We start from the raw sequence: 114,098 nt of genomic DNA, 5'->3' as shown, positions 1-114,098 counted from the left end.
CAGATACGTCTGGCGCAGCTCTTCCTGGCCCTCGTACCCCTTCAGTACGAGGACAGCGTCGTCGTGGAGGCTCACTCGGCGTCGTCGCCCTTGCCGCCGCCGTCCTTCCGGCCGCCGTCGTCCTCCTGGCCGCCGTCGTCCTTCTTGTGCAGGTCCGGCTTCGGCGCGGAGCCGCCCGCGGCCTCGCCGAGGATCTTGTCCAGCTCGGTGAAGTCCAGCTGCTCACGGTGCACGAAGCCGTCGGGGTCGTCCAGGTCGGCGGCCGTCGGCAGCATGTCCGGGTGCGCCCACAGACCGTCGCGGCCCTCCACCCCGCGCGCGTCGGTGAGCGAGGCCCACAGCCGGGAGGCGTCCCGCAGACGGCGCGGACGCAGCTCCAGACCGATCAGCGTGGCGAACGTCTGCTCGGCCGGGCCGCCCGACGCCCGGCGGCGGCGCAGCGTCTCGCGCAGCGCGTCCGCGGACGAAAGACGGGGTTTGGCCGCGGCGTGCACGACCGCGTCCACCCAGCCCTCGACGAGCGCCAGAGCGGTCTCCAGACGGGCCAGGGCGGCCTTCTGCTCCGGGGTGTCCTCCGGCTGGAACATGCCCTGCTGAAGGGCGTCCTGCAGCTGCTCGGGGTTCTGCGGGTCGAACTGGCCGACCACGTCCTCCAGCTTGGCGGTGTCCACCTTGATCCCGCGCGCGTACCCGTCGACCGCGCCGAACAGATGCGAGCGCAGCCACGGCACGTGCGCGAACAGACGCTGGTGGGCGGCCTCGCGCAGGGCGAGGTACAGCCGCACCTCGTCCAGCGGCACGCCCAGGTCCTTGCCGAACTTCTCGATGTTCACCGGCAGCAGCGCGGCCCGGCCGGCCGGGCCGAGCGGCAGGCCGATGTCGGTGGAGCCGACGACCTCGCCGGCCAGCACGCCGACGGCCTGGCCGATCTGCGTGCCGAACATGGCGCCGCCCATGGAGCGCATCATGCCGATCAGCGGGCCGGCCATGGCCTGCATCTCCTCGGGCAGCACATCGCCCATGGCGGTGCCGACGCGCTCGGCGACCGGGTCGACGAGCTCCTGCCAGGCGGGCAGGGTCGCCTCGACCCACTCCGCCCGGGACCACGCCACCGCGGAGGCGGCGCCGGACGGCAGGGACGTCACATCGTCCAGCCACAGATCGGCCAGGCGGACGGCCTCCTGGACGGCGGTGCGCTCGGCGGGGCCGACACTCGCGTCCTTCGTGCCGTCCGAGGTGCCCTGGGCGACCGTCTGGCGGGCGATCTGCTTGGCCATGTCCCAGTTCACCGGGCCGCCCTCGTAGGAGAGCATCTGGCCGAGCTGCTGGAACGCGGCGCCCAGGTCGGTGGGGTTCAGCGAGCCGAACATCGCTGCGAGCGGATTGTCGGCGCCGGGCCCGCCAAGGCCTCCGGCTCCGGGCAGCCCGAAACCGAACGGGTTGGCCGGTCCCTGCCCACCACCGCTCTGCTGGTCCTTCTTCTTGCCCTCGTCGCCGTCGTCCGGCTCCTCCGGCGGAAGGCCGAATCCGAATGGGGTGTCACTCACGGGGTTCCTCGGCTGGTAAGGCCACCGGTTTTTCCGGCGGCGCGGCTGCCCGACAACACCACCCAGCGTAGACACCGCGGACGCATCGGGCCTCGGTGCTTCGCCGACACAGCCGCTGCGGCAGGATGGAGCCACCTGGTACGTACGCGTCATTCGCGCCCGTATGGAAGACAACCGCTGGAGACGCCCGGTGAGTTCCCCAGATCCGCAGGTTCGCGCAGCGCGAAACCCTGAAAGCACTCCCGCCGCGCGCGGGCCCGTCGTCGCGGTCACCGGAGCCGCGAGCGGCGTCGGCGCGCTGCTCACGGAGCGGCTGGCCGAGTCCGGCGAGGTCAGGCAGGTCATCGCCATCGACGAGCGACGCGGGGAGTGCGCGGCGGCGCAGTGGCACATCCTCGACGTGCGGGACCCGGCGATCGCCGACAAGCTGCGCGGCGCCGACGTCGTGGTGCACCTGGCGCTCGACCTCGATCTGGAGACCGACCCCGCCGCCCGTACGGCCTACAACGTCCGGGGGACGCAGACGGTGCTCACCGCGGCCGCGGCGGCCGGTGTGCACCGGGTCGTGCTGTGCACCTCCGCGATGGTGTACGGAGCGCTGCCCGACAACGAGCTGCCGTTGTCGGAGGACGCCGAGCTGCGGGCGACCGCCGAGGCGACCGGCGTCGGGGACCTGCTGGAGATCGAGCGGCTGGCGCGCCGCGCGCCGCGGGCGCACCCCGGGCTGAACGTCACCGTGGTCCGGCCGGCGGTGCTGGTCGGCGGCACCGACACCGCGCTGACCAGGTACTTCGAGTCGCCGCGGCTGCTGGTCGTGGCCGGTTCGCGGCCCGCCTGGCAGTTCTGCCACGTCGAGGACCTGTGCAGTGCGCTGGAGCACGCCGTGCTGGAGAAGGTCGACGGCGAGCTGGCCGTCGGCTGCGACGGATGGCTGGAGCAGGAGGAGGTCGAGGAGCTCAGCGGCATCCGGCGGATGGAGCTGCCCTCGGCGGTGGCGCTGGGGGCGGCGGCGCGGCTGCACCGGATCGGCCTCACCCCGTCTCCGGCGGGGGACCTGGCCTACACGATGTACCCCTGGGTGGTCAGCGGCAGCAGGCTGCACGACGCGGGGTGGCGGCCGAAGTGGACCAATGAGGAGGTGCTCGCCGAGCTGCTGGAGGAGGTCGCCGGGCGGCACACGGTGGCCGGTCGGCGGCTGGGGCGCAAGGACGCGACGGCGGCGGGTGCCGCGGGCGCGACGGTCGCCCTGCTGGGCGCGGCCGCCGTGGTGCGGCGGGCGCGCAAGGCCCGGCGACGGATGTGAGCCCGGGTCCGGCGGGGCGCGCCGCGGGCACGACGGTGCGCGGTCGGGGTCCTCGATCGTAGAAGGCTCCAAACCGGTACGCGCGCGTGCCGGGCGATGACGCTATTCCGCGTGGTCGCGCGCGTACGGCACGATGGAGGCATGGCACCCACCAACGATCACCCCGGCGAGCACGCCGCCGACGATCCCATCAAGCTGATCGCCGTCCGCGAGACGGCGCTCTCCCTGGACGAGGTCTTCAAGGCGGTCGGGGACGACGCCGCCGGCGGCACCGCGCTCTTCGTGGGAACCGTGCGCAACCACGACGGGGGTGCCGATGTCGACGAGCTCGGCTACTCCTGCCACCCCAGCGCCGAGGCCGAGATGCGGCGGATCGCCGAGAAGGTCGCCGCCGAGTACCCGGTGCGCGCGCTGGCCGCCGTCCACCGTGTGGGGGGCCTCGGGGTCGGGGATCTCGCCGTCGTCGTCGGCGTGTCGTGCCCGCACCGCGCGGAGGCCTTCGAGGCCTGCCGGAAGCTGATCGACGACCTCAAGCACGAGGTGCCCATCTGGAAGCACCAGAAGTTCTCGGACGGCACCGAGGAGTGGGTCGGAGCCTGCTGACGGCACTCTCCCGTCGACACCGCCGGTGGCCTCCGGCGGCCTTCGGCCCCCGCCGCACCCTTTCCGTCGCGCCTCCGGTTGCGTAACCGCACCCCTGGCCCGAGCGTTGTCAGTGCGGATGGTTAATCTGCTGATCAGTCGGTTGGGGTCGCTCGGTTGGGGTCGGGAGGTCGGCATGGCGGCGCTCGCCTGGTTGCTGATACCACTGGTGGCTGCGATAGCCGCCGGACTGTGGGGGATCTGGGCGAACCGGACCCGCAAGGTGCGCAGCGACGGTCCCGAGCTGGACGGGTACGCCCGTTTCCGCGAGGCCATGGAGAGGTCCACGTCCGGCACGTAGGGCCGTACGAGAAGCGCGTACGAAGACCGCGCGTCAGGATTCCGTACGACGGCCCTGACGGTGCTCTGACAGACGCGTCCCGTACTGTCGACTCATGCCACGCCGCACCGCGACGATGCTCGCCTCCACCCTGATGCTGATCGCGCTCCTGTGCGCGGGGGTCTTCCTCCCCGTGCCGTACTCGGAGATGTCCCCGGGTCCGACGGTCAACACGCTGGACGAGCACGACGGCGAGCCGGTGCTGCAGATCTCCGGGCACCAGACGTATCCGACGGACGGGCACCTCAACATGACCACCGTCCGGGTCACCAGCGCCGACTACCGCATGAACCTGGTCGAGGCCGTCTACGGCTGGCTCGCGCACGACGACAAGGTCGTCCCGCACGACACGCTCTACCCCGACGGCAAGACGGAGGAGCAGTCGAGCCAGGAGAACGCCGAGGAGTTCAGCCAGTCCCAGGAGAGTGCCAAGGTGGCGGCGCTGAAGGAGCTCGGCGTCCCGGTGCGGTCCTGGGTGATCGTCTCCACGGTCGTCAAGGGCACCCCGGCCCAGGGCAGGCTGCACGCCGGTGACGTGATCAAGGCCGTGGACGGCACCGCGGTCAAGCAGCCCTCCGACGTCGCGAAGCTGGTCACCCGGCACAAGCCCGGCCAGGACGTCGTCTTCACCATCGTGCCCGCCAAGGACCAGGCCGCCGCGGAGAAGCAGAACAAGGTGGCGACCACCACCAAGAAGGTCACCATCACCACGGCCGAGTCCCACGACACCGGCGCCAAGCGCGCCATCGTCGGGATCTCCGCCGGCACCGATCACACGTTCCCGTTCACGATCGACATCAAGCTCGCCGACGTCGGCGGACCCAGCGCCGGTCTGATGTTCGCCCTCGGCATCTACGACAAGCTCACCCCCGGCAGCCTGACCGGCGGAAAGTTCGTGGCCGGCACCGGGACGATCGACGACGACGGCAAGGTCGGCCCGATCGGCGGCGTCGAGATGAAGACCGTCGGCGCGCGCGACAAGGGCGCCCAGTACTTCCTCACCCCCGCCGACAACTGCGCGGCCGCCGCCAAGGACGCCCCCTCGGGGCTCACCCTGGTGAAGGTAGGCACCATCGGCGACGCCCTCGGCGCCCTGAAGGACATCCGCTCCGGGAAGACCGCCGACCTGCCGAAGTGCACGACCAAGGGCTGAGACGAGGGGCGCTCCTGGCATCAGGGGCGCCCCGGGTCACGCACTCAGCTCGAAATACTCAGTCCTCGAACGTCGCCGCCAGTGCCTCCGCCAGCCCCGGCACCAGGTCGGCGCCCGTGAGCACCTCCGTGGCGGAGTCCTTCTCGCGCAGCCGCAGGGCCGACTCCCGGGCGCCGTCGCGCAGCACCGCCACCGTCATCCGGACCTCCTGACGCTCGGGGTGGTCGGCCACCCACCGGGCCAGCTTCTCCTCGTCCAGCCCCTGTGGGACCTGTGCCTCGGCGGACGGCGGCAGCATCAGCCGCTCCACGGTCAGCGCGCAGCCGGCCACCGCGTCGGGCCAGGCGATCGTGCCGAGAAACTCGTCGAGCGGCTGATCGGCAGGGATCTCGTCCTGCTCGATCGGGGTGAGACCGGAGGTCTGCTGCTCGTCCTCCAGGCCGAGCTGGGCCGCGAGGACGGGTTCCTCGGTCCGCAGCCGCGCGGTGTCTACGAGGGCGAAGAGGCGAGCGGGCTGGTCCCAGCCGAGGCCGGAGGCGTACTCGTCGATCTCGAGTACGGCCCGGGTGAGAGGGCTCGCTGCCATGGGAGTGTTGGACATGGTCACAATCCTGCCTCGTTCCCGGCCGGAACCGGGAACCGAGTAAACCGTCAGTAAGTTTCATAGATGTGTGCCCGCGACGACCACGGGCACGCCGTACGGTCCGCGGGCACGGGGGCCAGACGCAACGACAGCGAACCACCAGCGAACTTCGAGGTGCGCACCTTGGCTTTCCAGATGCCGGACCGCGGCTCAGGCCCGTCCGGGCCGCGGATGAGAGTCGGCCGCCCGTCCCGGCGAGCCCGTGTCCTGCTCATGACCCTGGGCGTCCTGGCCGTCCTCGGCATGGCGTTCACGATGTTCGCGGGCTTCTGGACGGACTGGCTGTGGTACCGGTCGGTGCACTACTCGTCCGTGTTCACCACCACCCTGTGGACCAAGATCGGACTGTTCTTCGTCTTCGGGCTGCTGATGGCGGTGGCCGTCGGTTTCAACATCTGGCTCGCGCACCGGCTGCGGCCTCCGCTCAGCGCCATGTCGATGGAGCAGCAGAACCTCGACCGCTACCGGGTGGGCATCGCGCCGTACAAGAAGTGGCTGCTGTGCGGCATCACCGCCCTGGTCGGCCTGATCGCGGGTGCCTCCGCCGCGGGCCAGTGGCGCACCTGGCTGCTGTGGGTCAACGGCGTCCCGTTCCACAAGACGGACCCGCAGTTCCACCTCGACGTGTCCTTCTACGCCTTCGACCTGCCCTGGTACCGCTTCCTGCTGGGCTTCGGCTTCGCCGCGACGATCCTGTCCCTGATCGCCGCGGCGCTGACCCACTACCTGTACGGCGGGCTGCGGGTCACCAGCCCCGGCACGCGGGCCACGGCCGCGGCGACCGGTCACCTGTCGGTGCTCCTCGGCGTCTTCGTGTCCCTGAAGGCGATCGCGTACTGGCTCGACCGGTACGGACTCGCGGTCAAGTCGAGCGACTTCAAGGCCACCGACAACTGGACCGGTCTGAGGTACGTCGACGCCCACGCCTACCTGCCGGCCAAGACGATCCTCTTCTGCATCGCGGTCATCTGCGCGCTGCTGTTCTTCGCCACCCTGTGGCGGCGCACCTGGCAGCTGCCGGTCATCGGCTTCGGCCTGATGGTGCTCTCCGCGATCCTCATCGGCGGCCTGTACCCGGCGATCGTCCAGAAGTTCCAGGTCCAGCCCAACGAGCAGGCCAAGGAGGCGCCGTACGTCGCGAAGAACATCGAGGCCACACGCCAGGCGTACGGCATCGACGACACCGAGGTGACCCCCTACGACGGCACGAGCAGGACCAAGGACAAGTCGACGCTGCGCGACGACGTCGACAAGACGGCGAGCATCCGCATACTCGACCCCAACATCGTCTCGCCGACGTTCCAGCAACTGCAGCAGATCAAGGGCTTCTACTCATTTCCCAACAATCTGGACGTCGACCGCTATCCCACCAAGGACGGCAAGGTCCAGGACACGGTCATCGGTCTGCGTGAGCTGAACTTCTCCGGCGTCAAGCAGAACTGGATCAACACCCACTTCCGCTACACCCACGGTTACGGCGTCGTCTCGGCCAAGGGCACCGAGGCCGACAACGGAGAGCCCGTCTTCACCGAGAAGAACCTGCCGCCCGCCGGCGACCTGCCGAGGTACGAACCGCGGGTCTACTACGGCGAGAAGACCACCACGTACTCGATCGTCGGCGGTCCCCAGAAGGAGATCGACTACTCCGACAACGACGGCGAGAAGACCACCAGCTACCGGGGCAAGAGCGGCGTCAGCCTGTCCAGCCCCGTCAACCGGGCCGCGTACGCGCTGGCGTTCGGCGAGCCGCAGATCCTCTACTCCGGCGCGATCGGAGACGGCTCGCGGATCCTGTACAACCGCACCCCCAAGGAGCGCGTCGAGGCGGTGGCACCCTGGCTGACCATCGACGGCGACGCCTATCCGGCGGTGGTGGACGGCCATATCCAGTGGATCGTGGACGCCTACACGACCACGAACGGCTACCCGTACGCCTCCCGTACCACCCTCGGCGACACCACGGCCGACTCGCTGACGGCGACCAACAACTCGCGCGCGGTGGTGGCCCAGCAGAACCAGGTCAACTACATCCGCAACTCGGTGAAGGCCACCGTCGACGCCTACACCGGCGAGGTCAGGCTGTACCAGTGGGACACCGAGGACCCGGTGCTGAAGACCTGGATGAAGGCGTTCCCGGACACGGTGAAGCCGAAGTCGGACATCTCCCCGGACCTGATGTCCCATCTGCGCTATCCGCAGGACCTGTTCAAGGTCCAGCGCGAGCTGCTCACCCGCTACCACGTCCAGGACGCGCAGACCTTCCTCAGCGGCAGCGAGGTGTGGCAGGTGCCGGACGACCCGACCAACAAGTCGGGCGACGCGGTGCCGCCGTACTACCTGACCATGAAGATGCCCGACCAGAACTCCCAGGCGTTCTCGCTGACGACGACGTACACGCCGAACGGCCGGGACAACCTCAGTGCCTTCATGGCGGTCGACTCGCAGGCGGGCACATCCGACTACGGGAAGATCAGAATCCTGAAGCTGCGGACGAGCACCACGGCGGACGGGCCCAAGCAGGTCCAGAGCCAGTTCAACTCCAACTCGCAGCAGAACATCACCGAGTTCGTGCGGCAGGTCAGGAACGGCGACTCGGAGATCGAGTACGGCAATCTGCTGACCATTCCGCTCGACGGAGGACTGCTCTATGTGGAGCCGGTCTACGTACGCGGCGGTCAGCTCAAGTACCCGTTGTTGCGGAAGGTCCTGGTGACCTACGGCGGCTCCACCGCGTTCGAGAACACGCTCGGCCAGGCCCTCGACAAGATCTTCGGGGCGCCGGGTTCGACGCCCCCGCCCGGCACCGGGACCGCGAATCCGCCGAGTTCGGGCAACCCGACGGTCCAGCAGGCGCTGAAGGACGCGCAGAAGGCCTTCGAGGAGGGCCAGGCGGCGCTGAACAAGAAGCCGACCGACTGGGAGGCGTACGGCAAGGCGCAGAAGGAGCTGCAGGACGCGCTCAAGCAGGCCGCCCAGGCCCAGGCCCAGGCGGAGAAGCAGAGCGGCAACGCCAAGAACGGTGCCGGTACCGCGAAGAACGGTACCGACAGCGCCAAGAACGGCGGCGGCAGCGACAAGAAGGGCAGCGGTAGCGGTACGACGGGGAGCTGATCGCGCGCGTCGAGTCGAGGGCCCGGGTCCGGGAGCGGATCCGGGCCCTCGTGGTGTGCGTACGACGGACGGTGGGGTTGCGAACGCATGTGCCGACAGGCGGGACCGCCGTGCCGCCGTGGGGAGTTGGGCGATCTGTGTTTGACTTGTCTCTCTGTGGGCATGTCGACAAAACGCTGAAGTGACCTCACTGGCTGCGGTATACCAGATGTACCCAGTTTGCAGGTGGTGCGACGATGAACGTTATGGGGGACAAGGTAACTCTGTTCGAGACAGGGCGATTTGTGCAGGCTTCCGATCCCGGGACGGGCGGGGAGCCCGAGGGCCTCGAGGGGACGAAGGGGACCCAAGGGACCCAGGGGCTCGGGGACGCGACCACGGACGAGACCGGTGAGGCCGCCGATGAGCTCGCCGAACTGGCGCGCCGCCGGCTCGCCGCCGAGGCCGGCGACATCGACGCGATGAGCGTTCTCGGAGCCATGCTGCTGCGCCGCGGCGACCTCGACGGAGCCGAGCCCCATCTGCGTGCCGCCACCTCGGCCGGTGACCGCGCCGCCGCGAACAACCTGGGAGTCCTCCTCCACCAGCGTGGCTACGCCGACGAAGCGGCGGGCTGGTGGCGGATCGCCGCCGTCGCCGGCTCCGCCGCGGCCGCACACGCGCTCGGCCGGCACCACCGCGAGCGCGGCGACGAGCCCGCCGCCGAGTACTGGCTGCGCCAGTCCGCCGAGCAGGGCCATGTGCTGGGCGCCTACGCGCTCGCCGACCTCCTGGAGCACCGCGCGGATGCCGGGGCGGAGCGCTGGATGCGGGTCGCCGCCGAGCGCGGCCACCGCGAGGCGGCGTACCGGCTGGCGCGGGCCCTGGACCGGCGTGCGGCGGGCGAGTGCGCCGCCGACGGCGGCGGTGCCGGCGCCCGTGGCACCGGCTCGCACGTAGCCGGTTCCACCGGGGCGGACCGCGACGGCGCGGACCCCGACAGAAGCGGCCTGTCGGCGGAGGCCGAGCAGTGGTACCGGCAGGCCGCGGCGCGCGGGCACCGGCGCGCCGCGCTGCACCTCGGCGCGATCCTGGAGAAGCGGGGCGAGCTGAAGGAGGCCGGCCGCTGGTACCTGACGTCCGCCAAGGACGGCGAGGCCCGGGCCGCCTGCGCCCTCGGGTTCCTGCTGCGCGACGCCGGAGACATCGAGAGCGCGGCGGTGTGGTGGCTGCGGGCCGCCCAGGACGGCGACGGCAACGCGGCGAACGCGCTGGGCGCGCTGCACGCCGAGCGCGGCGAGACGCAGACCGCGGAGCGCTGGTACCGGGCGGCCATGGACGCCGGCGACGTGAACGGCGCCTACAACCTCGGGCTGCTCTGTGCCGAGCAGGGACGGACCCCGCAGGCCGAGCAGTGGTACCGGCGCGCCGCCTACGCCGGCCACCGGGAGGCGGCGAACGCGCTGGCCGTACTGCTGCTCCAGAACGGCGACACCAGCGGGGCCGAGCCGTGGTTCTCCCGGGCGGCGGAGTCCGGGAGCGTGGACGCCGCGTTCAACCTGGGGATCCTCTACGCCGGGCGGGACCTGGAGTCCGAGGCCCTGCGCTGGTACGAGCAGGCGGCGGCCGCCGGGCACACGGAGGCGGCGCTGCAGGTCGGGATCGCCCGGCTGCGCGCGGGGGACGAGCGCCAGGCCGAGCGGCATCTGCGCTGCGCGGCCGGCGGCGGGAACGCGGAGGCCGCCTACCGGCTGGCGACGGTGCTCGACGCGCGACGGCCGCCGGTGCCGGCGCACGAGCTCGGGGAGTCGGCGATCCACGAGAAGACCGAGTGCGAGGAGTGGTACGAGCGGGCGGCCTCCCAGGGGCACCGGCGCGCGCAGGTGCGGGTGGGCATGCTGGCCGCCGCCCGGGGGGACGTGGTCGAGGCGGCTCACTGGTACCGGGTGGCGGCGGAGGCCGGGTCCCGCAACGGCGCCTTCAACCTGGGACTGCTGCTCGCGCGGGAGGGGAGCGAGCCGGAGGCCGCCGTGTGGTGGGCCCGGGCGGCCGACGCCGGCCACGGGCGGGCGGCGCTGCGGCTGGCCCTCGTCTACGCGCGCCGCGGGGAGCTCGCGGAGGGGCAGCGGTGGGCCGACCGCGCGGTGGCGCTGGGCCCGGCCGAGGTCGCCGAGCGGGCCGCACGGCTGAGGGACGCGCTGCGGGAGGAGCTGTCGGCGTGATGCGCGCGACGCTCCCCGTAAACGATTTGCTTCTTTCCCCGCCGGTCACGTAGTGTTCTATTCACCGACGCGGGGTGGAGCAGCTCGGTAGCTCGCTGGGCTCATAACCCAGAGGTCGCAGGTTCAAATCCTGTCCCCGCTACTGAAGGCCGAGAGCCGGAATCCGATCAAGGATTCCGGCCCTCGGTGTTTCCGTCCCCCGGTGTTCTGTCCCTCGGCGGGTTCGGCCCCTCGGTGGGTTCGGCCCCGCAGAGGCGCAGGTACGCCCCCTGCAAAGGTGCGGCACGCAGAAAGCCCCGGCACTCCCTGGTGCCGGGGCTTTCAGGCGTTCGTCACGCCGCCGTGCAGTTCGGGCACAGCCCGCGGTACGTCACCTCGACGTCCGAGACCGTGAAGCCGAAGCGCTCCGAGTCCGGAAGGTCGGCCAGCGGATTGCCGCCGGGATGGACGTCACGGATCGCGCCGCAGCCGGCGCAGACCAGGTGCTGGTGCGGCCGGTGGGCGTTCGGGTCGTACCGCTTGGCGCGCTTGTCGGTGCTGACCTCGATCACCTCACCGAGGGAGACCAGTTCGCCCAGGGTGTTGTAGACGGTCGCACGAGAGATCTCGGGCAGCTTGGCGACTGCCCGCGCGTGGACCTCGTCGGCCGTCAGGTGGACGTGCTCGCCGTCCAGGACCTCGGCCACGACGCGCCGCTGCGCGGTCATCCGCCATCCGCGTCCGCGCAGCCGTTCCAGAAGGTCGCTCATAGGCACCAGCTTAACAGCAAGGGGAACAGTTTCCGAACGAGTGTGACTTTGGAGCTTTGTTTGACTTAGACATTGTCCATTGTAGGATCGAGAACGGCTTTGGCCAAGCGACAGGAACAGACAGATGTGCCGGGAGGCGACATGACCCAGGGACCGCTCACGACGGAGGCCGGTGCTCCGGTGGCCGACAACCAGAACAGCGAGACCGCGGGCGCCGGCGGCCCGGTTCTCGTCCAGGACCAGCTCCTGCTGGAGAAGCTCGCCCACTTCAACCGCGAGCGCATCCCGGAGCGGGTGGTGCACGCGCGCGGTGCGGGGGCCTACGGCACCTTCACGGTGACGGCCGATGTCACGCCGTACACGCGTGCCGCTTTCCTCTCCGAGGTCGGGAAGCAGACGGAGACGTTCCTGCGCTTCTCGACGGTGGCGGGCAACCTGGGTGCCGCGGACGCCGTCCGCGACCCGCGGGGCTTCGCGCTGAAGTTCTACACCGAGGAGGGCAACTACGACCTCGTCGGCAACAACACCCCGGTGTTCTTCATCCGGGACGCGATCAAGTTCCCCGACTTCATCCACACCCAGAAGCGCGACCCGTACACGGGCTCCACGGAGCCGGACAACGTCTGGGACTTCTGGAGCCTGTCCCCGGAGTCCACGCACCAGGTGACCTGGCTGTTCGGCGACCGCGGCATCCCGGCCTCCTACCGCCACATGGACGGCTTCGGCTCGCACACCTATCAGTGGAACAACGAGGCCGGTGAGGTCTTCTGGGTCAAGTACCACTTCAAGACCGACCAGGGCATCAAGTGCCTCGCCCAGGAGGAGGCCCACAAGCTCGCCGGTGAGGACCCCGACTCCCACCAGCGCGACCTGCGCGAGGCGATCGAGCGCGGCGAGTACCCGTCCTGGACCGTCTACGTCCAGATCATGCCGGCGGCCGAGGCGGCGACCTACCGCTTCAACCCGTTCGACCTGACCAAGGTGTGGCCGCACGCCGACTACCCGCTGGTCGAGATCGGCAGGCTGGAGCTCAACCGCAACCCGGAGAACGTCTTCGCCGAGGTCGAGCAGTCGATCTTCAGTCCCGCGCACTTCGTGCCCGGCATCGGTCCGTCCCCGGACAAGATGCTCCAGGGCCGTCTCTTCGCCTACGGCGACGCCCACCGCTACCGCGTCGGCATCAACGCCGACCACCTGCCGGTGAACCGCCCGCACGCCACCGAGGCGCGCACCAACTCCCGTGACGGCTACCTCTACGACGGCCGCCACAAGGGCGCGAAGAACTACGAGCCGAACAGCTTCGGCGGCCCGTTCCAGACGGACCGGCCGCTGTGGCAGCCGGTTCCGGTCTCCGGCGTCACCGGCGACCACACGACCCCGGCGCACGCGGAGGACGACGACTTCGTCCAGGCCGGCAACCTCTACCGGCTGATGTCGGACGAGGAGAAGGACCGCCTGGTCGGCAACCTGGCGGGCGCCATCGCGCAGGTCTCGCGCGAGGACATCGCCGAGCGCGCGATCGACAACTTCCGCCGGGCGGACGGCGACTTCGGCAAGCGGCTTCAGACCGCGGTCCAGGCCCTGCGCGGCTGATCTCCGGCGCTGGACCGTTCGTCGGGTGGCGGGCCGGGTCCCCACGGGGCCCGGCCCGCCCGTACGCCTTCAGCCTGCCGCCCGTATGCCGTCAGGCCGTCGCCCGCATGTCTTCAGGCCGCCACGCGGGCCGGAACCCAGCAGCTGATGATGTCGCGGACCGAGACGATGCCGGCCGGTTCGCCGCCGTCGAGGACGATGAGGTGGCGGAAGCCGCCGTGCGCCATGGCGCGGGCGGCCTCCTCCAGGGTCCAGGCCGGAGCGGCGAACACGACGTCGGTGGTGGTGTGGGCGTGGACGGGCTCCGTGTCCGGGTTCTGGCCCAGGCCTACGGAGTTGAGGATGTCGCGTTCGGTGAGGATGCCGATGCCGCCGGCGTCGGGGTCGTGGACCACCGCCGCGCCGACCCGGCGGGCGGACATCAGGGCGGCGGCCTGGCGGAGGGTGTGTGCGGGGCCGATGGTGAGGACCACCGTGCTCATGGCGTCGCGGACGAGCATGGGATGGAGCCACCTCCTCGCGGAATCCAGCTGGTGACCGGATTCACAAGTTCACAAGTGGGGGACTCTCAGAGTCGCAGGCAAAGCGGCGGTCAACAAGGGGGCGTGCGCGGCGGATTGGGGGCGTGCGCAGGCGTCTCCCCGTCATCAGTGGCGCCGGTTGAGATACCCCAGCAACTCGTCGTGCAGCAGTCCGTTGGACGCCGCCGCGTTGCCGCTGTGCGGGCCGGGCCGGCCGTCCAGGCCGGTGAAGGTGCCGCCCGCCTCGGTCACGATGATCGCGTTCGCGGCCATGTCCCACAGCGACAGCTCGGGCTCCGCGCAGAGGTCGACCGAGCCCTCGGCGACCATCATGTAGGGCCAGAAGTCGCCGTAGGCGCGGGTGCGCCAGACCTCGCGGGTCAGGTCCAGGAAACCGTTCAGGCGGCCCTGCTCCTCCCAGCCGCTGAGCGAGGAGTACGCGAAGGAGGCGTCGGCCAGCTTCGCCACACGGGAGACCTTCAGGCGCGACGCCTGCGACAGGCTGCGGCCGGTGAAGGCCCCGTGGCCCTTGGCGGCCCACCAGCGGCGGCCGAGGGCGGGCGCGGAGACGACGCCGACGACGGGCTGGTAGCCGCCCTCACCGGCCTCCATCAGGGAGATCAGCGTGGCCCATACGGGAACGCCGCGTACGTAGTTCTTGGTGCCGTCGATCGGGTCGACGACCCAGCGGCGGGGGCCGGTGCCCTCGATGCCGTACTCCTCGCCGAGGACCGCGTCCCGCGGGCGGGCGCGCTGCAACTGGCCGCGGATCAGCTCCTCCGCCGCCTTGTCCGCTTCGCTGACCGGGGTCATGTCCGGCTTGGTCTCGACCTTCAGGTCGAGCGCCTTGAAGCGGTCCATGGTGGCGGCGTCGGCGGCGTCCGCGAGAACGTGGGCCAGGCGCAGGTCGTCAAGGTAGTCCGGCATGTAGGGAACGGTATCGGCCTGGGGCGACACGGGGCCACAGGGGGCCGCGGGTGGCGGAGCCGGCGCCCTGGTGTGTCGCTCGAAGGGTGCACATGACTCCGGGCACCCTTGACAGTGCTGCGGGGCGCGTCAAATCTGTGCGCAGAGTCGCTCGCCCCCGGGAGGCGATGATGCCTGCAGCGCGGGAATCCCTGCTGGACGCCGCTTACACGGCGCTGGCGCGTCGGCCGTGGTCCGCGGTACGGATGGTGGACGTGGCCGCGGCGGCCGGGGTGTCCCGGCAGACGCTGTACAACGAGTTCGGCAGCAAGGACGGACTCGCGCGGGCGCTCGTCAGGAGAGAGGCGGACGGCTATCTCGCCGGGGTGGACCGCGCCCTGGCCGCGCACGCCGACCCGGGCGAGCGGCTCACCGCCGCCGCCGAGTGGACCGTGGCGGCCGCCCGCCAGAACGCGCTGGTGAAGGCCGTGCTCACGGGCTGCTGGAGCGAGCGGTTGCCCTGGCCGACGCTGTCCGCGGTGCCCTCGACCTCTCCCGTCCCGGCGCAGCGCAGGGCGGACGGTCCGCTGCCGTCGCCGGGCGACTTGCTGGGACACGTCCGCGACCGTGCCGTGGCCGCCCTGGCCGCCTCGGTCGCACCCGTGATGGACACGGCCGAGTTGGCGAAGGCCTGCGAGCTGGCGATCCGCCTCGCCCTGTCCTGCGTGCCGGCGCCTGCCGGCGAGGGCGGCGTCGCCGCCCTGGTACGCGAGACGCTGCGCCGCCACCAGCTCGTCTGAGCGACCGGCTGCTGTCGGCTCCTGCGACCAGAACCCGGCTCGGGAGCGTGCCCGGCCCTCAGTGGGCCGAGCCCGACAGCTGCAGGCCGATCACGCCGATGATGACGAAGCTGATCGACACGATCTTCAGCGTGGACACCAGGTCGCCGAGGAAGATCATGCCGTAGATCGCCGTGCCCGCCGCGCCGATCCCGGTCCACACCGCGTACGCGGGGCCGACGTCGAGCTTGCGCAGGGACAGGGTGAGCAGGCCGAAGCTGCCGAGCGCGAAGCAGGCGAAGGCGATGGTCGGCCAGAGCCTGGTGAAGCCGTGCGACAGCTTCAGGCACACCGCGAAGCCGGTCTCGAGCAGTCCCGCGACGATGACCAGCAGCCACGCCATGTGCCGTCCTCCCGTAGGTCCTCGCTCCGTGACCGCTCCGGCTCGCTGCGATTATGCACGTGCCGGACCGTGGCGGTCACAAACTACGCCAAGGTGAGCACGCGGCGTCAGTCGCCTTCCGTGCGCTCCCGGGTGGCCAGCAGCCGGCGCAGCGAGTACAGCCGGGCCGGGTCGGCGTGGCCCTCCTCGACCCACGCGTCCAGCGCGCAGTCCGGCTCGTCGTGGCTGCACGCGCGCGGGCAGCCCTCCGTACCGGGTTCCAGGTCGGGGAAGGCGTGGATGACCCGGGACGGGTCGATGTGGGCGAGTCCGAAGGACCGGATGCCCGGGGTGTCGACGACCCAGCCGCCCGCGCCGGTCAGCGGCAGCGCGAGCGCCGAGGTGGTGGTGTGCCGGCCGCGGCCCGTCACCACGTTGACGTGTCCCGTCAGACGGCGCCTGTCCTCCGGGACGAGCGCGTTGACCAGTGTCGTCTTGCCGACGCCGGAGTGTCCCACGAACGCGGTGATCTTGCCGTCCAGATGCTCGCGCACCCGGTCCGCCGCGTCGCCGTTCTCCAGCTCGTCACGGCTGGTGACGACATGGGGGATGTCCAGCGCCCCGTACAGCTCCAGGAGCTTGTCCGGCGGGGCCAGGTCCGACTTGGTCATGACCAGCAGCGGTTCCAGGCCGCCGTCGTACGCCGCCACCAGGCAGCGGTCGATCAGCCGCGGGCGCGGTTCGGGGTCGGCGAGCGCGGTGACGATGGCCAGCTGGTCGGCGTTGGCCACGACCACGCGCTCGTACGGGTCGTCGTCGTCCGCGGTGCGGCGCAGCACCGAGCCGCGCTCCTCGATGCGGACGATGCGCGCGAGGGTGTCCTTCTGGCCGGACAGGTCACCGACCAGGGCCACCCGGTCGCCCACGACGGCGGCCTTGCGGCCCAGTTCGCGGGCCTTCATCGCGACGACCGTACGGCCGTCGACGAGGCAGGTCAGCCGGCCGCGGTCCACGGTGAGCACCATGCCCTCGGCCGCGTCCTCGTGCTTCGGGCGGATGTGCGTACGCGGCCGTGTGCCCCTGCGACCGGGCCGGGTCCGGATGTCGTCCTCGTCGGTGTGCTTGCCGTAGCGGCGCATGACGTGATCCCCGCGCCTCTAGGCCCCGAGCATCCCGGCCCACAGCTCGGGGAAGTCCGGAAGGGTCTTCGCCGTCGTCGCCACGTTCTCGATCCGCACGCCCTCGACCGCCAGGCCGATGATCGCGCCGGCCGTCGCCATGCGGTGGTCCTCGTAGGTGTGGAAGACCCCGCCGTGCAGCCGGCGCGGGCGGATGTGCAGGCCGTCGGCGGTCTCGGTGACATCACCGCCGAGTTCGTTGATCTCCTTGGTCAGCGCGGCCAGCCGGTCGGTCTCGTGCAGCCGCAGATGGGCCACGCCCCGCAGCGTCGAGGGGGAGTCCGCGAGCGCGGCGACCGCGGCGATGCCGGGGGTCAGCTCGCCGACCTCGCTCAGGTCCACATCGATGCCGTGGACCGACCCCGAGCCGGTGAACACCAGGCCGAAGTCGGTCAGCTCGCAGGAACCACCCATCTCGGTGAAGATCTCCCGCAGCCGGTCACCGGGCTGGGTGGTCCGCTCCGGCCAGTCCGGTACGACCACCTTGCCGCCGGTCACCAGCGCCGCCGCCAGGAACGGCTGGGCGTTGGACAGGTCCGGCTCCACGGTCAGGTCCCGGCCGAGCAGCGCACCCGGCGTGACCCGCCACACGTTCGGCTCGCCGCCCGACTCCGGGGTGTCCACCTGGGCGCCCACCGCGCGCAGCATGTCGACCGTCATCCGGATGTGCGGCATGGACGGCAGCGTGGAGCCGGTGTGCCGGACCTCGACGCCCTGGTTGAAGCGCGGGGCGGACAGCAGCAGGGCACTGACGAACTGCGACGAGGAGGAGGCGTCGATGTCGACCGGGCCGCCGTCCAGCGCGCCGCTGCCGTGCACGGTCATCGGCAGGGCGCCCCGGCCGTCGTCGTCGATGCGGGCCCCGAGCGCGCGCAGCGCGTCGATCACGCCCTGCAGCGGGCGCTCGTAGGAACGAGGGTCGCCGTCGAAGCGCACCGGACCGTCGGCCAGCGCGGCGACCGGCGGCAGGAAGCGCATCACCGTGCCGGCGTTGCCGACGTCGACCGTGGCGGGGCCGTGCAGCCCCGCGGGGATCACCCGCCAGGCCTCGCCGGAGGCGCCGGCACCCGACGCGGAGGACACCGTCTCCTCGATGCCCACGCCCATCGTCCGCAGGGCGCCGGCCATCAGCAGCGTGTCGCGGGAGCGCAGCGGGCGGCGCAGCCAGCCCGGCTCCGAGGCGAGGGCGGCGAGCACCAGCGCGCGGTTGGTGACCGACTTGGACCCGGGCACGTGGACGGTCGCGTCGACGGCGCCGCTCGCGTGCGGGGCGGGCCAGAGGGCGGTGTGTGCGGGGTTCGGGGCCATGGACCCACTCTATAAGGATGCGGTAGGACAGGCCGTCGTTCGGGTGCGGCCCGGCCGGAGCCGGTCACGCCGGGCGGCGGACCCGTACGCCCCGCACCGCCGGAGCCGTACGCCCCCCACCGGCGGAGCCGCACGCCCTCGCGATCCGGAGCCGTACGTCCACCGCACCTCCTGGAGTCGTACGCCCCTGTGGCCCGGGGCGCGCGGGCCCCCGAGGGCCCCGTCACACCCCCAGCAGCCAGCGGCCCCCGCCCATCAGCGAGCACAGCGACACCGCGTGGAACAGGAACAGCCACAGGCCCGCCGGTACGTGCGTCAGCCGGGACAGCTGGTCCGCGTCCGAGTCCCCGGCGCCGCCGCGGGACCGCTTGGCCTGGAGCTCGAAGGCCGGCCGCACCCCGCCCAGCAGCAGGAACCACACCACCGCGTACGCGAACGCGGCCTGCACCTGGGGTCCGGTCAGCCACGACACCAGCAGGAACGTACCGCCCGTGACCAGCACGGTCAGCGCCCCGTACGCGTTGCGGATCATCACCAGCATCGCCACCAGCAGCGCCGTGGCCACCCACAGCAGCAGCGTGATCCGCCCCGCGGCGAGCAGCGCAGCGCCGCCCAGGCCCAGCAGCGGGGGAGCGGTGTAGCCGGCGGCCGCGGTGAGGATCATGCCGGCGCCGTACGGCTTGCCACGGCTGACGGTCAGGCCGCTGGTGTCGGAGTGCAGGCGTATGCCGGTCAGCGTGCGGCCGCTCAGCAGCGCCACCAGGCCGTGGCCGCCCTCGTGGGCGATGGTGATGGCGTTGCGGGAGACGCGCCACAGGGTGTGCGGGACGACGACGGCGAGCGCGGCGACCGCGGTGGCGATCACCACCCACACGTCCGGATCGGGCTGGATGCCCACGAGCCGGTCCCAGAGGCCGGGCAGCGCGATGGAGGCGAGGCTGTCCATGTGTTCCGGTGGCTCCCTGTGCTCGCATTCGGAAGGGGCGGCGCGAAGCGCCTCGTTGAGGGGTGGTGGTCGGGGGACGGGTGGGCCTGGCAGTGTTGCACGTATGTGCGGACGGTATGCGGCAAGTCGCGGAGCCGAGGATCTCGCAGGAATCTTTGAGATCGAGAAGTGGGAGCCGGAGGAGACCCTTGAGCCCGACTACAACGTGGCTCCGACCAAGGAGGTCCATGTCGTCCTGGACCGTCCCTTGAAGGACGCCGAGGACAAGCGTCCGGTTCGGCAGCTGCGGAAGCTGAAGTGGGGCCTGGTGCCGTCCTGGGCGAAGTCCCCCGAGGGCGGCGCCCGGATGATCAACGCACGGGCGGAGACCGTGCACGAGAAGCCGTCGTACCGGCGCGCCTTCGCCGTCCGGCGATGCATCGTGCCCGCCGACGGCTACTACGAGTGGGTCACCGGCACCCAGGAGCGGGAGCTGGAGGTCGAGGGGAAGCGGAAGCGGCCGCGCAAGCAGCCGTACTTCGTGATCCCGGCGGACGGATCGGTGTTCGCGATGGCGGGGCTGTACGAGTTCTGGCGGGACCGCACGCTGCCCGACGACCATCCGCTGGCCTGGTGGGCGACCTGCTCGGTGATCACCACGGAGGCGGAGCGCACCCCGCTGGCGGTGGCCCCGGCCGAGGGTCCGCGCTCGCTGGCCGACATCCACCCCCGGATGCCGCTCCTGCTCACGCCCGACCGCTGGGACGCCTGGCTGGACCCGGCCCGCACGGACGTGGACGACCTGCGCGCCCTGCTCGCCCCGCCGCCCGCCGGCCTGATGCGCGCCTACCCCGTGTCCACCGCCGTGAGCAACGTCCGCAACAACGGGCCGGAGCTGCTCAAGGAGCTGCCCGCACCCGAAGAGGGCACACTCTTCTGACATGACTACGCAGACGGTCGGCACCCCGGAGACGGTCGCCACGGACGCGGGTGAGGCCCGCGTCACCTGGCACAGGGCGAGGAAGCCCGCCATGGTCCTCGCCGTCGGCCATGGCGCCGGGGGCGGCATCGAGGCGCGGGATCTACGGGCCCTCGCCGAGGTGCTGCCCGCGCGCGGGGTGAGCGTGGCCCTGGTCGAGCAGCCCTGGCGGGTCGCCGGGAAGAAGGTCGCGCCCGCGCCGAAGACCCTGGACGTGGGCTGGCGGGGCGTCTGGCCCGCGCTCGCCGCCGAGGGGCTGCCCGTCGTCTCCGGCGGGCGCAGCGCCGGGGCGCGGGTCGCCTGCCGTACCGCCGGCGAGCTGGGCGCGCACGCCGTGCTCGCGCTGAGCTTCCCGCTGCACCCGCCCGGCAAGCCGGAGAAGTCGCGCGCCGACGAGCTGCTCGGCGCCGGGGCGCCGACGCTGGTGGTGCAGGGCGGGAACGACCCGTTCGGGAAGCCGGAGGAGTTCCCCGAAGGGCCCTACGGGCTGGTCGAGGTGCCGTACGGAGATCACGGCTTCGCCGTGCCGAAACGCGCGGAGATCACCCAGGAGCGGGCGCTGGAGATCGTCACCGGCGGTGTCGTGGAGTGGATCGCGTCACTCGGGTGATCTCTGGGAATGCCGGGTGACGGACCGCTGTTGACGGCGAAAGAAGTGCTGATGCCTCGGCACCGACGCCCCAGGAGAGGAAGTCCGCCGCATGGGTTCGACCATCTGCCCTCCCGCCTCCCACCACCCCGTGGACGGGCTGCGCCCGGCAGAGTCTGATTCCAGCCGCAGCCGCGCTGACCTGGACTGGTCCGTGCTGCTTGCGGCCAAGACCGCTCCTATTCGAGCGGCGGGAGGCACGGGTCGTCGTCTATCCTCCGAATCGAGTGGGACTGGTTTCGGTCCTGCGCCATCGTTTGAGGAGGTGGGTCCGGTTCCCGGTACCGACGCAGGGAACGACAACGGCCAGGCGGAGCTGCCCGAGAGCCAGGGCACGGGCGTGGACGAGTCCGCGGAGGCGACCGCCGAGCGCAGCGCGCGCTTCGAGCGCGACGCGCTGGAATTCCTCGACCAGATGTACTCGGCCGCCCTGCGCATGACGCGCAACCCGGCCGATGCCGAGGACCTGGTGCAGGAGACCTACGCCAAGGCGTACGCGTCCTTCCACCAGTTCCGTGAGGGCACCAACCTCAAGGCCTGGCTGTACCGGATCCTGACCAACACCTTCATCAACTCCTACCGCAAGAAGCAGCGTGAGCCGCAGCGCTCCGCCGCGGAGGAGATCGAGGACTGGCAGCTCGCCCGCGCCGAGTCGCACATGTCGACGGGTCTGCGCTCCGCGGAGTCGCAGGCGCTCGACCACCTGCCCGACTCGGACGTGAAGGAAGCGCTCCAGGCCATCCCCGAGGAGTTCCGCATCGCGGTGTATCTCGCGGACGTAGAGGGCTTTGCGTACAAGGAGATCGCGGACATCATGGGGACACCCATCGGTACGGTGATGTCCCGGCTGCACCGGGGCCGCCGTCAGCTGCGGGGCATGCTCGAGGACTACGCCCGCGATCGCGGACTGGTCCCGGCCGGTGCCGGAGAGTCGAACGAAGCGAAAGGCTCGGGCTCATGAGCTGCGGAGAGCCGCACGAAACGGACTGCAGTGAGGTACTCGACCATCTGTACGAGTTCCTCGACAGTGAGATGCCGGACGTCGATCGCACCAAGTTCGAGCACCACTTCGAGGAGTGCTCGCCGTGCCTGGAGAAGTACGGCCTGGAGCAGGCCGTGAAGAAGCTGGTCAAGCGGTGCTGCGGGCATGACGACGTACCCGCCGACCTGCGCGCCAAGGTCATGGGGCGGCTCGAGCTGATCCGCTCCGGTCAGACCGTCTCCGACCGCGATGTGACCGAGGAACCGGTCACCTCCCAGGAGTCCTGACCACCCCACGTGCGACGCGGGCCCGCCCCATGCGGTGCAGGCCCGCCCACATCCGGCACAGGCCCCTCGTCACCCGTACGTGCTAATCCGCGGGTTATCGGCCCACGGACGTCCCTCCGCGCCCCCTAGTCTCCCAGCCGTGGGCAGGCAGGACCGGCGCGACGGGGGAGGGACGGCATGGAGGCGGTTCCACCCCGGGCACGTGCGTACGTCGCCTGTGTCGCCCTCGGTGCCCTGGTCTGCCTGCTGCCGGTGCTGGTGCCGGTCACGGTGCCGCCGCTGGTGCCGGTGCCGGTGACACACGCGTCCTGGTGGGCCGTCTGCCTGCTGGCCGCCGTGTACACCGGCTGCGAGCAACTGGCCCGGCGGAGCTTCGCCGGGCCCTTCTACCCCGTGCTGCTGGCCGCGGCCTTCCTGCTGCCGCCGTCCGCCGCCGCGCTCGTCCCGCTGCCCGGCGCCCTGCTGGCCGCGGCCGGGCAGCGGCCCGAGGCGCTGCGCCGGATCTGGCGGGCGGCCCAGCTCGCGCTGGCCGTGTGGGTGGCGGCCGGGGTGCACGGGGAACTGGGCGGCCCGGGCGCCGTCGCCGACCCCGACTTCCCCTACGCCCTCGTCCCGGCCGGTGCCGCGGTGGTGGCGTTCTGCGGGGTGCTGACCGCGCTGGACGGCGGGGTCCGGGCGCTGGCGGCGGCGTCGCCCGCCCCGCCGGGCCGGCGAGGGCTGTTCGCCCGCTCCCTCGCGCCGACCGCGGTCCACGGGCTCGCCGGCCTGATGATGGCCGTGCTCTGGCGCAGCCCGTACGGGCCGGTGGCCGCCCTTCTGGTGCTGCTGCCGATGTGCGTGTCCTGGTGGGCGTACGCGCAGTACCACCGGGAACGGGCCGCCCACCAGGCGACGATCCGGGCGCTGGTGCAGGCGGTCGACATCAAGGACGGCTACACGCGCGGACACAGCGAGCGGGTCGGACAGGCCTCCATGATGATCGCCCGCGAACTCGGCATGGACGACGAACGCGTCGAGGTACTGCGCTTCGCCGGCATCCTGCACGACGTGGGCAAGCTGGGCGTGCCCACCCGGCTGCTGCGCAAGGACGGCCCGCTGACCCCTCAGGAGCGGCGGGTGATCGAACTGCATCCCGAGTACGGGCACGAGATGGTGCGCGGGATCTCCTTCCTCGGCGAGGCACGCTCGGCGATCCTGCACCACCACGAACGCCTGGACGGCAGCGGATACCCCTACGGGCTGAGGGGCGGCCAGATCCCGGAGTGCGCACGCGTGGTGGCCGTCGCCGACGCGTTCGACGCGATGACGTCCACCCGCTCCTACCGCAGGGCCCGGCCGGTGGGCACGGCACTGCGGGAACTGGAGCGCTGCGCGAACGCCCAGTTCGACCCGCGCATGGTCACGGCCCTGGTGCGGGCCCTGGACCGGCACGGCTGGCACCCGGCGGTCACGGCGGAGGACGGCACCCCGCCGCCCCCACCCGGGGACGGCGCACCGCGCGTCCCGGCCAAGCACCGCGCCCCCCGTGCCCCGGCCGCGTCGGCCGGGGGGCGCGAGGAGGCGTACGGGTGAGGTGGCCGTGGCCGTTGGTGCTGATCCGCGGGTCCGCCCTCGCCGTCGGCCTGCTGTCGCTCGCCGTCACGCTGTGGACCGGACTGGAGGAGCGCGGGGCGGCACTCGCCTTCGGGGTGCTCGTGCTGGTGGGGGAGCTCGCCCGGTGGTCGGGCGGCCAGGGCCGGGAGGCCGCCCCGCTGGGGGCCGCGGGCGCGCTGTCGTACGCCCTGTTGGGGCAGGACGCCGGACGGCCCAGCCACCACGGCGCCCTCCAGGCCGTCGCCGTGGTGCTCGCCGCCTGTCTGCTGGGCAGCGTGCCGCACATCGCGCTGGGGCGGGGCTCGACCCTCGACCACCTGGCCCGGCGGATCCTCACCGTCTTCTTCGCCGCCGTCTGCTTCCAACCGCTGTACGGCAAAGGCGTCTTCAGGGGGTGGGTGGGCCCTGCCTACCCCCTGCTGCTCCTCGCGCTCCTGGTGCTCACCGCCCTGTGCGGGGCCGTCCTCGCCGCCGTGCCGGCCCACTGCCGCACGCGGTGGCCCTTTGGCCCGCTGCTGCGGGAGGAGCTGCGGGGCCTGCTCGGGATCGGGTCGGCGGTGTGCGCGACGGGCGCGGTGATGGCCCTCGCGGTCGCCGTCGCCGGGCTGTGGGCGCTGCCCGTCTTCTCGCTGCCGCTGCTGCTCACCCAGCTGTCCTTCCGCCGGTACGCGGCCGTGCGGGACACCTACCGGCAGACCATCGCCTCACTGGCCCGGGCCACCGAGGTGGCCGGGTACACCCCGGCCGGGCACGCCCGCCGGGTCGCCGCGCTCAGCCGGGCCGTGGGACGGGACCTGGGGCTGACGGAACCGGAGCTGACCGTGCTGGAGCACGCCGCGCTCATGCACGACATCGGGCAGCTGAGCCTGGTCGACCCGGTGCCCGCGGGGGCGACGGCCGGCCTGCCCGTCGCGGAGCAGCGGCGCATCGCGCTGCTCGGCGGGGCCGTGGTCCGCCAGACCGGGGTCTCCCGGGAGGTCGCGGTGGTGGTGGAGCGGCAGGCCGACCCCTGCCGGGAGCAGCCGCTGCCCGCCCGGATCGTGCGGGCCGTGAACGCCTACGACGAGAAGGCGCGCGACGCCGGACCCGGCGGGCCGCTCAGGGCACTGGAGGAGCTGCGGCTGGCCACGGCCGGCGACTACGCGCCCGAGGTGGTCGAATCGCTGGCCCGGGTGCTGTCGCGGGACTGTCTGACGCTGCCCGCCACGGGGTAACCCATGGGTAATGAGCGCCCTTCAAGCCGTACGTGGTTGGATGCGAAGGAAAGGGAAACCGGGGGCAGAAGCCAGCCCACACAACGGAACTGGCAGGCGGGAATCGTGAGGATCTTCGGCAAGGGACGGCACCGGCCCTCCGCCTCCTGGCGGCAGGCCACCGATCGCGCGTTCACCCTGATCGGCGACGGCCGGTACGAGGACGCGGGTGCGCTGCTGACGCGCGCCGCCGATCTGGAGCCCTGGTTGTCGGAGTCCTGGTTCAACCTGGCCCTGCTGCACAAGTTCCGCCACGACTGGGAGCAGGCCAGGACGGCCGGGCTGCGGGCCGTGGCCCTGCTGGAGAAGGAGTCCGGCGCGCCGGACTGGTGGAACGTCGGGATCGCCGCCACCGCCCTGCAGGACTGGCCGCTGGCCCGGCGCGCCTGGCAGGCCTACGGACTGAAGGTGCCCGGGGGCGCGACGGCCGCCGGAGAACCGGTGGGCATGGAGCTGGGCAGCGCGGCCGTGCGGCTGTCGCCGGAGGGCGAGGCCGAGGTGGTCTGGGGCCGCCGCCTGGACCCGGCCCGGATCGAGGTGCTGTCCATTCCGCTTCCCTCCTCCGGGCGGCGCTGGGGCGAGGTCGTGCTGCACGACGGCGTGCCGCACGGCGAGCGGACCACCGCCGCCGGGCACAGCTACCCCGTCTTCGACGAGATCGAGCTGTGGGCGCCCTCGCCCGTGCCCACCTGGGTGGTCCTGCTGGAGGCCGCCACCGAGGCCGACCGGGACGCCCTGGAGCAGCTCGCCGCCGACGCCGGGTTCGCCGCCGAGGACTGGTCGTCGTCCGTGCGGCTGCTGTGCCGGACCTGCTCGGAGTCGCGGATGCCGTCCGACGAGGGCGACGGCGAGCACCTGGACCCGCACGACCACAGCGAGCCGGGGCACCCGGGGCCGCTGGGCCACCGCACCGACGGACAGCTGTGGGTGCCCGAGCGGGAGTGCGGGGTGGCCGCGCCGGCGTCCCTCGTCCGGGGGCTGCTGGACGGGTGGGTCGCGGACAGCCCGGACTCCCGGGACTGGCGGGATCTCGAAGAGGTCTGCTGACCCCCTGCCGACCCCCCGGTGTCCGACGGCGACCCGTGCGTCCCCCGGTCCCCTTAGGCTGTACTCGCAGAATTTCTCAGGCTTGCAGGAAGGCGTACGTCGGTCATGGCGCAGCAGGACACCGATCAGCAGCACGCGGGCGTGCTCCCCGTCGACGACGAGGGCTATGTCGTCGACACCGGGGACTGCGAGGAGCGCGAGACCGCGTGGCGCGAGCGCGGTACCTCGCGGCCGATCACGGTCGTCGGCAACCCCGTGCTGCACAAGGAGTGCAAGGACGTCACCGAGTTCGGCGACGAGCTCCAGCAGCTGGTCGCGGACATGTTCGCCAGCCAGCGCACCGCCGAGGGCGTGGGCCTGGCCGCCAACCAGATCGGCGTCGACCTGAAGGTCTTCGTCTACGACTGCGGGGACGACGAGGGCGTGCGGCACGTCGGTGTGGTCTGCAACCCCAAGCTGGTCGAACTGCCGGCCGACCGCCGCCGCCTGGACGACAGCAACGAGGGCTGCCTGTCCGTGCCCACCGCCTACGCGCCGCTGGCCCGCCCCGACTACGCCGAGGTCACCGGCCAGGACGAGCGGGGCAACCCGATCAAGGTGCGCGGCACCGGCTACTTCGCGCGCTGTTTGCAGCACGAGACCGACCACCTCTACGGCTACCTCTACATCGACCGGCTCTCCAAGCGGGAGCGCAAGGACGCCCTGCGGCAGATGGCCGAGAACGAGCCGCGCTACCCCGTGGTCGCCAACGACTGAGGATTGTCCTCCCGTCGGGGCGCGAGTGCCCCGTGTGCACGTGCCCCGTGTGCGGCGCCCGACCGGAACGACCGGTCGGGCGCCGCACTTGTGTGCGTCGGCATTCGACCTCTCGTGGTACTTGTCGAGCCAAAATCAGTCACACAAGGGGATATTCTCGGCATCCGGGGTAGTGAGTGGAGCAAATCCGTTCCCAGATCGGTCAGTTGTGGTGCTGAATGGGGGTGCGGGGATACGCGACGGCGTGCGCCGGGCACAGCGGAAGGGGCGGGCGCCACTGGCGGCTGAGAGGGGTTGTTCGTGCCAGCTTTCCCACACAGCACCACATCGACAGCGACTGCGGTCGCAGTGCCACCATCGCTCGCTCTCCCGGTGATCGAGGCCGCGTTTCCCAGGCAACTCCATGCCTATTGGCCCAAACTCCAGGAGAAGACCCGCTGCTGGCTGCAGGAAAAACGGCTCATGCCGGCGGACAAGATCGAGGAATATGCCGACGGCCTGTGCTACACCGACCTGATGGCGGGCTACTACCTCGGCGCCCCGGACGACGTGCTCCAGGCCATAGCGGACTACAGCGCCTGGTTCTTCGTCTGGGACGACCGGCACGACCGCGACATCGTCCACGGCCGGCCGGTCGCCTGGCGGCGGCTGCGGCGCGCACTGCACACGGCCCTCGACGCACCCCGGGAACACCTGCACCACCAGGACACCCTGGTCGCGGGGTTCGCGGACAGCGTGCTGCGGCTGTACTCGTTCCTGCCGGCGACGTGGAACGCCCGCTTCGCCCGGCACTTCCACACGGTGATCGAGGCGTACGACCGGGAGTTCCACAACCGCACCGAGGGCATCGTGCCCACCGTCGAGGAGTACCTCGCCCTGCGCCGGCTCACCTTCGCGCACTGGATCTGGACCGACCTGCTGGAGCCGAGCGCGGGCCTGGAACTCCCCGACGCCGTACGGAAACACCCCGCCTATCGGCGTCCGGCGCTGCTCAGCCAGGAATTCGCCGCCTGGTACAACGATCTGTGTTCACTGCCCAAGGAAATCGCGGGTGATGAGGTGCACAACCTCGGGATAAGTCTTGTGAAACACGACGGACTGAGTCTCGAGGAAGCGATCGCGGAAATTCGCAGGCGCGTCGAGGAATGCATATCCGAATTCCTTGTCGCGGAACGGGAGGCTTTACGTTTCGCCGACGGTCTCGCGGACGGCACGGTGCGGGGAAAGGAACTGAGTGACGCCGTGCGGGCCTGCATCGGAAATATGCGCAACTGGCTCAGTTCCGTCTACTGGTTCCACCACGAGTCCGGCCGTTACATGGTCGACAGCTGGGACGACCGGTCGACGCCCCCGTACGTCAACAACGAAGCGGCAGGTGAGAAATGACCGTCGAGTCGGTGAAGTCCGAGGCCCGGCCCGAGGCGGGAGGGGAACTGCGTGAGCCGCCCGTGGCCGAGGGGGCGGTCCCGCTCCTCGGCCACGGTCTGAAGCTGGCCCGCGACCCGCTGGCCTTCCTGAGCGGGCTGCGCGACCACGGCGACGTCGTCCGCCTCAGGCTCGGCCCGAAGACGGTGTACGCCGTCACCGCGCCCGCCCTCACCGGGGCGCTGGCCCTCAGTCCCGACTACATCATCGCCGGCCCGCTGTGGGAGTCCCTGGAGAGCCTGCTCGGCAAGCGGGGCGTGGCCACCGCCAACGGCTCGCAGCACCGGCGTCAGCGCCGCACCATCCAGCCCGCCTTCCGGCTCGACGTGATTCCCGAGTACGGGCCGATCATGGCGGAGGAGTCCCATGCGCTCGTGGCGCGCTGGCGCTCCGGCGAGGTGCTCGACGTCACGGCGGAGTCCTTCCGCGTGGCCGTCCGCGTCGCCGCCCGGTGCCTGATGCGCGGCAGCTACATGGACGCCCGTGCCGAGCGCATATGTGCCGCGCTGGCCACACTGTTCAGCGGCATGTACCAGCGCATGGTGGTGCCCCTCGGGCCGCTTTACAAGGTGCCGCTCAAGCCCAACCGCGAATTCAACCGCGCCCTGGCCGATTTGCATCTGCTGGTCGACGAGATCGTCGCCGACCGGCGGGCAGGCGGTCAAAAACCGGACGATTTGCTGACGGCTTTGCTGGAGGCGAAGGACGAGAATGGCGAACCCATTGGGGAACAGGAGATCCACGACCAGGTCATCGCGATACTCACCCCGGGAAGCGAAACCGTCGGTTCCACGATCATGTCGCTGCTCCTCGTCCTCGCCGAGCACCCGGATCTCGGGGACAAGATCCGGGACGAGGTGAAAACGGTTGTGGGGGACCGGCCGGTCGCATTCGAGGACGTCCGAAAACTGAGGTACACCACGAATGTCGTCGTCGAGACAATGCGGCTGTACCCGGCCGTATGGATTCTGACCCGGCGGGCGGTGACCGACACCCGGCTCGGCGGATACCGCATCCCCGAGGGCGCGGACGTCATCTACAGCCCGTACGCCGTCCAGCGCGACCACCGCTCCTACGACCGCCACGAGGACTTCGACCCCGATCGCTGGCTCCCGGAGCGGGCCAGGGCGGTCCCGAAGTACGCGATGGAGCCGTTCAGCGTGGGCAACCGCAAGTGCCCGAGCGACCACTTCTCGATGGCCGAACTCACGCTGATCACCGCGGCGATCGCCTCGGCCTACCGTTTCGAGCAGGCCCCCGGCTCCGACCCCAGGCCGCGCATCGGCATCACCCTGCGCCCGCGCCGTCTGCTGCTGCGGGCCCTGCCCCGCTGACCGGCCGGCGCCCGGCCGACGGGCCGGCGGGCCGCTGACCGGGGCGGTCTGTCCATCCGGCCGGGCGCCCGTCACGGATCGCGTGTTCAGGCGGCCTGAGGGCCCCTGAACACGCGCCGGTAGGCGTTCGGGGTGGTGCCCAGCACCCGCACGAACTGGTGCCGCAGCGCCGCCGCCGTCCCGAACCCGGTCCGGTCCGCGATCGCGTCCATCGTCTCGTCCGTCGCCTCGAGCAGGTGCTGCGCCAGCAGCACCCGCTGACGCAGGATCCAGCGGTAGGGAGTCGTGCCCGTCTCCTGCTGGAAGCGGCGGGCGAAGGTGCGCGGCGACATATGGGCGCGGGCGGCCAGCTGTTCGACGGTGACCTCCTGGTCGAGGTGCCGCTCCATCCACACCAGCACCTCGCCGACGGTGTCGCACGGCGACTTGGGCAGCGGACGCTCGATGTACTGCGCCTGGCCGCCGTCCCGGTGCGGCGGCACCACCATCCGCCGGGCGATCTTGTTGGCCACCTCCGGCCCCTGCTCCTTGCGCACGATGTGCAGACAGGCGTCGATGCCGGCGGCCGTCCCCGCGGAGGTGATCACCGGGTCCTCGTCGACGTAGAGCACGTCCGGCTCGACGGTCGTGCGCGGATACTGCCGGGCCAGCTCGGCCGCATGGTGCCAGTGCACCGCGCACCGCCGCCCCTCCAGCAGCCCGGCGGCGCCCAGCACGAAGACCCCCGAGCACACGCTCAGCACCCGCGCGCCCCGGTCCACGGCGCGCCGCAGGGAGTCCAGCAGCTCGGGCGGGTACTGCCTGCGGGCGTAGTCGCTCCCGGCGGGTACCGCGATCAGGTCCGCCTCGTCGAGCCGGTCGAGTCCGTAGGGCGTGGTGACGCCCAGGCCGCCCACATGGGTGCCCAGCGCCGGGCCCTCCGCCGAGACCACCGCGAAGTCGTACACCGGGAGCCCGTCGTCGCTGCGGTCGATGCCGAAGACCTCGCAGACGACGCCGAGCTCGAAGGGATGCACGCCGTCCAGCAGGACGGCGGCCACGTTCTGCAGCATGCCCCCAGTGTGCCTCGCCAGTGGCAGGAATTTGAAGGTGTGCGGCAGTCCTGCCACTGACGGTAAGGAGCATCCGGCGCGACAGTGGTGTGCATGAACGGAGACCGGATACAAGCCCTGATCGGAATGCTGGCGACCTTCGGAATCCTGGTCCTGATGGTCCTCCCCTCGGCGATCGGCATCGTGCACGACCGGCGCATCGACCGCCAACTGAGGGCGGCCCGGGAGGGCCGGGAGGACCACGAAGGACGGGAGGACCACGAAGGCCGGGAGGTCCAGGAGGGTCGTGGGGACGGCGAGTCCCGCACGGCCGCCGGGGAACGCGGGGAGGTTCAGAAGTCCTCGTCCAGGTCGACGGTGCCCTCCACCGCCACCTGGTACGCCGAGGGACGCCGCTCGAAGAAGTTGGTGAGCTCCTGAACCCCCTGGAGCTCCATGAAGGAGAAGGGGTTCTCTGAGCCGTACACCGGAGCGAAGCCGAGCCTCGTCAGCCGCTGGTCGGCCACACACTCGAGGTACTGCCGCATCGAGTCGGTGTTCATCCCCGGGAGGCCGTCACCGCACAGGTCGCGCGCGAACTGCAGCTCGGCCGCGACGGCCTCCCGCAGCATGTCGGTGACCTGCCGGCCGAGCTCGTCGTCGAAGAGGTCCGGCTCCTCCTTGCGGACGGTGTCCACCACGTCGAAGGCGAACGACATGTGCATCGTCTCGTCGCGGAACACCCAGTTGGTGCCGGTGGCCAGGCCGTGCAGCAGGCCCCGGCTGCGGAACCAGTAGACGTACGCGAAGGCGCCGTAGAAGAACAGGCCCTCGATGCAGGCGGCGAAGCAGATCAGGTTGAGCAGGAAGCGCCGGCGGTCGGCCTCGCTCTCCAGGCGCTCGAGCTTCTCGACCTCGTTGATCCACTTGAAGCAGAACCCGGCCTTCTCGCGGATGGAGGGGATGTTCTCGACGGCCGCGAAGGCGGCGGCACGGTCGTCCGGGTCGGGCAGGTAGGTGTCCAGCAGCGTCAGGTAGAACTGGACGTGCACGGCCTCCTCGAACAGCTGCCGGCTCAGATAGAGCCGCGCCTCCGGCGAGTTGATGTGCTTGTACAGCGTCAGCACCAGGTTGTTGGCGACGATCGAGTCACCGGTCGCGAAGAAGGCCACCAGGCGGCCGATCAGGTGCTGCTCGGCGGGCGTGAGCTTCGCGAGGTCGGCGACGTCCGAGTGGAGGTCGACCTCCTCCACGGTCCAGGTGTTCTTGATGGCGTCCCGGTAGCGCTCGTAGAAGTCGGGATAGCGCATGGGGCGGAGCGTCAGCTCGAAGCCGGGGTCCAGGAGGTTCTTGGGTCGGTCGGTGGTGCTGGTCATTACTGGCAGGCCTCGCAGGACTCGGGGTTCTCAAGGGAGCAGGCGACCGCTTCGGGGTCGGCGACCTGCTGGACGGGGACGGTGGCGCGGGCCGCGCGGGCGATGCGGGTGGCCGGGCGGGAGCGCAGGTAGTACGTGGTCTTCAGGCCCTGCTTCCAGGCGTAGGCGTACATCGAGGAGAGCTTGCCGATGGTCGGCGTCTCCATGAACAGGTTCAGCGACTGGGCCTGGTCCAGGAACGGGGTCCGGGCCGCCGCCATGTCGATCAGCCCGCGCTGCGGGATCTCCCACGCCGTGCGGTACAGGCGCCGCACCTCCTCGGGGATCCAGGCGAAGTCCTGCACCGAGCCGTTCGCCTCGCGCAGCGCCTCGCGGGTACGGGCGTCCCAGACGCCGAGCTCCTTCAGCTCGTGCACCAGGTAGGAGTTGACCTGGAGGAACTCGCCCGACAGCGTCTCGCGCTTGAACAGGTTGGAGACCTGCGGCTCGATGCACTCGTAGGCGCCCGCGATGGACGCGATGGTGGCGGTGGGCGCGATGGCCAGGAGCAGCGCGTTGCGCATGCCGACGGCGGCGATGCGCTCGCGCAGGGCGGCCCAGCGCTCCGGCCACGCGAACTCGACGCCGTAGTGGTCGGGGTGCAGCACACCCCGGGCGGCGCGGGTCTTCTCCCAGGCGGGCAGCGGGCCGTTGCGCTCGGCCAGATCGGCGGAGGCCTCGTACGCGGCGAGCATGATCCGCTCGGCGATGCGGGTGGACAGGGCCTTGGCCTCGGGAGAGTCGAAGGGCAGGCGCAGCTTGAAGAAGACGTCCTGAAGGCCCATGGCGCCGAGACCGACGGGCCGCCATCTGGCGTTGGAGCGGCCCGCCTGCTCGGTCGGGTAGAAGTTGATGTCGACCACGCGGTCCAGGAAGGTGACGGCGGTGCGGACCGTCTCGTCCAGGCGCTCCCAGTCGAGAGCGTTGGTCGCCTTGTCGACAAAGGCGCCCAGATTGACGGACCCCAGGTTGCAGACCGCCGTCTCCCCGTCGTCGGTGACCTCCAGGATCTCCGTGCAGAGGTTCGAGGAGTGGACGACATGGCCCGGGGTCGCCGTCTGGTTCGCCGTGCGGTTCGCGGCGTCCTTGAAGGTCATCCAGCCGTTGCCGGTCTGCGCCAGGGTGCGCATCATCCGGCCGTACAGGTCCCGGGCGGGCATGGTCTTCTTCGCCAGCCCCGCCGCCTCCGCCCTGCGGTACGCGGCGTCGAACTCCGCGCCCCACAGGTCCACCAGCTCCGGCACGTCGGACGGGGAGAACAGCGACCACTGCTCGTCGGCGTTCACCCGGCGCATGAACTCGTCCGGGACCCAGTGGGCGAGGTTGAGGTTGTGGGTGCGGCGGGCGTCCTCGCCGGTGTTGTCGCGCAGCTCCAGGAACTCCTCGATGTCGGAGTGCCAGGTCTCCAGGTAGACCGCCGCCGCGCCCTTGCGCCGGCCGCCCTGGTTCACGGCGGCCACCGAGGCGTCCAGGGTCTTCAGGAACGGCACGATGCCGTTGGAGTGCCCGTTGGTGCCGCGGATCAGCGAACCCCGCGAGCGGATGCGGGAGTAGGCGATGCCGATGCCGCCGGCGTGCTTGGACAGACGTGCGACCTGGTGGTAGCGCTCGTAGATGCTGTCCAGCTCGTCCTTGGGGGAGTCGAGCAGGTAGCAGGACGACATCTGGGGGTGGCGGGTGCCGGAGTTGAAGAGCGTGGGGGAGGAGGGGAGGTAGTCCAGGCGGCTCATGAGCCCGTAGAGCGCCGCGACTTCGTCCACCGACCGCGCGGTGTCGTCCTCGGCCAGACCGCTCGCGACCCGCAGCATGAAGTGCTGGGGCGTCTCGATCACCCTGCGGGTGAGCGGGTGGCGCAGCAGATAGCGGCTGTGCAGGGTGCGCAGGCCGAAGTAGCCGAAGCGGTCGTCGGCGGCCGGGTCGACCAGGGCGTCCAGGCGCTCGGCGTGCAGGCGCACGAACGCGGCGGTCCGGTCGGCGATCAGCCCCTCGCGGTGGCCGGTGGCGACGGATCCGGTGAAGGACGTGACGCCCTGCGAGGCGGCCTCGGCGCGGATGGCGAGGGTCAGCAGCCGGGCGGCCAGCCGCGAGTAGGCGGGGTCCTCGGAGATGAGCCCGGCGGCGGCCTCGGTGGCCAGTTCCCGCAGCTCCGCCTCGTCGGCGTGCGCCGAACGGCCGCGCAGCGCGGCGGCGGCCACCCGGCCCGGGTCGGCGTCGGGGAGGTCGGCGGTCAGCTCGGTCAGGGTCCGCAGCAGCGCGGCACCGGGACCTTCGGCCTCCAGGCCGGTGATGGAGCCTGTCGCTGAGGCCGGATCGGCTGGCGCGATGGTCACGTGGGGCTCTCCCTCGTACGGCAGACCCTGGGAGCAGGGGGCAGCACACGAGCGCACGTGGCGCCGCGTCCACCGGCCCATTCCGCGAGGCCCGGACGTCAGGCACCCGGACCGGACGGCCGGGCGCGCTGTCGGCAGGTCCTCGGACTGACGCTCGTACGACCGCATGCGGGCAGCCGGAAATGACGGCATGCGGGCATACGCGGACGAGTACACCGTTGCGGGACAGTTCCGGATTCGCACCGGATTCCCCTGCGGCGACAGCGAGCATGAGCATACATCTTGTGCCGGGTGAGGAGGCCACCCCCATATGTTGTGTCGTGGCGACTGCGGAGCGTGTCAGAGCGTCAACTCGTAGGTGAGCAGCGTGATGTCGTCCAGGTGCGGGAGCGGGTTCCAGTCGCGCTCAGGGGCGCGGACGAAGCCCAGGCGTTCGTAGATGCGATGGGCGGCGTGCATGGTGCGCTGGGTGGACAGCACCAGGCGGACACAGCCCTCGGTGGCCCGCGCCCGCTCCAGACAGGCCCGCACCAGGGCCTCGCCGGCGCCCCGGCCGCGCGCGGCCCCCGCGACCGCCAGCATCCGTATCTCGGCCTCGCCGGGCCGCGCGATGTCGGCCATGGGGCCGCCGGACGGCACGAAGGTGACCCCGCCGAGCACCCCGCCCTCCGCGACGGCCACCAGTACCTCCGCGGCGGCCGCCCGCTTGGCCACGTCCCTCAGTTCCCCGAGGTACGCGTCGCTCTCCCCGAAGTCGAGCAGCCCGTCCCCCAGATAGGCCTGGGCGGTGATCTCGCCGAGGGTGTCGTACTCGCCGGGCTCCGCCGGCCTGATCACGATGTCCATGTGCCCGAGTGTGCACGAGGGGTACGACAACGGGCCGCCGGATTTCTCCGGCGGCCCGCTGAGAGGCGCTGCGGCCCGGTGAGGGGCGTACGGTCAGAGGCGTGGCGTCAGTGCGCGCTGCCCGCCGTGGCCGGCGGCAGCTCCACCGCGACCCCCGGGTCGCCCGCGTCGGCCGTGTAGTCCTCCGGGCGGGTCTCGTCGACGCCCTCGGGAGCCTTGAAGGCCCTCAGGGCGAAGGTCAGGACCACCGTGACGACCACGTTCAGCACGAACGCCGTCAGGCCGATATAGCCGATCTCGCCGATGCCCGGGATCTCCTTGGCCGAGCCGCCGAAGTGCTTCTGCGTCGGTGAGGCGACCCCGTAGGCCGCGGCCGTGCCGTAGATCATGCCGACCGCCCAGCCGGTGAGCAGCGCCCAGCGGTGGAACCAGCGCGTGAACAGGCCGCCGACCAGGGCCGGGAAGGTCTGCAGGATCCAGATGCCGCCGAGCAGCTGGAAGTTGATGGCGACCGTCTTGTCCATCGTCAGGACGAAGATCAGCGCGCCCACCTTCACCAGCAGCGACACGATCTTGGAGACCTGCGCCTCCTGCTTCGGCGTGGCGTCCGGCTTGATGAAGTCCTTGTAGATGTTGCGGGTGAACAGGTTCGCGGCCGCGATCGACATGATGGCCGCGGGCACCAGCGCGCCGATGCCGATCGCCGCGAAGGCGACCCCGGCGAACCAGTCCGGGAACATGTTCTCGAACAGCTGCGGGATGGCCAGCTGGCCGTTCTGCACCTTCACGCCCGCCGCGATGGCCATGAAGCCCAGCAGCGCGAGCAGACCCAGCATCAGCGAGTACAGCGGCAGGATCGTGGTGTTGCGGCGGATCACCTCACGGCTGCGCGAGGACAGCGTCGCGGTGATCGAGTGCGGGTACATGAACAGCGCGAGCGCGGAGCCCAGGGCCAGCGTGGCGTAGGTCCACTGGCCCGCCTCGGGCGGGGCGAGGGCGCCGCGTGGCTTGCCGGTGGCCGGGTTGACCTGGGTGAACGCGTCGCCCGCCTTCGCGAAGATGTCGTCGAACCCGCCCAGCTTGATCGGGATGTAGATGATCGCGACCGCGATGACGATGTAGATGAGCGCGTCCTTCACGAACGCGATCAGCGCCGGAGCGCGCAGACCCGACGAGTAGGTGTACGCCGCCAGCACGCCGAAGGCGATCAGCAGCGGCAGGTCCTTCACGAACCAGTTGGTGTTCTCACCGCCGCCGATGCCCATCACGTCCAGCACGGCCTGGATGCCGACGAGCTGGAGGGCGATGTACGGCATCGTCGCCAGGATGCCGGTGAGCGCCACGGCCAGCGACAGGCCCTTGGAGCCGAACCGGCCGCGCACGAAGTCCGACGTCGTCACGTACCCGTGCTTGTGCGACACCGACCACAGGCGCGGCAGGAACGTGAAGATCAGCGGGTAGACGAGGATCGTGTACGGCACCGCGAAGAAGCCGGAAGCGCCCGCGGCGTAGATCGCCGCCGGCACGGCGACGAAGGTGTACGCCGTGTACAGGTCGCCGCCGAGCAGGAACCAGGTGATCCAGGTGCCGAACGACCGTCCGCCCAGGCCCCATTCGTCCAGGCTGTGTTCGTTCTCCGCCTTGCGCCACCGCGCGGCCAGGAAGCCCAAGACGGTGACGAGCAGGAAGAAGAAGATGAAGACGCCGAGTGCGACGCCGTTGACGCCGTCCTTCATTCCGCCGCACCGCCCTTCGCGGGGGTACCGGCCCTACGGCTGCGCTGGTCGTGCTGCCAGAGCCGGTAGGCGATCACCGTCAGTGCGGTGGAGATGATCACCCACAGCATCTGGTACCAGTAGAAAAACGGGATGCCGATGAACGTCGGATCGGTCTTGGCGTACGAACCGACCCACAGCATCGCCACGAACGGCGCGACGAGGCAGAGCCCGATGACGACCCGTATGGGTGTCACCGCCCCTCTGCCGACTTCTGGGGCATCTGACATGTGTGGCTCCGTCCCCTCGCTGAGCACCGTGATCGTTTGCTGATCACCCGTGTAATGCGCAGGCAATCTAGGTCACGGTGGCGGGGAACGGAACCCCTTGTCCGTATAACGGTTAGGGGTCGGTCCGCGGGCCGACCGCCAGGTCAGGCCGCCGGACTCAGTCCGCCGGCCGCTTCAGCCGTGCCACGCTGCACTGTCCCGGGGGGTAACCCCCGGACCCCCAGACGACCTCCGCGTGCGCCGGACTCAGTCCGCCGGCCGCTTCAGCCGTGCCACGAACTTGTAGCGGTCCCCGCGGTAGACCGAGCGCACCCACTCCACGGGCTGGCCCGTGCGGTCCAGGGAGTGGCGGGAGAGCAGCAGCATCGGCAGGCCCACGTCGGTGCCGAGCAGGCCCGCCTCGCGCGGGGTGGCCAGGGAGGTCTCGATGGTCTCCTCGGCCTCGGCGAGATGGACGTCGTAGACCTCGGCGAGCGCGGTGTAGAGGGAGGTGTACTTCACCAGGCTGCGGCGCAGCGCCGGGAAGCGCTTGGCCGACAGGTGCGTGGTCTCGATGGCCATGGGCTCGCCGTTGGCCATGCGCAGCCGCTCGATGCGCAGCACGCGCCCGCCGGCGGTGATGTCGAGCAGGTCCGCGAGGCGGTCGTCGGCGGTGATGTAGCCGATGTCGAGGAGCTGCGAGGTCGGCTCCAGGCCCTGGGCGCGCATGTCCTCGGTGTACGAGGTCAGTTGCAGTGCCTGGGAGACCTTGGGCTTGGCGACGAAGGTGCCCTTGCCCTGGATGCGCTCCAGCCGGCCCTCGACCACCAGCTCCTGCAGCGCCTGGCGCACGGTCGTGCGCGAGGTGTCGAACTCGGCCGCCAGTGTCCGCTCGGGTGGCACCGGCGTCCCGGGCGCCTGCGTCTGGGTCATGTCGAGCAGGTGCTTCTTCAGGCGGTAGTACTTGGGCACGCGCGCGGTACGGACGGTCGCCCCACCCTCGTTCTCCGCACTGCTGACGTCGGTGCTCATGCTCTGCCTTCCCGGCTCCAGTGCCGAAGCGACCGACATCCCATCGGCCACGGCTCACATCGTGGCACGGCTTCGTGTGTCGGGTGGCCACCCGCACGCTCCGTGATCTCCTCTGTATACCGTCGTGACCCCCGCTGGTCTAGTCCATAGTCCGTCCAGTGGGGCGGTGGTTCACGCGAACCGGCGTACGGAGAAGGGGACATGGCTCCCGGTGGTCCACCGTCGAGCGAGAGGAACCGAGGCGTCCGTTTGACCGCATGAGCAATGAAAGGTCCCTGCATATCGCGGTCCCATAACGGACCACCTGAGCGGGTCGCGCACCCTTGACAGCCCTATTGGTCTGGGCCAAGCTCCCCCTACTGGTCTACACCATTGGTCCAGGTCCCGGCCCCAAGGGCGGTGTGCGCTGACGCTCGACCGTCGCTCAACCGCGGGGAGGCAGGGGGGTTTGTGGCATCCCTGAGGAGGGTGGCGTGAAGCGCAAGCTGGTTGCCGCGATCGGTATCGCGGGCATGATGGTTTCCATCGCCGCGTGCGGGAGTGACAAGAAGGACGGGGGCTCCGACAAGGGGGCGGATGCCAAGGAGCTGACCGTCTGGCTCACCGTCGACGCTCAGAACAACTGGCCGGAGCTGGTCAAGGCGGCCGACGACGCGGTGACGAAGAAGCACCCCGGCCTGAAGATCAAGCACGAGTACTACGGCTGGCCGGACAAGAACACCAAGCTGGACGCGGTCCTCGCCACCGACAAGGCCCCCGACGTGGTCGAGATGGGCAACACAGAGATGCTCGGCTACATGGTCAAGGGGGCCTTCGCCCCGGTCGACCCGGCGAAGTTCGACAACTCCTCCGCCTGGCTCGACGGCCTCAAGGCCTCCGTGACCTACGACGGCAAGACCTACGGCGTCCCCTACTACGCGGGCGGCCGTGTCGGCAACTGGCGCAAGGACGTCTTCGCCGCGGCCGGCGTCAAGTCGACGCCGAAGACCTACCAGGAGCTCACGGCCGACCTGGACAAGGTCCAGAAGAAGCAGGGCGGCAAGTTCAACGCCTGGTACCAGCCCACCCGCGACTGGTACGCGGCCATGTCCTTCGTCTACGACGCCGGAGGCTCCATCGCCAAGCAGGACGGCGGCCAGTGGAAGGCCAACCTCTCCTCGCCCGAGTCGATCAAGGGCCTGACCGAGTTCAAGAACGTCGTCGACAAGTACATGCACGGCGACAAGACCAAGGACGAGTCCGACCGCTACATCGTCTACGGCCAGGGCAAGTCCGGCATGATCTTCGGTGCCGCCTGGGAGGGCGCGACCGCCGCCGACCCGAAGAACGACAAGACCGGCAAGCTCAAGGACAACCTCGAGAACTTCGTGATGCCCGGCCCGTCCGGCAAGAACATGCCGGTCTTCCTGGGCGGCAGTGACCTCGCCGTCCCGGTGAAGTCCAAGGCCCAGGACCTCGCCGCCGAGTGGATCAACGCCTTCACCGGCCCCTCCGGCCAGAAGGGCCTGATCGGCAAGGGCAACCTGCCGAACAACAAGACGGACCTCGCGACGCTGAAGAGCGACCCGCAGACCGCCGTCCCGGCCACCGCGGCCGAGTCCAACTGGTTCGTCCCGATGGCCCCGGGCTGGGGCCAGGTCGAGAAGGCCCAGGTGCTGCAGACCATGCTGCAGAACATCGGCACCGGCAAGAAGTCGGTCCAGGACGCCGCCAAGGAGGCGGACGCCGCGATCGACAAGGTCATCAACACCAAGTGACCGGCGCAGGGTCCCGCCACCGGCGGGGCCCTGCTTCTCGCACGGCCGCGCAGTGGGTTCGGCTCCCGCGCGGCCGTGCAGGGCTATGCCTCCGTACGACCTGAGGGACCGCTGAGGAGCGCGCGATGAGTGCCGCAGACACGACCACCCCTGCCAAGGTGCCGCCACCGCGGCAGGCGCCGCCACCGGCCGGCCCGGGCCGGCCACGCAGACAGCGGACGCCGGGCGGGGCCGCGACCCCCTGGCTGCTGCTCGCGCCCTGCCTGCTGATCCTGGTCCTCGTCATGGCCTATCCGCTGGCGCGGCTGGTCACACTGTCCCTCCAGAAGTTCGGCCAGCCGCAGCTGTGGGGCTTCCAGTCGCCCGACTGGGTCGGCTTCAGCAACTTCACGGGTGTGCTGGGCGACGGCGAGTTCTGGGCGGTCGTCCTGCGCACGATCGTCTTCGCCGTCGGCTGCGTCGTTCTGACGATGGTCGCCGGGATGGCGCTCGCGCTGCTGCTGCAGCGGGTCTCCGGATGGATGAAGACCCTGATCAACATCGTGCTGGTGGCCAGCTGGGGCATGCCCGTCATCGTGGCCACCACCGTCTTCAAGTGGCTCTTCGACTCCGACTACGGCGTCTTCAACGCGCTGCTCAGCAAGCTGCCGGGGGTCGACATGGTCGGCCACAACTGGTTCGCCAGCGGTCCCGAGGGTCTGGCCGTGATCACGCTGCTGGTGGTGTGGGGCGCGGTGCCCTTCGTGGTCATCACGCTCAGCGCTGGCCTGACCCAGGTGCCCAAGGAACTGGAGGAGGCCGCCCGGCTGGACGGCGCGGGCGGCTGGGGCGTCTTCCGCCACGTCACCCTGCCCATCCTCAAGCCGATCATCGTGATGCTCACGACCCTGTCGGTGATCTGGGACATGGGTGTCTTCCCGCAGGTGTTCGTCATGCGCAACGGCCACCCCGAGGCGGAGTTCCAGATCCTCAACACCTACTCCTACGACCGCGCCTTCGTGGTCAACGACTACGCGCAGGGCTCGGCGATCGCCCTGATCACCGTGTTGCTGCTGCTGGCCGTGGTCGCCGTCTACATGCGCCAGATGCTGCAGATCGGAGAAGTCGAATGAGCAGCATGAGCAGCACGAGCACCGCTGCCACTCCGGCCCGCCGCCGGACGTCGAAGCTCGGCTGGAACCTGCTCGGCCTCGTCGTCTTCCTCGTCGCCGGCTTCCCCCTCTACTGGATGCTCAACACGGCGTTCAAGCCGGCCAAGGACGCCATCGACCCGAACCCGAGCCTGCTGCCGACCGGTATCACACTGGGCAACTTCCGCCGCGCGCTGGACATCGCCGACTTCTGGGGCCCGGTCGGCCGCAGCCTCGTCGTGTCGCTGTCCGTGGTCGTGATCGGCATGGTCGTCGGCCTGCTGGCCGCGCTCGCCATCTCCCGCTTCGTCTTCCGCGGCCGCAAGATCGTGATCGTGGGCATCCTGGCGGTGCAGATGGTGCCGCTGGTCGCCATGATCATCCCGGTCTTCCTGCTGCTGAACGACCTGGGTCAGTACGACAGGCTCACCGGCCTGATCATCACCTACCTGACCTTCATCCTCCCCTTCACGGTGTGGACGCTGCGCGGCTTCATCGTCAACATCCCCAAGGAGCTGGAAGAGGCGGCCATGGTCGACGGCTGCTCCCGCACCGGCGCTTTCATCCGGGTGGTCTTCCCGCTGCTGGCCCCCGGCATGGTCGCCACCTCGGTCTACGGCTTCATCCAGGCCTGGAACGAGTACCTCTACGCCCTGATGCTGCTGAGCCAGGAACACCAGACCGCCACTGTCTGGCTCGGCAACTTCACCACCAAGCACGGCACCGAGTACGCCCCGATGATGGCTGGAGCCACCATGATGGCCGTGCCCATCGTCGTCCTGTTCCTCCTCGTCCAGCGCAAGATGGCCGCGGGCCTCACCGCGGGCGCCGTGAAGGGATAACGCCACCAGATGACGACAACCGCCAGCGGCACCACTGCGTCCCATGGCAAGAAGGACGACCTCACGCGTGACGCGCTGACCGTCCTCCAGCCCGGCTTCACCGGCACCACCGCCCCCGACTGGCTGCTGCGGCGCCTCGGCGAGGGCCTGGCCTCGGTCGGCCTGTTCGGCCGCAACATCGCTTCGCCCGAACAACTGGCCGCGCTGACCGCCCAGTTGCGCGCCGAGCGCGAGGACGTCCTGGTCGCCATCGACGAGGAGGGCGGCGACGTCACCCGCCTGGAGGTGCGCACGGGCTCCAGCTTCCCCGGCAACCACGCACTCGGCGCGGTGGACGACGTGGAGCTGACCCGGGCCGTGGCCCACGAACTCGGCAGGCGGCTCGCCGAGTGCGGGGTCAACCTCAACTGGGCCCCTTCGGCAGACGTCAACTCCAACCCCGACAACCCGGTCATCGGCGTCCGATCCTTCGGCGCCTCCACCGAGCTGGCCGCGAGGCACACCGCCGCCTACGTCACCGGCCTGCAGTCCGCGGGCGTCGCCGCCTGCACCAAGCATTTCCCCGGCCACGGAGACACCGCGGTCGACTCCCACCACGCGCTGCCCCGCATCGACGTGGACACCGACGTTCTCCAGGCGCGCGAACTGGCCCCGTTCCGCGCGGCGATCGCCGCGGGCACCAAGGCGGTGATGAGCGCCCACATCCTGGTCCCCGCACTGGACCCGGACCGCCCGGGAACCCTGTCCCACCGGGTGCTCACGGAGCTGCTGCGCGGCGAGATGGGCTACGACGGCCTGATCGTCACCGACGGCATGGAGATGCGGGCCATCGCGGACACCTACGGCATCGAGCGGGGCAGCGTCCTCGCCATCGCCGCCGGCGCCGACGCGATCTGCGTGGGCGGCGGCCTCGCGGACGAGGGGATCGTACGCAGCCTGCGCGACGCCCTGGTCACGGCGGTCCGCTCCGGCGAACTCCCCGAGGAGCGGCTCGCGGACGCGGCCGAACGCGTGCGCTCCCTGGCCCGCTGGACCACGACCGCCGCGACGGAAGCGCGGGCCGCCGCCGACCCCGAGGTCGGGCAGCGGGCCGCCCGCCGCGCGCTGCGGGTCACCGTCACCGAGTCCTTCACCCCCCTCACCGAGCCGCCCTACGTCGCCGCGCTCACCCCCGTCGCCAACATCGCCGTCGGCGACGAGACCCCGTGGGGCGTGGCCGCGGAGCTCTCCCGCCTCCTGCCCGGCACGGAGACCGGCAGCTTCACCGGTGACGACGCGGGCCGTGCGGTCCTGGAGGCGGCGGGCGCCCGGCGCGTGGTGGCCGTCGTCCGCGACGAGCACCGCCACCCCTGGATGGCGACCGCGCTCGACGTGCTCCTCAAGGCCCGCCCCGACACGATCGTCGTCGAGATGGGCGTCCCCCAGGCAACCCCCCGAGGAGCCCTCCACCTCGCCACCCACGGCGCCGCCCGCGTCTGCGGCCGAGCCGCGGCCGAGGTGATCGCAGGCGCATGACCGGACACCGCCGCGACCCGTGACAGCGTTGTCGCGGCGGTTCCGCCGGCCGGCTCCACGGCTGCTGCGGCGTGACACAGGCCCGGTCGCGCCGCAGCGCGAGACCGGCCCGGTGCTGCCCCGGCGCGGCGTCGGGCCTGGCCGCTGCCGGGGCACTCCTCGGCCGGCCTCCATGGCGAAGGCGCCGGTCACCCCCTCCGGGGTGGCCGGCGCCTTCGCGCTTCGTGTGGTGCACGAGGGCGCTAGATGCCCTGCCACTCCGGCTTGTTGGCGTAGGTGTGACGGAAGTAGTCGGCGAGCTTCAGCTTGGCGGCGGCGGGCTCGTCGACGACGACCGTGGCGTGCGGGTGCAGCTGGAGGGCGGAGGCGGGGCAGACGGCGGCGACCGGCCCCTCGACGGTCGCGGCCACCGCGTCGGCCTTGCCCTCGCCGGTGGCCAGCAGCACCAGGTGCCGGGCCTCCAGAATGGTTCCGATGCCCTGGGTGATGACATGGTGCGGCACCTGCTCGACGTCGCCGTCGAAGAAGCGCGCGTTGTCCACGCGGGTCTGCTCGGTCAGTGTCTTGATCCGCGTCCGCGAGGCGAGCGAGGAGCACGGCTCGTTGAAACCGATGTGCCCGTCGGTCCCGATGCCCAGCAGCTGCAGGTCCACACCGCCGGCCTCGGCCAGCACCCTGTCGTACGCCTCGCACGCCGCCTGCACGTCTTCGGCGGTGCCGTCGGGGCCGAGGAACGCGTCCATCCCGATGCCTAGCGGCTCCAGCACCTCACGGCGCAGGACGGAGCGGTAGGACTCGGGGTGGTCGGCCGGCAGCCCCACGTACTCGTCGAGCTGGGCGATCCGCGCCCGCGACGTGTCCACGGCACCGGAGCGCACCTTGGCCGCCAGCGCCTCGTAGACGGGCAAGGGAGTGGAACCCGTGGCCACGCCGAGCAGGGCGCCGGGCTTGCGCCGCAGCAGCTGCGCCATGGCCTCGGCGATGAGCTCGCCGCCCGCTCTGGCGTCCGGAACGATGACAACTTCCACGGTGGGCCTGCCGATCTGAGGAGAGCCGAGAAGAGGACTGGGCCCGGTAACGAGGGCCACGTGGTTTAGACCAATCTAGCAGAATGGCCCCTCGTGACGCTCTCGGCGCGGCCATGCTCCCGGGGCGTGGCCGCCGCTCCCGCAAGCCGGTTTCTCCCGTGGGCGGTCGCCACCCTGCCGAAGACGGTCCGTACCTAGGTCAGTGAACCTCCCGTCGCGTCCACCCAGCTGCCCGTCACCCACCGTCCGGCGTCCGAGGCGAGGAAGGCCACCACGTCCGCCACATCCGCCGGCGAGCCCACCTTGCCGAGGGCCGATATCGCCGCCGCCCTGGCCCAGCCGTCGGGTGTCCCGTGCAGCAGTTCGGCCGTGTTGTCCGTGTCGATGATGCCCGGCGCCACCGAGTTGACCGTGATCCCGCGGGGCCCCAGGACCTTCGACAGGTCCCGGGTGAAGACGTCCAGTGCGCCCTTGGTCATGGCGTAGGCCACCTTGTCCGGCATCACGGCGGTACGGGCGAGGCCGGAGGAGATGTTGATGACCCGGCCGCCGTCGCGCAGCCGCCCCAGGCCGTGCCGGACGATGAAGAACGGCGCCTTCACGTTGACCGCGAAGACCCGGTCGTACTCCTGCTCGTCGATCGCCTCGATCGGTGAGGCCGTGCCGATCCCGGCGTTGTTCACCAGGATGTCCAGGCCGTCCGCGTGCCGGTCGAACACCTCCCACAGGGCCTCGGCGTCGTCGGGCCGCCCCAGCTCGACGCCGATCGCGAACGCCGAACCTCCCGCCGCCTCGATCGCGGCGACCGTCTCCTTCGCCGCCGTCTCATTGCCGCCGTAGTGCACGGCGACCCGTGCTCCGTCCCGGGCCAGTCGCTCGGCGATGCCTCGCCCGATGCCTCGGCCGCCGCCCGTGACCAGTGCCGTCCTGCCCGCGAGCGCGCCCGTGCCCCCGCCCGCTTCCTCGCTCGTGTCCGTGGGGCTGCCGGTGCGCAGGTCCGTACGCATGTCAACGCCTCGCATTTCTCTAGCGATCGCTACAAAAAGACCGTACAACAGGGCGCTGACATTTCTCTAGCGGCCGCTATAAAATCACCCCATGGTGGCGAAGCAGGAGCCGAAAGAGCAGGTCGCGACGGGCGGGACAGGCGGCGCCGGGGCGCGGCGGCGTGGCCGCCCCCGCTCCTTCGACCGGGCGACCGCGCTGGAGAAGGCGCTCCTCGCCTTCTGGGAGCACGGGTACGAGGTCACCTCCGTCTCCGACCTCACCCGCGTCATGGGCATCGGCGCCCCCAGCCTCTACGCGGCCTTCGGCGACAAGCAGGCCCTCTTCGCCGAGGTCGTGCGCGAGTACGGCGAGCGCTACGGCGCCTTCGGCGACCGCGCCCTGGCCGAGGAGCCCACCGCACGGGCCGCCGTGGAGCGGACGCTGCGGGAAGCCGCCGTCGAGTACACCGCCCCGGGCCACCCGCACGGCTGCCTGGTCATCCACGCCGCGACCAACTGCACGACGCCGGAGGTCGAGGAGTTGCTGCGCGAGCGGCGCAACGCCAACATCGCCGCCCTCGAGAGCCGTATAAGAGCCGATGTCGCCGCGGGGGAGCTGCCCCCGGACACCGAGGCCGGCGCGCTCGCCCGGTATGTCGGGGCGCTGATCCAGGGCATGTCCCAGCAGGCGCGCGACGGCGCGAGCAGGGAGGAACTGGAGGCACTCGCGGAAATCGCCATGGCCATCTGGCCCCGCGGCTGAGCCGGGCGGGCTAGGCTGCATCCCGGTGGGTGGTCGGAGATCCCGTCACCCGGCCGGCCGGGCCCGCCCCGGTACGGCCGCTCGATGAAGAAACAACAACGAACTCCTCCCCGTACATGGACAGGCGCAACTGGTCTAGTCCACAATCGAGGGGAAGCCGAACAGTGGAACGCGCGGCACCGTCCGCGCGCATGATGTGCACGCAAGAACCTCCGTCTTCCCCGCACAGGAGGACGGACCGAGGAACCGGTGCTCTCTGCCCTGACTGCCCCGGCTCCTCATCCTTCGGCCGACCGGGACCGCACACCCCACGGCCGATGTTGCTCCGGGCTGCGGTGCCGGGAGGGTTGAGGGTCCCTCTCAGCGCCGCGGCCCGCGGGTGTCTTCGGGGCCCGTGCGCCCGGGACGTCGTACGGCGCCGGACATTTCAGGACCGTACAAACGTCCGGGTACGCTCGCAGACGTGCCCTCCATGAACGAACTCGTACGCCAGCACACCGCCCTCGACGACTCCGATCTCGAGTGGCTCCACCTGCTGGTCTCGGAGTGGCAGCTGCTCTCCGACCTCTCCTTCGCCGACCTGGTCCTGTGGGTCCCCACCCTGGACGGCACCCGCTACGTCTCCGTCGCCCAGATGCGGCCCAACACCGGCCCGACCTCCTACCAGGACGACATGGTCGGCCACCTCGTCCCGCGCGGCCGCCGCCCGATGCTGGACGCGGCGCTCGACGAGGGCCGGATCGTGCGCGAGGGCGACCCGGAGTGGCGCGAGGAGGTCCCGGTCCGCGTCGAGTCCATCCCGGTCCGTCGCGAGGGGCGCGTCCTCGGCGTCATCGCACGCAACACCAACCTGCTCACCGTGCGCACCCCGAGCCGGCTGGAGCTGACGTATCTGCAGAGCGCCTCCGACCTGGCGCAGATGATCGCGGCCGGCTCCTTCCCGTTCCCGGACCAGCAGGTCGACATGGACGCCTCGCCGCGGGTCGGCGACGGGCTGATCCGGCTGGACGCCGACGGAATCGTCCAGTACGCATCGCCGAACGCGCTGTCCGCCTACCACCGCCTCGGCCTCGCCGCCGACCTCGTCGGCCAGCACCTCGGCGAGACCACGGCCGAACTCGCCCCGTCCCGGGCTCCGGTGGACGAGGCGCTGGTGAAGCTGGCCAGCGGCTGGGCGCCCCGCGAGTTCGAGATCGAGGCCCATGACGGGGTGATCCAGTTCCGGGCGATCCCGCTCAAGCCCAAGGGCACTCGCATCGGTTCGCTGGTCCTGCTTCGGGACGTCACCGAACTGCGCCGCCGCGAACGCGAGTTGATCACCAAGGATGCGACCATCCGGGAGATCCACCACCGGGTCAAGAACAACCTCCAGACCGTCGCGGCCCTGCTCCGGCTCCAGGCCCGGCGCATCGAGTCCGAGCGCGGCCGGGAAGCCCTGGAGGAGGCGGTGCGCCGGGTCGGGTCGATCGCGATCGTGCACGAGACGCTGTCCCAGAACCTGGACGAGCGGGTGGAGTTCGACGAGATCGCCGACCGGGTGCTGGCGATGGTGGCGGAGATCTCGCCGGGCCGGGTCACCGGCCGGCGCAGCGGCAAGTTCGGCATCCTGGACGCCGAGGTCGCCACCCCGCTGTCGATGGTGCTGACCGAGATCCTGCAGAACGCCCTGGAGCACGGCTTCCGCGAGGGGGACACCGGCTCGGTCGAGGTCTCCGCGGTGCGCGGCGGCACCACCCGCGAGGCCCGGCTGCTGGTCACCGTCCAGGACGACGGGGTGGGCCTGCCCGCGGACTTCGACCCGCACCGCTCCGGGAACCTCGGATTGCAGATCGTGCGCACCCTGGTCGAAGGCGAGTTGGGCGGCACCTTCGACATGGTCCCCGCTCCGGAGCGGGGCACGCGGGTGATCCTCGACATCCCGGTCCGAACGCAGAAGTAGCGCGCCCGGCGCGGCAGGCAGTCCGGCGGGCGCGCAGGTAGCGCGTCCGGCGCACTGGTAGTCGGTGGGGCGCGCAAGCAGCTCTTGTCCTGCGCTGCCGTGCACAGCAAAGAGCCCCGGACCGTGGACGGTCCGGGGCTAGTCGCTCGTGCTGCCCGTCTCGATCATCTCGAGGGGGTACCCCCTTGCTCGGAGAGCCTGGGGGAGCATCGGGGGTACTGCGCGCTGCGGCTCGGGGGCGGGAGATGCGTACTCGCTGTACGCGCCGCCAAGCTCAGGCTGTCAGCGGGGTGGCTGTGGTCAGGCGGAGGCCTGACGGGCCCGGTTGCGGGCGGCGCGGCGCTTCATCGCGCGGCGCTCGTCCTCGCTGAGACCACCCCAGACGCCGGAGTCCTGGCCGGACTCGAGCGCCCACTGCAGACACTGCTCGATCACCGGGCAGCGACGGCAGACGGCCTTGGCTTCCTCGATCTGCAGCAGCGCAGGACCGGTGTTGCCGATGGGGAAGAAGAGCTCGGGGTCTTCCTCGCGGCAAACGGCGTTGTGACGCCAGTCCATGGCTGCTACCTCTCCTTGATATTACGTGCTAGGTGCTTGTGAATGTGAACGCTTTCACGAATCCCTCAACAAGTGAAGGGCCGACCGCCAGGTTGCCCTGACGTGGTCCTGTGGTTTGAAGAGGGGTTCCGGTGATCTCTGGGGCCCGCTGTGGCGGGCCGTCCCGATCGCCACGTAGAGACTCGCAAACCTCGGCGGCGGATACAACCCCTTCCGGAAAGTTTTTTTTGATTCCTCGGTGTCGACTAGGTCACAGCCGTACTTCCATGGGGTGGATCCTGGCCTAAACGTTCGAGTGAAAGGATTTTGGCCGGTTCCACTCACACAATCACACGCAGTGCACGGCGTACGCCTGTGAACGTCACGCTTGTGCGCAGTCCCAGGTGGTCACCGTCCATCTGCAGGGGGAGCGGCACCTTCGAATGCAAGGTGAACCGGCTCAGATCGTGCAGCGAGAGCGCGTGCCGGCCCTTGGGTCCGCGCTCGGGGGACGAAGTGAGCAACTGGGTGCCATACCGGGCAACCGCGGCCGTGGAGAGGCGGCTGAGACCGAGCACATCGAGTCCTGTGTCGAACGACGCCTCAGGGGATGTGTACATCGGGCGATTGCCCAGATACGTCCACGGCGAGGTGTTCGACACTATGGCCACCACCAGATCGCCGACCGGGTCCTCGCCGGGCCGTTCGAGCGTGACGGAACCGTGCCGGCGGTTGGGCTCGCCGAGGAACTGGCGGACCACCTGCCGTACGTACAGCGCGTGCGTCGACTTCTTGCCGCGCTCCCGCTGCTGTTCGACGCGCCCGACCACGCCCGCGTCGAAGCCGAGGCCCGCGTTGAAGGTGAACCAGCGCTCGGGGACCGCCGCGTCGTCGGTGCCGGGAGTCCCGGACGCCAGGCCCAGGCCGACGGTGCGCTCGCTGCCGTCGCGCAGGGCGTCCAGGATCGCTCCGGTGGCCTCCACGGCGTCGTTGGGCAGGCCCAGGGCGCGGGCGAAGACGTTGGTGGAGCCGCCGGGCACCACGGCGAGAAGCGGCAGGTGCTCGGGATCGGGGCCCTTGTGCAGCAGGCCGTTGACGACCTCGTTGACCGTGCCGTCGCCGCCGAGGGCCACGACCAGGTCGACGTCCGTACTGTCCGCGGCCTGCCGGCCCAGGTCGCGCGCGTGGCCGCGGTACTCGGTGGTGACCGCGTCCAGCTTCATCTCGCTGGCCAGCGCGTGGATCAGGACATCGCGCGTACGTGCGCTTGTGGTGGTTGCCGCCGGGTTGACCACGAGAAGTGCACGCATGGGGTGCAGCGTACCTACTGGGTGGTACTCGGCCCAGGCCGAGGTAGGGATCGGGTAAGAGCTCCGGGCGTGAGGCTGGACACGGCGGCCCGTGCCGCGAGGGCTACGCTTCATGGCGTGAGCAGTCAGCAGAACCCCGCCCCCGAGTCCACGGACACCGCCGGACCCCGTCCGCGGCGGCTGGCCTACGCGGCCGCGCTGTGCGCGCTGGAGGGGCTCGCGCTGCTCGTCGGCGGCGTCTGGATGCTCGTCCTCGGTGTCACGGGTGACGACCGGCAGCAGGCCGTCACCGCCGGGGTCACCGTGCTGGTGCTCGCGCTGCTGCCGCTGCTGGCCGCCCGTGGGCTGCTGCTGCGGCGCAGCTGGAGCCGGGGCCCCGCGGTGATCACCCAGATCATGGCGCTGCCCGTCGCCTACAACCTGCTCCGGGCCGACAGCGTGGCCGTCCCGGCCGGCGCCGCGCTCGCCGTCGTGGCGGTCCTCGCCCTGGTCCTCCTCATCCACCCGGCCACCACCCGGGCCCTCGGCATCAAGGGCCCGGGCCGCAGCACCCGCGAGACCGGTCAGCATTGACGTCCTCTCCTGCCCGAGGGCAGGAGATTCCGGTCCGCACCGCTACGCGGTGCCACCCTCGACGTCCACCCTCAAGGGTGGATCATGGGCGGGAGTTCCGGTGGCAAAGGGGGCCGACCCGCGCCGGAGGGGGATGGGCGGCCGCACGGCGACGATGCCCCGGCCGGCCGGGCCGGGAAAGGGAGCGAGCGGTCGCAGTGCGTACGACGCCCGTGCCGCACCCGTGCCGCACCCGTGCCGAGAAGCGGCGCGCCATTGAGGGGCAGCCGCAGTGGGGACCGGGGACGCATCCGGTGGGCCGAGTGGGAGTGGCTGTGGTCGCGCGGATCCGGGCCGGGCCCGGGAAGGACCGAGCGGCGGTAGCCGTCTGACGTCCGGGCCGGGCCCTGAGAGACCGAGGGACGGTGCGCGCCGTGAGGGGCGGCAGCCGTGGTGGAGGCCAGGGCCGTGTCCCGGGGCGCCTGGCTGTGGCCGTGCGGTGTCCGGGACGGGACGGAGCGGGAGGGGCCGGGTGGGTGTGTCCGGGCCGCCCCTGTCCGGGTGCTACTCCTCCACGAGGAGCTTCTCGCGCAGTTGGGCCAGGGTGCGGGCCAGCAGGCGGGAGACGTGCATCTGGGAGATGCCGACCTCCTGGGCGATCTGCGACTGGGTCATGTTGCCGAAGAAGCGCAGCAGCAGGATGCGCTTCTCGCGCGGCGGAAGGTCCTCCAGCAGCGGCTTCAGCGACTCGCGGTACTCCACGCCCTCCAGCGCCTCGTCCTCGGCGCCGAGGGTGTCCGCGACCGCCGGGGACTCGTCGTCGGTGTCGGGGACGTCCAGCGACAGCGTGGAGTAGGCGTTGGCCGACTCCAGGCCCTCCAGGACCTCCTCCTCGGAGATGGCGAGCTTCTCGGCGAGCTCGTGCACCGTGGGGGAGCGGCCGTGCAGCTGGGACAGCTCGGCCGTCGCCGTGGTGAGCGCCAGCCGCAGCTCCTGCAGCCGCCGAGGCACCCGCACCGCCCAGCCCTTGTCCCGGAAGTGCCGCTTGATCTCACCGACGACCGTCGGGGTGGCGTACGTCGAGAACTCCACGCCGCGGTCCGGGTCGAACCGGTCGACCGACTTGATCAGGCCGATCGTGGCCACCTGGGTCAGGTCGTCCAGCGGCTCCCCGCGGTTGCGGAAGCGTCGCGCGAGGTGCTCGACGAGCGGCAGGTGCATGCGGACGAGCTGATTGCGCAGCTCCGCGTACTGCGGGCTGCCCTCCTTCAGCGCGCGCAGCTCGACGAACATCGCGCGTGCGCCACTGCGGTCCTGCGGGGCGTGCTGCGTGCCGTGCACGCTGTGCGCCCCGTCCTCGGAGTTTCGCTCGTGCCCGCTCATCGTCCCGCCCGTTGCCCTTCCCCGAGCCCTCGCCTCCTCCCCCGCTCTCGGCCTGGGCCGAGTGGAGGGACCCCCATGGGCGGCGGAGGCACCGCTCCGCGCCGGTGGAGGCGTGCCCTGCACGGCGTCGTCCCGCTCCTGCCGCTCCTCGCCCGGCAGGCCGAGCGGAAGCGGTTCGTCGTCGGGATGCGGCCTTGCCTGTTCGGGGATGCCGTCGATGCCCACAGGGTGCGCAGGCCCCGTCGGACCGTCCTGCCCGTCCTGACCGCCCGGGCCGTTCTGACGGCCTGGACCGCCCTGACCGGCCGGACCGCTCCGGCCGGCCGGACCGCCCTCGTCCCGGGCTCCGGCCCCGTCCGCGCGGGGCGGAATCCCGCCCTCGACCGGCAGCTCCCGTGTGCCGCGTTCTTCGTCCCGCACCGGCCCGTCCCCGTTCCTCACGCCGGCCCGGGTCCCGCGCCGCGCTGTTTGTAGAGGCTGATCGAAACGGTCTTGTCCTCGTCCACGGCGGAGGAGACCTTGCCCGCAAGGGCGGACAGGACGGTCCAGGCGAAGGTGTCCCGCGAAGGGGCGTGACCGTCCGTGGTGGGTGCCGAGACGGTGACCTCGAGCGAGTCGTCGACCAGCCGGAAGACACAGCTGAGCACCGAGCCGGGCACGGCCTGCTGAAGCAGGATCGCGCAGGCCTCGTCCACCGCGATGCGCAGGTCCTCGATCTCGTCGAGGGTGAAGTCCAAACGGGCCGCCAGGCCGGCCGTGGCCGTGCGCAGCACCGACAGGTAGGCACCCGCAGCCGGCAGCCGGACCTCCACGAAGTCCTGGTTCGCCGCGGGCTCGCCTGCGATCTGGGACACCCTCACCTCCAAGGTGGTACAAGCTCTCTCGGGGCCGAGGGTAAGCCCCCCGGGTCACGCGATCGGTGGTTCAGCGGTGACGCTACCGCGCTCTCGACATTCCTGTCCCGGGACCCCGATCCCATTCTGTCACTCATAGTAAACCTACGGATACGCTCCGTGGCTAGGGGTTCGGCGGGCCCAAATGGGAACAGCGCGCGCCGGGTTGACGTACCCAGACGTCAGACCCTCGAACCGTCCGGAATCCCGGTCACACCAGCACGTGGTCCACGAAGCACCAACGCCAGTCCTCGCCGGGCTCGAAGGTCCGCATCACCGGGTGCCCGCTGTCCTTGTGGTGCTTCGTCGCGTGCTGGTGCGGCGAGGAGTCGCAGCACCCCACATGGCCACAGGTCAGGCACAGCCGCAGCTGCACCGGGTGCGTACCCTCCGCCAGGCACTCCAGACACGTCTCGCTGCGGGGCTCCGGCTCCGGATGCGGCAGCGCGTCGGCGTGCGTGCACTGTTTCATGATTGCCAGGTTACGACGGGCGCGCGGGTGACCGCGCGGAAAAAGCGGGCGGGACGACGACGATGGGCGGGCGAGGACGATGGACGTGATGCCGCTGCTGTTGCTGGTGGCGGGCAGCGCCGCGGTGGCCGGGGCCGCCCGGCGCACCCCCGTGCCGGCACCGCTGCTGCTGGTCGCCGTGGGACTGGCGGTCTCGTACATCCCGGGCGTGCCCGACTACACCCTCGATCCCAAGGTCGTGCTGCCGCTGCTGCTGCCTCCGCTGCTGTACACGTCGGCCATCGACAGTTCCTACCTCGACCTGCGCGCGCAACTGCGGCCCGTGGCGCTGCTCTCGGTCGGGTACGTGCTGTTCGCGACCTTCGCGGTCGGCTGGGCCGCGTACCTGATCGTGCCGGGGCTGCCGCTGACGGCGGCGCTGGTGCTGGGCGCGGTGGTGGCGCCGCCGGACGCGGTCGCGGCGACGGCGGTGGCCCGCAGGGTCGGACTGCCCTCGAGGATCACCACGATCCTGCAGGGCGAGTCCCTGCTCAACGACGCCACCGCGATCACCGCCTACAAGGTCGCGCTGGCCGCGGCCGTCGGCGAGGGCGCCACCTGGGCGGGGGGAGTGGAGGAGTTCCTGGTCGCGGCGTTCGGTGGCGTGGGCGTCGGACTGGTGCTGATGGCGCCGCTGCACTGGCTGCGCACGCACCTGAAGGAAGCGCTGCTGCAGAACACGCTCTCCCTGCTGATCCCGTTCGCCGCCTACGCCGTCGCCGAGCAGGTGCACGCCTCCGGGGTGCTCGCCGTCGTCACCGTCGCCCTCTACCTCGGGCACCGCGCGTGGGAGGTCGACTTCGCCACCCGGCTCCAGGAGGAGGCGGTGTGGAAGATGGTCGCGTTCGTCCTGGAGTCCGCGGTGTTCGCCCTGATCGGACTGCAGCTGCCGATCGTCCTCGGGGGCCTGGAGAAGTACGCCGGAGCCCAGGCCGCCTGGTACGCGGTCGCCGTCTTCCTCGTGGTCGTCGCGGCCCGGTTCGTGTGGGTGTACCCGGCGGCGTTCCTGCCCCGGCTGCTGTTCCGGAGGGTCCGGGAACGGGAGGACAACCCCACCTGGAGGGGCGCGATGATCACCGCGTGGGCCGGGATGCGGGGCGTGGTCTCCCTGGCCATCGCCTTCTCGATCCCGGTCACGGTGCACGGCGGCGGCCCGTTCCCGCAGCGCAACCTGCTGCTGTTCCTGACCTTCACCACGGTCATCGGGACGCTGGTGGTGCAGGGCCTGACCCTGCCGCCGATGATCCGCGCGCTGAAGTTCCCCGGGCCCGACGCGCAGGCCGCCACGCTCGCCGAGGCCAATGCCCAGGCGCAGGCCTCACTGGCCGCCGAGCGGCTCCTGGAGGAACTCCTCGCCGACGAGCGCAACACCCTGCCGCCGCCGCTCGCCGACCGGCTCCGCGCGGTCCTGGAGCGCCGCCGCAACGCCGTCTGGGAACGCCTCGGCCAGACCAACCCGGTCACCGGTGAATCGGTGGACGACACCTACCGCCGCCTGTCCCGGGACATGATCAGCGCCGAGCGGGCCGTCTTCGTACGGCTGCGCGACGGCCGCTACATCGACGACGAGATGCTGCGCACCCTGCTGCGCCGGCTCGACCTCGAGGAGGCGGCCGCCTTCCGGGAAGCGGCCTAGGTGTGCTGACCGGGCCCTGGCGTCACCGGAACCGGCACGGAAGCCGGCGCGGAAACCGTCAGGGAAAGGGGCGTCCGGTGACCACGGCGGCGACGGTGGTGCCGTGCGGGAAGGCTCCCTCGTCGGCCAGGGCGACAAGTCCGTACAGCGCCTTGGCGACATAGAGACGTTCCACGGGCACGCCGTGGCGCTGTTCGAAGTCCTCGGCGAAGGCGTCGAGTCCGGGACCGGTACGGGCGTAGCCGCCGAAGTGGAAGCGTTCGTCGAGGGACCAGGTGCCGCGGCGGGCCCCGAAGGCGCGCTCCTGGAGGGCCTGTATGTCGGCGGTCAGGAAGCCGCCCCGGAGGACGGGTATGCCCAGGGCGCGCTGCCCGGGGGCCAGGCCGGCGGCGAGGCCCGCGAGCGTGCCGCCGGTGCCGCAGGCGAGCGCGACGACGTCGGCATGCCCGCGCAGTTCCTCGCCCAGGGCCTGGCAGCCGCGTACGGCTTCCGTGTTGCTCCCGCCCTCGGGAACGACGTACGCGTCCTCGGCGCCGGCCGCGCGCAGAATGCCGGCCAGCGTCCGCGGATCCGTCTTGCTCCGGTACGTCGACCGGTCGACGAAGCGCAGCCGCATCCCGTCGGCCGCGCACCGGGCGAGGGAGGGGTTGAGAGGGCGGTCGGCCAGTTCCTCGCCGCGCACGACACCGACCGTGCGCAGACCGAGGAGACGGCCCGCGGCCGCGGTGGCCCGCAGGTGGTTGGAGTACGCGCCGCCGAAGGTGATGATCGTCCGGCCGGCCGCGGCCCGCAGGTTGGGGACGAGTTTGCGCCACTTGTTGCCGATCAGCTCCGGGTGGATCAGGTCGTCGCGCTTGAGCAGCAGACGCAGGCCGAGGCGCGCGAAGCGGTCGTCGGCGAGCTCCTGCACGGGAGAGGGGAGGCGGGGGAGGAGCGCGGCGGGGTCGGGGGCGGCGGAGCTGGTCACCAGGCCATTGTCGCCGGATGTCTTCGCGGTCGCTTCTGGCAGGAGATCGTCGCCGTCGCTGCCAGGTCCCGCCGGACGTGGTCCCCATGTGTGCCCGACGCGATGGTGATCCATTCCCGCTCTTTCGTGTAATGGCGCGAGCACGCTACGTGATGGAAGGCTGGCGTCTGCAAATCGATGCCCGGCGCCGAACGTGCCGGTCATGAGCGGGAGGGCAATTCTCTATGTCGGTAGGCGAAGAGGTCCGCACGGGGCAGGACCGGCCCCAGCAGAGCCTCGGCACCGCGGCCGCGCGGAACCTGGCCACCACCACCAAGTCCGTTCCCCAGATGCAGGAGATCAGCTCGCGCTGGCTGCTGCGGATGCTGCCATGGGTCGACGTGCAGGGCGGCACGTACCGGGTGAACCGGCGGCTCACCTACGCCGTCGGCGACGGCAGGATCACGTTCGTGAAGACCGGCGACCGCGTCGAGGTGATCCCCGCCGAACTCGGCGAACTGCCCGCGCTTCGGGGGTACGAGGACGACGACGTGCTCTCCGAGCTCGCCCAGCGCTGCCGCCAGCGGGAGATCGGCGCCGGGCAGGTGATCGCCTCCTTCGGCAACCAGTCCGAGGAGGTGTACCTGCTCGCGCACGGCAGGGCCGAGAAGGTCGGCACCGGCCCGTACGGCGACGACCAGGTCCTCGGCGTTCTCGCCGACGGTGCCTACTTCGGCGAGCAGGCCCTCCTCGACCCGGACGCCATCTGGGAGTACACGGTCCGTGCGGACACCGCGTGCACCGTCCTGATCCTGTCCCGGCACGACTTCGAACAGGTCGCCGAGCGCGCCGACTCGCTGCGTGACCACCTTCAGCGGCTGCGCTCCATTCCCGGTCAGCGCACCAACAAGTACGGAGAGAAGGAGGTCGCCCTCGCCGCCGGCCACAGCGGTGAGCCGGACATCCCGCACACCTTCGTCGACTACGAGGCCAGGCCCCGCGAGTACGAACTGAGCATCACGCAGACCGTCCTGCGCATCCACACGCGCGTGGCCGACCTCTACAACCAGCCGATGAACCAGACGGAGCAGCAGCTCCGGCTGACCGTCGAGGCGCTGAAGGAACGCCAGGAACACGAACTGATCAACAACCGCGACTTCGGTCTCCTCCACAACTGCGAGTACGACCAGCGGATCCAGCCGCACGACGGGGTGCCGAGCCCGGACGACATGGACGAGCTGCTCAGCCGCCGCCGCAGCACCAAGCTGTTCCTGGCCCACCCGCGCGCGATCGCCGCCTTCGGCCGCGAGCTGAACAGGCGCGGGCTGGTGCCCGAGACCATCGACATCGGCGGCAACCGCATCCCCACCTGGCGCGGTGTGCCGATCTTCCCGTGCAACAAGATCCCGGTCACCGAGGCCCGGACCAGCTCGATCATCGCGATGCGCACCGGGGAGGAGGACCAGGGTGTCATCGGGCTCCGTGCCACGGGCATCCCGGACGAGATCGAGCCGAGCCTGTCCGTGCGGTTCATGGGCATCAACGAGCAGGCGGTCATCAAGTACCTGGTGACGGCCTACTACTCGGCGGTGGTACTGGTCCCGGACGCGCTGGGGGTCCTGGAGAACATCGAGGTCGGCCGTTGGCGCTGACCTTCCGCGCCCGCTCGCGGTGTTCCGGCCCGCCGCTCCGGGTACACCCCGAGAGTGCGGATCCGGCTCCAGCAGCGCAGACGCCAGTGTTCGCGGACTCTCCGAGGGGGAGCGGATGGCCGAGTTCATGACGGAGACGACACCGCGTCCGCCCGGCGCGCGGCGTGCGGCGGGGACCGCGCGGCCGGCGGGCGCGGTGACCGCGGGCGCGGTGGCCTGCGAGCCGCCGTCGGGCCCGCGGGCCGCCGACGGCGGTCGCGGCGACGGCTCGGCAGGAGAGGCGCGGGCGGGTACGGCCGCATTCGACCGGCACGACGCGGCGGTGATCCTCGACCGTGCCCGGGCCTCCGTCGACCCGGAACTGCGGTCGGCGATCGCCTCGTTGCCCGCCTCGATGCGCCGGATCGCGCGCTACCACTTCGGCTGGGAGCATGCGGACGGCACCCCGGCCACGGGCAATGCGGGCAAGGCCATCCGCCCCGCGCTGGTCCTCGCCGCGGCTGCCGCGCTCGGTGGAGCCCGGGCCCGGGCGGACGCGGCGCGGGCCGCCGCCGCGGTGGAACTGGTCCACAACTTCACGCTGTTGCACGACGACGTGATGGACCGGGACACCACCCGCCGGCACCGCCCCACGGTGTGGACGGTGTTCGGCGACTCCGACGCCATCCTCGCCGGGGACGCCCTGCAGGCGCTGGCCCTGCGGCTGCTCGCCGAGGACGCGCACCCGGCGTCCCCGGCCGCCGCCGCCCGGCTCGCGGCCTGTGTCGTCGAGTTGTGCGCGGGCCAGCACGCGGACACGGCTCTGGAGCGGCGCGCCCCGGACGAGGTCACGCTCGCCGAGGTACTGGCCATGGCCGAGGCCAAGACGGGCGCGCTGCTCGGGTGCGCGTGCGCCGTCGGCGCGCTCTACGCGGGGGCGGCCGAGGAGGAGGTGGAGGCGCTGGACGCGTTCGGCCGGCAGGCGGGGCTGGCGTTCCAGCTCATCGACGACGTGATCGGCATATGGGGCGATCCGGCCCGCACCGGCAAACCGGCCGGCGCCGACCTCGCCGCCCGCAAGAAGTCCCTGCCCGTCGTCGCCGCGCTCACCTCGGGCACTCCGGCCGCCGGTGAACTCGCCGAGCTGTACGCCCGGCCCCACGGGGAAGGAGAGGAGGAGGGTGCCGCGCTGATGGTGGAGCGGGCCGGCGGCCGGGACTGGGCGCAGTCCCAGGCGGCCGACCGGATGGCCCAGGCCGTCCAGGACCTGTCCCGCGCCGTCCCGGACCCGGTCGCCGCGGGCGGTCTGCTGGCCCTGGCCGAGTTCGTGACCAGACGCACCACGTGACCGGACGCGTCACATGACCGGGACGCATCCGCGGACGCACCCACCACGTGACCGGCCGCGTCCGCGGACGCACCACGCGTCCGGAGGCATCAGCGGACGCCGGCGCGAGCAACCGGCGCACACAGGCCCCGGAGCCACCGGTCCCGTACGGCTCCTGACCCCGTACGGCCACCGGGGGCTCCGGTCCGGCGGGTCCCGCACTTCCCCACGGTGTGCGGGGCCCGCCCCCCGCCACGCCCGGCTGAGGCACCGAGTACGCTCAACTCCCGTACGTCTGGGGCTGATTGACGTGAAGGGGCGCGAGATGGGCGTGGGGATCCGGGCGGCCGGGGAGGACGACCGGGAACTGGTCGTGCGGCTGCTGGACGAGGCCTTCCAGGACGACCCGGTGAGCGGCTGGGTCTTTCCCGGCGAGGAGTACCGCCGTGCGACCCACCATCGGTTGATGGCCGTCTTCACCGACGTGGTGCTGGCCGAGGGCTGGATCGACATCACCGAGGACGGCTCGGCGTGCGCGCTGTGGCTGTCGGTGCCCGCCGGCGACGCCACGGAGGGCGGCGCGGGCTCCGGCGAGGCCGACGAGGCGGCACGGATGCGTGAGGCGGTCGACCCGGCGAACCGGCGCGTGGAGGAGATCACCCGGCTGATGACCGAGTCGCACCCGGCGGACCGCGCCCACGCGTACCTGTGGATGATCGGCGTCGTACCCCAACGCCAGGGCGAGGGCCTGGGCGGCGCGCTCATCCAGCACGTCCTGGACCGCTGCGACCGCGAGGGCCTGCCCTCGTATCTGGAGGCCAGCAGCGAGCGCAGCACCAGGCTCTACGAGCGCCTGGGCTTCGCCTTCACCGGCCGCACCCTCGACCTGCCGGACGGCCCGCGCATGTGGCCGATGTGGCGCGAGCCCGCCACCCGCCCGGCTTCCGGCAGCCCCGTGGGCCTGCGGTAGCCCCGCACCACGGGAAGGTGACACCGCATCACTCCGCCCGGACCGCAGCTCCCCCTCATGCGGACCCCCTTCGCGCCGCGGACCCCCCTCGCGCCGCGGGCTCCCCGCGTGCCGTGGGCAGCCCGCCCGTCTCCGGATCCCTCCCGGTCAGGCAGTACAAGCCGCCGGCCGGGTCGCGGAGCACCGTCCAGTGAGGGTGGTCGTCGACATGGGTGGCGCCGAGCCTCTCGTGCCAGGACCGGGTCGCACCGATGTCCGCGCAGGCCAGGTCCAGGTGGGCGGAGGCGGGCCGTTCCCCGCCCAGGCGTTGCGGCAGGATGCGCACCGGCAGGCCGGGCGGCGGCTTGAGCACATGGAACTCAGGGAGTGCCCCGGGCAGCGACTGCCACCCGGCCGGGGTCAGCAGCCCGCTCCAGAAGTCGACTTCGGCGCCGTACGACGAGGGCGGAACGTCGAGGCACACCTGGTCCAGCCGGCTGCCGCGGACGACGGGCGGACGCACCGACTCCCCCTGCCAGGGAACCGCACAGAACAACTGCCCGGCGGGCGACCGCAGCACGGACCAGTCCTCGTGCCCGGCGACGACCTCACCGCCGAGCCGCAGCGCGGATGTCACGAACGCCGGCGCGTCCTCGACGGCGAGGTCGAGATGCGCGCCGCCGCCCCCGGAGGCGACGCCCTGGCACTTGACGCAGGCGTCGCAGCCGCCGGCTCCGTCCGGCAGCAGGGTGACGAACTCCCCGCGCTCACCCCCGGGTCCGGACGCCCGCGTGCCCGTGACGGCCGTCCAGAACTCCAGGGCACGGGCGACCCGCGCGCCCGGCCGGTCGATGAAGGCGTACACCCAGCGGATGCTCATGCCGCGATCGTAGAGCGGCCGTCGGAGGGACGCCGCCGCAGGTCTCAGACAGTGGTCTGGGGCTGTGCCGGACCGAGGTGGTGCACGGCGGTCCGGTCGGAGTGCGGAGCGAGCAGGCCCCGCAACTCCTCGGCCGCGACCTTCAGGAGGTGGCCGTCGCGGGTGGCGCACAGGGTCTCGAGAACGAAGACGACGCGGATTGAATCCTCGGTGACGCGGGTTCGGTGGCCATCGCGGTGGTTCCAGTGGCGGGTCAGGACATCGGTGGTGTCCGCGTAGACGATCTCGCCGGGCCCGGGGTTCTCGACGGTGCCGGGTCCGCCGGGCGGGATGAAGGACTCGGTACCGTCCGCGTGGCGGATGTCGACGTCGCCGGTGACGTGGTCCAGGTCGAACGCGCCGGCGGGCAGGCCGTGGCGGACGGAGACGGCGTTGTACGAGTCGACGGCCGGGCTGATGCGCGGCAGGGTCCCCTTCGGGGCGCGTGACGCGTGACCGTGACGCGTGACGTGTGGCTTGTGACTCGTGACCGAGATCGCCCACCTGAGTCCGGCTGAAGACGACCGCACCCGGTCCCTTGGCGGGCGCCGTGACCGGCGGCCTGCGAAGGGACCGGGTGCGGACCGAGATGCGGAGCGGCCAAGGGGGCCGCGTGCCACGTGGTCTGACAGGAAGTCAGGCCTTCTTGGTCTCCCAGAAGATCTTGTCGATCTGGGCGATGTAGTCCAGCGCCTTCTGGCCCGTGGCCGGGTCGGTGGAGGCCTTGGCCGCGGAGAGGGCCTTCAGGGTGTCGTTGACCAGCTGGCTCAGCTCGGGGTACTTCTCGAAGTGCGGAGCCTTGAAGTAGTCGCTCCACAGGACCGAGACGTGGTGCTTGGCCAGCTCGGCACGCTGCTCCTTGATGACGGTGGCGCGCGTCTGGTAGTGCGGGTCGTCGTTGCCGGCCATCTTCTCCTGGATGGCCTTCACGGACTCCGCCTCGATGCGGGCCTGGGCCGGGTCGTACACACCGCAGGGGAGGTCACAGTGCGCGCTGACCTTGACCTTGGGGGCAAACAGGCGGGAAAGCATGGAGCATTCCTTCCTCGTGATCGTCTTCTCAGGTGGGACATTACTCCCTGCAAGGCGTGTTTTGGCGAGTGCCCCCTAGGGCTTAGGACAAAAGTCCAGGGTCAGACTGAGACTGGTGGAGGAACGGACCGGGGAGGTGCCGGGGATGCCGGAGCTGTCGCAGGAGACCGAGCGCAGGGGCGCGGTGCTGCCCTTGGGGCTGGCCGAGGTGACGGGGCCGTCCATGGTGCCCACGCTGTACCACGGGGACCGGCTCGTCGTGCAGTACGGCGCCCGGGTGCGTCCGGGGGACGTGGTCGTCCTGCGTCATCCGTTCCAGCAGGACCTGCTGGTCGTCAAGCGCGCGGTGGAGCGGCGCGGGGGCGGCTGGTGGGTGCTCGGCGACAACGCGTACGCGGGCGGGGACAGCACCGACTACGGGACCGTGCCGGAGGAGCTGATCCTGGGGAAGGTGTGGTTCCGTTACCGGCCGCGCCCGGCCGGCCGGCGCTCGCCGCTGGCGGTGGCGCGCTGGGTGCTGTCGGCGGCCAGACCCGTGCTCTCCGACCGGTCGGCCTCCAGGCGCTTGCGGGCGCGGTAGGCGGCCACGTTGGCGCGGGTGGCGCAGCGGTCGGAGCAGTAGCGGCGCGAGCGGTTGGTCGAGGTGTCCAGGTAGGCGTTGCGGCAGGGGGCGGCCTCGCACAGGCCGAGGCGGTCCACGCCGTACTCGGTCAGGTGGAAGGCCAGGCCCATGGCGGCGATCGCGGCGTAGCCGGCGGTCGCGTTGGACGGGTGGTCCGCCAGGTGCATGTGCCACAGCGGGCGGCCGTCCTCGTCCCGGTAGTCGTGCCCGGAGATCTGCGGGCTCACCGGGAACTCCAGCAGCAGGGAGTTCAGCAGGGCCACCGCGAGGGTCTCGTCACCCTGGTCGGCCGCCTCGAAGACCGAACGCAGCCGGGCCCGCACCGAGCGGAAGCGCGTCACGTCGGCCTCGGTGGCGCGACGGGCGGCCGAGGCGTTGCCGCCGAAGAGGTCCCGGACCGCCTCGACCGAGGTCAGGGTGTCCTTGCCCCGGGCCGGTTCCTCGCTGTTGACGAGACGTACGGCGTAATCCGAGTAATAGGCCAGTTCCACTTGTAGTCCTTACGCGGGAGCTCTATGGTGACGAGCGCGACCTTGTAACAGACGGTCGTGCATTCAGGGTATTACGCCAACGGCGTCAGGGAGGGCAGCGATGACGGACACGGGTACGGACACCACCACGGCGGGGGCCGACTGGCCGGCCTGGCAGAGGAGCTGGGACCGGCAGCAGGAGTGGTACATGCCCGACCGCGAGGACCGCCTCCGCATCATGCTGGACATGGTGGAGGCCCTCGTCGGCACCACGCCGCGCGTCCTGGACCTCGCCTGCGGCACCGGCAGCATCACCGCCCGCCTGCTCGCCCGCTTCCCCGGTGCCACCAGCACCGGCGTCGACCTCGACCCGGCCCTGCTCGCCATCGCGCGGGGCACCTTCGAGGGGGACGAGCGGGTCTCCTTCGTGACGGCCGATCTGAAGGATCCGGCCTGGCGGGCCGGACTGCCCTACGACTCCTACGACGCGGTCCTGACCGCCACGGCCCTGCACTGGCTGCACCGTGAACCCCTCGGCGCCCTCTACGGTCAGGTCGCGGAACTCGTCCGCGACGGCGGTGTCTTCATGAACGCGGACCACATGATCGACGAGACCACGCCCCGGATCAACGCGGCCGAACGCGCCCAGCGGCACGGGCGCATGGATCGGGCCAAGCGGGACGGCGCCCTGGACTGGGCCGAGTGGTGGCAGCTGGCCGCCGCCGACCCGGTGCTCGCCGGGCCGACGGCCCGCCGTTTCGAGATCTACGGCGAGCACGCCGACGGCGACATGCCGCCCACCGCCTGGCACGCGCGCGTGCTGCGCGAGAAGGGCTTCGCGGAGGCCCGCCCGGTGTGGTGCTCGCCGTCGGACACCCTGCTGCTGGCCCTGAAGTAGGGACCCGGACAGCAAAAGGGGCGGTACGGACTCCCGTACCGCCCCTTCGCGCAGGAGCGCGCGCACCCGTCACGGCACCGCGGTCACAGCACCTTCGACAGGAACGACTGCGTGCGCTCGTGCCGCGGGTTGGTCAGCACCTCCCGCGGGTGGCCGGACTCCACCACCACGCCGTCGTCCATGAAGACCAGGTTGTCACCGACCTCGCGGGCGAAGCCCATCTCGTGGGTGACGACCACCATCGTCATGCCGGACTCGGCGAGGTCACGCATGACGTCCAGGACGTCACCGACCAGCTCCGGGTCGAGCGCCGACGTCGGCTCGTCGAACAGCATCAGCTTGGGGTCCATGGCAAGGGCCCGTGCGATCGCCACGCGCTGCTGCTGGCCGCCGGAGAGCTGCGAGGGGTAGTGCCCGGCCCGGTCGGCCAGGCCCACGCGCTCCAGGAGCTGCATCGCCCGTTCCTTGGCCTGGCCCCGGTTCGCGCCCTTGACCTGGACCGGCGCCTCCATGACGTTCTCCACGGCCGTCATGTGGGGGAACAGGTTGAAGCGCTGGAAGACCATGCCGATGTCCCGGCGCTTCATGGCGACCTCGCGGTCACGCAGCTCGTAGAGCTTGTCGCCGTGCTGGCGGTAGCCGACGAGCTCGCCGTCCACGTACAGCCGGCCCGCGTTGATCTGCTCCAGGTGGTTGATGCAGCGCAGGAAGGTCGACTTGCCGGAGCCGGAGGGGCCGATGAGGCAGAACACCTCGCCGGGCCTGACCTCCAGGTCGATGCCCTTGAGCACCTCGACCTGGCCGAAGGACTTGTGCACGCCTTCGGCCTTGACCATCGCCGCGGACGCGTCGCGCGTGGCAGCGTCCTGCTTGCTGAGCTTGCCGGTCATGCCATGCCTCCCTTCGGGCGGCCGAAGGACAACATGTTCGCCTTCACCTTCTGCCACGGTGTCGGTGGCAGGCTGCGGCTGGAGCCGCGGGCGTAGTACCGCTCGATGTAGTACTGGCCCACGCTCAGCACCGAGGTCATGATCAGGTACCAGGCGGCGGCGAGGAAGTACATCTCCACCGGGGCGCCGGAGACCTGCCCGATGTCCTGGGCGTAGCGGAACAGCTCCGGATACTGGACGGCCGCCACGAGCGAGGTCGTCTTCAGCATGTTGATGACCTCGTTGCCGGTCGGCGGCACGATCACCCGCATGGCCTGCGGAATGATGATCCGGCGCAGGGTCTTGCCGTGGCTCATGCCCAGCGCGTGGGCGGCCTCGGTCTGGCCCTCGTCGACGGCGAGCAGGCCGGCGCGGCAGATCTCCGCCATGTACGCCGCCTCGTTCAGGCCGAGGCCGAGCAGCGCCGTCAGCAGCGGCGTCATGAAGTCCGACCAGTAGTTCTTGTAGATCGGACCGAGGTTGATGTACTCGAAGACCAGGCCCAGGTTGAACCACAGGAACAGCTGGACCAGGACCGGCGTGCCGCGGAAGAACCAGATGTAGAACCAGGCGATCGCCGAGGTCACCGGGTTCTTCGACAGGCGCATCACCGCCAGGACGATGCCGCCGACGATGCCGATCAGCATCGACAGGACCGTCAGCAGGAGGGTCTTGCCGACGCCGGTCATGATCCGGTCGTCGAAGAAGTAGTCGGGGACGGCGTGCCAGTTGATCTTGCCCTGGCCGAACGCGTAGACGATCGAGACCAGGACCGCGATGGCGATCAGGGCGGTCACGTACCGGCCGTAGTGCCTGACCGGGATGGCCTTGACGGCCCGCGGTCCGGACGGGGGTGTGTCCCCGGGGCCCGCCGTCTTGTCGATGTCAGCAGTCACGGGTGTTGCCTCTCGGTGGCTGCTCGCGCGGTCACTTGCCGCCGTTGATGACGGACTCCTTCACGGCACCGTCCTCGGCGCCCCACTTCTGAAGGATCTTCTCGTACTCGCCGTTCTTGATGATCGCGTTCATCGCGGCCTGCAGCGCGTCGCGCAGCTGGGTGCTGCTCTTGCCGACGGCGATGCCGTACGGGGCGGCCTCGACCTGGTCGCCGACGATCTGGAAGTCCTTGCCGCCTCCGGAGGTCTTCACCGCGTACGCGGCGACCGGGAAGTCGGAGGAGGCCGCGTCGGCGCCGCCCGAGCGCAGCCGCGTCTGGGCCTGCTGGTCGTCGTCGAAGGCCTCGATGGTGAGCTTCTTGCCGCTCGGGCACTTCTTCGCCTCGGCCTTGGCGAGGTCGTTGGAGACGGTGCCGCGCTCCAGGGCGATCTTCTTGCCGCACAGGTCGGACCAGGAGGTGATGCCCTCGGTGTCGCCCTTGCGGGTGTAGATCGACACGCCGGCGGTCAGGTAGTCGACGAAGTCGACGCCCTCGCCGACCTTCTTGCCCGTGGCCGGGTCGACGCCGTCCTGACGGCTCTTGTTGTCCGTCATCGCCGACATGGCGATGTCGTAGCGGTTGGAGCGGATGCCGGTGAGCAGGGCGTCGAACGTGCCGTTCTCGAACTGGAAGGTCACGCCGAGCTGCTTGCCCAGGGCGGCCGCGAGGTCGGGGTCGAGGCCGACGACCTTGCCGGAGTTGTCCTTGAACTCGACGGGCGCGTACGCGATGTCGGAGCCGACCTTGATGACACCCTTGTCACGGATCGACGACGGCAGCTTGTCGGCCAGCGGGGCGGAGGCGGCGGACGAGCTGCCGGAGGACTTGTTCTTGTCCTTGGTCTGGTCACCGCAGCCGGTGAGAATCAGGGCGCCTGCGACCGCGATCGCACCGACCGCGGCCAGACGGGAGTGCGCGGCGGTCGTACGACGGGTGGAGCCTGCGGTCATGGTGGGTTCCTCCGGCGGATGGGTGGAGTTGCCGATGGGTCGACGAGTACACACACCTTCGGGTGTCGCGACCTCGTGTGATTGACGCATCTTGCCATTCGGATTGCGCCATTCAGGGCACTCGCCATGTCAAAATCGGATAACGGGTGGTCCTCGAAGGGTGATCGGCCGGCCCATCAAGGCCGGACCATCTGCGGTAATCCCTCCTTTTCGCCGGAAGATCTTCGGCCTGCCTCGCCGTGCGGTCTGCGGAACAGCGCGTATGAACGTTTTGGAGGCATTGCCAGACATTCGACACGGACTTGTCCCCATATTGGGGTACGTGTCGACTCGCCGTCATGTGACCTTCGCGTTATGGACTCGTCGTCGATGCCGTCCGTCCGGTAAGAAGGTTCTTTACACCCCTCATCCGGGGCTCAGGGCGCGTGTGCGGCGCGCCCGTCGCGTCTGTGCCCGAACGCATCACTCACTGGGCCGTGCGCGGTCCCGCCCACCCCTCACCAGGAGTGGCCACCCTCAAACCATGAACACTTAAGGGGTAAAACCAAGTGGCAGCGGAGATCGTCAATCCTCGCAGCGACAGGGGTACGGATCAGGACGGCGGGGCAGAGCCGCTCGATTCCTTCGATCCGGCCTTCGCGCTGCACCGCGGCGGCAAGATGGCCGTGCAGGCCACCGTCCCCGTCCGTGACAAGGACGACCTGTCCCTGGCGTACACGCCCGGCGTCGCGCGGGTGTGCACCGCCATCGCCGAGCAGCCGGAACTGGTCCACGACTACACGTGGAAGTCGTCCGTGGTCGCCGTCGTGACCGACGGAACGGCCGTGCTGGGCCTCGGGGACATCGGCCCCGAAGCCTCCCTTCCGGTGATGGAAGGGAAGGCGATCCTTTTCAAGCAGTTCGGCGGCGTGGACGCGGTGCCGATCGCACTCGACTGCACCGACGCCGACGAGATCGTCGAGACCGTGGTGCGCCTCGCGCCGTCCTTCGGCGGAGTCAACCTGGAGGACATCTCGGCGCCCCGGTGCTTCGAGATCGAGCGGAAGCTCCAGGAGCGCCTGGACATCCCGGTCTTCCACGACGACCAGCACGGCACGGCGGTCGTGACCCTCGCGGCGCTGCGCAACGCGGCCCGGCTGAGCGGCCGGGGCATCGGCGAGCTGCGGGCCGTCATCTCCGGCGCGGGCGCGGCCGGTGTCGCCATCGCCAGGATGCTGGTCGAGGCCGGCATCGGGGACGTGGCGGTGTCCGACCGCAAGGGCGTCGTCTCGGCGGACCGGCAGGACCTGACGCCGGTCAAGCGTGAGCTGGCCGAGTTCACCAACAAGGCGGGCATCACCGGGTCCCTGGAGGACGCGCTGGCCGGCGCCGACGTCTTCATCGGCGTCTCCGGCGGTACGGTGCCGGAGCCGGCCGTGGCCTCGATGGCCGAGGGGGCCTTCGTCTTCGCCATGGCCAACCCGAACCCCGAGGTGCACCCGGACGTCGCGCACAAGTACGCGGCGGTCGTGGCGACCGGCCGGTCGGACTTCCCCAACCAGATCAACAACGTCCTGGCGTTCCCCGGCATCTTCGCGGGCGCGCTGCAGGTGCGGGCGTCCCGGATCACCGAGGGCATGAAGATCGCGGCGGCCGAGGCGCTGGCCGGGGTCGTCGGCGACGACCTCGCCGCCGACTACGTGATCCCCTCGCCGTTCGACGAGCGGGTCGCCCCGGCCGTGACGGCGGCCGTCGCGGCGGCGGCGCGCGCGGAGGGCGTGGCCCGGCGCTGATGTGACCCCGGCGCTGATGTGACCCGAATGGCCCCGTCCCTGTGGGACGGGGCCCTTCGCTGTCCGGACCCGGGCAGGAGCCGGGCCGGCCGCCGCCTCACCGGTGCCCGGCGGGCCCACGGAGCTTGGCAAGAGGGCGTGTGTCACAGGCGCCCGTGGTTCCGTCGGCGTCGGCGCGGCCCTATCGTCAAGGTCATGTTCGCTGTCTACGCCGCCCGAATCGACCGCGACCAGCCGCTGAACGGCCTGGAGTCGGGGGAGCGCCCGGCCCCCGAGGCCCGCCCCGGCTGGAGCACCGTCAACGTCAGGGCCGCCTCCCTGAACCACCACGATCTCTGGTCGCTGAAGGGCGTGGGCCTGTCCGAGGACAAGCTGCCCATGATCCTCGGCTGCGACGCCGCCGGTGTCGACGAGGACGGCAACGAGGTAGTGCTGCACTCCGTGATCGGACAGAGCGGGCACGGTGTCGGGCCCAAGGAGCCCCGGTCCATCCTGACCGAGCGCTACCAGGGCACCTTCGCCGAGCAGGTCGCCGTGCCGACCTGGAACCTGCTGCCCAAGCCCAAGGGGCTCTCCTTCGAGGAGGCCGCCTGTCTGCCGACGGCCTGGCTCACCGCCTACCGCATGCTCTTCACCAACGCGGGCGTGCGCCCCGGTGACTCCGTCCTCGTGCAGGGCGCCGGAGGCGGTGTGGCCACGGCCGCCATCGTGCTCGGCAAGGCGGCCGGCCTCAAGGTCTTCGCCACCAGCCGCGACGAGGCCAAGCGCAAGCGGGCGCTGGAACTCGGCGCGGTGGAGGCGGTCGAGTCGGGGGCGCGGCTGCCGCAGCGGGTGGACGCCGTGATCGAGACCGTCGGCGCGGCCACCTGGTCCCACTCGGTGAAGTCGCTGCGCCCCGGCGGCACCATCGTCATCTCCGGCGCCACCAGCGGCGACCGCCCCTCACACGCCGAGCTCACGCGCATCTTCTTCCTGGAGCTGAAGGTCGTCGGCTCGACGATGGGGACCAAGGACGAGCTGGAGGACCTGCTCTCCTTCTGCGACGCCACCGGCGTCCGCCCCGTCATCGACGAGATCCTCCCCCTCGACCGAGCCCGCGAGGGCTTCGAACGGATGGAGTCCGGAGGACAGTTCGGCAAGATCGTCCTCACCACCACCTGAACCACCGCGCGGCCCCTGGTCGCGCGGTCGGCCCGTGCCGTGTCGTGCTGTCGCCCCGGCGGGCCCCGGTGTCCGGGGCCCGCCGGGGGCGGGGCGTCAGGGCTTCGGTGTGTGGAGCAGGGCCGTGATGTGGGCCGCGGCCCTCGACAGGTGGCGGCGTGTGTCGCGGAGCTGGTCGGTGGTCACGCCGTGGTCGCGGGCCGCGTCGCGGATGTCGTCGCGGAAGCGGTCCAGGACGCGGTCCAGGTCACGGGCGGGGTCGCCGGTGAAGTCCTCGTGCGCCCAGGACGGTTCGTACTCGGCCGGGAAGTCCTCCGGGGTCTGGGAGTACTCGGCCGGTGCCGTCGCGGTGCCGGCCGCCGGGCGGCCGAAGCCGAAGTCCCTGCCCAGGTCCTTGCCCCAGTCCTTGCCGAAGTCGCCGAACTCCTTCGCCAGTTCGGTCAGGCCCTCGCGCACCCCGGTCGGCCAGTCGCCCCGCGCGAAATGGTCCTGCACCTGCTCCTGGACGCGCCGGGCGACGCGCTGGAACTCCTCCTGCGCCTGCGCCCGCGCCCGCTCCTGGGCCTCCTTGGCCACGCGCCGGGCCCGCTGGGCCTCCTCGCGCGCCCGGCGGCTCTCGTCCTTGGCGCGCCGCGCCTGCTCCTTCCACTCCTGCTTGACGCGGCGCATCTCCTCCTTGGCGGCTCGCCAGGCCTCCTTGTCCTCGGCCTCGCCCGGCCAGGTGTGACCGCCCGAGGCCGCGCCCGTGCCGGAACCCTGCCGGGCCCGGGAGGCGGCGGCGCGCATCTCGCGCCGCAGATCGCCGGCCGCACCTCGTACGTCGGCCCGGATCTCGGCGGCGAGTTCGGCGACCGACTCGCGGATCTCCAGCTCGAGATCGGCCAGCTCACCGCTGCGGTCGGCCAGTTCGGCACGGCCCGCGTCCGTGATGGCGTACACCTTGCGGCCGCCCTCGGTGGTGTGCGTGACCAGGCCCTCGGCCTCCAGCTTGGCCAGCCGCGGGTAGACGGTGCCCGCCGAGGGCGCGTACAGCCCCTGGAAGCGCTCCTCCAGCAGGCGGATCACCTCGTAGCCGTGGCGCGGGGCCTCGTCGAGCAGCTTCAGCAGGTACAGGCGGAGGCGGCCGTGAGCGAAGACGGGGGGCATGTCAGAGCACCTTCTTGTCGGTCGTGCCGTCGGTCGCGGGCCGGGTGGGGCCGTCGTCCGGGTCCAGGCCGGAGTCCCACGGTCCGTCCTCCGCCGGCGGGCGCCGGAGCAGGGCGATCGAGCCGGAGACCGTGGTCGCCTTCAGCCTGCCGTGGCCCGTGCCCAGCCGGCCGGTGATCCGCTTGGCGCCCCACTGCCCGCTGACCCGCAGGTCCTCGAAGGCGTTGGACACCGACCCGCTGGCGGTGTTCGCCTCCACCTCCGCGTCCGCCGGGTGGGGCAGCCGGATGGCGATCTCCCCGGAGACGTTGGTCAGGTTGATGTCGGTGGGGCGGCCCGCCGGGTCCAGGTCGACGATCATCGAGCCGCTCACGGAGTCCGCCCGGACCGAGGAGCCCGCGCCCTCGACCACCGTCAGGTCGCCCGAGACCGAGTTGAACCGCAGGTCTCCGGAGAGGGCCTGCGCCTCCAGGTTCCCCGACACCGTGTCCGCGCGCACCGGGCCGGTGACGCCCACCAGGGTGGTGTCCCCGGTGACGCCCTTGACCTCCGTACGTCCGTCGATGCCCGAGACCATCGCGGCGGCGCCGACCACCCCGACCTCGACGCGCGTGTCCGCCGGGACGGCCAGGGAGACGACGGCGCTGCGCCGCCAGCCCTTGCGGTCCAGCCACTTCAGAAAGCCCTTCCAGGGCAGGTCCTCGTACGCCACGGTCAGGGTGCCGCCCTGCTGGGTGATCACCAGGGGCGGCCCCTCGATCTCGGAGACCTCCAGGCGCGCGGAACTCTCGTCCGTGCCCACGACATTCACCGCTCCGTTGACGATGCGGACGTTGAGCTGGGTCACGGGCTTGTCGAAGGTGAGCTTCCTGGGCTCGCCCACGGACCACTCGGACATGGTGCAGACCTCCTGGGGACGGACGACCGGACCACGCGGAACCGCAGGGCCGGAGACGGACCGGAGAGCGACGCGTCACGCCATATCGCGTCCCTCCTGGATACACGATATATCGCGGACACGGAAAGTCAAGACACACCGTGAGGGCAGGCCGCACCGTGAGGGCAGGCCGCACCGGGAAAAGGCGAAGGGCGCCCCCGAAGGGGCGCCCCACGTCGTCCGCCGCTGGATCGCTACTCGTCGTCCTCGTCGTCCAGCCGGGCCAGCCAGGTGGCCAGCCGCTCCACCGGAACCTCGAAGTCGGGGTTCAGGTCGACGAACGTCCGCAGCTGCTCGGCGAGCCACTCGAAGGTGATCTCCTCCTCGCCCCGCCGCTTCTCCAGCTCCTCGATGCCACGGTCAGTGAAGTACATGAGGCCAAGGATAAGGGCGCGCAAAGGACCGGGCCGCACCCCCGTGGACGAGGGTGCGGCCCGGTCGCGTACGGCCCGCGTCAGCGGCTACGCGGTCACGCGGTCACGCCGTCACGCCTCGAACACCTCGCGCACCAGCTGCTCCTGCTCCGCCTGGTGCCGCTTCGCGGAACCCACGGCGGGGGAGGAGCCGTGCGGGCGGGAGATACGGCGCAGGCGCTCGCCGTGCGGCACGTCCGCGCCGACCGCCAGGTCCAGGTGGTCGATCAGGTTGAGGGCGATGAACGGCCAGGCGCCCTGGTTCGCCGGCTCCTCCTGGGCCCACAGGTACTTCTCGGCGTTCGGGTACTTCTTGATCTCCGCCTGGAGCTCGGCACCCGGCAGCGGGTACAGGCGCTCGATGCGGATGATCGCGGTGTCCGTCACGCCGCGCTTCTTCCGTTCGGCCTCGAGGTCGTAGTAGACCTTGCCGGCGCAGAAGACGACCTTGCGCACCGCGTTCGGGTCGACCGACGCGTCGCCGATGACCGGGCGGAACTCGCCCGTGGTGAACTCCTCCGCCTTCGAGGCCGCGGCCTTCAGGCGCAGCATCGACTTCGGGGTGAAGACGACCAGCGGCTTGTGGTGCGGGTTGTGCACCTGCCAGCGCAGGAGGTGGAAGTAGTTCGACGGCAGGGTCGGCATCGCGACCGTCATGTTGTTCTGCGCGCACAGCTGCAGGAACCGCTCCGGGCGGGCCGAGGAGTGGTCCGGGCCCTGGCCCTCGTAGCCGTGCGGGAGCAGGAGCACTACGCCGCTCGTCTGGCCCCACTTCTGCTCCGCCGACGAGATGAACTCGTCCACGACCGTCTGCGCGCCGTTGGTGAAGTCGCCGAACTGGGCCTCCCACATCACGAGCGCGTTGGGGCGGGCGAGCGAGTAGCCGTACTCGAAGCCCATCGCCGCGTACTCGGACAGCAGGGAGTTGTAGACGTTCAGGCGGGCCTGGTCCTCGGAGAGGTACAGCAGCGGGGTGAAGTCCTCGCCCGTCTCGCGGTCGATGATCACCGCGTGGCGCTGGCCGAAGGTGCCGCGCTGGGAGTCCTGGCCCGCCAGGCGGACCGGCGTGCCCTCCAGCAGCAGCGAGCCGATGGCGAGGGTCTCGCCCATGCCCCAGTCGATGGTGCCGTCCTCGACCATGGCCGCCCGGCGCTGCAGCTGCGGCAGCAGACGCGGGTGGACGGTGATGTGGTCGGGAACGTTGACCTGGGACTCGGCGATGCGCTTGACGACCTCGGCGGACACGGCCGTCGGGACCGCCACCGGGAAGCCGTCCTGCGGCGCCTGGGTCTCGCCCGGGGCCGGCTGGGAGGTGGCCTCGCGGACCTCGGTGAAGACCTTCTCCAGCTGGCCCTGGTAGTCCTGGAGCGCCTGCTCGGCCTCTTCCAGGGTGATGTCGCCGCGACCGATCAGGGACTCGGTGTACAGCTTGCGCACCGAGCGCTTCTTGTCGATCAGGTCGTACATCAGCGGCTGGGTGAAGGCCGGGTTGTCCGACTCGTTGTGACCGCGGCGGCGGTAGCAGATGAGGTCGATCACCACGTCCTTGTTGAACGCCTGGCGGAACTCGAAGGCCAGACGTGCGACACGGACGACGGCCTCGGGGTCGTCGCCGTTCACGTGGAAGATCGGGGCCTCGATCATCCGGGCCACGTCGGTCGCGTACATCGACGAACGCGAGGACTCGGGGGCCGCGGTGAAGCCGACCTGGTTGTTGATGACGACGTGGACGGTGCCGCCGGTGCGGTAGCCGCGCAGCTGCGACATGTTCAGGGTCTCGGCCACCACGCCCTGGCCCGCGAAGGCCGCGTCGCCGTGGATCGCCACCGGCAGGACGGTGAAGTCCGTGCCGCCCTTGTTGATGATGTCCTGCTTGGCGCGGGAGACACCCTCCAGGACCGGGTCGACGGCCTCCAGGTGGGACGGGTTCGCGACCAGGGAGACCTTGATCTGCTCGCCGTCCAGGCCGGTGAAGGTGCCCTCGGCGCCCAGGTGGTACTTCACGTCGCCGGAGCCGTGCATCGACTTCGGGTCGAGGTTGCCCTCGAACTCGCGGAAGATCTGCGCGTAGGACTTGCCGACGATGTTCGCCAGCACGTTCAGCCGGCCGCGGTGGGCCATGCCGATGACGACCTCGTCCAGGCGGGACTCGGCCGCGGAGTCGATGACCGCGTCCAGCAGCGGGATGACGGACTCGCCGCCCTCCAGGGAGAAGCGCTTCTGGCCGACGTACTTCGTCTGCAGGAAGGTCTCGAAGGCCTCCGCCGCGTTCAGCCGGCGCAGGATGCGCAGCTGCTCCTCGCGCTCCGGCTTGGAGTGGCCGCGCTCCACGCGGTCCTGGATCCACTTGCGCTGCTTGGGGTCCTGGATGTGCATGAACTCGATGCCGACCGTGCGGCAGTACGAGTCGCGCAGCACGCCGAGGATGTCGCGCAGCTTCATCATCGACTTGCCGGCGAAGCCGCCGACGGCGAACTCGCGCTCCAGGTCCCACAGGGTGAGGCCGTGCTCGACGATGTCCAGGTCGGGGTGCTTGCGCTGGCGGTACTCCAGCGGGTCGGTGTCGGCCATGACGTGGCCGCGGACCCGGTAGGAGTGGATCAGCTCGAAGACGCGGGCGGCCTTGGTGACGTCGTCGTCGTGCGAGGCGTCGATGTCCTTGAGCCAGCGGACCGGCTCGTAGGGGATGCGCAGCGCCTCGAAGATCTCGTCGTAGAAGCCGTTCTCGCCGAGGAGGAGGTTGGCGACGACGCGCAGGAACTCGCCGGAGGCGGCGCCCTGGATCACCCGGTGGTCATAGGTCGACGTGAGCGTCATGACCTTCGAGATGCCGAGCTTGTTCAGGGTGTCCTGGGAGGTGCCCTGGAACTCCGCCGGGTAGTCCATGGAGCCGACGCCCATGATCACAGACTGGCCGGGCATCAGGCGCGGCACCGAGTGGACCGTGCCGAGGCCGCCGGGGTTGGTGAGGGAGACGGTGACGCCGGTGAAGTCGTCCATCGTCAGCTTGCCGTCGCGGGCGCGGCGGACGATGTCCTCGTAGGCCTGCCAGAACTCGAAGAAGTTCAGCGTCTCGGCCTTCTTGATGGCCGCGACGACCAGCTGGCGCTCGCCGCCCGGCTTCACCAGGTCGATGGCCAGACCGAGGTTGACGTGCTCCGGCTTGACCAGGGTGGGCTTGCCGTCCTTCTGCGCGAAGGAGTGGTTCATCGACGGCATGGCCTTGATCGCCTGGACCATGGCGTAGCCGATGAGGTGCGTGAAGGAGATCTTCCCGCCGCGGGCCCGCTTGAGGTGGTTGTTGATGACGATGCGGTTGTCGAACAGCAGCTTCACCGGGACGGCGCGCACGGACGTGGCCGTGGGCAGCTCCAGGGAGGCGTTCATGTTCTTGGCGACCGCGGCGGACGGGCCGCGCAGCGTCACGAGCTCGGGACCGGCGGGTGCCTCGGCGGCGGGCGCGGGCTTCGCGGCGGCCGGCTTGGCGGCGGCGGGCTTCGCGGGCGCCGGGGCCTGCGCGGCGGGCTTCGCCGGAGCGGCGGCCGGGGCCGGAGCGGCGGCGGCCGGCTTCGGGGCGGCCGGGGCCTGCGCGGGCTGGGCCGGGGCGGCGGGCGCCGCCTGGGGAGCCGTGGTGGTCGCTGCGGCCCCCGCGGCCGCAGTGCCCGACGGGGCCGAGGAGACAGCCGCGGCGGCGCCCGGCTTGTAGTCGGCGAAGAAGTCCCACCAGGCGCGGTCTACGGAGTTCGGGTCCTGGAGGTACTGCTGATAGATCTCGTCGACGAGCCACTCGTTGGCACCGAACGCGGCAGCGGGGTTCTTCCCGGCCTGGTCGTTGTCGGTGGAGATGCTCGAGTTACTGGGGGACTGTGGCGACACGGCGGCAACCGCCCTCTTCCGCTTCACAAGGTGATGGACAGCGGAAATAAAGGCTACGCCCCCGGGACCGGGAAGGTCAGGTCGGGCCCGTTCATCGTCGTGTAAGTCACATCGAAAGCTGCGTTTCGGGGCTTGAAATGGCGGGAAACAAGCGTGGTTCACCCGCGACGGGGAAGGCGGGACCCGGGCCTGGCCGGGTACGGACGCAGGCCCCCGCCTGATCACACGTGTCCAGCTGCGACCGGACCGCCGGCAGGCTCGTGGATCTTGAGGTTCCGGTCGAACTTTACGTCAACTTTGAACTGAGGGAAGCCCTGGAAGGGTGACGAGGATCCGGCAGCCGCGATCGGATTCGGCCACGCCGATCCGGCCGCCGTGCAGATCCACGGCCCAGCGGGCGATCGCCAGGCCCAGCCCGGTGCCGCCGTCGCTGCCCGGGCCGTGCGGCCGGCTCACCGCGCCCCGGTTGAAGCGCTCGAAGACGCGGTGCCACTCGGAGCGGGGGATGCCGGGCCCCTCGTCGAGGACCTCCAGCGCCAGCGACTCCGGCTGCGGACCGCGCCGCGCCCTCACCGTCACGCGGCCGTGCGGCGGGCTGTGCTTGACCGCGTTGTCGATCAGGTTGGCGACCACCTGGTGGATGCGCTCCGGGTCGGCGTGCGCGGTCAGCTCCGGCGGGTAGACGTCGAGGCTCAGATGGACGTCCGTACGCGTGTGGCTCCCGGAGCCGGAAGCCATCTCGGCGCGCGCCGAGGCGACCATGTTGGCCTCCTTCAGCACGCCCGACAGATACGGCCACACCTCGAAGCGCCGCAGCTTCAGCGGGACGACGCCGTTGTCCAGGCGCGACAGGTCCAGCAGCGTCTCGACCAGCCGGCCCAGCCGCTCGGTCTGCTTCAGCGCCGTACGCATGGTCTCGGGGTCCGCCTCGGTGACCCCGTCGACGATGTTCTCCAGCACCGCGCGCAGGCCCGCGATCGGCGTGCGCAGCTCGTGCGAGACGTTCGCCACGAGCTCCTTGCGCTGGCGGTCCTGGGCGGCCAGCTCGTCGGCCATGCGGTTGATCGTCTGGGCCAGCGCGCCCAGCTCGTCCCGGCGGTTCTCGCGCACCCGGCGGGTGTAGTCGCCGTGCGAGATGGACCGGGCCACCGCGTTCATCTCGTCCAGCGGCGCGGTGAGCGAATGGGCCACGAACTGGGTGATGAGCAGCGTGGCGATCATCGAGAAGACCATGATGAAGCGCAGCTCGGTCTTGGTGTGCACCGCGATCATCGACAGACCGGTGGTGATCAGCACCGAGATGACGACCAGCGCGCCCAGCTTGGTCTTGATCGAGAACGGTCGTACGTCCCCCCAGGGTCCCCCCGGGGTCCGCCGTGCGGCCGGCCCGTCGCTCATGGGGTCGGCGTCTCCAGCGCGTAGCCCACGCCGTGCACCGTGCGGATCCGCTCGGCGCCGATCTTCCGGCGCAGCGCCTTGATGTGGCTGTCGACGGTCCGGGTGCCGGAGGCGTCCGCCCAGTCCCACACCTCGGCCAGCAGCTGCTCGCGCGAGAGCACCGCGCGCGGGGTGTTCGCCAGACACACCAGGAGGTCGAACTCCGTCGGTGTCAGGTGGACGTCCTCGCTGCGCACCCGCACCCTGCGCTGCGCGTGGTCGATCTCCAGCTCGCCCAGGCGCAGGATGCCGCTGCGCGGCGTCGCGGCGGCGAGGGCGGCCCGCTCCACGCGGCGCAGCAGCACGTGCACGCGCGCCGCCAGCTCCCGCATCGAGAACGGCTTGGTCATGTAGTCGTCGGCGCCGACGCCGAGCCCGACCAGCATGTCGGTCTCGTCGTCCCGCGCGGTGAGCATCAGCACCGGCACGGGCCGCTGGGCCTGCACGCGGCGGCAGACCTCCAGGCCGTCGAAGCCGGGCAGCATGATGTCGAGGATCAGCAGGTCGGGCTGCCAGGCCTCGGCGGTGTCGACCGCGGACGGGCCGTCGCCCGCCGTTTGCACGAGGAATCCCTCGGCGCGCAGGCGGGTGGCGATGGCGTCCAGGATGGTCTGGTCGTCCTCGACCACCAGGACCCGGCGCTGTGCGCCCGGCCCGGCCGACGTCGCGTTGTGGGAGGTATGTGTCTGCTCCATCGCCCGCCCCTGAGAGGTGTGCTTCCGGAATCCGTGGGGTGATTCCTTGACTGCGCATGGTTGCGATTGACGCTTGAATGATCGGCGTCAGGGAAGCAGCGTACGGGGAGTCACCGTGGCTTTGCTATCCAGGGCGGACGGCCAGGTGCACGACGTCCGGAACGCCCCGGGCAACGGGGATCTCTTCGGTGCGCACCTGTTGGAACCCGACATTCCACAAGGTTCCTTCAAATTCCGGAGACGGCCTGGCCGACCACACCGCGAGTACCCCGCCGGGCGCCAATGCCCTTGCGCACCCGGCCAGTCCGGGTGGTGTGTACAGACCGTCGTTGCCCTCGGTGACCGTCCAGTCGGGGCCGTTGTCGATGTCCAGGCACAGCGCGTCGAACGTGGTGGATGTCTCATTGACGTAAGCGAGGAGATCGGCCTCGACGATATCGGTGCGCGGGTCGGCGAGGGCCGCCGCCGTGAGCTCGGCGAGGGGACCGTGGCGGTGCCAGCCGATGATCGCCGGCTCCCGCTCGACCACCGTGATCCGTCCCCAGCGCGGGTCGGCGGCGGCGTGCGCGAGCGAGAAGCCGACGCCCAGACCGCCGATCAGCACGCGCGGACGCGGCCTGCCGTCCAGTGCGGCGAGGGCGGCGTCGACCAGCAGCCGTTCCGAACGGCCGTCCGAGGTGTCCATCAGGAAGCAGCCGTTGGCGATGATCTGCAGCAACTCGCCGTGCCGGCGCAGCGCGACCTCGCCGTAAGGGCCCTCGCGACGGTCCAGCACCACGGGAGTCTCGTACGAGGCGGTCATGAGGCCATCCTGCCCGAACCGCGCCGCACGGCCACATGGATTACGGGTGACACGCGGGTTTCGGGAGGGGGCGCGGGCTCCGGGCGGGAATCGCGGACCGCGCGGGGGAGTTGGGGGAGGGCCGTGCTTGGCCGGCGCCGCGTCGTGCCGCCCGTTCGTTGATCGCTCAGAGCGAACACGCCTCCGGGAACATTCGAGGTCGCTCATGCATTGAGTCGACGTAACTCAACTTGACTGCCGAAGGGGAGATCATGGCTGCTGAGTCCGCAGCGTTCACACCGCTCACCCTGCCTGTGCTGCCGCTTGACGACGAGGTCGTGCTGCCCGGGATGGTGGTCCCGCTGGATCTGAGCGACAGCGAGGTGCGGGCCGCGGTGGAGGCCGCTCAGGCCGCCGCCCGGTCGGAGCCCGGGAAGCCCAGAGTGCTGCTGGTGCCGCGCATCGAGGGGACGTACGCGAAGACCGGCGTGCTGGGCACGGTCGAGCAGGTCGGCCGGCTGGCCGACGGCGACCCGGGCGCCCTGATTCGCGGCCGCGGCCGGGTGCGGATCGGCGCCGGGACCACCGGACCGGGTGCCGCGCTGTGGGTCGAGGGCACGCGGATCGACGCGAGCGTGCCGGACCCGCTGCCCGGTCAGGTCTCGGAACTGGTGAAGGAGTACAAGGCCCTGGCCACCGCCTGGCTGCGCAAGCGCGGCGCCTGGCAGGTCGTGGACCGGGTACAGGCCATCGACGACGTCTCCGCGCTCGCCGACAACTCCGGCTACTCACCCTTCCTGACCATCGAACAGAAGATCGAGCTGCTGGAGACCGCCGACCCGGTGGCCCGGCTGAAGCTCGCCACCCAGCAACTGCGCGACCACCTCGCCGAGCAGGACGTCGCCGAGACCATCGCCAAGGACGTCCAGGAGGGCGTCGACAAGCAGCAGCGCGAGTTCCTGCTGCGCCGTCAGCTCGAGGCCGTCCGCAAGGAACTGCGCGAGCTCAACGGCGAGAGCGACGGCGATGAGTCCGACGACTACCGCGCCCGCGTCGAGGCCGCCGACCTGCCCGAGAAGGTCCGCGAGGCCGCCCTCAAGGAGGTCGACAAGCTGGAGCGGGCCTCCGAGGCCTCCCCCGAGGGCTCCTGGATCCGCACCTGGCTGGACACCGTCCTGGAGATGCCCTGGAACGAGCGGACCGAGGACGCCTACGACATCCAGGGCGCCAAGGCGGTCCTGGACGCCGAGCACTCGGGCCTGGAGGACGTCAAGGAACGGATCACCGAGTACCTGGCGGTGCGCAAGCGCCGCAGCGACCGCGGCCTGGGCGTGATCGGCGGGCGGCGCGGCGGTGCCGTCCTGGCCCTCGTCGGACCGCCCGGTGTCGGCAAGACCTCGCTCGGCGAGTCCGTGGCGCACGCCATGGGACGGAAGTTCGTCCGGGTCGCCCTCGGCGGCGTCCGCGACGAGGCCGAGGTCCGCGGCCACCGGCGCACGTACGTCGGCGCGCTGCCCGGCCGGATCGTGCGCGCCATCAAGGAGGCCGGCTCGATGAACCCGGTGGTCCTGCTGGACGAGATCGACAAGGTCGGCTCCGACTTCCGCGGCGACCCGGCCGCGGCCCTGCTCGAAGTCCTGGACCCGGCGCAGAACCACACCTTCCGGGACCACTACCTGGAGGTCGAACTCGACCTGTCGGACGTCGTCTTCCTGGCCACGGCCAACGTCCTGGAGGCCATCCCGGAGGCCCTGGCCGACCGGATGGAGATCGTCCGCCTGGACGGGTACACCGAGGACGAGAAGGTCGTCATCGCGCGCGACCACCTGCTCCCGCGCCAGCTGGAGCGGGCCGGCCTGGACAAGGCCGAGGTCACGATCGACGAGAGCGCGCTGCGCAGGCTCGCCGGCGAGTACACCCGCGAGGCGGGCGTGCGCACCCTGGAGCGGTCCATCGCGCGGCTGCTGCGCAAGGTGGCGGCCCAGCACGAACTGGGGGAGCGGACCCTGCCGTTCGCCGTCACCGAGGCGGATCTGCGCGGCCTGATCGGCCGCCCGCACCACGTGCCCGAGTCCGCCCAGGACCCGGCCGAGCGCCGTACGGCCGTCCCCGGTGTGGCGACGGGTCTGGCGGTCACCGGGGCCGGCGGCGACGTGCTCTTCGTGGAGGCGTCCCTGGCCGACCCGGAGACGGGCGCGGCGGGCCTGACCCTGACCGGTCAGCTGGGCGATGTGATGAAGGAGTCCGCGCAGATCGCGCTGAGCTTCCTGCGCAGCCACGGCGCCGAGCTGGAGCTGCCGGTGGGCGATCTGAAGGACCGGGGTGTGCACATCCACTTCCCGGCGGGCGCGGTCCCCAAGGACGGCCCGAGCGCGGGCATCACCATGACGACCGCGCTCGCCTCGCTCCTGTCGGGCCGCCTGGTCCGCACGGACGTGGCGATGACCGGCGAGGTCTCGCTGACCGGCCGCGTCCTGCCCATCGGCGGCGTCAAGCAGAAGCTGCTCGCGGCGCACCGGGCCGGGGTCACCACCGTGATCATTCCCAAGCGCAACGAGCCCGACCTGGACGACGTCCCGGCCGAGGTGCTGGACAAGCTCGACGTCCACGCCGTCACCGACGTCCGCCAGGTCCTGGAACTGGCCCTCGCGCCGGCCGTGAACGGCGCGGAGCCCGAGATTCCGGTAGCGGCGTGACGGACGCTGCCGGATGAGGGAAGGCCCGGGTCCCGTGAGGGAGACCCGGGCCTTCGCCGTACGCGCTCGGAGATCGAGGTCAGCCCTTGGCCAAGGCCTGCACCCGGTCCAACCCGCCGTTGAACTTGCTGTGGTCACCGACCGTCGGGCCGGACGACGTGTACTGCCACATCGTGTAGTAGCCCCAGCCCGCCGGCAGGGTGCCCACCGTCGAGGCGTAGTGGGCGATCCACAGGGGGTTCTTGGCGGCGAAGCCGCCGTAGTTGCCGGTGCACTGGGTCCACCAGCTGGTGGCCGTGTAGATGACGGCGTCACGGCCGGTGCGCGCCTTGTAGGTGTTGAGGAAGTCGGTGATCCAGCTGACCATCGCGCTGGCGGACTTGCCGTAGCAGGCGGCGCCGTAGGGGTTCCACTCGATGTCGAGGGCGCCCGGCAGGGTCTTGCCGTCACGGGACCAGCCCCCGCCGTGGTCCACGAAGTAGTTGGCCTGGGTGGCGCCGCTGGTGGTGTCCGGGGTCGCGAAGTGGTACGCGCCGCGGATCATGCCGACGGCGTACGAGCCGGTGTACTGCTGCGCGAAGTAGGGGTTGGTGTAGTAGGTCCCCTCCGTCGCCTTCGTGTAGGCCCACCGCACGCCACTGTTCCACAGGGTGGGCCAGGCGACGTTGCCCTGGTAGCTGGCGACGTCGACGCCCTCGGTCCGGGTGGAGACGGCGCTGGTGGGCGTCCCGCTGCGGCTGTTGTGCGCCAGGACGCCGATGCCCATGTACGGGAAGCCGCGGGCTGGGGTGGCGTCGGCGCCGGCGAACATGCCGCTGCTGCCGACGTACGCCAGGACGCCCATGCCCATGTACGGGAAGCCGCGGGCTGGGGTGGCGTCGGCGGCGGCGGGCGTGCCGCTGCTGCCGTCGTGCGCCAGGACGCCCATGCCCATGTACGCGGAGCCGCGGGCTGGGGTGGTGTCGGCCGAGGACGGGACGGTGAAGAAGACCGAGAACGCTGCGAGCAGGGCTCCCGCGACGGTGAGCCGCTGCGCGCGGGCCGTTCCGGATCTGTGCACGGGCATGACGTGCCTCCGAAGGTCGGTGGTGCTCGGTGGGGGAAACGGGGGGCATGCCCACCGTTGCACAAGGGAAGAGCGGGTCACGGTAGACCCGCCGGGAACAGTCATGTCGTGGGCATGTCATCCGTGCCTGGCATCGAAGCCACGCACGTAGACGCACCCTGGGAAGAGGGGCCGGGGGCCGGCGTTGGTCTACGCCTGCGAAATACTGACCCGGCTGCGGCGATGGCGGCGACGGGCGGAAACCTTCAGGACCGGGAAAACTCCGAGGCAGGGGCTGACGTGCACGAAGACGCAAGAGGCGACGGACGGGACGCCGCATCCGGTGATGCCTCGTCCACTGGTGTGGACCGCGAGTTCCTGGCCCTGGAGCGGGAACTGACGGTGCTGCTGCGGCGCGCCCGGGCCAGCCAGGGCGAGATGGCCCGCGAGGTCCACCCGGACCTTGAGTCCTCCGCGTACGGGCTGCTGATCCGTCTGGAGGAGTGCGGCAGCCAGCGCGCCACGGAGCTCGCCGCCTACATCGGTGTCGGCAAGGCCACCATGTCCCGCCAGCTGCGCGCCCTGGAGGAGCTCGGCCTGATCGCCCGTGAGCCCGATCCCGCGGACGGGCGGGCCTGGCTGGTGGCCCTCACCCGGGAGGGCCGGAGCCGCGTCGGCCGGGTACGTGAGGCCCGCCGGGCGCGCTACGGCCGGCGGCTCGCCCACTGGGACCGCGGCGAGGTGGCGGAACTGGCACGGCTGCTGCACGAGTTGAACGGCGTCATGGCCAAGCACGACAAGTAGCGGGGTGGTGGCCCCGGCGCGCGCCGCGCAGGCGGCGTCGCCGCCCCGCCGGCCCTTCGCTCCTCACGGCTCCACGAACACCACCGTCGCGTCGTCGTGCGTCTTGCTCCGCCCGAGCCACGCCCGCTCCTGACGGTCCGCCGTCTCCAGGGCCCGTACGCGGTCCACCAGCGCTCGCGCGCCCTCCTTGCGCACCAGGCGGAGGCACTGCGCCCAGTCGCCCTCGTGGAACTTCTCCACCCACCGCGCGGCCCCGTCCGTGAGCGCCGCCAGGGCGCGGACCTCGTCGGCCGGCACGGCACCCGTCACGGCCCGCTCCGCCACCGAGGGGTCCGCCGCCGCGGTGAAGAAGCCGCCCTCCTTGTTGCGCAGCGTGGCGTCGACGAGCGCGTCGGAGGCGAGCACGGCCCGGGGAAGGCGGGCCAGCCGGTCGTCCAGGACGGGCACGACCGAGCCGTCCGCGGACTCCAGCAGGAGCACCGAGTCGGACAGCACCAGGTACTCCACGGTCGCGGCCGACCAGCGGGCGAGCACCACGGTTGCCTGGGGCGTGCGCGGGTGAGAAAGGTCACAAGTGATCGCGTGCGCCTCGGCGGTTCGTGCGATGGCCCGCGCGAGGATCTCCGTCGGTGTCAGATCTCGGCAGGAAACGGTCAGTTCGGTCAGAGCGCCGCCGAGTCGTGCGGTGAACCAGGGGACCGAATGCAGACAGCCCGTCTCCGTCCTCGGCGGTGTCACCCCGTCCAGGGCGACAAGGCAGCCTCCCTGCCCGGAAGCGGGTACTCCGACGGCGGCGAAGTCCTCGTTCGGGCGGCCCGGACCGCCCGGCTCCGAAACAACCTCCATACGCATCCGGCCAGTCTGCACGAGGCCTTCACATGGTTCGCCAAAGACGGCCAATCACCTTGGAATTGATGCAGCAGCGCAGGTCGGCCGCCTGGTTTGGGAGGGAATGGAGCGCTCCGGGAAGGCGTGGCGGCGAATACTGCCAAAGCCTGCCGCCGACGTCCAACCGGCCCGCCGTACGCGTCGCGCGCACACGCCACGGGAACTTGCCCGCCAACTCCCCTCCGATGTTCACTCCTTCGGGTGGCCGGTCGGACGATGCGGGCCCACTGCCCACCGGCACTGGGAGGGTCGGAAACCGACGCAGGTCCCCTGCTCGGGCGCAGCCGAGAGCCGGGGGAGGGTGTACGCACCAGTCGCACCAGGTGACGGCGCGCCACCCGGGCCCATGAGTACACGAGTACAGGAATGCGAGCACCGGTGCAGAAGAAGCGGCCTCGGCGCACAGGCAGGCAGACGGCCACCGGGAGGAGCCCGGAGAAGACGCCCGGCACCCCCTCCGCCACCACCCGGCCCGCCGCCCCGGTGGGCAAGGGACGCCCGACCCATGTACGCAACCGCCTCATCGCCGCCGTCGCCGTGGTGGCCGCGGCCGTGGCCGGGGCGGGCGCCCCCTCCGTGATCGCCGCGTCCGGGCAGCTGAGCGACTCCCAGGATCTGGTCACGCTCGCCGGGCAGACCCAGGACGCCCTCGCCCTGGCCCACGCGCTCGCCGACGAACGCGACGAGGTCACCTCCTACGTCGCGGCCGGCCGCCCGAAGACCAAGGCGCCCTCGGAACAGCGCAGCACCCGCGTGGACCGCCAGGTCGAGGAGCTGCGTACCGCCACCGACACCCCCGCCTGGCTGCGCCAGGACCTGGACGGCATCGCCGCCGTGCGGCGCTCGGCGCTCACCGGCCAGAGCACCGCCCTCCAGGCCCACCAGGCGTACTCCGCCACCATCGCCGAGCTGCACAAGCTCGCCGAACAGCTGGCCGAGCAGATGCCCCCGCGCGCGGGCTCCGGGACGCACGCCCTCGCCGAGCTCGACACCGCCGTGCAGCAGGCCGCCGCCGCCCGCGGGCTGCTCCTCGCCGCCCTGAACGTGCCCCGTTCCACCCAGACCGTGATCAGCCCGGTCACCGGCCTGCCCACGACCACCACCACCTCCTCCGAGGCCGACACCAAGCAGCGCGACGCGCTCACCGCCGCCGCACAGCAGGCCCGGGTCCGCGCCGACGCGGCCCTCGCCGAGTTCCGCGCCACCGCCCCCGAGGCGGCCCGCACCTCCTACGACTCCACCGTCACCGGCCCCGAGGTGAACTCCGCCGCGAGCTACCTGGCCAAGCTCACCGACCAGCCGACGCTGTCCGACTCCGACCTGGCCACCAGCACCAGGAAGGCGGACGCCGCCCTCACCGCCCGCGTCGACCTGATGCGCGGCGTGGAGGCGTCCCTCTACGACCACCGCACCAAGGACCTGGCGAAGCTCCGCGACGACGACGTCACCGCGCTGGAGATCCGCATCGCCCTGCTGGGTGCCCTGCTGCTCGTCGCCATCGGCATCGCGACGGCCCTCGCCCGCACCCTCACCCGCCCGCTGGCCGTGCTCCGCCTCGGCTCGGCCCGGCTGGCCGGCGCCGAGGACGCGGGTACCGAGGAGCCGATCAGGTTCACCGGGCGCAACGACGAGTTCGCCCAGGTCGTCCGCCACGTCAACACCCTGCACGCGCAGGCCGCCGCCCTCGCCGAACGGGTCGCCACCCTGGAGGCCGACCGCAAGCACCTGATCGGCGGGCGCCAGAAGATGGCCGACGCCCGCGAGGAGCTGCGCGGCGAACTCGCCGTGGCGAACGCCCAGCTCCAGCGGATGCGCACCAGCATCGGCTCCACCTTCGTCAACCTGGCGCTGCGCACCCTCGGCCTGGTCGAGCGCCAGCTCGCCGTCATCGAGGGCCTGGAGGAGCGCGAGCAGGACCCGGACCGTCTGGCCACCCTCTTCAAACTCGACCACTTCGCCACGGTCATGCGCCGGCACAGCGAGAACCTGCTGGTCCTGGCCGGCACCGAGCACGTCCAGCAGCACGCCGGTCCGGTCCCGCTGGTCGACGTCGTACGTGCCGCGGTCAGCGAGATCGAACGCTACGAGCGCGTCCGCATCGCCGCGCTGCCGCCGCACGCGCACGTGGCCGGCTTCGCCGCCGACGACCTCTCCCACCTGCTGGCCGAGCTGATGGAGAACGCCACGTCGTTCTCGCCGCCCGACCAGCCGGTGGAGGTCTCCGGCTGGCTCCTGGAGAACGGCGAGATCATGCTCTCCGTCCAGGACGAGGGCATCGGCATGGCCGGCGACCGGCTGAGCCGCCTCAACGACCGCCTCGCCGAGTTCGACCCGGAGGCCCCCTACGACCAGGAGGGCGAGGCCGGCCTGGGCCTCGGCCTGTACGTGGTGGCCCGCCTCGCCCAACGGCACGGCGTCCGGGTACGGCTGCGCGAGCAGAAGCAGGGCGGCATCGCGGCGGTCGTCGTCGTACCCCAGCCGCTCCTGGCGACGGCCCCCGCCTCCGCCGCGCCCGCGACGGGACCGGCCCACGGCGGCACCGGAACCTTCTCCCTCCCGGGCGCGGACGCCGAGGTCAACTCCAACGTCCTGCACACCCGCGCCAAGGACGGCACCACCGACCCACTGGTGGCCCTCGCGGAGCGGACGGTGCGGCAGTCGGAGGCCGCGGAAGCGGCGGCGGAAGCCTCGCAGGCCGCTGCCGGGACAGCGCCCGCGACGACGGCCGAGACGGCGCCCGAGCCCTCGGTCACCGGGACGGCGCCGGAGTCCCCGGTCGTCGAGACGCCACCGGAATCCCCGGCCGAGACGACGATGACACTGCTGATCCCGTCCCCGGCGGCCGAGCGGGACGGCCGGCAGGCACGCAGCGAGGCCGAAGCCGGCCCCGCGCAGGCACGGCCCGCGACCGCCGGCCGCGAGCCCGCCCCACAGGCGCCACCCGCACCCGACCACGAAGCCCGCACGGGCGGTGCGGCCGGGAGCCCCTTCACGGCCGACGGCGAAACCGAGGCCGAACACACCCGCGCGCCCGAAGACCCCGTCACCGCCAAGGGGCTCCCCAAGCGCACCCCCAAGCTCACCACCCCCACCCACACCCCGCGCCAGCGCACCGGATCGGTGGACGCCGAGGCGCTCCGCCGCCGCCTGGGCGGCTTCCGCCAGGGCGCGCAGGCGGGCTACCGCGACGTGGAGGCCGAGATCGCGGAACGGACGGCGCAGCACCAGCGGCCGGCACCGGCCACCAGCCGTACACATGCCGAGGAAGCCACGGGGGGCACAGCCGAGGAGGCAAGCAGTTGACAGCGTCGACCACCTTCGGACTGAGCAGTGAGGCCCGCAACCTGCACTGGCTGCTGACCAACCTCGTCGAGGAGGTGCCCGGCATCGAGTCGGTCGCCGTGGTCTCCTCCGACGGCCTGCTGCTCCTCTCCTCCGACCAGGACCGTATCGAGGAGGCCCGGCAGAGCCGTAAGGCGGCCCGCGGCGGCCCGCGCGGCTCCGCCGCCGACCTCGCCACCATCGTCTCCGGCATCGGCAGCCTCACCGTCGGAGCGGCCCGGCTGATGGAGTTCGGCGGGGTCAAGCACACGATGATCGCGATGGACGAGGGCACCCTGTTCGTGATGTCGATCAGCGACGGCTCGCTGCTCGGCGTGCACGGCTCCGCCGAGTGCGACATGAGCGTGGTGGCGTACCACATGGCGCTGTTCGTGGGCCGCGCCGGACACGTCCTGACGCCCGAACTCCGCAGCGAGCTGCGGAAGTCACTGGAGTCCGAGTCGGCGGGGAGTGCCTGATGAGCAGTGCCATGAGCAGCCCGATGAGCGGTAGGCCCAAACACCAGCTCCCGGTCCGCGGCGGGGACCGAAAACCCGCCCGCGTGCGCCCCTACTCGCTCACCGGCGGCCGTACCCGCTTCGGCCATGTCCTCCTCGTGGAGACGTTCGTCGGGAGCACCGCCGCGCTCGAGGCCCCCGAGGAGCGCAAAGAGCTGACTGGGGGCACCGCCCACGCGTTGAGCAGTGGGGCAGGTTACCTCAGCAGCCGGGTCATGCCGGAGATGAGGGCCATCGTCGAACTGTGCCGCCGCATGCGGACGGTGGCCGAGATCGCCGCGCTGCTGAAGATGCCGCTCGGCGTGGTCCGTGTGCTCCTGAGCGACCTGGCGGACCAGGGAAAGATCCGTGTGTACGGCACCGGAACCGGTCACGGCACCGGCCGTCCGGACCGCGCTCTGCTGGAAAGGGTGCTGAGTGGACTCCGTCGTCTTTGAAGACACCGATGAGGACCTGAAGTCCTGGCAGACGGACCGCACCCGGGCCCCCATCGCCACGAAGATCGTGGTGGCCGGGGGATTCGGTGTCGGCAAGACCACGCTCGTCACCGCGGTCTCGGAGATCACGCCCCTGCAGACCGAGGCGCTGATGACCGAGGCCAGCGCGGAGACCGACGACCTCACCGCCACGCCCGGCAAGCTGACCACCACCGTGGCCATGGACTTCGGCCGGATAACGCTCGACGACGACCTGGTGCTCTACCTGTTCGGCACGCCGGGCCAGCAGCGGTTCTGGTTCATGTGGGACGACCTGGTGCGCGGTGCGATCGGCGCCGTCGTCATGGCCGACACGCGGCGGCTGAAGGACTGCTTCCCGGCCCTTGACTACTTCGAGAGCTGCGGGCTGCCGTATGTCGTCGCGGTCAACCACTTCGACGGCAGCGAGCTGTTCGAACCGGCGGACGTGCGCGAGGCCTTGACGATTCCCGAACACATACCTGTCATGATCATGGACGCGCGGCGCCGGATCTCGGTGATCGAGACCCTGCTGGCCCTCGTGGCCCACGCACTCGAGGAAACCCCCGAATGATCCCCCCGACCCCTCGAGCAGTCCAGAAGTCGTAGGAGGCAACACCCGCATGCGCAAGATACTCGTCGTGGGGGCCGGCCAGTCCGGTCTCCAGCTCGCCCTCGGCCTCCAGTCGCACGGGTACGAGGTCACCCTGATGTCCAACCGGACCGCGGACGAGATCCGTTCCGGCCGGGTCATGTCGACGCAGTGCATGTTCCACACCGCGCTCCAGCACGAGCGGGACCTGCAGCTGAACTTCTGGGAGTCCCAGGCCCCGAGGATCGAGGGACTCGGCGTCTCGGTCGCCGCCCCCGGCTCCTGGAGCGAGGGCCCCGCGGCGCGCGCGATCGACTGGGTGGGCAGGCTCGACGGGTACGCGCAGTCGGTCGACCAGCGGGTGAAGATGGCCGGCTGGATGGAGACCTTCGCGCAGCGCGGCGGCCAGCTGGTCATCCACGGCGCGGCGGTCGGGGACCTCGACTACTTCTCCCGCGCCTACGACCTCGTCCTGGTCTCGGCGGGCAAGGGCGAGCTGGTGTCGATGTTCGAGCGGGACCCGGAGCGGTCCCCGTACAGCGAGCCGCAGCGCGCGCTGGCGGTGGCGTACGTGCACGGCATGGGCCCGCGCCCGGAGCACCCGGAGTTCGACGCGGTCCGCTGCAACCTGGTCCCCGGCGTCGGCGAGCTGTTCATCATGCCGACGTACACCCTCTCCGGCCGTGCCGACATCCTGTTCTGGGAGGGCATCCCCGGCGGCCCGCTCGACGCGTTCCAGGGCGTGAAGGACCCGAACCAGCACCTGGCCCTGACCCTGGACCTGATGCGGACGTTCACGCCGTGGGAGTACGAGCGGGCCACGAAGGTCGAGCTGACGGACGCCGGCGGCACGCTCGCCGGCCGGTACCCCCCGACCGTGCGCAAGCCGGTCGGCCGGCTGCCCGGCGGCGGCCTGGTGCTGGGCGTGGCCGATGTCGTGGTCGCCAACGACCCGATCACCGGCCAGGGCTCCAACTCCGCCTCCAAGTGCGCCGCGGCCTACCTGGCCGCCATCCTCGAGCACGGCGACAAGCCGTTCGACGAGGAGTGGATGCGGCAGACGTTCGACCGCTACTGGAACACGGCCCAGCACGTGACCAAGTGGACGAACGCCATGCTGGCCCCGCCGCCGGAGCACATCCTCAACCTGATCGGCGCCGCCGGTCAGCTCCAGCCGGTCGCCGACCGTTTCGCCAACGCCTTCAACGACCCGGCCGACTTCGAGAACTTCTTCTACGAGCCGGCCAAGACCGAGGCCTACCTGGCCGAGGTCGCAGGGGGACCGGCCGCGTAGTAGCCCGCGTCCGAACCGCGCAGGGCACTCTCGGGAAGCCTCGGCGGCACATAGCGCCGCAGGGGCTTCCCGCCCGGGTCGGGCCGCACCGCCCCCAGCACCGGGTTGGACGCGACCGGCGACACCTTCACCCTGGCGCCGGGCCTGGGCGCCTGCACCACCATGCCGCCGCCGAGGTAGAGGGCGACGTGCGTGGCTCCGGGGAAGTAGACGACCAGGTCGCCGGGGCGCAGGTCCTTCAGCGGCACCCGCTTCAGCCGGGCCCACTGCGCCTGGCTGGTCCGCGGGATCGGTGTCCCGGCCTGCTCCCAGGCCCGCGAGGTCAGCCCCGAGCAGTCGTACGCGTCCGGGCCCTCGGCCCCCCACACGTACGGCTTGCCCAGCTGCCCCACCGCGTAGCTCACCGCCTTCTCGCCCTGCTCGCTCGGCGGTCTGCCGGCGACGAGCGCCCCGGCGGCCAGCAGTTCCCGCTGCGCCTCGCTGATCCCGCTCTTCCCGCCCTGCTCGGCCGTGGTGAGCGCCGCCAGCTGCCGGGCGCTGAGCGAGGCGAGCAGCTTCTCCACCTCCAGCAGTCGCTTGCGCACCTCGTCGCGGGCCCGCTGCTGTTTGCGGACGAGGATCAGCTGCGCGTCGTACGCCGTGCGCGCCGCACGGGCGAGCTCGGAGGCCTTCCGCTCGCTCGCGGCCAGCCGCCCCACCGTCTCGGCCCGCTCCCGGGACAGCCGCCCGAGCGTCTGCCCCGCCTCCAGCGCGTGCTGCGGATCGCGCGCCAGCAGCAGCCGCAGGTAGGGGGAGAAGTCGCTGCTGCCCTGGTACTGGAGCCGGGCGAGCCGTCCCGCATCCCCCATGCTGCCGCGCAGCGCGGACCGGGCCCGGGCGAGGTCGGCGTCCAGCCGCTCGACGACGACCCGCTGCTTCTTCAGCCGGGAGGCAAGGGTGTTGTAGGTCGTGGCGGCCCCCACGGCCTGCCGGTACAGCTTCTGAAAGTCGGTCAGCAGGGCGGCGGTGGACCGGTGTCCGGGCCGGCCGCTCTGTGCTGTCTTTGCTGTCTGTGCGCTCTGTCCCGGTTGCCCTGGTTTCCCTGACTGCCCGGACGGTCCCGGCTGCCCTTGTTGTCCGGGCCGGCCGGACGGGCCGGGTTCTCGGAGCGGTCCGGCAGGCCCATAGGGCCAGGGTTGCGACGGCTGCGCCTGCAACAGCGGCTGTGCTTGTGCTTGTGGCTGTGGCTGTGGCTGTGGTTGTCGCAGCGGCTGCGGTACGGCCGTGGCGGCCGTCGGAGCGAGAGCGGCCTGCGCCGCCACCGCCGCCGTGCACACCAGTCGCAGCACCCGTCCTGACACGTCATCACCTCCGGTGCGGGGGCGGCCTCTCCGCTCCCCACCCGTGAGGATTCGACCGATGAACCGACGATGTGGGTCAGGTCTGCGCCATGCGGCGCACCGCGATCACCCGTCCGTGTCACCCGGCTTGCTCTGCGGGCCGGTTCGGGGCGCCGGCCTGGACCACGGCCATTTCAGCCGGGGCCCGGACTCCCCCTCGGGGTCGAACTCGTACTTCCACCCGCGCGTCAGCCCCAGCCTCTTGCCGTACGCCCGCGGTACCCGGCGGTACACGAGCACGATCGGCGGCCCGCCCGCCGCGTCCGGCACCGGGATGCGATACGTCTTCGGGGGGTTCCCGGTGGGTCCCACCAGCACGGGCAGCACCCGCCCGTCCATGGGCCCGCCCTCGAACGGGGTGTCTTCGCTCTTCACACCACCAGTGTCAGTCATCCGCCGACGCGAGCGCCCGCACCAGCGCGGCGGTCTGCGGGTCCCGGGCGGCGGTGACGTTCAGGACGGCCGCGAACTGCTCGACCAGCCAGTCCCGCAGCTCCTCGGCGGGCGGCTGTTTTCCCTCGTCGAGCCAGATCAGGGAGGCGGCCTCCACGGCCGTGATCCACACCCGGACGGTCATCCGCAGCCTCGGTCCGGGGTCCGTGACCTCCAGGTGGCTGAGGATGTGCTCGGCGGCGGCCCGGCGCACACCGTCCACGATGGCGGTCGTCCGGGACGTCTCCACCACGCTGCCGCCCTGGAGCAGCGCGGTGAAGCCGGCGTCGTGCGAGTCCACGAAGCGGAGATAGCGGTCCAGGGCGCGGGCGAGGCGGGGCAGCAGCGGGCCCTCGCGCGGCTCGTCGAAGCAGTGCCGCAGCTCCTCGGCGGCGGAGCGCAGGGCCGCCTCGTACAGCTGCTGCTTGCCGCCGGGGAAGTACCGGTACACCAGCGGGCGCGACACCCCCGCCGCCTCCGCCACGTCGTCCAGCGACACGTCCTCGGGCGCCCGGTGCGCGAAGAGGGACAGCGCCGCGTCGAGCAGCTGAGCACGCCGCTCCTCGACGCTGAGGCGGCGGTAGGCGGGGGTGGACGCGGCAGGGCTCATGACGGGCAGCGTAATCGCTGACCGGCGTCTCCAGCCGGGCGTCCCGGCCCCGCGGTCACGCCACCGCTCGCCGCTCATGACCTGCGCGGTCCGGGACGGCCGGGTAAGGGCCTGCCCGGCGGACCCTGGCGCGGACGCGGGGTCCGGCACGCACTCACCCGCTGCCGTAAGGGCGTTGGGGGCCCGGCGGCGTGGTCGTCACCCGCCGGCTCCCCCACGCTCGAACGAGCTCGCCCGGGAGCACCCCATCGCCTCGGCTCCCTTCCTCCGCCTTGCAGCCGCACGCACCGGGCCCTGCTCACCCGAGTCCACCGGCGCCGCCATTCACCCGCACCTTGCTCCGCCGGACAGGCCCTACGCCAGCAGCCCCGACGACCGCCACAGCTGCCGTCCGACACCCCGCAGCACGCCGATGTCGTCCAGGAAGTCCGTCAGCCGCTTGGCGCCCGTCTGCATGACCTCGCGCCGGTGCCCGCTCGCCTTCACCTGGGCCAAGGCCTCCCGCTTGTCGAGCCCCACGTTCGTGTAGACCTCGGGGTTGATGAAGGCCACCGAGAACACCCGTGCGAACTCGCCGGAGGTCACCCGGGTGAACTCCTTCGACCACCTCGGGGCGGTCAGCATCTGCCGGCGCAGCTCCTCGCGGGCGTAGCGCACGTGCCGGGCCTCCTCCACGACATGGATGCGGGTGACCCCGCGGATCAGCGGCTGCACCCGCTCGTCCGGGAACGTCAGCCGCTGCATCCAGTCCAGGACCTCCTCGCCGAGCAGGGTGGCGGTGAAGGAGCCGGGAGTGGTGGAGATCGTCTTGAAGAGCCGGCCGAGGTTCTGGTGGACGCGGCTGACCGGGTACCAGGGCGTGCCGCCGCGCGCTATCACGCGGGCGAACATCTTCGAGTGCCGGCACTCGTCCTCGATCTCGGTGAGGGCGTAGCGCACGTGCGCGCTCGTGGCGGCCTTGTCGTAGATGTGCCGCACCAGCAGCTGCATCAGGATCAGCTCGAACCAGATGCCGAGCGAGGCGAGCGCGGCGGCCTCGTGCTGGGAGAGCGCGATCCGCTGTTCCTCGCTCATCCGCTTCCACAGCGGTGTGTCGTACAGGGACACCAGCTCCGGCGGCCAGAACCACTTGCCCTCCTCGAAGGGCGCGTCCCAGTCCAGCTCATTGTCCGGGTCGAAGGAGTGCTTGGCGGAGGAGTCGAGCAGCCGCTCGGCGACCTGCTCGCGGTCCTTGAGCAGACCGAGCGCGTCGCGCAGTCCGGCGAGCGCGTCGGCTTCCGTCACGGTCGTCATGGCTGTCCCACCTCGTCGTACGGGATCGTGGCTGGAATGGCTGGTTACTCGCGGGTCAGATCACCCGCCTCTTATAAGACTGCCTGTCAGCAAGCCCGTCAATCCCTCGCACACGACTTGTTGACTCGGCGTCTACGTGTGAGCCTGCGAGGTATGCCGACCTACGACCTGTACGCCAGGGACCCCGGAGACGCGCACTGGCAGGTGCCCGCGAGCGGGGAGGCCCGCTTCAGTTGGGAGTACGACGACGGCCGTGACCGGCTGCTCGCCCTGTACCAGAAGGGCAAGGACAAGCAGTGGGACGGGCAGAGACGTATCGACTGGGACCTGGAGGTCGACCCCCACGACCCGCTCGGCACGCCCGAGGAGGCGATGACCCTCTACGGCACCCCGTACTGGGCGAAGATGACCGACCAGGACAAGGGCGAGCTGCGGCAGCACTTCGCGTCCTGGCAGTTCAGCCAGTTCCTGCACGGCGAGCAGGGCGCGATGATCTGCGCCGCGCGGATCGTGGAGTCCGTCCCCGACCTGGACGCCAAGTTCTACTCGGCGACCCAGACCATGGACGAGGCCCGGCACGCCGAGATCTACGGCCGCTTCCTGCACGAGAAGATCGGGATGGTCTACCCGATCAACGACAACCTCCAGTCCCTGCTCGGCGACACCCTGCGCGACAGCCGCTGGGACATGCCCTACCTGGGCATGCAGGTCCTCATCGAGGGCCTGGCCCTCGCGGCCTTCGGCATGATCAGGGACACCACGGACAAGCCCCTGCCCAAGCAGATCCTCGCCTACGTCATGCAGGACGAGGCCCGGCACGTGGCCTTCGGCCGCATGGCCCTGCGCGACTACTACAAGCAGCTCACCGACGCCGAACTGCGCGAACGCGAGGAGTTCGTCATCGAGGGCTGCTACCTGATGCGCGACCGCCTGCGCGGTGTGGAGGTCCTGGAGAACTTCGGCATTCCGAAGGCCGAGGCCGAACAGCTCAGCGAGCGCTCCGAGTTCCTCCAGCTCTTCCGCCGGCTGCTGTTCAGCCGCATCGTCCCCTGCGTGAAGGACATCGGCCTGTGGGGCAAGCGCCTCCAGGAGGCCTACGTCGACATGGGCGTCTTCGAACTGGGCGACTCCAACCTGGACCTGCTCATGGCCCAGGACGAGGAGATCGCCGAACAACTCGACGCCGAGCGCTTCGCGGCGGAGGAGAAGGCACGGGTGGCGGAGGTGGAGCAGGCCATCGAGGAGGGCCAAGGTCTCGCCCGGTGACCAGGCCGGCGGAGGGGTCGGGCCGGTGCCGGAGGTCAGGCGGGCACAGGAGTCAGCCCGCCGGAGACGAGTGCAGCACCGCCTCCATCACCGCCTTCGCGATCGGTGCCGCCGTGCCGCCACCGCTGATGTCGCCGCGCCGCGCCGACGCGTCCTCCACCACCACTGCGACCGCGACCCGCGGATCCATGTCCTTGTCGCCCTGCGCCCAGGAGATGAACCAGGCGTACGGAGTGCCCTGGTTGCCGATGCCGTGCTGCGCGGTGCCGGTCTTGCCGCCCACCGTGGCGCCCGGGATCGCGGCGTTGCGGCCGGTGCCCTCCTCCACCACGTCCGTCATCAGCTCCCGCAGCCGCGCCGCCGTCGTCGGCCGCATCACCTGCCGCGACGGCCGTGAACCGGCCGTCGACACCGTGCTCCCGCCGCTGCGCGTGGTCCGCTCCACGAGATACGGCGAGCGCACCTGCCCCCCGTTGGCCACCGCCGCCGCCACCATCGCCATCTGCAACGGCGTGGCCCGCGTGTTGTACTGCCCGATCGACGACAGCGCCCGCTGCGCCCGGTCCTCGGGCGCGTCGAACGTGCTCGGCACCACCGAGAAGGGGATCCTCAGCGTGGGGTCGCCGAAGCCGAAGCTCCGCGCGGCCGCCCGCATGGCGGCCGCGCCCACGTCCACGCCCAGCTTGGCGAACACGGTGTTGCACGACCACTCGAAGGCGAAGCGCAGTGAGGCGTCCTGGCAGCCCTCGCCCTCGTTGACCAGCCTCACGATGCTGCCGGGCAGCGGGTAAGGGTCCGGCGAGTCGGTCGGCGCGTCGAGATCCCGCACCACGCCCGCATCCAGCGCCGCCGCCGCGGTGATCACCTTGAACGTCGAGCCCGGCGGATACGTCTGCCGCACCGCACGGTTCAGCATCGGCTTCTTCGCGTCGCCGTTCAGCCGCGCCCAGGCCGCCGCCACCGCCGGCCCGTTCCCGGACAGCTCCGCCGGGTCGTACGACGGCGTGGACACCAGCGCCAGGACCCGGCCCGTCGTCGGCTCGATCGCCACCACCGCGCCCTTGCGCGTGCCCAGCCCGTCGAACGCCGCCCGCTGGGCGGCCGGGTTCAGCGTCGTCACCACGTTGCCGCCCGGGCTCTGCACCCGCGTGAAGCCGTTCCACAGCGGGAACCCGGCCAGCATCGGGTCCGTCCCCGACAGCAACTCGTCCTCGGAGTGCTCAAGGAACGTCGTCCCGTACCGCTGGGAGGCGAACCCGGTGACCGGGGCGTACAACGGGCCGTCCGTGTAGGTGCGTTCGTAGCGCAGCTGCTCGCCGGTGTCCCGGGACCCCGTGACCGCCCGGCCGCCGACCAGGATGGCGCCGCGCGGCTGCTCGTAACGGGCGATGGTGGGGCGCCGGTTGGCCGGGTTGACGCCGTACGAGGGAGCCTGGAGGACCTGGAGCCAGGCCGTGTTCACCAGCAGCGCCACCAGCAGCAGCACACAGAAGGCGGCGGCGTGCTGGATGTACCGGGTCACCGGGCCGCCTCCCCGGGCGACCGCCCGCGGCTCACGGGGCCACCTTCCCGTCGTACTGCCGCCGTGCCACATGGCTCACCCGGATCAGCAGCGCCACGATCATCCAGTTGGTGACGACCGACGAGCCGCCCTGCGCCAGGAACGGCATCGCCATGCCTGTCAGCGGGATCAGCCCGGTCACCCCGCCCGCGATCACGAACACCTGGAGCGCCACGATCGAGGCGAGCCCGACCGCGAGAAGCCGCCCGAACGGGTCGCGCAGCGCGAGGCCCGCCCGGTAGCCGCGCTCGACGAGCAGCGCGTACAGCAGGAAGACCGCGGACAGGCCGGCCAGCCCCAGCTCCTCCCCGGCGGTGGCCAGGATGAAGTCCGACTTGGCCGCGAAACCGACCAGGATCGAGTGGCCGAGGCCCAGCCCGCGGCCGAGCACTCCGCCCGCCGCGAACGAGAACAGCGACTGGGCCACCTGCCCCGGCCCCCGCCCGGCCTCGATGGACGCGAACGGATGCACCCACTCCGCGACCCGGCTGTGCACATGCGGTTCCAGCCAGCCGACGGCGACCGCCCCGGCCGCCGCGAGCATCAGCCCGATCGCGATCCAGCCGGTGCGGCCGGTGGCGACGTACAGCATGACGACGAACAGCCCGAAGAACAGCATTGACGTCCCGAGGTCCCGCTCCAGCACCAGCACGCCCACGCTCAGCAGCCAGATCGCGACCACCGGCCCGAGCACCCGCCCCGGCGGCAGCCGCGGCCACCACCTCCTGCCGCCCGTGTACGTCAGCGCGCCGCGGTTCGCGGCCAGGTACGCGGCGAAGAACACCGCCAGCAGCACCTTGGCGAACTCGCCCGGCTGGATGGAGAACCCGCCGACCCGGATCCAGATACGCGCGCCGTTCAGGGGAGGGAAGAGGATGGGCAGCGTGAGCAGGACGAGCGCGGCGACCACACTGACGTAGGAGTAGCGCTGGAGCCACCGGTAGTCGCGCAGCACCAGCACCACCAGGGTGAACAGGGCCACGCCCAGGGTGGACCACACCAGCTGGGCGGGCGCGGCCTCCTCGCCCGGCGTCTCCAGGTCGAGCCGGTAGATCAGCACCAGACCGAGCCCGTTGAGCAGCACGCCGATGGGCAGCAGCAGCGGGTCGGCGTACGGCGCCCGCAGGCGCACCGCGGTGTGCGCGAGCAGCGCCAGCACGCCGAGCCCGGCGCCGTAGCCGGCGGCGCCGGGCGGGATTGTGCCGTGCTTCGCGAGGCCGACGGCGCAGTAGCCGTACACGGACAGCAGGACGGCGAGGACGATGAGGGAGAGTTCGACGCCGCGGCGCCGGGGGAGACGGACGGCGGCGGTCGGTGCGGAGGGGGGTGGTGCGGAGGGGGGTGGCGCTGCCGCGGTGGGTCCGGCCTTGGTCATGTCGGGAACTTACCCAAAACCGGCATCTCGGCCGCCGCGAGGGCCGATGCCAGCGTGGCGCGTCAGCAGCAGCGTGGCGTCAGCACCAGCGTGGAGCGGGTCCGATGTTGTCGATGTAGCGGGCCGTGCCCCAGCTCCAGGCGCCGTCGGCGAGCAGGTACCACAAGGGGTTGCCGTTCACGTCCTGCCCGGGCGTCTTGCAGTGGATCCAGACGACCTCCCCCTTCCGGGCCACCCGCACGACCGGGCTGCCGCGGTCCGGCCGGGCGTGCAGGGCCAGGCCGCCGCGGGCCGTGACCACGCCCCGGTAGAAGCGGGGGCCGTTGTCGGAGCCGCCGGCGGGGCCGTCGCTCGTGGGCTGGGTGGTCGTGGGCCGGGTGGTCGTGGGCCGGGTGGTCGTGTCCCCGGGGGTGGCGGGGCTCGGGGCGCTCGTCCCGGCGGTCGGTGTGGTGGTTCCCGGGGTGGCGGTCGCGGAGGGGGCGGGGGCGTCGCCCGCGCCGTCGGTGCCGACGGCGCGCGTGACGGCGGCCGCGGTCAACAGCGCCCCGGCGGCGGTCACCACGGCCAGCCGGATGAGGAGGAAGCGAAGGGGCAGGGGCGGCATGGGAACCTCCGGCTGAGGTGGTGAGGGGTGTGGAGGGCTCGCGGTGAGCTGGGGGTGAGCCCTGGTGGGCAAATCTGACTAACTGCCACATTAGGAGCGTCGCTCGCCGTACGCCCGCCTCACTGCGCCATCGGGGAGAGCGTCACCTGATGAGGCGTCAGGCAAATGCGAGGGGGCCGGGGTCGGTCGTCAGGAGGGGCCTGTGTCCCCGGCCGCGGGCGCCTCCGGCGGGTTCTGAGGCAGCGTCAGGGTCGCCACCGCGCCGCCGTCCGGAGCGTTGCCGAACTCCAGCCGGGCGCCCAGCACCTCCGCCTGCCCCAGTGCGATGGTCAGACCGAGGCCGTGTCCGGTCGCCCCGCCCTCCGTGCGGAAGCGCTGCGGACCGTGCTCCAGGAGGTACTCCGGATAGCCCTCGCCGTGGTCCCGCACGCTGACGACCGGCCCCTCCACGGTCACCACGACCGGCGGCCTCCCGTGCTTGTGCGCGTTGGCCACCAGGTTGCCGAGCACCCGCTCCAGCCGCCGCCGGTCGGTCTCCACGTACACGTCGCGTACGACCGTGATCCGGGTGTCGGTCTCCGCGGCTCCTCCGTCCGTAGCCGCACCTGCTCCTGCGTCCGTGCCTGCGGTCGCGGTCCCTGCCGCGCCCGCCGCTCCGGTGGCCCCTGCCGCGCCGGCCGCTCCCGTGGCCCCTGCCGTGCCCGCCGCGGCCGTGACCCCTGCCGCGCGCACCGCCCTGACCGCCCGTTCCGCCACCGCGCTCAGGTGCTCGCCGTCGAGGTCCAGCCGCTCCCGCCCGGTGTCCAGCCGGGAGATCTCCAGCAGGTCCTCGGTGAGGGTGCGCAGCGCGGCCACCCGGTCGCGGACCAGTTCCGTCGGGCGGCCCGGCGGCAGCAGTTCGGCCGCTGCGTGCAGCCCGGTCAGCGGGGTGCGCAGCTCGTGCGCCACGTCCGCGGTGAACCGCTGCTCGGCCAGGAGCTTGCCCTGCAGCGACGCCGCCATCGAGTCCAGCGCGGCGGCCACCGCGGCCACCTCGTCCTGGGGGCGCGAGGCGTCCCGGGCCAGCGGGTCGTCGACGCGCGCGTCCAGATCGCCCGCGCTGATCCGCCGGGCCACCCGCGCCGTCGCGTGCAGCCGCCGTGACACCCGGGTCACCGCGAACGCGCCCACCAGCAGCGTCGCCCCGATCGCCAGCCCGGACGACCACAGGATCGCGTTGTCCAGCCCGGCGATGGTGCGGGCCTGCTGCGAGTAGTCGACCTCGACGGCCAGTGTCCGCCCGTGGTCGGCGGGTCCGGCCGCCCACATCGTGGGCCGGCCGTGGTGCCGGTCCACCATCGTGCCGCGCTCGCCGCGCGCCGCCAGCCGCCTCAGCGAGGGAGGCAGCCCCTCGGGGTCGACGCCCGCGCCCGGCAGCAGTGTGTCCCCGGACTCGAACGCGCTCGTGGCGTCCTTCAGCCGGGACAGCGCCAGCTCCCGCGCCTGTCCGACGGTCTGGTCGGTCACCGAGACGTGCACCAGGACACCGAGCAGCGCGGCGAGCGCGCAGCACATCACCGTGATGAAGGCCGCGGACTTTGCGGCGAGGGTCCCGGTCCACCGGGGGAGCGCCACCCTCATCGCCCACTCGCGGAAGGGGTGGCGGAGGGGGCGGGCGAGCCGGGGGTCGGGGAGGCGGCCGAGGCGGTGAGGCCGGGGGTCGGCGTCGGCCGGGGGACGGGGGAGCGCGACGCGGTGGCCGCCGGGGTGTGCGCACGGGTGGGCTTGTGCCGGCCGGTGCGCAGGAACTCGTCCCGGGAGAACACCATCGCCCGCTGCTCCGGGTCCCAGGACCAGGTCGTGCGGTACTCGTACCCGGAGATCCCGGCCGGCGAGCGGATGATCACGGCCCGCCCGGCCAGCTCCACGCCGATCACCGCGTCGTCGTTGGCGAAGACCTGCACGAGCCGGTGTCCTTCGAAGGTGTAGACGCGCACGGCCGTCTGGTTGGTGGGATACAGCCGGAAACCCAGCGTCATGTCGTCGCGCCCGTCACCCGTGAGATCACGGTAGTACGGCCGCATGACGGGACACCGCTCGCCCTGCTTCCCGCCCTCGCCGCAGTCCGCCAGCCGGACGGCCGTCTCGCCGTACGGAGCCTTCGCGGCCGTGTAGTCGTCCGGGTGCGCGGCGACCTCCGCCCGTACGACGGCCGCCGGATCGACCTTGCGGATGTCGTCGCCGGGTGCCGTGACGCCCTTCACCGTCTCGATCTGCACCTCGTCGTACGGCCACGCGGGGCTGGCGGCCGGGCGCAGCGAGGGCCACAGCCGGGCCGGGCTGATCGCGGTCGGCGTGGCACCCGCGCCCCGCAGGCCGCCGGCGTCACCGCAGCCCGCCGCCGTGGCCAGCAGCAGCGCGACCAGGGCGGTGACGAGGGCGGGACGTCTGCGGAACACTGCTCTTCGATGTCTCCGGTGCGTGAGGGCGGGCTGGTCGGGGGGCTGGACGAGGCGGGCCGGCCCAGGCGGGCGGGATGAGGCGCGCTGGTTCAGGCGGGCGGGATGAGGCGCGCTGGTTCAGGCGGGTTGGGCTGAGGCGGGCTGGTTCAGGCGGGCTGGGCTGAGGCGGGCTGGAGGGATCGGATCAGGGGGCCGGCCCGGCGGACGGGGGCCGGACCGAGCGTCGTACACCTTATTTGTTTTGTACGGAAGTCCTTTTTGTTCGGTGGGCTTTCTTGTCCAGCGGCTCATCTCCCCGCCGGAGACGGCCGTGAAGCGCCGGTGAGGCGGGGCTGCGCAGAGCGTACGCACCGAAGGTAAAACGATTGTTCGGCGGACCGTCCCTGTTCCACGGTGTTGCTCGGCGTTGCCCCGGCTTCTTGCCGCGGGAGCGCCACACCTGTTCCATGGTCATAGGGGTGATGGTGCATGAGCGGACCACGTCGACAGCCCGGCCGCCCCGGCCCTGGCCGTCTGCGCGTCATACCGAGCTGGAGCCACGGACAGGAGCGGCTCTACGTCTGCCGTCCCGACGGGAGGAACATCGCCTGGTACGACCGGGAGGCCGCCCGCGTCCACCTGCTCAGCACGGACGAGGAGGAGAACGTACTGGACGCCCTGGGCCCGTATCTGACGGGCCAGGTCGCGGTGGGCCCGCCCCCCGTACCGACGGCCGCCGAACTCGCCCGGCTCAGCCTGCACCCCGACGACGACCTCGCCCCGAACCGTCCCGGCGAGGCCCTGCTGACAGCCCTGGACCGGGAACCCGGCCACGGTCCCGCCCACCTCCTGCGCCCCGATCCACGCCGCCGGGCGCTCACCGCCGAGCAGACGGTCGGTGACGCCCTCGACAGTTTGGACGGCGCCGGCTGGCGCACCCTGCACTCGATACCCCTGCCCGGCGGCGACCGCATCCACCACCTGGTGATCGGGCCCGGCGGACTGTTCGCCGTCCGCTCCGTGCACGCCCGCAAGCAGCGGGTACGGATCGACGACCCGATGGTCACGCTGGGCCGCCACGAGCCGGAGCCCCTGCTCCGCGGCGCCCGTGCCGCCGCCGACCGCGCCTCCTACGCCCTCACCGCCGAGGTCCACCCTCTCCTCGTCCTCACGACCCCGGCCGACCTGCGCCTCACGGCCCCACCGAGAGACGTCCGCATCCTCGACGACCAGAGCCTTACCAGCCTGGCAAGCCTGGGCGGCGTCCTCAAACCGGCGGATGTGGAGGCCCTCCACTCGATGGCGAGGGACAGACACACGTGGGGGCGGGTGTAGGCGCGGCGGCTCACGACCCCGCTCACGGCAACTCCGCCGCACGCTCCACATCCAGCAGCGGCGCCAGCAGATCCCCGTACCGCTCCACCCGCCCCACGACGTCCGAGGCCCGGAACCCGAGCCCTCCAGCCCCCCGGCACTCGGCGACCTCCTCCCACGACACCGGCGCCGACACCATCGGCACCTCCCGCGCCCGCAACGTATAAGGCGCCGCGGTCGTCTTCCGCGCCGCGTTCTGGCTCCAGTCGACGAACACCTTCCCCGGCCGCAGACTCCGCGTCATCCGGTGCAGCACCAACCGCGGCATGGCCTTCTCGGCCTCCACGGCCAGCCCCTTCGCGTACTCGGAGGTCCGCTCGCTGGACGATCCGCGCACGGCGGCCAGCAGGTGCAGCCCCTTCGAGCCGGAGGTCTTGGCGTACGCCTCGACCCCGTCCGCCGCCAGCCGCTCCCGCAGCCACAACGCCACCCGGCAGCAGTCCACCACGGTCGCCGGCGGCCCCGGATCGAGATCGAACACCAGACGATCGGCCTCGCCCGGGTCCCCGATCAGCCACTGCGGGGTGTGGAACTCGGTCACCAGATTGGCCGCCCACATCAGGCTCGCGAGATCCTGCACCAGGACCATCCGCGCCGGCCCCTCCGACCGGGGCACCTCCGCGGTCGTCACCCACTCGGGCGTACCCGGCGGCACGTTCTTGACGAAGAAGACCTGTCCGTCCGGGCCGTCCGGATACCGCAGGAAGGACAGCGGCCGGTCCCGCAGATGGGGGAGCAGCACCTCGGCGATCGTCGCGTAGTAGTGCAGCACCTCGGCCTTGGTGAATCCGGTCGCGGGATACAGCACCTTCTCCAGGTTGCTGAGCGCGAGCCGTCGCCCCTCCACCTCTGTGATCGGCGCCATACGATAAGAAAACCACGGAATTCACCGCAAACCGCCCCAACCCGTCCCATACCGATCCGGAAGGTGCTGCACGTGCGATCCATTTGGAACGGCGCCATCTCGTTCGGCCTGGTCAGCATCCCGATCAAGCTGGTGAACGCCACCGAGAGCCACACCATCTCCTTCCGCCAGATCCACACCGAGGACGGTGGCCGCATCCGCTACCGCAAGGTGTGCGAACTGGAGGACCGTGAGGTCGCGCAGTCGGAGATCGGCAAGGGCTACCAGGACGCGGACGGCACGATCATCCCGATCACCGACGAGGACCTGGCCCATCTGCCGATTCCGACCGCGCGGACGATCGACATCGTGGCCTTCGTCCCGGCGGACCGGATCGACCCGCTCCAGATGGAGAACGCCTACTACCTGGCCGCCGGCGGCGCCCCTGCGGCCAAGCCGTACACCCTGCTGCGGGAGGCGCTCAAACGCAGCCGGAAGGTGGCGATCGCCAAGTTCGCGCTGCGGGGCCGTGAGCGCCTGGGGATGCTGCGCGTGGTGGACGACGTCATCGCCATGCACGGCCTGCTCTGGCCGGACGAGATCCGCGCCCCCCAGGGTGTGGCCCCGGAGGTCGACGTCACGGTCCGCGACAAGGAACTGGATCTCGCCGACGCCCTGATGGACACGCTCGGCGAGGTGGACCTGGCGGATCTGCACGACGAGTACCGCGAGGCCCTGGAGGAGGTCATCGCGGCCAAGGCCGCCGGCGAGGCACCCCCGGAGACCCCCGAGCCGGCCCCCGGCGGCAAGGTCCTCGACCTGATGGCCGCCCTGGAGAAGAGCGTCCGGGCGGCCAAGGAGTCGAGGGGAGAGGACGTGGGAGAGGCGGAGGAAGCCGCCGGGGGCGGGGAGGAGGCCGCGGAGGCCGAGGTCAGACACCTCCCGCGCCGCAAGACCACCCGCGCCGCCTCCGAGAAGGCGGCCGCGAAGAAGCAGGCGGCCCCCTCGGCCAAGAAGACGGCGGCCAAGAAGACGGCGGCCAAGAAGACAGCGTCCTCGACGAAGAAGTCGGCATCCAAGTCGGCCCAGCAGCCGAAGAAGACGGCGGCGACCACCAAGTCCACGGCGAAGAAGCCCCCGGCGAAGAAGGCCGCGGCACGCAAGCGCACAGCGTGACCCACCGCCGCTCGCCCCCGTCGCCCCGCCCCTATGCCACGCGGCGCAGGGCCAGTACGGCGTTGTGGCCGCCGAAGCCGAAGGAGTTGCTGAGGACGAGGTCGCCGTCGGCCGGCAGCGTGCGCGGCGCGCCGGTCACCACGTCGAGCCCGATCTCCTCGTCGAGCTCCTCGCACCCGAGGGTCGGCGGGACGAGGCGGTTGTGCAGGGTGAGCACGGCGGCGACGGCCTCGACACCGCCGGCGGCCCCCTGGAGATGCCCGAGGTTCCCCTTGAGCGCGGTGACGGGGACCCCGCCACTCGCACTCGCACCCGCGGCCCCGCCCTCGCCGAGCACGGCCCGCAGGGCGCCGGCCTCGGCGAGGTCGCCCTCCACGGTGGCGGTGGCGTGCGCGTTCACGTGGACGACGTCGACGACGTGCCCACCGGCGTCCTGTACGGCCCGCCGCAGCGCGAGCGCGACGCCGTTGCCGGACGGATCTGGCGCGGCCATGTGGTGGGCGTCGGCGGACAGCCCCCACCCGGCGGCCTCGCAGTAGATCCGGGCGCCCCGGGCGCGGGCGTGCTCCTCGGCCTCGAGCACGAGCACCCCGGCGCCCTCCCCGTTGACGAACCCGGCCCGGTCCTTGGCGAAGGGCCGCGAGGGCGTGGCGCCGCCCTCCAGCCCCAGGTCGGACAGTGCCCGCATGGAGGCGAACGAGGCCATGATCGCCGGGGTGACCACCGCCTCGGCGCCCCCGGCCAGGGCGACGTCGACGCGGCCGTACCGTATGCGGTCGATGGCCTCGCCGATGGCCTCGGTGCCGGAGGCGCAGGCGCTGGTCACGGTGCGGGCCTCGCCGGTGATGTGCAGATCGAGGGAGACCTGGGAGGCGGCCTGTGACGGCACGGTCATGGGCGTGGTGAGCGGGGACACCCCGCGAGGCCCCTTGTCCCGCAGCTTCCGGTCCCCGCCGACGAGCACGGAGGCGTCGCCGAGGATGGCCCCGAGGCTGACCCCGACCCGCTCGGGGTCGAGCCCGCTCTCCCGGGTCCCACCCGTGGCGAACCCGGCGTCGCCCCAGGCCTCACGGGCGGCGACCACCGCGAACTGCGCGGCCCGGTTCATCCGCCGGGCGGCGGCCCGGGGCAGCAGCATGGCGGGGTCCACGGGCACGACCCCGGCGACCCGCACGGGCAGCTCCTGGAACTCCTCCCCCTCCAGCTCCCGTATGCCGTGGCGCCCGTCGAGCAGTCCCCGCCACAGCTCGTCCACGCCGACACCGAGCGGGGTGAGGGCCCCGAGCCCGGTCACGACGACCCGGCGCGGCCCGGCCCACGAGGGCTCGCGGGCCGGCCGCGAGTGGTGACGTACGACATACCCGGCCCGGTCGGCGTCGGCCGCCCACCCGCGTACGACGTCGTCGGACACGGTCTCGGCGGCCCGGTCGTCGAGATCCCGGTGCCAGATCCCCCACCGCCGCTCGTACGTCACCTCGACGCCCTCGGGGTCGACGGCCCGCAGCCGGGTGACCCGGTCCCCGTCCCGGAACTCGACGGCGTCCAGCCGGGGCGACGACACGGCCGGAACGGCGGCCTCGTCCACCCGCCGTCCGGCGACGACCACCTGCTGCTCCCGTGCCAGGACGGCCTCGCGGTCGATGCCCCCGAGGGGCGGCCGCAGCGTGACCCGGATCGTCCCCGGAGACTCGGGCAGGGTGTGCATCACGACACACCACTGCTGCCGCTCGACCTCTTCCTGCGACAGGGCGACCAGATCGCCGGGGACCACTTCGCCGGCGGTCACGGCGTGGGGATGGATGGGAGCTTTAGGCATCTCGGACGAATTGGGCATATCGGTACTGCTTCCTGTGACCCGAGGTGTCGTTCGGCGGACCATCCAGAGTGAAAGGGACAAACAGCCGAAAAACTATGGCGACAGACACAGGCCTCAAACTGGACGCCCGTACGGATACCCTCAATCCGCCTGAACAGCCGACCGGTTGACCGATTCACCGACATTCGGGTGTGCGGCAGGTCACGCACCTTCAGCGGCCGCGCGGGAGAGCACGGGGCCCTGCCGTACGACACGAGCCCGTGTCATGTGACTTACGGCACGTCAGTTGCCGCGCGCGACGGTCGCCCCTGTGAGCGAGATCTCGTGTGCACGGGGGCCCCCGGGGGCATCGCCGATGGGGTCCACAGGGAACGTCGTCAGGGGGACATGGCCCGCAGCAGTTCCGCCGTGGCGGTGTCGGCGGGGAAGAACGTCTCGATGGCGATCTCGTCCAGGGTCACGTCCCGGGGGAAACCGAAGACCGTGGTGGTGTAGAGGAGACTGAGGTCACCGTGGTCCGAGGAGAGCAGCAGGGGGACGGCCAGATCGCTGGTCACCGTCTCGTCGCCGCGGTCCCCGGGCATGGGGTAGGACGCGATCTCGGCCTCCAGGTCGGCCAGTCCCTCCACGGCGCTGCGGGCGAGTTGCCGTCGGATGCGGCGCAGGACGTGTGCGCGCCACTGGGTGAGGTTCCGGATCCGCCGGGACAGCCCGTCCGGGTGCAATGTGGCCCTGAGGACATTGACCGGAGGCGTACGCAGCGCGGGCGGGAGGTCCGCCAGAAACAGCATGGCGGCGCCGTTGGCGGTCAGCAGGTCCCACCGCGCGTTGACCGCGAGCGCCGGACTGGGCTCGTGGCCGGCGAGCACGGCGGCCACGGCGGAGCGGGCGGCGCCGAGATCGGCCAGCGGCCGTTCGCGGTGCACCGGCGCGAAACCCGCGGCCAGATACAGGGCGTTGCGGTCCCGCAACGGCACATCGAGTTCGTCGCACAGCCGCTCGATCATCTTCCGGCTCGGTGTGGCACGCCCGGTCTCGATGTAACTCAGATGCCGAGTCGAGAGGTTGGCGGCCAGCGCCACGTCCAGCTGCGAGCGGCGCCGCTGTTCCCGCCAGCGCCGTACCAGCAGCCCGACCGGTTCCGTGGTGACCATGCACCGAGGCTGACGGACCGCGTGCGCAACGGCAATAACCTCGCGGGTTATCGACACACGGCGGTCACGACGCGCAGTGTCTCGTGGTGCGGCCACGGCTGCACCACCGACGAGACGAACGGAGCCGACCATGACCGAGACCAGCACCGAGACCAAGACCGAGACCAGCACCGAGACCGAGACCAGCACCCAGACCGAGGCTGCCGACGCCACCACCGCACAGCACCGGGCGACCGTCGAGCACTACGTGCGCTTCTGGAACGCCGAGACCCCCGAGGAGCAGCAGCGCCTCGTGTCCGCGACCTTCACCGACGAGGTCCAGTACTACGCCCCGATCGGCATCCTCAGCGGCCCGCCCGCCCTGATCGGCTTCCACGACGAGTTCGCGCAGCACATGGGCAAGGTCGTCTTCCGACCCCGGCGGGAACCGGAGATCCACCACGGCCGTGCCCGCCTGATGTGGCGGATCGACACCCAGGACAAGACCCCGTTCGCCACCGGAACGGACATTCTGGTCTTCGCCCCCGACGGCCACATCACCACCATCACCACCTTCCTCGACCAGCCCCCGGAGGGCTTCGACCCGAACGCCCACCACCAGTGAGCCCGGCCGCCGGGGGCCCGGTCTGCCGAGTGCCGGCAGGTGACGGCACGTGAACCGACCGTGCTGCCCCGCGCGTTGATCGCGTGATCGCATTGTCAGTCCCCCCTGCCATGATCCGGCCATGCTCTACGACACCCTGGTGGCCGAATCCCGAAGGAACGACGCGCTCGACGACGTGAGGTCGGCCGCGCTCGACCGCGTCCGCCGGCTCGTCGACCTTCTGGATCGTCAGCGCACCGAGTTGCGGCGGTCCATGGGGCCCGAGCACCGGCGGTTCGAGGTGGCGCTCGCCGCGACCCGGGCCGAGATCGGCGAGCGGCTCGCGGCCTGCGCGGACGAGGAGGGCAGGGCCGCGGTCCTGTGCCTCATGCTGGCCGCCTGCTTCGACGACACGAGCTTTTGGCGATACGAAGCCGAGATCGCGTCGCTGATCTCACGGGTGCGCGGCTGGACACCCGACGAGGTCGCGGTGATGCTGCTCCGCGCCACCGAGTACGACATGGGCCACTGGTTCGCCAAGGCGCTGGCGATGGTGCTGAACGCCGCCGACCAGCTCGACGCCGACGGCCGCCGGGCGGTCATGCCCTGGCTGCGGCACGCGCACACGGAACTCATGAGCACCACCGTCGAGGCCCGCCTGCGCGCGTCACTCGTCCAGCGCCTGCGCACACTGCTCGCGAGCGTGGACGAGGCACACATCCCCGAGGGGCTGATCCCCGCCCACGCGCCCTGGGCCGCACCGCTGAGCGACCGTGCGAAGACCGCCCCGACGCGGGAACTCGCCGACTTCGTACGGCACCTGGCGAGCCTGTCGGGCCCGCGCCCCTCGCAGAGGTGGCGGCGGACGTGCCTCGAACTGGCGGACGCGGCCTCGGCGCGGGACCTCGTGGCCGACGTCCTGCGGGCGCTGGCCGAGGACGATCCGCTGTGCAGCAGGGGAAGCGGCGCGCACACCGGCTGGGTCGGCGGCGGATACCACTACCACTACGTCGTCCACCAGAACGACGGCGACCTGGCGCGCGGCATCGTCTGGGCGGCCGCGCTGACCGGCGGCCCGGCCGCGGTGCGGCACCTCGACACGCTCGCTCTGCGGACCGGCGGCCCCGGAACCGGCGTGACCGAGGACCTCAAGCTGGCGGGCGCGGCGATCAACGCGCTGGCCGGGACCGGCGATCCGGCCTCCCTTCAGGCCCTGTGGCGGCTGCGGTCGCGGATCAGGCAACGGGCTCTGCGCAAGCAGCTCGACACCGCGCTGGTGACGGCGGCCGGACAGCAGGGCATCACGGCGGAGCAGCTCGTCGAGCGCAGCGTGCCGGACCACGGCCTGGCGCCGGACCGCTCGCTGGAACGGGAGGTGGGCGGGCACCGGGTACGCGTGGCGATCGAGGACGCGACGACCGTACGGCTCACCTTCACGCGCCCCGACGGCGCGACCTCCCGCACGGCTCCGGCGGCAGTCAAGGACGGCTTCCCGGACGAGCTCAAGGAGTTGAAGGCCCTCGCCAAGGAAGTGCGGGGAACACTGTCGGCCGAGCGGGCCCGTATCGAGGCGCTGATGTCCGCCGGGCGCGAGTGGCTGTACGACGAATGGTGCCGCCACTACCGCGACCACCCGGTCACGGGTGTGCTCGTCCGCGGCCTGATCTGGGAGTTCCGGGGCGCCGAGGACGCCGACGGCGAGTGGCGTGCGGTGGCCCCGGCGGCCGAGCCGCCCGGCCGGCCCGAGCGGGTCCGGCTGTGGCATCCGATCCGGGCGTCGGCGCACGACATCAGGACGTGGCGGGAACGGCTCGTCGCCGACCGGCTGCGGCAGCCGTTCAAACAGGCCTTCCGGGAGATCTACCTGATCACCCCGGCGGAGGAGGCCACCGGCGTCTACTCCAACAGGTTCGCCGCCCACATCGTCCACTACCGGCAGCTCTACGCGCTGTTCAAGGAACGGGGCTGGCAGGCCAACTTCCTCGGCCGCCACGACGGCGGCCACGACGGCAGGGCGCGGGCCGAGTTCGGTGGCGGCGAGTGGCGGGCCTGCTTCCACCACGAGCCCGCCGCGGACGACGGCGGCTACGCGCCCGAGCACGCCGCGACGGACCAGGTCCGCTTCGAACGGCGAAACGGCCGGCGCTGGCGGGAGGTACCGCTGGCAGAGGTGCCCCCGCTGGTGTTCAGCGAGGCGATGCGGGACGTGGACCTCTTCGTCGGCGTGACCTCGATCGCCGCCGACCCCGACTGGACCGACCGGGGCGAGGACCGCTACACCGCGTACTGGCGGACCGCCACGTTCGGTGCGCTGACGGCGAGCGCCGAAGCCCGCCGCGAGGCGCTGGAACGGATCCTGCCGCGCCTGAGGATCGCCGACCGCTGCTCGCTCGACGGCCGCTTCCTGGTGGTCCGCGGCGACCTGGGCACGTACCGGATCCACCTCGGCTCGGCCAACATCCTGATGGAACCGGACGACGCCTACCTGTGCATCGTTCCGTCGCGCGGCAAGGGCGCCGGGAGGGGTGACGGAAAGGTGTTCCTGCCGTTCGAGGACGACAGGCTCTCCCTGATCCTCAGCAAGGCGTTCCTGCTGGCCGCCGACTCCAAGATCACCGACGAGACCATCCTCCGCCAGATCACCAGGGGTGCCCGATGAACCGCCTCGCCGCCCGGCTGATGCGCGCACTGACCGACCCGGACTTCACACTCGAGGGCGACGACGGGCACCCCGATCTGTCGCAGGTCTCCGACGAGGAACTCGGCAGCCTGCTCGTGGCGGCCTTGCGGGTCGACGCCTCGGCCCCCCACACGATGAGGACGGTCCGCTTCGCCGTCGAGCACGCGGCCCGGGAACGGCAACCGCGCTACACGCCCGAGGCATGCCTCCGGATGTTCGAGACGCTCGTCGAGAAGTGCCAGGAGCGCGGCTGGGCGGACCTCACCCTGGGTCTGCGCGCGCTGGAGCACTGCACGGGCCCGCGGCCCGACGTGTCCGGACCGGCCCGCACCCTGGTCCGGTTCCGACTGGAAGAGGACACCGTGCGCCAGCCGTACGCGCTGCTCGCGGTGGCGAGGCTCGCCGGCGCGGAGACACTGCGCGCGGCCGTGCACCGTCTCTCCCGTGACGTGGGCCCCATCGTCGCGGACGAGATCGCCGCCCTCGCCGGCCTCGCACCGGCCGAACAGGAGGCGTTGCTGTCCGAGATCGGCCAGGACCACAGGTACCTCCCGTCTCTCCCGCACACATGGCGCAGGTCCGCCGGCAACCCCGCTTACGTGGCGTTCGCCCGCCGCGCCCTGGAAGCGGCGGCCGACCGCACCGACGCGATCCGGGCGGGCAAGATCCCCTACCGGGCGGACAAGGCCTTCACGGACCGGGAGATCATCTCGCTCGGACAGGCCCTGCGGGTGGCGCTCCGGCGCGACGAACCCTGGCTGCCCCAGCTGTTCGACAGGCTGCTGCCCGGAGTCGCCCTCGCCCCGACGACGGCGAAGACCCTCCCGTCGCAGGCCCTGCTGTACGAGGTGGTCCGCGCCGCACAGGACGTCCCGACGCCCGAACTGGTGAGCGCGATCCGCACGGTGCGTCGGACCGTCCGGCACGCAGGGGTGCCCAAGCAGCTCGACAGGATGCTCAAGAAGGCCGACGCGGCCCTGGCCGAACGCGCCGACGTGGCACTGCGGCTGCCGAGACTGGAGTTCGGGACGGAATCCATCGGCGGTTCCGCCGCGGGTGGCGTGCTGCGCCGGACGGCCGGTGACTACCAGGCCGTCGTCACGGTCACCGAGACCGCCACGCTGACCTGGGAGAAGGACGGCCGCCCGCTGCGCAGCGTGCCGGCCCCGGTCCGCCGCGACCACCCGGCCCTGGTCAAGGAGCTGCGCGACCTGGTGAAACGGGTGAACGCCCATCTCGCCACCCTCGTACGCGCCTTGGAGGGCGGCTTCACCGTCGACGCCGTCCACCCCTACGGCCGGTGGCGCACCGAACTGGCCGAGCACCCCCTCGCCCGGACCCTCGTACGCCGGCTGATCTGGGAGATCGAGACCGTCCCTGGCCAGTGGCGCGCGGTACTGCCCGAGACGGACGAGCACCTTCCCGAGGCGCCCGACGACGCCTCCGTACGGCTCTGGCACCCGCTCCGCTCCGACCCCGGCGCCGTGCGGGCCTGGCGTGACCTGCTCATCGAACGGCGCATCCGCCAGCCCTTCAAGCAGGCGTTCCGCGAGATATACCTCCTCACCCCGGCCGAAGAGGAGACACGGACCTACTCCAACCGCTTCGCCGCGCACCTCGTCCACTACCGCAGGATGTTCGCCCTGTTCCGGGCCCGGGGATGGAAGAGCGGCCTGCTCGGCCCCTGGGACGACGGCGAGGCCGGCGAGGCGGAGCGCACGCTCGCGGCAGGGAAGTGGCGGGTCCGCTTCTTCCACAGCTGGGCCGACTGGGCGGGCAACGACGAACTGGCCTCCACCGACCAGGTGCGCTTCGACCGCCGGACAGAGGGCGCCTGGCGCGAGGCACCGCTCGCCGAGGTGCCCCCGCTGGTGTTCAGCGAGGCGATGCGCGACGTGGACCTCTTCGTCGGCGTCACCTCGATAGCCGCCGACCCCGACTGGACGGACAACGGCCCGGAGCGCACCTACTGGGAGCGGTCCGGCTTCGCCGAACTCACGGCGAGCGCCGAGGCACGCCGCGATGCCCTGGCACGGATCCTGCCGCGCCTGAAGATCGCCGACCGCTGCTCGCTCGACGGCCGCTTCCTGGTGGTGGCCGGGGACCTGCGCACGTACCGGATCCACCTGGGCTCGGCCAACATCCTGATGGAACCGGACGGCAGCTACCTGTGCATCGTCCCGGCACGGCGTCCGGGGGACGGCAAGGTGTTCCTGCCGTTCGAGGACGACAGACTGTCACTGATCCTCAGCAAGGCGTTCCTCCTCGCGGCCGACACCGAGATCACCGACGAGACCATCCTCATGCAGATCAAGCGAGGTGCCTGATGGCGACTGTGACCTTCCGCGACGAGACGGCGACGGGCAAAGCGCTCACCGAGTGGGAGGTCGCCGGCCTGCCCGACCGGATGACCGTACGGGAGCTGATCAGACTCCGGGTCCGCGAGGAGGTCGCCCGGCACAACGCCCGCCCGAGCGACCGCTTCAACGGCCTCGTCCGCCCCGACGACGCCGAGACGGAGCTGAACGGCTACCGGCTCCGCGAGACCCGCCGCATCGACTGGGAACGCCAGGCCGAGATCGCCCAACGCGCCTTCCTCTCCAACGGCTTCTTCGTCCTGGCCGGCGACCGCCAGGTCGAGGACCTCTACGAAGTCGTGGACCTCACGGCCGATCCCGACCTGGTCTTCATCAAGCTGGTCGCCCTGGTCGGAGGCTGAGGGACCGGCTGTCGGGGAGTCACGAACGCGGGTTGCCCCACGCGAAGAATTTTCGCGCGGGTGTCATCCGGGCGAGAACCGCAGGAGTTTGTAGGGGTGGAGAGGCGCCCTCCGTCCACCAGCCAGCCCGGACCCCGTGAGGGTCCGTCTTCCGCAAGGAGTTGCCCGTTCATGAAGTGGATGAAGTACGTGGCCGGCGCGGCCGTCACGGCCGCTGTGGCCGGGATGGCCACGGTGTCGTACGCCGCACCGGCGAAGGCACCGCACGCCGCGGTCACGAAGGTGGGCGCGGCGAAGATCGAGGCCGCTCCGGCCGCGAAGGCCCGGGCCGCCACGGCGATGAGGCCGGCGACGAAGAGCACCGC

The 114,098-nt window shown here is 71.4% G+C and carries 100 protein-coding genes, 1 tRNA gene, 2 pseudogenes and 1 riboswitch (1 of these 104 running past the window's edge); of the genes and pseudogenes, 50 read left to right on the top strand and 53 right to left on the bottom strand.

Features of this window, described 5'->3' with window-relative positions; translation table 11 throughout:
- Positions 1–75: the start of an NUDIX hydrolase gene (locus tag R2S09_RS21675; RefSeq protein WP_316742697.1), read on the bottom strand. It extends 441 nt beyond the left edge of the window; only the first 75 of its 516 coding nucleotides appear in the window; it begins with the start codon at positions 73–75; the stop codon falls past the left edge of the window.
- Positions 72–1,547, bottom strand: a complete 1,476-nt coding sequence (locus R2S09_RS21670) for a zinc-dependent metalloprotease (RefSeq protein ID WP_316742695.1) — start codon at positions 1,545–1,547, stop codon at positions 72–74. Before R2S09_RS21670 ends, R2S09_RS21675 begins: the two co-directional genes overlap by 4 nt.
- A 190-nt stretch (positions 1,548–1,737) precedes the next feature.
- Between R2S09_RS21670 and R2S09_RS21665 the strand changes: the two genes are divergently transcribed.
- From R2S09_RS21665 to R2S09_RS21650, 4 genes are all read left to right on the top strand, one after another.
- Positions 1,738–2,850: an SDR family oxidoreductase gene (locus tag R2S09_RS21665; protein ID WP_306190522.1), complete on the top strand. Its 1,113-nt coding sequence runs from the start codon at positions 1,738–1,740 to the stop codon at positions 2,848–2,850.
- Between the two features lie 141 nt (positions 2,851–2,991).
- Positions 2,992–3,453 carry a molybdenum cofactor biosynthesis protein MoaE gene (locus R2S09_RS21660; RefSeq protein WP_306190523.1) on the top strand — a complete coding sequence of 154 codons (462 nt, stop codon included), beginning with the start codon at positions 2,992–2,994 and terminating at the stop codon, positions 3,451–3,453.
- A 175-nt stretch (positions 3,454–3,628) separates the two neighbouring features.
- The gene (locus R2S09_RS21655) at positions 3,629–3,793 is read left to right on the top strand and encodes a hypothetical protein (protein ID WP_189902152.1); all 165 of its coding nucleotides are present in this window, start codon (positions 3,629–3,631) and stop codon (positions 3,791–3,793) included.
- Between the two features lie 94 nt (positions 3,794–3,887).
- Positions 3,888–4,985: a PDZ domain-containing protein gene (locus tag R2S09_RS21650; protein WP_316742692.1), complete on the top strand. Its 1,098-nt coding sequence runs from the start codon at positions 3,888–3,890 to the stop codon at positions 4,983–4,985.
- A 58-nt stretch (positions 4,986–5,043) separates the two neighbouring features.
- Here R2S09_RS21650 and R2S09_RS21645 read toward each other — a convergent pair whose 3' ends face one another.
- Positions 5,044–5,586 (bottom strand): PPA1309 family protein, encoded by a 543-nt coding sequence (locus R2S09_RS21645; protein WP_316742690.1) that lies wholly within the window; start codon positions 5,584–5,586, stop codon positions 5,044–5,046.
- 177 nt (positions 5,587–5,763) lie between these two features.
- Between R2S09_RS21645 and R2S09_RS21640 the strand changes: the two genes are divergently transcribed.
- The 3 genes from R2S09_RS21640 to R2S09_RS21630 all read left to right on the top strand — a co-directional run bounded on the left by R2S09_RS21640 (position 5,764) and on the right by R2S09_RS21630 (position 11,082).
- Positions 5,764–8,739: a UPF0182 family protein gene (locus R2S09_RS21640; RefSeq protein ID WP_316742731.1), complete on the top strand. Its 2,976-nt coding sequence runs from the start codon at positions 5,764–5,766 to the stop codon at positions 8,737–8,739.
- 236 nt (positions 8,740–8,975) lie between these two features.
- Positions 8,976–10,940 carry a tetratricopeptide repeat protein gene (locus tag R2S09_RS21635; RefSeq protein WP_316742688.1) on the top strand — a complete coding sequence of 655 codons (1,965 nt, stop codon included), beginning with the start codon at positions 8,976–8,978 and terminating at the stop codon, positions 10,938–10,940.
- A gap of 68 nt (positions 10,941–11,008) precedes the next feature.
- A tRNA-Met gene (locus R2S09_RS21630) sits at positions 11,009–11,082 on the top strand.
- A 190-nt stretch (positions 11,083–11,272) separates the two neighbouring features.
- Here R2S09_RS21630 and R2S09_RS21625 read toward each other — a convergent pair.
- On the bottom strand, positions 11,273–11,689 hold the full coding sequence (locus R2S09_RS21625) for a Fur family transcriptional regulator (protein ID WP_306190527.1): 417 nt from the start codon (positions 11,687–11,689) through the stop codon (positions 11,273–11,275).
- A gap of 141 nt (positions 11,690–11,830) precedes the next feature.
- Between R2S09_RS21625 and R2S09_RS21620 the strand changes: the two genes are divergently transcribed.
- Positions 11,831–13,282: a catalase gene (locus R2S09_RS21620; RefSeq protein ID WP_316742685.1), complete on the top strand. Its 1,452-nt coding sequence runs from the start codon at positions 11,831–11,833 to the stop codon at positions 13,280–13,282.
- 113 nt (positions 13,283–13,395) lie between these two features.
- On the opposite strand, the gene R2S09_RS21615 is transcribed toward R2S09_RS21620, so the two are convergent.
- Both R2S09_RS21615 and hisN read right to left on the bottom strand, forming a co-directional pair.
- Positions 13,396–13,782: a cyclic nucleotide-binding/CBS domain-containing protein gene (locus tag R2S09_RS21615; RefSeq protein WP_306190529.1), complete on the bottom strand. Its 387-nt coding sequence runs from the start codon at positions 13,780–13,782 to the stop codon at positions 13,396–13,398.
- 147 nt (positions 13,783–13,929) lie between these two features.
- Positions 13,930–14,730, bottom strand: coding sequence for a histidinol-phosphatase (gene hisN / locus R2S09_RS21610; RefSeq protein WP_306190530.1), 801 nt, complete (start codon positions 14,728–14,730; stop codon positions 13,930–13,932).
- A 167-nt stretch (positions 14,731–14,897) separates the two neighbouring features.
- Here hisN and R2S09_RS21605 point away from each other — a divergent pair, with 167 nt between their 5' ends.
- A complete protein-coding gene (locus R2S09_RS21605; protein ID WP_316742683.1) occupies positions 14,898–15,509 on the top strand; it encodes a helix-turn-helix domain-containing protein in 612 nt (203 codons plus the stop codon).
- A 58-nt stretch (positions 15,510–15,567) separates the two neighbouring features.
- Here the strand turns inward: R2S09_RS21605 and R2S09_RS21600 are convergent, their stop codons facing one another.
- The 4 genes from R2S09_RS21600 to R2S09_RS21585 all read right to left on the bottom strand — a co-directional run bounded on the left by R2S09_RS21600 (position 15,568) and on the right by R2S09_RS21585 (position 19,302).
- Positions 15,568–15,891: a multidrug efflux SMR transporter gene (locus R2S09_RS21600; protein ID WP_316742682.1), complete on the bottom strand. Its 324-nt coding sequence runs from the start codon at positions 15,889–15,891 to the stop codon at positions 15,568–15,570.
- 107 nt (positions 15,892–15,998) lie between these two features.
- Positions 15,999–17,009 (bottom strand): ribosome small subunit-dependent GTPase A, encoded by a 1,011-nt coding sequence (gene rsgA / locus R2S09_RS21595; protein WP_316742680.1) that lies wholly within the window; start codon positions 17,007–17,009, stop codon positions 15,999–16,001.
- Between the two features lie 18 nt (positions 17,010–17,027).
- The gene (gene aroA / locus R2S09_RS21590; RefSeq protein ID WP_316742678.1) at positions 17,028–18,356 is read right to left on the bottom strand and encodes a 3-phosphoshikimate 1-carboxyvinyltransferase; all 1,329 of its coding nucleotides are present in this window, start codon (positions 18,354–18,356) and stop codon (positions 17,028–17,030) included.
- 223 nt (positions 18,357–18,579) lie between these two features.
- Positions 18,580–19,302 carry a M50 family metallopeptidase gene (locus R2S09_RS21585; protein WP_306190535.1) on the bottom strand — a complete coding sequence of 241 codons (723 nt, stop codon included), beginning with the start codon at positions 19,300–19,302 and terminating at the stop codon, positions 18,580–18,582.
- 103 nt (positions 19,303–19,405) lie between these two features.
- Between R2S09_RS21585 and R2S09_RS21580 the strand changes: the two genes are divergently transcribed.
- The 10 genes from R2S09_RS21580 to R2S09_RS21535 all read left to right on the top strand — a co-directional run bounded on the left by R2S09_RS21580 (position 19,406) and on the right by R2S09_RS21535 (position 29,586).
- Complete coding sequence (locus tag R2S09_RS21580) at positions 19,406–20,221, top strand: SOS response-associated peptidase (RefSeq protein WP_316742676.1); 816 nt, start codon at positions 19,406–19,408, stop codon at positions 20,219–20,221.
- A 1-nt stretch (position 20,222) separates the two neighbouring features.
- Entirely contained in the window at positions 20,223–20,870 is a 648-nt protein-coding gene (locus R2S09_RS21575) for an alpha/beta family hydrolase (RefSeq protein WP_316742674.1), read from the top strand.
- A gap of 304 nt (positions 20,871–21,174) precedes the next feature.
- Positions 21,175–21,870, top strand: a complete 696-nt coding sequence (gene sigR, locus R2S09_RS21570) for an RNA polymerase sigma factor SigR (RefSeq protein ID WP_306190538.1) — start codon at positions 21,175–21,177, stop codon at positions 21,868–21,870.
- Complete coding sequence (gene rsrA / locus R2S09_RS21565) at positions 21,867–22,178, top strand: mycothiol system anti-sigma-R factor (protein WP_306190539.1); 312 nt, start codon at positions 21,867–21,869, stop codon at positions 22,176–22,178. Before sigR ends, rsrA begins: the two co-directional genes overlap by 4 nt.
- Before the next feature lie 177 nt (positions 22,179–22,355).
- Positions 22,356–23,750: an HD-GYP domain-containing protein gene (locus tag R2S09_RS21560; RefSeq protein WP_316742672.1), complete on the top strand. Its 1,395-nt coding sequence runs from the start codon at positions 22,356–22,358 to the stop codon at positions 23,748–23,750.
- Entirely contained in the window at positions 23,747–24,985 is a 1,239-nt protein-coding gene (locus tag R2S09_RS21555; RefSeq protein WP_372337768.1) for an HD-GYP domain-containing protein, read from the top strand. Before R2S09_RS21560 ends, R2S09_RS21555 begins: the two co-directional genes overlap by 4 nt.
- Positions 24,986–25,090: 105 nt before the next feature.
- Positions 25,091–26,071, top strand: coding sequence for a hypothetical protein (locus R2S09_RS21550; protein ID WP_306190541.1), 981 nt, complete (start codon positions 25,091–25,093; stop codon positions 26,069–26,071).
- A 105-nt stretch (positions 26,072–26,176) separates the two neighbouring features.
- Positions 26,177–26,827: a peptide deformylase gene (def, locus tag R2S09_RS21545; RefSeq protein WP_306190542.1), complete on the top strand. Its 651-nt coding sequence runs from the start codon at positions 26,177–26,179 to the stop codon at positions 26,825–26,827.
- Positions 26,828–27,127: 300 nt separating this feature from the next.
- Positions 27,128–28,213 (top strand): epi-isozizaene synthase, encoded by a 1,086-nt coding sequence (gene cyc1, locus R2S09_RS21540; protein WP_316742670.1) that lies wholly within the window; start codon positions 27,128–27,130, stop codon positions 28,211–28,213.
- Positions 28,210–29,586, top strand: a complete 1,377-nt coding sequence (locus R2S09_RS21535) for a cytochrome P450 (protein WP_306190544.1) — start codon at positions 28,210–28,212, stop codon at positions 29,584–29,586. Before cyc1 ends, R2S09_RS21535 begins: the two co-directional genes overlap by 4 nt.
- 86 nt (positions 29,587–29,672) lie before the next feature.
- Here R2S09_RS21535 and R2S09_RS21530 read toward each other — a convergent pair whose 3' ends face one another.
- Entirely contained in the window at positions 29,673–30,638 is a 966-nt protein-coding gene (locus tag R2S09_RS21530; RefSeq protein ID WP_306190545.1) for a GlxA family transcriptional regulator, read from the bottom strand.
- A gap of 93 nt (positions 30,639–30,731) precedes the next feature.
- Here R2S09_RS21530 and R2S09_RS21525 point away from each other — a divergent pair, with 93 nt between their 5' ends.
- Complete coding sequence (locus R2S09_RS21525) at positions 30,732–31,058, top strand: hypothetical protein (protein WP_306190546.1); 327 nt, start codon at positions 30,732–30,734, stop codon at positions 31,056–31,058.
- Here R2S09_RS21525 and R2S09_RS21520 read toward each other — a convergent pair.
- From R2S09_RS21520 to R2S09_RS21495, 6 genes are all read right to left on the bottom strand, one after another.
- Positions 30,971–31,993: a ribonucleotide-diphosphate reductase subunit beta gene (locus R2S09_RS21520; RefSeq protein ID WP_316742668.1), complete on the bottom strand. Its 1,023-nt coding sequence runs from the start codon at positions 31,991–31,993 to the stop codon at positions 30,971–30,973. The two genes, R2S09_RS21525 and R2S09_RS21520, sit on opposite strands and share 88 nt — an antisense overlap.
- Entirely contained in the window at positions 31,993–34,362 is a 2,370-nt protein-coding gene (locus tag R2S09_RS21515; protein ID WP_316742666.1) for a ribonucleoside-diphosphate reductase subunit alpha, read from the bottom strand. Before R2S09_RS21515 ends, R2S09_RS21520 begins: the two co-directional genes overlap by 1 nt.
- Before the next feature lie 137 nt (positions 34,363–34,499).
- Positions 34,500–34,614: riboswitch (cobalamin riboswitch) on the bottom strand.
- A gap of 87 nt (positions 34,615–34,701) precedes the next feature.
- The gene (locus tag R2S09_RS21510) at positions 34,702–35,208 is read right to left on the bottom strand and encodes a GNAT family N-acetyltransferase (RefSeq protein WP_306190549.1); all 507 of its coding nucleotides are present in this window, start codon (positions 35,206–35,208) and stop codon (positions 34,702–34,704) included.
- Positions 35,209–35,315: 107 nt separating this feature from the next.
- Entirely contained in the window at positions 35,316–36,944 is a 1,629-nt protein-coding gene (gene mctP, locus R2S09_RS21505) for a monocarboxylate uptake permease MctP (RefSeq protein ID WP_316742665.1), read from the bottom strand.
- Positions 36,941–37,213 carry a DUF3311 domain-containing protein gene (locus tag R2S09_RS21500; RefSeq protein ID WP_306190551.1) on the bottom strand — a complete coding sequence of 91 codons (273 nt, stop codon included), beginning with the start codon at positions 37,211–37,213 and terminating at the stop codon, positions 36,941–36,943. Before R2S09_RS21500 ends, mctP begins: the two co-directional genes overlap by 4 nt.
- A gap of 246 nt (positions 37,214–37,459) precedes the next feature.
- Positions 37,460–38,224, bottom strand: a complete 765-nt coding sequence (locus R2S09_RS21495) for a GntR family transcriptional regulator (protein WP_030179111.1) — start codon at positions 38,222–38,224, stop codon at positions 37,460–37,462.
- A gap of 473 nt (positions 38,225–38,697) precedes the next feature.
- Here R2S09_RS21495 and R2S09_RS21490 point away from each other — a divergent pair, with 473 nt between their 5' ends.
- From R2S09_RS21490 to R2S09_RS21475, 4 genes are all read left to right on the top strand, one after another.
- Entirely contained in the window at positions 38,698–39,981 is a 1,284-nt protein-coding gene (locus tag R2S09_RS21490; RefSeq protein ID WP_316742663.1) for an extracellular solute-binding protein, read from the top strand.
- 125 nt (positions 39,982–40,106) lie between these two features.
- On the top strand, positions 40,107–41,093 hold the full coding sequence (locus R2S09_RS21485; RefSeq protein WP_306192789.1) for a carbohydrate ABC transporter permease: 987 nt from the start codon (positions 40,107–40,109) through the stop codon (positions 41,091–41,093).
- Between the two features lie 5 nt (positions 41,094–41,098).
- Positions 41,099–41,953, top strand: coding sequence for a carbohydrate ABC transporter permease (locus R2S09_RS21480; protein WP_306192788.1), 855 nt, complete (start codon positions 41,099–41,101; stop codon positions 41,951–41,953).
- Positions 41,954–41,962: 9 nt separating this feature from the next.
- Positions 41,963–43,468, top strand: a complete 1,506-nt coding sequence (locus tag R2S09_RS21475) for a glycoside hydrolase family 3 protein (protein WP_316742660.1) — start codon at positions 41,963–41,965, stop codon at positions 43,466–43,468.
- A gap of 242 nt (positions 43,469–43,710) precedes the next feature.
- Here R2S09_RS21475 and nagB read toward each other — a convergent pair whose 3' ends face one another.
- Positions 43,711–44,496 (bottom strand): glucosamine-6-phosphate deaminase, encoded by a 786-nt coding sequence (nagB, locus tag R2S09_RS21470; RefSeq protein ID WP_316742659.1) that lies wholly within the window; start codon positions 44,494–44,496, stop codon positions 43,711–43,713.
- 194 nt (positions 44,497–44,690) lie between these two features.
- Complete coding sequence (locus tag R2S09_RS21465; protein WP_306192785.1) at positions 44,691–45,503, bottom strand: SDR family oxidoreductase; 813 nt, start codon at positions 45,501–45,503, stop codon at positions 44,691–44,693.
- A gap of 91 nt (positions 45,504–45,594) precedes the next feature.
- On the opposite strand from R2S09_RS21465, the gene R2S09_RS21460 reads away from it, so the two are divergent.
- Both R2S09_RS21460 and R2S09_RS21455 read left to right on the top strand, forming a co-directional pair.
- A complete protein-coding gene (locus R2S09_RS21460; RefSeq protein ID WP_306192784.1) occupies positions 45,595–46,245 on the top strand; it encodes a TetR/AcrR family transcriptional regulator in 651 nt (216 codons plus the stop codon).
- A 463-nt stretch (positions 46,246–46,708) separates the two neighbouring features.
- On the top strand, positions 46,709–48,184 hold the full coding sequence (locus R2S09_RS21455) for a PAS domain-containing sensor histidine kinase (protein WP_316742657.1): 1,476 nt from the start codon (positions 46,709–46,711) through the stop codon (positions 48,182–48,184).
- A gap of 300 nt (positions 48,185–48,484) precedes the next feature.
- Here R2S09_RS21455 and R2S09_RS21450 read toward each other — a convergent pair whose 3' ends face one another.
- Positions 48,485–48,742, bottom strand: a complete 258-nt coding sequence (locus tag R2S09_RS21450; RefSeq protein ID WP_003992873.1) for a WhiB family transcriptional regulator — start codon at positions 48,740–48,742, stop codon at positions 48,485–48,487.
- A 320-nt stretch (positions 48,743–49,062) separates the two neighbouring features.
- Positions 49,063–50,031 (bottom strand): diacylglycerol kinase family protein, encoded by a 969-nt coding sequence (locus R2S09_RS21445; RefSeq protein ID WP_306192782.1) that lies wholly within the window; start codon positions 50,029–50,031, stop codon positions 49,063–49,065.
- Positions 50,032–50,148: 117 nt separating this feature from the next.
- Between R2S09_RS21445 and R2S09_RS21440 the strand changes: the two genes are divergently transcribed.
- Positions 50,149–50,604 carry a hypothetical protein gene (locus R2S09_RS21440; protein ID WP_306192781.1) on the top strand — a complete coding sequence of 152 codons (456 nt, stop codon included), beginning with the start codon at positions 50,149–50,151 and terminating at the stop codon, positions 50,602–50,604.
- Between the two features lie 543 nt (positions 50,605–51,147).
- On the opposite strand, the gene R2S09_RS21435 is transcribed toward R2S09_RS21440, so the two are convergent.
- The 3 genes from R2S09_RS21435 to R2S09_RS21425 form a co-directional block, all read right to left on the bottom strand.
- Positions 51,148–52,386, bottom strand: a complete 1,239-nt coding sequence (locus tag R2S09_RS21435) for a SigB/SigF/SigG family RNA polymerase sigma factor (RefSeq protein ID WP_316742655.1) — start codon at positions 52,384–52,386, stop codon at positions 51,148–51,150.
- A 17-nt stretch (positions 52,387–52,403) separates the two neighbouring features.
- Complete coding sequence (locus R2S09_RS21430; RefSeq protein ID WP_009190566.1) at positions 52,404–52,820, bottom strand: anti-sigma regulatory factor; 417 nt, start codon at positions 52,818–52,820, stop codon at positions 52,404–52,406.
- 250 nt (positions 52,821–53,070) lie between these two features.
- Positions 53,071–53,331: a UBP-type zinc finger domain-containing protein gene (locus tag R2S09_RS21425; protein WP_306192779.1), complete on the bottom strand. Its 261-nt coding sequence runs from the start codon at positions 53,329–53,331 to the stop codon at positions 53,071–53,073.
- Between the two features lie 79 nt (positions 53,332–53,410).
- Here R2S09_RS21425 and R2S09_RS21420 point away from each other — a divergent pair, with 79 nt between their 5' ends.
- Positions 53,411–55,006 (top strand): Na+/H+ antiporter, encoded by a 1,596-nt coding sequence (locus R2S09_RS21420; protein WP_306192778.1) that lies wholly within the window; start codon positions 53,411–53,413, stop codon positions 55,004–55,006.
- 58 nt (positions 55,007–55,064) lie between these two features.
- On the opposite strand, the gene R2S09_RS21415 is transcribed toward R2S09_RS21420, so the two are convergent.
- Positions 55,065–55,973, bottom strand: coding sequence for a 1-aminocyclopropane-1-carboxylate deaminase/D-cysteine desulfhydrase (locus R2S09_RS21415; protein WP_306192777.1), 909 nt, complete (start codon positions 55,971–55,973; stop codon positions 55,065–55,067).
- A gap of 224 nt (positions 55,974–56,197) precedes the next feature.
- Between R2S09_RS21415 and R2S09_RS21410 the strand changes: the two genes are divergently transcribed.
- From R2S09_RS21410 to R2S09_RS21400, 3 genes are all read left to right on the top strand, one after another.
- Positions 56,198–57,604: a family 2B encapsulin nanocompartment shell protein gene (locus R2S09_RS21410; protein ID WP_316742654.1), complete on the top strand. Its 1,407-nt coding sequence runs from the start codon at positions 56,198–56,200 to the stop codon at positions 57,602–57,604.
- Between the two features lie 115 nt (positions 57,605–57,719).
- Positions 57,720–58,931, top strand: a complete 1,212-nt coding sequence (locus R2S09_RS21405; RefSeq protein WP_316742653.1) for a family 2 encapsulin nanocompartment cargo protein polyprenyl transferase — start codon at positions 57,720–57,722, stop codon at positions 58,929–58,931.
- Positions 58,932–59,235: 304 nt separating this feature from the next.
- Positions 59,236–59,880, top strand: a complete 645-nt coding sequence (locus R2S09_RS21400) for a GNAT family N-acetyltransferase (protein WP_316742652.1) — start codon at positions 59,236–59,238, stop codon at positions 59,878–59,880.
- A 55-nt stretch (positions 59,881–59,935) separates the two neighbouring features.
- Here R2S09_RS21400 and R2S09_RS21395 read toward each other — a convergent pair whose 3' ends face one another.
- The 3 genes and pseudogenes from R2S09_RS21395 to sodN all read right to left on the bottom strand — a co-directional run bounded on the left by R2S09_RS21395 (position 59,936) and on the right by sodN (position 61,810).
- The gene (locus R2S09_RS21395; RefSeq protein ID WP_316742651.1) at positions 59,936–60,739 is read right to left on the bottom strand and encodes a VOC family protein; all 804 of its coding nucleotides are present in this window, start codon (positions 60,737–60,739) and stop codon (positions 59,936–59,938) included.
- Positions 60,740–60,783: 44 nt separating this feature from the next.
- Positions 60,784–61,221, bottom strand: a pseudogene (locus R2S09_RS21390) (B3/4 domain-containing protein); the annotation flags it as partial.
- Positions 61,222–61,414: 193 nt separating this feature from the next.
- Positions 61,415–61,810: a superoxide dismutase, Ni gene (sodN, locus tag R2S09_RS21385; protein ID WP_306191000.1), complete on the bottom strand. Its 396-nt coding sequence runs from the start codon at positions 61,808–61,810 to the stop codon at positions 61,415–61,417.
- A 145-nt stretch (positions 61,811–61,955) separates the two neighbouring features.
- Between sodN and sodX the strand changes: the two genes are divergently transcribed.
- Positions 61,956–62,390, top strand: coding sequence for a nickel-type superoxide dismutase maturation protease (sodX, locus tag R2S09_RS21380; RefSeq protein ID WP_306191004.1), 435 nt, complete (start codon positions 61,956–61,958; stop codon positions 62,388–62,390).
- Here the strand turns inward: sodX and R2S09_RS21375 are convergent.
- Positions 62,273–62,923: a CGNR zinc finger domain-containing protein gene (locus R2S09_RS21375; protein WP_306190999.1), complete on the bottom strand. Its 651-nt coding sequence runs from the start codon at positions 62,921–62,923 to the stop codon at positions 62,273–62,275. The genes sodX and R2S09_RS21375 overlap by 118 nt on opposite strands.
- Before the next feature lie 100 nt (positions 62,924–63,023).
- Between R2S09_RS21375 and R2S09_RS21370 the strand changes: the two genes are divergently transcribed.
- A complete protein-coding gene (locus R2S09_RS21370; protein ID WP_316742649.1) occupies positions 63,024–63,800 on the top strand; it encodes a class I SAM-dependent methyltransferase in 777 nt (258 codons plus the stop codon).
- An 83-nt stretch (positions 63,801–63,883) separates the two neighbouring features.
- Here the strand turns inward: R2S09_RS21370 and R2S09_RS21365 are convergent, their stop codons facing one another.
- The 3 genes from R2S09_RS21365 to R2S09_RS21355 are packed head-to-tail and all read right to left on the bottom strand — an operon-like array spanning position 63,884 to position 66,616.
- The gene (locus R2S09_RS21365) at positions 63,884–64,636 is read right to left on the bottom strand and encodes an amino acid ABC transporter ATP-binding protein (RefSeq protein ID WP_306191003.1); all 753 of its coding nucleotides are present in this window, start codon (positions 64,634–64,636) and stop codon (positions 63,884–63,886) included.
- Between the two features lie 50 nt (positions 64,637–64,686).
- Complete coding sequence (locus R2S09_RS21360; protein ID WP_316742648.1) at positions 64,687–65,625, bottom strand: amino acid ABC transporter permease; 939 nt, start codon at positions 65,623–65,625, stop codon at positions 64,687–64,689.
- 31 nt (positions 65,626–65,656) lie between these two features.
- The gene (locus R2S09_RS21355; protein ID WP_306190996.1) at positions 65,657–66,616 is read right to left on the bottom strand and encodes an ABC transporter substrate-binding protein; all 960 of its coding nucleotides are present in this window, start codon (positions 66,614–66,616) and stop codon (positions 65,657–65,659) included.
- Between the two features lie 548 nt (positions 66,617–67,164).
- On the opposite strand from R2S09_RS21355, the gene R2S09_RS21350 reads away from it, so the two are divergent.
- Together R2S09_RS21350 and R2S09_RS21345 are read left to right on the top strand one after the other, a co-directional pair.
- Positions 67,165–68,388 carry an NADP-dependent malic enzyme gene (locus R2S09_RS21350; RefSeq protein WP_316742647.1) on the top strand — a complete coding sequence of 408 codons (1,224 nt, stop codon included), beginning with the start codon at positions 67,165–67,167 and terminating at the stop codon, positions 68,386–68,388.
- A 195-nt stretch (positions 68,389–68,583) separates the two neighbouring features.
- Positions 68,584–69,549 carry a zinc-binding dehydrogenase gene (locus R2S09_RS21345; protein WP_306190994.1) on the top strand — a complete coding sequence of 322 codons (966 nt, stop codon included), beginning with the start codon at positions 68,584–68,586 and terminating at the stop codon, positions 69,547–69,549.
- A 96-nt stretch (positions 69,550–69,645) separates the two neighbouring features.
- On the opposite strand, the gene R2S09_RS21340 is transcribed toward R2S09_RS21345, so the two are convergent.
- The 7 genes from R2S09_RS21340 to R2S09_RS21310 form a co-directional block, all read right to left on the bottom strand.
- Positions 69,646–70,695: a helix-turn-helix transcriptional regulator gene (locus R2S09_RS21340; RefSeq protein ID WP_316742646.1), complete on the bottom strand. Its 1,050-nt coding sequence runs from the start codon at positions 70,693–70,695 to the stop codon at positions 69,646–69,648.
- A gap of 1 nt (position 70,696) precedes the next feature.
- Complete coding sequence (locus R2S09_RS21335) at positions 70,697–71,593, bottom strand: DUF4097 family beta strand repeat-containing protein (protein WP_306190992.1); 897 nt, start codon at positions 71,591–71,593, stop codon at positions 70,697–70,699.
- Positions 71,594–71,826: 233 nt separating this feature from the next.
- Entirely contained in the window at positions 71,827–72,006 is a 180-nt protein-coding gene (locus tag R2S09_RS21330; RefSeq protein WP_028420339.1) for a DUF6104 family protein, read from the bottom strand.
- Positions 72,007–72,117: 111 nt separating this feature from the next.
- Positions 72,118–75,921, bottom strand: coding sequence for a multifunctional oxoglutarate decarboxylase/oxoglutarate dehydrogenase thiamine pyrophosphate-binding subunit/dihydrolipoyllysine-residue succinyltransferase subunit (locus R2S09_RS21325; RefSeq protein WP_306190991.1), 3,804 nt, complete (start codon positions 75,919–75,921; stop codon positions 72,118–72,120).
- A gap of 291 nt (positions 75,922–76,212) precedes the next feature.
- Positions 76,213–77,319 carry an ATP-binding protein gene (locus R2S09_RS21320; protein ID WP_306190990.1) on the bottom strand — a complete coding sequence of 369 codons (1,107 nt, stop codon included), beginning with the start codon at positions 77,317–77,319 and terminating at the stop codon, positions 76,213–76,215.
- Positions 77,316–78,053: a response regulator transcription factor gene (locus R2S09_RS21315; protein ID WP_189902244.1), complete on the bottom strand. Its 738-nt coding sequence runs from the start codon at positions 78,051–78,053 to the stop codon at positions 77,316–77,318. The genes R2S09_RS21320 and R2S09_RS21315 overlap by 4 nt, the downstream gene beginning before the upstream one ends.
- A 124-nt stretch (positions 78,054–78,177) precedes the next feature.
- A complete protein-coding gene (locus tag R2S09_RS21310) occupies positions 78,178–78,855 on the bottom strand; it encodes a spermidine synthase (RefSeq protein ID WP_316742645.1) in 678 nt (225 codons plus the stop codon).
- Between the two features lie 251 nt (positions 78,856–79,106).
- On the opposite strand from R2S09_RS21310, the gene lon reads away from it, so the two are divergent.
- Positions 79,107–81,530 (top strand): endopeptidase La, encoded by a 2,424-nt coding sequence (gene lon, locus R2S09_RS21305; protein ID WP_316742644.1) that lies wholly within the window; start codon positions 79,107–79,109, stop codon positions 81,528–81,530.
- A 79-nt stretch (positions 81,531–81,609) separates the two neighbouring features.
- Here lon and R2S09_RS21300 read toward each other — a convergent pair whose 3' ends face one another.
- Entirely contained in the window at positions 81,610–82,596 is a 987-nt protein-coding gene (locus R2S09_RS21300; protein WP_316742642.1) for a lysozyme, read from the bottom strand.
- A 279-nt stretch (positions 82,597–82,875) separates the two neighbouring features.
- On the opposite strand from R2S09_RS21300, the gene R2S09_RS21295 reads away from it, so the two are divergent.
- Positions 82,876–83,379, top strand: coding sequence for a MarR family winged helix-turn-helix transcriptional regulator (locus R2S09_RS21295; protein WP_306190986.1), 504 nt, complete (start codon positions 82,876–82,878; stop codon positions 83,377–83,379).
- 63 nt (positions 83,380–83,442) lie between these two features.
- On the opposite strand, the gene R2S09_RS21290 is transcribed toward R2S09_RS21295, so the two are convergent.
- The gene (locus R2S09_RS21290) at positions 83,443–84,231 is read right to left on the bottom strand and encodes a protein phosphatase 2C domain-containing protein (RefSeq protein ID WP_316742640.1); all 789 of its coding nucleotides are present in this window, start codon (positions 84,229–84,231) and stop codon (positions 83,443–83,445) included.
- Between the two features lie 414 nt (positions 84,232–84,645).
- Between R2S09_RS21290 and R2S09_RS21285 the strand changes: the two genes are divergently transcribed.
- Genes R2S09_RS21285 through R2S09_RS21265 form a run of 5 tightly spaced genes read left to right on the top strand, consistent with a single transcriptional unit; the run spans position 84,646 to position 90,447 of the window.
- The gene (locus tag R2S09_RS21285) at positions 84,646–87,570 is read left to right on the top strand and encodes a nitrate- and nitrite sensing domain-containing protein (protein ID WP_316742639.1); all 2,925 of its coding nucleotides are present in this window, start codon (positions 84,646–84,648) and stop codon (positions 87,568–87,570) included.
- Positions 87,567–88,067 (top strand): roadblock/LC7 domain-containing protein, encoded by a 501-nt coding sequence (locus tag R2S09_RS21280; protein ID WP_306190983.1) that lies wholly within the window; start codon positions 87,567–87,569, stop codon positions 88,065–88,067. Before R2S09_RS21285 ends, R2S09_RS21280 begins: the two co-directional genes overlap by 4 nt.
- A gap of 23 nt (positions 88,068–88,090) precedes the next feature.
- On the top strand, positions 88,091–88,543 hold the full coding sequence (locus tag R2S09_RS21275; protein WP_306191002.1) for a DUF742 domain-containing protein: 453 nt from the start codon (positions 88,091–88,093) through the stop codon (positions 88,541–88,543).
- Positions 88,524–89,135 (top strand): ATP/GTP-binding protein, encoded by a 612-nt coding sequence (locus R2S09_RS21270; RefSeq protein WP_306190982.1) that lies wholly within the window; start codon positions 88,524–88,526, stop codon positions 89,133–89,135. Before R2S09_RS21275 ends, R2S09_RS21270 begins: the two co-directional genes overlap by 20 nt.
- Positions 89,136–89,184: 49 nt before the next feature.
- On the top strand, positions 89,185–90,447 hold the full coding sequence (locus R2S09_RS21265) for a styrene monooxygenase/indole monooxygenase family protein (RefSeq protein ID WP_316742636.1): 1,263 nt from the start codon (positions 89,185–89,187) through the stop codon (positions 90,445–90,447).
- Here the strand turns inward: R2S09_RS21265 and R2S09_RS21260 are convergent.
- The 4 genes from R2S09_RS21260 to R2S09_RS21245 form a co-directional block, all read right to left on the bottom strand.
- A complete protein-coding gene (locus R2S09_RS21260) occupies positions 90,411–91,787 on the bottom strand; it encodes an NlpC/P60 family protein (protein ID WP_316742635.1) in 1,377 nt (458 codons plus the stop codon). The two genes, R2S09_RS21265 and R2S09_RS21260, sit on opposite strands and share 37 nt — an antisense overlap.
- A 105-nt stretch (positions 91,788–91,892) precedes the next feature.
- On the bottom strand, positions 91,893–92,201 hold the full coding sequence (locus R2S09_RS21255) for a hypothetical protein (RefSeq protein WP_306190979.1): 309 nt from the start codon (positions 92,199–92,201) through the stop codon (positions 91,893–91,895).
- Positions 92,202–92,211: 10 nt separating this feature from the next.
- Positions 92,212–92,868 carry a TetR/AcrR family transcriptional regulator gene (locus tag R2S09_RS21250; RefSeq protein WP_306190978.1) on the bottom strand — a complete coding sequence of 219 codons (657 nt, stop codon included), beginning with the start codon at positions 92,866–92,868 and terminating at the stop codon, positions 92,212–92,214.
- A 354-nt stretch (positions 92,869–93,222) separates the two neighbouring features.
- Positions 93,223–94,161: a diiron oxygenase gene (locus R2S09_RS21245; RefSeq protein WP_316742634.1), complete on the bottom strand. Its 939-nt coding sequence runs from the start codon at positions 94,159–94,161 to the stop codon at positions 93,223–93,225.
- A gap of 153 nt (positions 94,162–94,314) precedes the next feature.
- On the opposite strand from R2S09_RS21245, the gene R2S09_RS21240 reads away from it, so the two are divergent.
- The gene (locus R2S09_RS21240; protein WP_316742633.1) at positions 94,315–95,427 is read left to right on the top strand and encodes a ferritin-like domain-containing protein; all 1,113 of its coding nucleotides are present in this window, start codon (positions 94,315–94,317) and stop codon (positions 95,425–95,427) included.
- A gap of 52 nt (positions 95,428–95,479) precedes the next feature.
- On the opposite strand, the gene R2S09_RS21235 is transcribed toward R2S09_RS21240, so the two are convergent.
- The 5 genes from R2S09_RS21235 to R2S09_RS21215 all read right to left on the bottom strand — a co-directional run bounded on the left by R2S09_RS21235 (position 95,480) and on the right by R2S09_RS21215 (position 101,405).
- Positions 95,480–96,949 carry a penicillin-binding transpeptidase domain-containing protein gene (locus tag R2S09_RS21235; RefSeq protein ID WP_316742632.1) on the bottom strand — a complete coding sequence of 490 codons (1,470 nt, stop codon included), beginning with the start codon at positions 96,947–96,949 and terminating at the stop codon, positions 95,480–95,482.
- A 31-nt stretch (positions 96,950–96,980) separates the two neighbouring features.
- Positions 96,981–98,363, bottom strand: a complete 1,383-nt coding sequence (locus tag R2S09_RS21230) for an FtsW/RodA/SpoVE family cell cycle protein (protein WP_316742631.1) — start codon at positions 98,361–98,363, stop codon at positions 96,981–96,983.
- A 79-nt stretch (positions 98,364–98,442) separates the two neighbouring features.
- Positions 98,443–98,967 carry an SH3 domain-containing protein gene (locus R2S09_RS21225; RefSeq protein WP_316742628.1) on the bottom strand — a complete coding sequence of 175 codons (525 nt, stop codon included), beginning with the start codon at positions 98,965–98,967 and terminating at the stop codon, positions 98,443–98,445.
- A gap of 189 nt (positions 98,968–99,156) precedes the next feature.
- On the bottom strand, positions 99,157–100,587 hold the full coding sequence (locus tag R2S09_RS21220) for a HAMP domain-containing sensor histidine kinase (protein ID WP_316742627.1): 1,431 nt from the start codon (positions 100,585–100,587) through the stop codon (positions 99,157–99,159).
- Entirely contained in the window at positions 100,584–101,405 is an 822-nt protein-coding gene (locus R2S09_RS21215; RefSeq protein ID WP_306190971.1) for a hypothetical protein, read from the bottom strand. Before R2S09_RS21215 ends, R2S09_RS21220 begins: the two co-directional genes overlap by 4 nt.
- A 471-nt stretch (positions 101,406–101,876) precedes the next feature.
- Between R2S09_RS21215 and R2S09_RS21210 the strand changes: the two genes are divergently transcribed.
- The gene (locus R2S09_RS21210; protein ID WP_316742626.1) at positions 101,877–102,722 is read left to right on the top strand and encodes a nuclease-related domain-containing protein; all 846 of its coding nucleotides are present in this window, start codon (positions 101,877–101,879) and stop codon (positions 102,720–102,722) included.
- A gap of 22 nt (positions 102,723–102,744) precedes the next feature.
- Here the strand turns inward: R2S09_RS21210 and ligD are convergent, their stop codons facing one another.
- On the bottom strand, positions 102,745–103,626 hold the full coding sequence (gene ligD, locus R2S09_RS21205; protein ID WP_306190969.1) for a non-homologous end-joining DNA ligase: 882 nt from the start codon (positions 103,624–103,626) through the stop codon (positions 102,745–102,747).
- A 72-nt stretch (positions 103,627–103,698) separates the two neighbouring features.
- Here ligD and R2S09_RS21200 point away from each other — a divergent pair, with 72 nt between their 5' ends.
- Positions 103,699–104,781, top strand: a complete 1,083-nt coding sequence (locus tag R2S09_RS21200) for a Ku protein (RefSeq protein ID WP_316742625.1) — start codon at positions 103,699–103,701, stop codon at positions 104,779–104,781.
- 31 nt (positions 104,782–104,812) lie between these two features.
- Here R2S09_RS21200 and R2S09_RS21195 read toward each other — a convergent pair whose 3' ends face one another.
- Positions 104,813–106,615 carry a beta-ketoacyl-[acyl-carrier-protein] synthase family protein gene (locus R2S09_RS21195; protein WP_316742624.1) on the bottom strand — a complete coding sequence of 601 codons (1,803 nt, stop codon included), beginning with the start codon at positions 106,613–106,615 and terminating at the stop codon, positions 104,813–104,815.
- 359 nt (positions 106,616–106,974) lie between these two features.
- Positions 106,975–107,751, bottom strand: coding sequence for a helix-turn-helix transcriptional regulator (locus R2S09_RS21190; protein WP_316742623.1), 777 nt, complete (start codon positions 107,749–107,751; stop codon positions 106,975–106,977).
- A 130-nt stretch (positions 107,752–107,881) separates the two neighbouring features.
- On the opposite strand from R2S09_RS21190, the gene R2S09_RS21185 reads away from it, so the two are divergent.
- The 5 genes and pseudogenes from R2S09_RS21185 to R2S09_RS21165 form a co-directional block, all read left to right on the top strand.
- Complete coding sequence (locus tag R2S09_RS21185) at positions 107,882–108,355, top strand: isomerase (RefSeq protein ID WP_316742622.1); 474 nt, start codon at positions 107,882–107,884, stop codon at positions 108,353–108,355.
- 121 nt (positions 108,356–108,476) lie between these two features.
- The gene (locus tag R2S09_RS21180) at positions 108,477–110,993 is read left to right on the top strand and encodes a DUF4132 domain-containing protein (RefSeq protein ID WP_316742621.1); all 2,517 of its coding nucleotides are present in this window, start codon (positions 108,477–108,479) and stop codon (positions 110,991–110,993) included.
- Complete coding sequence (locus R2S09_RS21175; RefSeq protein WP_316742620.1) at positions 110,990–113,341, top strand: DUF4132 domain-containing protein; 2,352 nt, start codon at positions 110,990–110,992, stop codon at positions 113,339–113,341. Before R2S09_RS21180 ends, R2S09_RS21175 begins: the two co-directional genes overlap by 4 nt.
- On the top strand, positions 113,341–113,733 hold the full coding sequence (locus R2S09_RS21170) for a hypothetical protein (RefSeq protein ID WP_316742619.1): 393 nt from the start codon (positions 113,341–113,343) through the stop codon (positions 113,731–113,733). Before R2S09_RS21175 ends, R2S09_RS21170 begins: the two co-directional genes overlap by 1 nt.
- Positions 113,734–113,904: 171 nt before the next feature.
- Positions 113,905–114,098: pseudogene (locus R2S09_RS21165) on the top strand (hypothetical protein); the annotation flags it as partial.

The sequence above is a fragment of the Streptomyces sp. MK7 genome (genome assembly GCF_032658145.1).
Taxonomy (GTDB): domain Bacteria; phylum Actinomycetota; class Actinomycetes; order Streptomycetales; family Streptomycetaceae; genus Streptomyces; species Streptomyces spiralis.
The sequence above is the reverse complement of the archived record's forward strand: the minus strand, read 5'-3'. Positions and strand labels throughout refer to the sequence as shown.

Coding starts and splice junctions, on each gene's coding strand:
- R2S09_RS21175 (WP_316742620.1), top strand. CDS start 110,990: ATGAACCGCCTCGCCGCCCGGCTGATGCGCGCACTGACCGACCCGGAC.
- R2S09_RS21300 (WP_316742642.1), bottom strand. CDS start 82,596: ATGCCCGTGCACAGATCCGGAACGGCCCGCGCGCAGCGGCTCACCGTC.
- R2S09_RS21420 (WP_306192778.1), top strand. CDS start 53,411: ATGGACGTGATGCCGCTGCTGTTGCTGGTGGCGGGCAGCGCCGCGGTG.
- R2S09_RS21315 (WP_189902244.1), bottom strand. CDS start 78,053: ATGGAGCAGACACATACCTCCCACAACGCGACGTCGGCCGGGCCGGGC.
- R2S09_RS21365 (WP_306191003.1), bottom strand. CDS start 64,636: ATGGTCAAGGCCGAAGGCGTGCACAAGTCCTTCGGCCAGGTCGAGGTG.
- R2S09_RS21190 (WP_316742623.1), bottom strand. CDS start 107,751: ATGGTCACCACGGAACCGGTCGGGCTGCTGGTACGGCGCTGGCGGGAA.
- R2S09_RS21400 (WP_316742652.1), top strand. CDS start 59,236: ATGGGCGTGGGGATCCGGGCGGCCGGGGAGGACGACCGGGAACTGGTC.
- lon (WP_316742644.1), top strand. CDS start 79,107: ATGGCTGCTGAGTCCGCAGCGTTCACACCGCTCACCCTGCCTGTGCTG.
- mctP (WP_316742665.1), bottom strand. CDS start 36,944: ATGAAGGACGGCGTCAACGGCGTCGCACTCGGCGTCTTCATCTTCTTC.
- R2S09_RS21635 (WP_316742688.1), top strand. CDS start 8,976: ATGAACGTTATGGGGGACAAGGTAACTCTGTTCGAGACAGGGCGATTT.
- sodX (WP_306191004.1), top strand. CDS start 61,956: ATGCCGGAGCTGTCGCAGGAGACCGAGCGCAGGGGCGCGGTGCTGCCC.
- aroA (WP_316742678.1), bottom strand. CDS start 18,356: ATGGCCCCGAACCCCGCACACACCGCCCTCTGGCCCGCCCCGCACGCG.
- R2S09_RS21330 (WP_028420339.1), bottom strand. CDS start 72,006: ATGTACTTCACTGACCGTGGCATCGAGGAGCTGGAGAAGCGGCGGGGC.
- R2S09_RS21170 (WP_316742619.1), top strand. CDS start 113,341: ATGGCGACTGTGACCTTCCGCGACGAGACGGCGACGGGCAAAGCGCTC.
- R2S09_RS21310 (WP_316742645.1), bottom strand. CDS start 78,855: ATGACCGCCTCGTACGAGACTCCCGTGGTGCTGGACCGTCGCGAGGGC.
- R2S09_RS21650 (WP_316742692.1), top strand. CDS start 3,888: ATGCCACGCCGCACCGCGACGATGCTCGCCTCCACCCTGATGCTGATC.
- R2S09_RS21370 (WP_316742649.1), top strand. CDS start 63,024: ATGACGGACACGGGTACGGACACCACCACGGCGGGGGCCGACTGGCCG.
- R2S09_RS21180 (WP_316742621.1), top strand. CDS start 108,477: ATGCTCTACGACACCCTGGTGGCCGAATCCCGAAGGAACGACGCGCTC.
- R2S09_RS21275 (WP_306191002.1), top strand. CDS start 88,091: ATGAGCGGTAGGCCCAAACACCAGCTCCCGGTCCGCGGCGGGGACCGA.
- R2S09_RS21290 (WP_316742640.1), bottom strand. CDS start 84,231: ATGCGTATGGAGGTTGTTTCGGAGCCGGGCGGTCCGGGCCGCCCGAAC.
- R2S09_RS21220 (WP_316742627.1), bottom strand. CDS start 100,587: ATGAGGGTGGCGCTCCCCCGGTGGACCGGGACCCTCGCCGCAAAGTCC.
- R2S09_RS21195 (WP_316742624.1), bottom strand. CDS start 106,615: ATGCCCAATTCGTCCGAGATGCCTAAAGCTCCCATCCATCCCCACGCC.
- R2S09_RS21225 (WP_316742628.1), bottom strand. CDS start 98,967: ATGCCGCCCCTGCCCCTTCGCTTCCTCCTCATCCGGCTGGCCGTGGTG.
- R2S09_RS21655 (WP_189902152.1), top strand. CDS start 3,629: ATGGCGGCGCTCGCCTGGTTGCTGATACCACTGGTGGCTGCGATAGCC.
- R2S09_RS21340 (WP_316742646.1), bottom strand. CDS start 70,695: ATGCCCCCCGTCTTCGCTCACGGCCGCCTCCGCCTGTACCTGCTGAAG.
- R2S09_RS21585 (WP_306190535.1), bottom strand. CDS start 19,302: ATGGACAGCCTCGCCTCCATCGCGCTGCCCGGCCTCTGGGACCGGCTC.
- R2S09_RS21575 (WP_316742674.1), top strand. CDS start 20,223: ATGACTACGCAGACGGTCGGCACCCCGGAGACGGTCGCCACGGACGCG.
- R2S09_RS21500 (WP_306190551.1), bottom strand. CDS start 37,213: ATGTCAGATGCCCCAGAAGTCGGCAGAGGGGCGGTGACACCCATACGG.
- R2S09_RS21335 (WP_306190992.1), bottom strand. CDS start 71,593: ATGTCCGAGTGGTCCGTGGGCGAGCCCAGGAAGCTCACCTTCGACAAG.
- R2S09_RS21465 (WP_306192785.1), bottom strand. CDS start 45,503: ATGCGTACGGACCTGCGCACCGGCAGCCCCACGGACACGAGCGAGGAA.
- R2S09_RS21625 (WP_306190527.1), bottom strand. CDS start 11,689: ATGAGCGACCTTCTGGAACGGCTGCGCGGACGCGGATGGCGGATGACC.
- R2S09_RS21475 (WP_316742660.1), top strand. CDS start 41,963: ATGACGACAACCGCCAGCGGCACCACTGCGTCCCATGGCAAGAAGGAC.
- R2S09_RS21600 (WP_316742682.1), bottom strand. CDS start 15,891: ATGGCGTGGCTGCTGGTCATCGTCGCGGGACTGCTCGAGACCGGCTTC.
- R2S09_RS21230 (WP_316742631.1), bottom strand. CDS start 98,363: ATGACCAAGGCCGGACCCACCGCGGCAGCGCCACCCCCCTCCGCACCA.
- R2S09_RS21345 (WP_306190994.1), top strand. CDS start 68,584: ATGTTCGCTGTCTACGCCGCCCGAATCGACCGCGACCAGCCGCTGAAC.
- R2S09_RS21240 (WP_316742633.1), top strand. CDS start 94,315: ATGCCGACCTACGACCTGTACGCCAGGGACCCCGGAGACGCGCACTGG.
- R2S09_RS21410 (WP_316742654.1), top strand. CDS start 56,198: ATGTCGGTAGGCGAAGAGGTCCGCACGGGGCAGGACCGGCCCCAGCAG.
- R2S09_RS21445 (WP_306192782.1), bottom strand. CDS start 50,031: ATGCGTGCACTTCTCGTGGTCAACCCGGCGGCAACCACCACAAGCGCA.
- R2S09_RS21580 (WP_316742676.1), top strand. CDS start 19,406: ATGTGCGGACGGTATGCGGCAAGTCGCGGAGCCGAGGATCTCGCAGGA.
- sodN (WP_306191000.1), bottom strand. CDS start 61,810: ATGCTTTCCCGCCTGTTTGCCCCCAAGGTCAAGGTCAGCGCGCACTGT.
- R2S09_RS21640 (WP_316742731.1), top strand. CDS start 5,764: ATGCCGGACCGCGGCTCAGGCCCGTCCGGGCCGCGGATGAGAGTCGGC.
- R2S09_RS21645 (WP_316742690.1), bottom strand. CDS start 5,586: ATGTCCAACACTCCCATGGCAGCGAGCCCTCTCACCCGGGCCGTACTC.
- R2S09_RS21525 (WP_306190546.1), top strand. CDS start 30,732: ATGAACGGAGACCGGATACAAGCCCTGATCGGAATGCTGGCGACCTTC.
- R2S09_RS21615 (WP_306190529.1), bottom strand. CDS start 13,782: ATGCTCGTCCGCGACGCCATGAGCACGGTGGTCCTCACCATCGGCCCC.
- R2S09_RS21560 (WP_316742672.1), top strand. CDS start 22,356: ATGGAGGCGGTTCCACCCCGGGCACGTGCGTACGTCGCCTGTGTCGCC.
- R2S09_RS21405 (WP_316742653.1), top strand. CDS start 57,720: ATGGCCGAGTTCATGACGGAGACGACACCGCGTCCGCCCGGCGCGCGG.
- ligD (WP_306190969.1), bottom strand. CDS start 103,626: ATGGCGCCGATCACAGAGGTGGAGGGGCGACGGCTCGCGCTCAGCAAC.
- R2S09_RS21250 (WP_306190978.1), bottom strand. CDS start 92,868: ATGAGCCCTGCCGCGTCCACCCCCGCCTACCGCCGCCTCAGCGTCGAG.
- R2S09_RS21620 (WP_316742685.1), top strand. CDS start 11,831: ATGACCCAGGGACCGCTCACGACGGAGGCCGGTGCTCCGGTGGCCGAC.
- def (WP_306190542.1), top strand. CDS start 26,177: ATGGCGCAGCAGGACACCGATCAGCAGCACGCGGGCGTGCTCCCCGTC.
- hisN (WP_306190530.1), bottom strand. CDS start 14,730: ATGCCGGACTACCTTGACGACCTGCGCCTGGCCCACGTTCTCGCGGAC.
- R2S09_RS21265 (WP_316742636.1), top strand. CDS start 89,185: ATGCGCAAGATACTCGTCGTGGGGGCCGGCCAGTCCGGTCTCCAGCTC.
- R2S09_RS21245 (WP_316742634.1), bottom strand. CDS start 94,161: ATGACGACCGTGACGGAAGCCGACGCGCTCGCCGGACTGCGCGACGCG.
- R2S09_RS21210 (WP_316742626.1), top strand. CDS start 101,877: ATGAGCGGACCACGTCGACAGCCCGGCCGCCCCGGCCCTGGCCGTCTG.
- R2S09_RS21510 (WP_306190549.1), bottom strand. CDS start 35,208: ATGGACATCGTGATCAGGCCGGCGGAGCCCGGCGAGTACGACACCCTC.
- R2S09_RS21605 (WP_316742683.1), top strand. CDS start 14,898: ATGATGCCTGCAGCGCGGGAATCCCTGCTGGACGCCGCTTACACGGCG.
- R2S09_RS21535 (WP_306190544.1), top strand. CDS start 28,210: ATGACCGTCGAGTCGGTGAAGTCCGAGGCCCGGCCCGAGGCGGGAGGG.
- R2S09_RS21495 (WP_030179111.1), bottom strand. CDS start 38,224: ATGAGCACCGACGTCAGCAGTGCGGAGAACGAGGGTGGGGCGACCGTC.
- rsgA (WP_316742680.1), bottom strand. CDS start 17,009: ATGCGCCGCTACGGCAAGCACACCGACGAGGACGACATCCGGACCCGG.
- R2S09_RS21450 (WP_003992873.1), bottom strand. CDS start 48,742: ATGGACTGGCGTCACAACGCCGTTTGCCGCGAGGAAGACCCCGAGCTC.
- R2S09_RS21520 (WP_316742668.1), bottom strand. CDS start 31,993: ATGACCAGCACCACCGACCGACCCAAGAACCTCCTGGACCCCGGCTTC.
- R2S09_RS21320 (WP_306190990.1), bottom strand. CDS start 77,319: ATGAGCGACGGGCCGGCCGCACGGCGGACCCCGGGGGGACCCTGGGGG.
- R2S09_RS21530 (WP_306190545.1), bottom strand. CDS start 30,638: ATGCTGCAGAACGTGGCCGCCGTCCTGCTGGACGGCGTGCATCCCTTC.
- R2S09_RS21395 (WP_316742651.1), bottom strand. CDS start 60,739: ATGAGCATCCGCTGGGTGTACGCCTTCATCGACCGGCCGGGCGCGCGG.
- R2S09_RS21460 (WP_306192784.1), top strand. CDS start 45,595: ATGGTGGCGAAGCAGGAGCCGAAAGAGCAGGTCGCGACGGGCGGGACA.
- R2S09_RS21425 (WP_306192779.1), bottom strand. CDS start 53,331: ATGAAACAGTGCACGCACGCCGACGCGCTGCCGCATCCGGAGCCGGAG.
- R2S09_RS21355 (WP_306190996.1), bottom strand. CDS start 66,616: ATGACCGCAGGCTCCACCCGTCGTACGACCGCCGCGCACTCCCGTCTG.
- rsrA (WP_306190539.1), top strand. CDS start 21,867: ATGAGCTGCGGAGAGCCGCACGAAACGGACTGCAGTGAGGTACTCGAC.
- R2S09_RS21485 (WP_306192789.1), top strand. CDS start 40,107: ATGAGTGCCGCAGACACGACCACCCCTGCCAAGGTGCCGCCACCGCGG.
- R2S09_RS21185 (WP_316742622.1), top strand. CDS start 107,882: ATGACCGAGACCAGCACCGAGACCAAGACCGAGACCAGCACCGAGACC.
- R2S09_RS21480 (WP_306192788.1), top strand. CDS start 41,099: ATGAGCAGCACGAGCACCGCTGCCACTCCGGCCCGCCGCCGGACGTCG.
- R2S09_RS21660 (WP_306190523.1), top strand. CDS start 2,992: ATGGCACCCACCAACGATCACCCCGGCGAGCACGCCGCCGACGATCCC.